The 111,313-nt window shown below is 64.1% G+C and carries 110 protein-coding genes, 1 pseudogene and 1 riboswitch (2 of these 112 cut by a window edge); of the genes and pseudogenes, 59 read left to right on the top strand and 52 right to left on the bottom strand.

The window, feature by feature from the left end:
- A protein-coding gene (locus ACIPZF_RS10970; RefSeq protein ID WP_400798822.1) for an MFS transporter crosses the window boundary here: on the top strand, window positions 1-111 show its final stretch. It extends 1,092 nt beyond the left edge of the window; only the last 111 of its 1,203 coding nucleotides appear in the window; the start codon falls outside the window, past its left edge; it ends in the stop codon at window positions 109-111.
- Here ACIPZF_RS10970 and ACIPZF_RS10965 read toward each other — a convergent pair.
- From ACIPZF_RS10965 to ACIPZF_RS10945, 5 genes are all read right to left on the bottom strand, one after another.
- Complete coding sequence (locus tag ACIPZF_RS10965; protein ID WP_400798819.1) at window positions 99-782, bottom strand: OmpW family protein; 684 nt, start codon at window positions 780-782, stop codon at window positions 99-101. The genes ACIPZF_RS10970 and ACIPZF_RS10965 overlap by 13 nt on opposite strands.
- Before the next feature lie 109 nt (window positions 783-891).
- On the bottom strand, window positions 892-1,407 hold the full coding sequence (locus tag ACIPZF_RS10960; protein WP_400798816.1) for a DUF3299 domain-containing protein: 516 nt from the start codon (window positions 1,405-1,407) through the stop codon (window positions 892-894).
- A 9-nt stretch (window positions 1,408-1,416) separates the two neighbouring features.
- On the bottom strand, window positions 1,417-2,682 hold the full coding sequence (locus tag ACIPZF_RS10955) for an ABC transporter permease (RefSeq protein ID WP_400798813.1): 1,266 nt from the start codon (window positions 2,680-2,682) through the stop codon (window positions 1,417-1,419).
- Window positions 2,682-3,392 carry an ATP-binding cassette domain-containing protein gene (locus ACIPZF_RS10950; protein ID WP_400798810.1) on the bottom strand — a complete coding sequence of 237 codons (711 nt, stop codon included), beginning with the start codon at window positions 3,390-3,392 and terminating at the stop codon, window positions 2,682-2,684. The genes ACIPZF_RS10955 and ACIPZF_RS10950 overlap by 1 nt, the downstream gene beginning before the upstream one ends.
- A complete protein-coding gene (locus ACIPZF_RS10945; protein WP_400798807.1) occupies window positions 3,393-3,965 on the bottom strand; it encodes a DUF2796 domain-containing protein in 573 nt (190 codons plus the stop codon).
- 133 nt (window positions 3,966-4,098) lie between these two features.
- Between ACIPZF_RS10945 and ACIPZF_RS10940 the strand changes: the two genes are divergently transcribed.
- Window positions 4,099-4,443, top strand: a complete 345-nt coding sequence (locus tag ACIPZF_RS10940; RefSeq protein ID WP_400798804.1) for a hypothetical protein — start codon at window positions 4,099-4,101, stop codon at window positions 4,441-4,443.
- Window positions 4,444-4,571: 128 nt separating this feature from the next.
- Here the strand turns inward: ACIPZF_RS10940 and trxA are convergent, their stop codons facing one another.
- The 3 genes from trxA to ACIPZF_RS10925 are packed head-to-tail and all read right to left on the bottom strand — an operon-like array spanning window position 4,572 to window position 6,588.
- Complete coding sequence (gene trxA, locus ACIPZF_RS10935; RefSeq protein ID WP_400798802.1) at window positions 4,572-5,444, bottom strand: thioredoxin; 873 nt, start codon at window positions 5,442-5,444, stop codon at window positions 4,572-4,574.
- A 31-nt stretch (window positions 5,445-5,475) separates the two neighbouring features.
- Entirely contained in the window at window positions 5,476-6,135 is a 660-nt protein-coding gene (locus tag ACIPZF_RS10930) for a class I SAM-dependent methyltransferase (protein ID WP_400798800.1), read from the bottom strand.
- Window positions 6,136-6,588 (bottom strand): YbaY family lipoprotein, encoded by a 453-nt coding sequence (locus ACIPZF_RS10925; RefSeq protein ID WP_400798798.1) that lies wholly within the window; start codon window positions 6,586-6,588, stop codon window positions 6,136-6,138.
- Between the two features lie 105 nt (window positions 6,589-6,693).
- On the opposite strand from ACIPZF_RS10925, the gene nrdR reads away from it, so the two are divergent.
- The 12 genes from nrdR (at window position 6,694) to ACIPZF_RS10865 (ending at window position 15,414) form a co-directional block, all read left to right on the top strand.
- Window positions 6,694-7,158, top strand: coding sequence for a transcriptional regulator NrdR (nrdR, locus tag ACIPZF_RS10920; protein ID WP_016393425.1), 465 nt, complete (start codon window positions 6,694-6,696; stop codon window positions 7,156-7,158).
- A gap of 2 nt (window positions 7,159-7,160) precedes the next feature.
- Window positions 7,161-8,291: a bifunctional diaminohydroxyphosphoribosylaminopyrimidine deaminase/5-amino-6-(5-phosphoribosylamino)uracil reductase RibD gene (gene ribD / locus ACIPZF_RS10915; RefSeq protein WP_400798795.1), complete on the top strand. Its 1,131-nt coding sequence runs from the start codon at window positions 7,161-7,163 to the stop codon at window positions 8,289-8,291.
- A 42-nt stretch (window positions 8,292-8,333) separates the two neighbouring features.
- Complete coding sequence (locus ACIPZF_RS10910) at window positions 8,334-8,999, top strand: riboflavin synthase (protein ID WP_400798792.1); 666 nt, start codon at window positions 8,334-8,336, stop codon at window positions 8,997-8,999.
- 18 nt (window positions 9,000-9,017) lie between these two features.
- Window positions 9,018-10,109, top strand: a complete 1,092-nt coding sequence (ribBA, locus tag ACIPZF_RS10905) for a bifunctional 3,4-dihydroxy-2-butanone-4-phosphate synthase/GTP cyclohydrolase II (RefSeq protein ID WP_387530108.1) — start codon at window positions 9,018-9,020, stop codon at window positions 10,107-10,109.
- 92 nt (window positions 10,110-10,201) lie between these two features.
- Window positions 10,202-10,678, top strand: a complete 477-nt coding sequence (ribE, locus tag ACIPZF_RS10900) for a 6,7-dimethyl-8-ribityllumazine synthase (protein WP_317660021.1) — start codon at window positions 10,202-10,204, stop codon at window positions 10,676-10,678.
- Window positions 10,675-11,175, top strand: coding sequence for a transcription antitermination factor NusB (nusB, locus tag ACIPZF_RS10895; protein ID WP_400798789.1), 501 nt, complete (start codon window positions 10,675-10,677; stop codon window positions 11,173-11,175). The genes ribE and nusB overlap by 4 nt, the downstream gene beginning before the upstream one ends.
- Window positions 11,176-11,193: 18 nt before the next feature.
- The gene (gene thiL, locus ACIPZF_RS10890; RefSeq protein ID WP_400798786.1) at window positions 11,194-12,153 is read left to right on the top strand and encodes a thiamine-phosphate kinase; all 960 of its coding nucleotides are present in this window, start codon (window positions 11,194-11,196) and stop codon (window positions 12,151-12,153) included.
- Entirely contained in the window at window positions 12,150-12,653 is a 504-nt protein-coding gene (locus ACIPZF_RS10885; RefSeq protein WP_400798783.1) for a phosphatidylglycerophosphatase A, read from the top strand. Before thiL ends, ACIPZF_RS10885 begins: the two co-directional genes overlap by 4 nt.
- A gap of 16 nt (window positions 12,654-12,669) precedes the next feature.
- A complete protein-coding gene (locus ACIPZF_RS10880) occupies window positions 12,670-13,413 on the top strand; it encodes a substrate-binding periplasmic protein (RefSeq protein ID WP_400798781.1) in 744 nt (247 codons plus the stop codon).
- Window positions 13,414-13,580: 167 nt separating this feature from the next.
- The gene (gene ribA, locus ACIPZF_RS10875; RefSeq protein ID WP_346614652.1) at window positions 13,581-14,198 is read left to right on the top strand and encodes a GTP cyclohydrolase II; all 618 of its coding nucleotides are present in this window, start codon (window positions 13,581-13,583) and stop codon (window positions 14,196-14,198) included.
- Complete coding sequence (locus tag ACIPZF_RS10870) at window positions 14,195-14,614, top strand: MFS transporter (RefSeq protein ID WP_400798779.1); 420 nt, start codon at window positions 14,195-14,197, stop codon at window positions 14,612-14,614. Before ribA ends, ACIPZF_RS10870 begins: the two co-directional genes overlap by 4 nt.
- Window positions 14,614-15,414 carry a cobalamin-binding protein gene (locus ACIPZF_RS10865; protein WP_400798777.1) on the top strand — a complete coding sequence of 267 codons (801 nt, stop codon included), beginning with the start codon at window positions 14,614-14,616 and terminating at the stop codon, window positions 15,412-15,414. Before ACIPZF_RS10870 ends, ACIPZF_RS10865 begins: the two co-directional genes overlap by 1 nt.
- On the opposite strand, the gene ACIPZF_RS10860 is transcribed toward ACIPZF_RS10865, so the two are convergent.
- From ACIPZF_RS10860 to ribB, 5 genes are all read right to left on the bottom strand, one after another.
- Window positions 15,392-17,275 (bottom strand): TonB-dependent receptor domain-containing protein, encoded by a 1,884-nt coding sequence (locus ACIPZF_RS10860; protein WP_400798774.1) that lies wholly within the window; start codon window positions 17,273-17,275, stop codon window positions 15,392-15,394. The two genes, ACIPZF_RS10865 and ACIPZF_RS10860, sit on opposite strands and share 23 nt — an antisense overlap.
- Before the next feature lie 111 nt (window positions 17,276-17,386).
- Complete coding sequence (dxs, locus tag ACIPZF_RS10855) at window positions 17,387-19,282, bottom strand: 1-deoxy-D-xylulose-5-phosphate synthase (protein ID WP_400798772.1); 1,896 nt, start codon at window positions 19,280-19,282, stop codon at window positions 17,387-17,389.
- Between the two features lie 101 nt (window positions 19,283-19,383).
- Complete coding sequence (ispA, locus tag ACIPZF_RS10850; RefSeq protein ID WP_400798769.1) at window positions 19,384-20,271, bottom strand: (2E,6E)-farnesyl diphosphate synthase; 888 nt, start codon at window positions 20,269-20,271, stop codon at window positions 19,384-19,386.
- Window positions 20,268-20,510 carry an exodeoxyribonuclease VII small subunit gene (locus tag ACIPZF_RS10845; RefSeq protein WP_008092375.1) on the bottom strand — a complete coding sequence of 81 codons (243 nt, stop codon included), beginning with the start codon at window positions 20,508-20,510 and terminating at the stop codon, window positions 20,268-20,270. The genes ispA and ACIPZF_RS10845 overlap by 4 nt, the downstream gene beginning before the upstream one ends.
- 210 nt (window positions 20,511-20,720) lie before the next feature.
- Window positions 20,721-21,371 carry a 3,4-dihydroxy-2-butanone-4-phosphate synthase gene (gene ribB, locus ACIPZF_RS10840; protein WP_400798767.1) on the bottom strand — a complete coding sequence of 217 codons (651 nt, stop codon included), beginning with the start codon at window positions 21,369-21,371 and terminating at the stop codon, window positions 20,721-20,723.
- Window positions 21,372-21,451: 80 nt separating this feature from the next.
- Window positions 21,452-21,593, bottom strand: a riboswitch (FMN riboswitch).
- Window positions 21,594-21,738: 145 nt separating this feature from the next.
- On the opposite strand from ribB, the gene ACIPZF_RS10835 reads away from it, so the two are divergent.
- Window positions 21,739-22,719 carry a zeta toxin family protein gene (locus tag ACIPZF_RS10835; protein WP_400798765.1) on the top strand — a complete coding sequence of 327 codons (981 nt, stop codon included), beginning with the start codon at window positions 21,739-21,741 and terminating at the stop codon, window positions 22,717-22,719.
- Window positions 22,720-22,730: 11 nt separating this feature from the next.
- Here ACIPZF_RS10835 and ACIPZF_RS10830 read toward each other — a convergent pair whose 3' ends face one another.
- From ACIPZF_RS10830 to ACIPZF_RS10820, 3 genes are all read right to left on the bottom strand, one after another.
- Window positions 22,731-23,636 carry an alpha/beta hydrolase gene (locus tag ACIPZF_RS10830; protein WP_400798762.1) on the bottom strand — a complete coding sequence of 302 codons (906 nt, stop codon included), beginning with the start codon at window positions 23,634-23,636 and terminating at the stop codon, window positions 22,731-22,733.
- A gap of 81 nt (window positions 23,637-23,717) precedes the next feature.
- Window positions 23,718-25,064, bottom strand: coding sequence for a histidine kinase sensor domain-containing protein (locus ACIPZF_RS10825; protein WP_400798759.1), 1,347 nt, complete (start codon window positions 25,062-25,064; stop codon window positions 23,718-23,720).
- The gene (locus ACIPZF_RS10820) at window positions 25,064-25,756 is read right to left on the bottom strand and encodes a response regulator transcription factor (protein WP_400798757.1); all 693 of its coding nucleotides are present in this window, start codon (window positions 25,754-25,756) and stop codon (window positions 25,064-25,066) included. Before ACIPZF_RS10820 ends, ACIPZF_RS10825 begins: the two co-directional genes overlap by 1 nt.
- 193 nt (window positions 25,757-25,949) lie before the next feature.
- Here ACIPZF_RS10820 and ACIPZF_RS10815 point away from each other — a divergent pair, with 193 nt between their 5' ends.
- Entirely contained in the window at window positions 25,950-28,124 is a 2,175-nt protein-coding gene (locus ACIPZF_RS10815) for a TonB-dependent siderophore receptor (RefSeq protein WP_400798754.1), read from the top strand.
- Between the two features lie 418 nt (window positions 28,125-28,542).
- Here ACIPZF_RS10815 and ACIPZF_RS10810 read toward each other — a convergent pair.
- From ACIPZF_RS10810 to ACIPZF_RS10770, 9 genes and pseudogenes are all read right to left on the bottom strand, one after another.
- Window positions 28,543-29,242: pseudogene (locus ACIPZF_RS10810) on the bottom strand (helix-turn-helix transcriptional regulator).
- Between the two features lie 172 nt (window positions 29,243-29,414).
- Window positions 29,415-29,939: an inorganic diphosphatase gene (gene ppa, locus ACIPZF_RS10805; RefSeq protein WP_400798751.1), complete on the bottom strand. Its 525-nt coding sequence runs from the start codon at window positions 29,937-29,939 to the stop codon at window positions 29,415-29,417.
- A 94-nt stretch (window positions 29,940-30,033) separates the two neighbouring features.
- Window positions 30,034-30,849, bottom strand: coding sequence for a zinc-dependent peptidase (locus tag ACIPZF_RS10800; protein ID WP_400798748.1), 816 nt, complete (start codon window positions 30,847-30,849; stop codon window positions 30,034-30,036).
- Between the two features lie 8 nt (window positions 30,850-30,857).
- Entirely contained in the window at window positions 30,858-31,505 is a 648-nt protein-coding gene (locus ACIPZF_RS10795; protein WP_400798746.1) for a DedA family protein, read from the bottom strand.
- A gap of 254 nt (window positions 31,506-31,759) precedes the next feature.
- Window positions 31,760-32,218, bottom strand: a complete 459-nt coding sequence (locus ACIPZF_RS10790; protein WP_400798744.1) for a GNAT family N-acetyltransferase — start codon at window positions 32,216-32,218, stop codon at window positions 31,760-31,762.
- 108 nt (window positions 32,219-32,326) lie between these two features.
- Window positions 32,327-33,145, bottom strand: a complete 819-nt coding sequence (gene eutC, locus ACIPZF_RS10785; RefSeq protein WP_400798741.1) for an ethanolamine ammonia-lyase subunit EutC — start codon at window positions 33,143-33,145, stop codon at window positions 32,327-32,329.
- A gap of 8 nt (window positions 33,146-33,153) precedes the next feature.
- Window positions 33,154-34,548 (bottom strand): ethanolamine ammonia-lyase subunit EutB, encoded by a 1,395-nt coding sequence (locus ACIPZF_RS10780; RefSeq protein WP_400798738.1) that lies wholly within the window; start codon window positions 34,546-34,548, stop codon window positions 33,154-33,156.
- A gap of 49 nt (window positions 34,549-34,597) precedes the next feature.
- Window positions 34,598-36,046 carry an ethanolamine permease gene (eat, locus tag ACIPZF_RS10775; protein WP_400798735.1) on the bottom strand — a complete coding sequence of 483 codons (1,449 nt, stop codon included), beginning with the start codon at window positions 36,044-36,046 and terminating at the stop codon, window positions 34,598-34,600.
- A 113-nt stretch (window positions 36,047-36,159) separates the two neighbouring features.
- Window positions 36,160-37,680, bottom strand: coding sequence for an aldehyde dehydrogenase family protein (locus ACIPZF_RS10770; RefSeq protein ID WP_400798733.1), 1,521 nt, complete (start codon window positions 37,678-37,680; stop codon window positions 36,160-36,162).
- 256 nt (window positions 37,681-37,936) lie between these two features.
- On the opposite strand from ACIPZF_RS10770, the gene ACIPZF_RS10765 reads away from it, so the two are divergent.
- The 4 genes from ACIPZF_RS10765 to ACIPZF_RS10750 all read left to right on the top strand — a co-directional run bounded on the left by ACIPZF_RS10765 (window position 37,937) and on the right by ACIPZF_RS10750 (window position 42,233).
- Window positions 37,937-39,907: a sigma-54-dependent Fis family transcriptional regulator gene (locus tag ACIPZF_RS10765; RefSeq protein ID WP_400798731.1), complete on the top strand. Its 1,971-nt coding sequence runs from the start codon at window positions 37,937-37,939 to the stop codon at window positions 39,905-39,907.
- A gap of 66 nt (window positions 39,908-39,973) precedes the next feature.
- Entirely contained in the window at window positions 39,974-41,323 is a 1,350-nt protein-coding gene (mpl, locus tag ACIPZF_RS10760; RefSeq protein WP_400798728.1) for a UDP-N-acetylmuramate:L-alanyl-gamma-D-glutamyl-meso-diaminopimelate ligase, read from the top strand.
- On the top strand, window positions 41,320-41,949 hold the full coding sequence (gene ubiX, locus ACIPZF_RS10755) for a flavin prenyltransferase UbiX (protein WP_400798725.1): 630 nt from the start codon (window positions 41,320-41,322) through the stop codon (window positions 41,947-41,949). The genes mpl and ubiX overlap by 4 nt, the downstream gene beginning before the upstream one ends.
- Entirely contained in the window at window positions 41,946-42,233 is a 288-nt protein-coding gene (locus tag ACIPZF_RS10750; protein WP_400798722.1) for a YceK/YidQ family lipoprotein, read from the top strand. The genes ubiX and ACIPZF_RS10750 overlap by 4 nt, the downstream gene beginning before the upstream one ends.
- A gap of 96 nt (window positions 42,234-42,329) precedes the next feature.
- On the opposite strand, the gene ACIPZF_RS10745 is transcribed toward ACIPZF_RS10750, so the two are convergent.
- The 3 genes from ACIPZF_RS10745 to ACIPZF_RS10735 all read right to left on the bottom strand — a co-directional run bounded on the left by ACIPZF_RS10745 (window position 42,330) and on the right by ACIPZF_RS10735 (window position 45,285).
- Window positions 42,330-42,974 carry an oxidoreductase gene (locus ACIPZF_RS10745; RefSeq protein WP_400798719.1) on the bottom strand — a complete coding sequence of 215 codons (645 nt, stop codon included), beginning with the start codon at window positions 42,972-42,974 and terminating at the stop codon, window positions 42,330-42,332.
- A gap of 27 nt (window positions 42,975-43,001) precedes the next feature.
- Complete coding sequence (locus tag ACIPZF_RS10740) at window positions 43,002-44,735, bottom strand: C13 family peptidase (protein ID WP_400798717.1); 1,734 nt, start codon at window positions 44,733-44,735, stop codon at window positions 43,002-43,004.
- Between the two features lie 94 nt (window positions 44,736-44,829).
- The gene (locus ACIPZF_RS10735; protein ID WP_400798715.1) at window positions 44,830-45,285 is read right to left on the bottom strand and encodes a MaoC family dehydratase; all 456 of its coding nucleotides are present in this window, start codon (window positions 45,283-45,285) and stop codon (window positions 44,830-44,832) included.
- A gap of 144 nt (window positions 45,286-45,429) precedes the next feature.
- Between ACIPZF_RS10735 and ACIPZF_RS10730 the strand changes: the two genes are divergently transcribed.
- From ACIPZF_RS10730 to ACIPZF_RS10720, 3 genes are read left to right on the top strand one after another with little or no spacing between them, the layout of a single operon-like run.
- On the top strand, window positions 45,430-45,792 hold the full coding sequence (locus ACIPZF_RS10730; RefSeq protein WP_400798712.1) for a CidA/LrgA family protein: 363 nt from the start codon (window positions 45,430-45,432) through the stop codon (window positions 45,790-45,792).
- Window positions 45,789-46,505 (top strand): LrgB family protein, encoded by a 717-nt coding sequence (locus ACIPZF_RS10725; protein WP_400798710.1) that lies wholly within the window; start codon window positions 45,789-45,791, stop codon window positions 46,503-46,505. The genes ACIPZF_RS10730 and ACIPZF_RS10725 overlap by 4 nt, the downstream gene beginning before the upstream one ends.
- Window positions 46,506-46,514: 9 nt before the next feature.
- Window positions 46,515-47,105 (top strand): LON peptidase substrate-binding domain-containing protein, encoded by a 591-nt coding sequence (locus ACIPZF_RS10720; protein ID WP_400798707.1) that lies wholly within the window; start codon window positions 46,515-46,517, stop codon window positions 47,103-47,105.
- A 107-nt stretch (window positions 47,106-47,212) separates the two neighbouring features.
- Here ACIPZF_RS10720 and ACIPZF_RS10715 read toward each other — a convergent pair whose 3' ends face one another.
- Together ACIPZF_RS10715 and ACIPZF_RS10710 are read right to left on the bottom strand one after the other, a co-directional pair.
- Window positions 47,213-48,529, bottom strand: coding sequence for a bifunctional DedA family/phosphatase PAP2 family protein (locus tag ACIPZF_RS10715; RefSeq protein ID WP_400798704.1), 1,317 nt, complete (start codon window positions 48,527-48,529; stop codon window positions 47,213-47,215).
- Between the two features lie 3 nt (window positions 48,530-48,532).
- Window positions 48,533-49,225 (bottom strand): DNA-3-methyladenine glycosylase, encoded by a 693-nt coding sequence (locus ACIPZF_RS10710; RefSeq protein ID WP_400798701.1) that lies wholly within the window; start codon window positions 49,223-49,225, stop codon window positions 48,533-48,535.
- Between the two features lie 203 nt (window positions 49,226-49,428).
- Between ACIPZF_RS10710 and ACIPZF_RS10705 the strand changes: the two genes are divergently transcribed.
- From ACIPZF_RS10705 to ACIPZF_RS10645, 13 genes are all read left to right on the top strand, one after another.
- A complete protein-coding gene (locus ACIPZF_RS10705) occupies window positions 49,429-50,700 on the top strand; it encodes a glutamate-5-semialdehyde dehydrogenase (RefSeq protein WP_400798698.1) in 1,272 nt (423 codons plus the stop codon).
- Between the two features lies 1 nt (window position 50,701).
- Window positions 50,702-51,361: a nicotinate-nucleotide adenylyltransferase gene (gene nadD, locus ACIPZF_RS10700; RefSeq protein WP_400798696.1), complete on the top strand. Its 660-nt coding sequence runs from the start codon at window positions 50,702-50,704 to the stop codon at window positions 51,359-51,361.
- A 46-nt stretch (window positions 51,362-51,407) separates the two neighbouring features.
- Window positions 51,408-51,836, top strand: a complete 429-nt coding sequence (gene rsfS / locus ACIPZF_RS10695) for a ribosome silencing factor (protein ID WP_400798693.1) — start codon at window positions 51,408-51,410, stop codon at window positions 51,834-51,836.
- Window positions 51,837-51,845: 9 nt separating this feature from the next.
- A complete protein-coding gene (gene rlmH, locus ACIPZF_RS10690; protein WP_008090421.1) occupies window positions 51,846-52,313 on the top strand; it encodes a 23S rRNA (pseudouridine(1915)-N(3))-methyltransferase RlmH in 468 nt (155 codons plus the stop codon).
- Window positions 52,314-52,329: 16 nt separating this feature from the next.
- Window positions 52,330-54,219: a penicillin-binding protein 2 gene (gene mrdA / locus ACIPZF_RS10685; RefSeq protein WP_400798690.1), complete on the top strand. Its 1,890-nt coding sequence runs from the start codon at window positions 52,330-52,332 to the stop codon at window positions 54,217-54,219.
- 38 nt (window positions 54,220-54,257) lie between these two features.
- A complete protein-coding gene (gene rodA, locus ACIPZF_RS10680; protein WP_400798923.1) occupies window positions 54,258-55,361 on the top strand; it encodes a rod shape-determining protein RodA in 1,104 nt (367 codons plus the stop codon).
- Between the two features lie 17 nt (window positions 55,362-55,378).
- Complete coding sequence (gene mltB, locus ACIPZF_RS10675; RefSeq protein WP_400798687.1) at window positions 55,379-56,389, top strand: lytic murein transglycosylase B; 1,011 nt, start codon at window positions 55,379-55,381, stop codon at window positions 56,387-56,389.
- The gene (locus ACIPZF_RS10670) at window positions 56,389-57,393 is read left to right on the top strand and encodes a septal ring lytic transglycosylase RlpA family protein (RefSeq protein WP_400798685.1); all 1,005 of its coding nucleotides are present in this window, start codon (window positions 56,389-56,391) and stop codon (window positions 57,391-57,393) included. Before mltB ends, ACIPZF_RS10670 begins: the two co-directional genes overlap by 1 nt.
- Window positions 57,394-57,574: 181 nt before the next feature.
- Window positions 57,575-58,735 carry a D-alanyl-D-alanine carboxypeptidase family protein gene (locus ACIPZF_RS10665; RefSeq protein ID WP_400798683.1) on the top strand — a complete coding sequence of 387 codons (1,161 nt, stop codon included), beginning with the start codon at window positions 57,575-57,577 and terminating at the stop codon, window positions 58,733-58,735.
- A 75-nt stretch (window positions 58,736-58,810) separates the two neighbouring features.
- On the top strand, window positions 58,811-59,086 hold the full coding sequence (locus tag ACIPZF_RS10660; RefSeq protein WP_008100495.1) for a DUF493 domain-containing protein: 276 nt from the start codon (window positions 58,811-58,813) through the stop codon (window positions 59,084-59,086).
- A complete protein-coding gene (lipB, locus tag ACIPZF_RS10655; RefSeq protein WP_400798680.1) occupies window positions 59,086-59,733 on the top strand; it encodes a lipoyl(octanoyl) transferase LipB in 648 nt (215 codons plus the stop codon). The genes ACIPZF_RS10660 and lipB overlap by 1 nt, the downstream gene beginning before the upstream one ends.
- Before the next feature lie 2 nt (window positions 59,734-59,735).
- Window positions 59,736-60,752, top strand: a complete 1,017-nt coding sequence (gene lipA, locus ACIPZF_RS10650) for a lipoyl synthase (protein ID WP_400798678.1) — start codon at window positions 59,736-59,738, stop codon at window positions 60,750-60,752.
- 72 nt (window positions 60,753-60,824) lie between these two features.
- Window positions 60,825-61,763 (top strand): LD-carboxypeptidase, encoded by a 939-nt coding sequence (locus ACIPZF_RS10645; protein WP_400798675.1) that lies wholly within the window; start codon window positions 60,825-60,827, stop codon window positions 61,761-61,763.
- Window positions 61,764-61,888: 125 nt separating this feature from the next.
- On the opposite strand, the gene ACIPZF_RS10640 is transcribed toward ACIPZF_RS10645, so the two are convergent.
- From ACIPZF_RS10640 to leuS, 5 genes are all read right to left on the bottom strand, one after another.
- The gene (locus ACIPZF_RS10640) at window positions 61,889-63,205 is read right to left on the bottom strand and encodes a lytic murein transglycosylase (protein WP_400798672.1); all 1,317 of its coding nucleotides are present in this window, start codon (window positions 63,203-63,205) and stop codon (window positions 61,889-61,891) included.
- Window positions 63,206-63,265: 60 nt separating this feature from the next.
- Window positions 63,266-63,430 carry an alternative ribosome rescue factor ArfA gene (gene arfA, locus ACIPZF_RS10635; protein ID WP_400798669.1) on the bottom strand — a complete coding sequence of 55 codons (165 nt, stop codon included), beginning with the start codon at window positions 63,428-63,430 and terminating at the stop codon, window positions 63,266-63,268.
- Between the two features lie 223 nt (window positions 63,431-63,653).
- A complete protein-coding gene (gene holA, locus ACIPZF_RS10630; protein WP_400798666.1) occupies window positions 63,654-64,691 on the bottom strand; it encodes a DNA polymerase III subunit delta in 1,038 nt (345 codons plus the stop codon).
- Between the two features lie 37 nt (window positions 64,692-64,728).
- Complete coding sequence (lptE, locus tag ACIPZF_RS10625; protein WP_400798663.1) at window positions 64,729-65,334, bottom strand: LPS assembly lipoprotein LptE; 606 nt, start codon at window positions 65,332-65,334, stop codon at window positions 64,729-64,731.
- A gap of 61 nt (window positions 65,335-65,395) precedes the next feature.
- Entirely contained in the window at window positions 65,396-68,002 is a 2,607-nt protein-coding gene (leuS, locus tag ACIPZF_RS10620) for a leucine--tRNA ligase (protein ID WP_400798661.1), read from the bottom strand.
- Window positions 68,003-68,229: 227 nt separating this feature from the next.
- On the opposite strand from leuS, the gene ACIPZF_RS10615 reads away from it, so the two are divergent.
- On the top strand, window positions 68,230-68,544 hold the full coding sequence (locus ACIPZF_RS10615; protein ID WP_400798658.1) for a hypothetical protein: 315 nt from the start codon (window positions 68,230-68,232) through the stop codon (window positions 68,542-68,544).
- A 142-nt stretch (window positions 68,545-68,686) separates the two neighbouring features.
- Entirely contained in the window at window positions 68,687-69,448 is a 762-nt protein-coding gene (locus ACIPZF_RS10610) for a YdcF family protein (RefSeq protein ID WP_400798655.1), read from the top strand.
- Between the two features lie 115 nt (window positions 69,449-69,563).
- On the opposite strand, the gene lnt is transcribed toward ACIPZF_RS10610, so the two are convergent.
- From lnt to ACIPZF_RS10590, 4 genes are read right to left on the bottom strand one after another with little or no spacing between them, the layout of a single operon-like run.
- Window positions 69,564-71,081, bottom strand: a complete 1,518-nt coding sequence (lnt, locus tag ACIPZF_RS10605) for an apolipoprotein N-acyltransferase (protein WP_400798652.1) — start codon at window positions 71,079-71,081, stop codon at window positions 69,564-69,566.
- Between the two features lie 8 nt (window positions 71,082-71,089).
- Window positions 71,090-71,929 carry an HlyC/CorC family transporter gene (locus ACIPZF_RS10600; protein WP_400798650.1) on the bottom strand — a complete coding sequence of 280 codons (840 nt, stop codon included), beginning with the start codon at window positions 71,927-71,929 and terminating at the stop codon, window positions 71,090-71,092.
- 25 nt (window positions 71,930-71,954) lie between these two features.
- Window positions 71,955-72,428, bottom strand: a complete 474-nt coding sequence (gene ybeY, locus ACIPZF_RS10595; RefSeq protein ID WP_400798647.1) for an rRNA maturation RNase YbeY — start codon at window positions 72,426-72,428, stop codon at window positions 71,955-71,957.
- On the bottom strand, window positions 72,421-73,419 hold the full coding sequence (locus ACIPZF_RS10590; protein WP_400798645.1) for a PhoH family protein: 999 nt from the start codon (window positions 73,417-73,419) through the stop codon (window positions 72,421-72,423). Before ACIPZF_RS10590 ends, ybeY begins: the two co-directional genes overlap by 8 nt.
- Window positions 73,420-73,573: 154 nt before the next feature.
- On the opposite strand from ACIPZF_RS10590, the gene ACIPZF_RS10585 reads away from it, so the two are divergent.
- On the top strand, window positions 73,574-73,900 hold the full coding sequence (locus tag ACIPZF_RS10585) for a DUF1820 family protein (protein WP_400798642.1): 327 nt from the start codon (window positions 73,574-73,576) through the stop codon (window positions 73,898-73,900).
- A gap of 6 nt (window positions 73,901-73,906) precedes the next feature.
- On the opposite strand, the gene ACIPZF_RS10580 is transcribed toward ACIPZF_RS10585, so the two are convergent.
- The 4 genes from ACIPZF_RS10580 to ACIPZF_RS10565 form a co-directional block, all read right to left on the bottom strand.
- On the bottom strand, window positions 73,907-74,452 hold the full coding sequence (locus ACIPZF_RS10580) for a tetratricopeptide repeat protein (protein ID WP_400798639.1): 546 nt from the start codon (window positions 74,450-74,452) through the stop codon (window positions 73,907-73,909).
- Between the two features lie 217 nt (window positions 74,453-74,669).
- Complete coding sequence (gene hemL, locus ACIPZF_RS10575) at window positions 74,670-75,953, bottom strand: glutamate-1-semialdehyde 2,1-aminomutase (RefSeq protein WP_400798637.1); 1,284 nt, start codon at window positions 75,951-75,953, stop codon at window positions 74,670-74,672.
- 17 nt (window positions 75,954-75,970) lie between these two features.
- On the bottom strand, window positions 75,971-76,594 hold the full coding sequence (gene thiE / locus ACIPZF_RS10570) for a thiamine phosphate synthase (RefSeq protein WP_400798630.1): 624 nt from the start codon (window positions 76,592-76,594) through the stop codon (window positions 75,971-75,973).
- A gap of 14 nt (window positions 76,595-76,608) precedes the next feature.
- Window positions 76,609-77,406, bottom strand: a complete 798-nt coding sequence (locus tag ACIPZF_RS10565; protein WP_400798921.1) for a hydroxymethylpyrimidine/phosphomethylpyrimidine kinase — start codon at window positions 77,404-77,406, stop codon at window positions 76,609-76,611.
- Window positions 77,407-77,671: 265 nt separating this feature from the next.
- On the opposite strand from ACIPZF_RS10565, the gene ACIPZF_RS10560 reads away from it, so the two are divergent.
- The 4 genes from ACIPZF_RS10560 to ACIPZF_RS10545 all read left to right on the top strand — a co-directional run bounded on the left by ACIPZF_RS10560 (window position 77,672) and on the right by ACIPZF_RS10545 (window position 83,932).
- Window positions 77,672-79,663: a sensor histidine kinase gene (locus tag ACIPZF_RS10560; RefSeq protein WP_400798628.1), complete on the top strand. Its 1,992-nt coding sequence runs from the start codon at window positions 77,672-77,674 to the stop codon at window positions 79,661-79,663.
- A 395-nt stretch (window positions 79,664-80,058) separates the two neighbouring features.
- Window positions 80,059-81,711 carry an acyl-CoA dehydrogenase family protein gene (locus ACIPZF_RS10555; protein WP_400798625.1) on the top strand — a complete coding sequence of 551 codons (1,653 nt, stop codon included), beginning with the start codon at window positions 80,059-80,061 and terminating at the stop codon, window positions 81,709-81,711.
- Window positions 81,712-81,829: 118 nt separating this feature from the next.
- Window positions 81,830-83,293: an AMP nucleosidase gene (gene amn / locus ACIPZF_RS10550; protein ID WP_400798623.1), complete on the top strand. Its 1,464-nt coding sequence runs from the start codon at window positions 81,830-81,832 to the stop codon at window positions 83,291-83,293.
- Window positions 83,294-83,299: 6 nt separating this feature from the next.
- Complete coding sequence (locus tag ACIPZF_RS10545) at window positions 83,300-83,932, top strand: pseudouridine synthase (protein WP_400798620.1); 633 nt, start codon at window positions 83,300-83,302, stop codon at window positions 83,930-83,932.
- A gap of 4 nt (window positions 83,933-83,936) precedes the next feature.
- On the opposite strand, the gene ACIPZF_RS10540 is transcribed toward ACIPZF_RS10545, so the two are convergent.
- Complete coding sequence (locus ACIPZF_RS10540; protein ID WP_400798618.1) at window positions 83,937-84,140, bottom strand: DUF2788 domain-containing protein; 204 nt, start codon at window positions 84,138-84,140, stop codon at window positions 83,937-83,939.
- A gap of 19 nt (window positions 84,141-84,159) precedes the next feature.
- Complete coding sequence (locus ACIPZF_RS10535; protein WP_125462492.1) at window positions 84,160-84,636, bottom strand: Lrp/AsnC family transcriptional regulator; 477 nt, start codon at window positions 84,634-84,636, stop codon at window positions 84,160-84,162.
- A gap of 396 nt (window positions 84,637-85,032) precedes the next feature.
- Here ACIPZF_RS10535 and ACIPZF_RS10530 point away from each other — a divergent pair, with 396 nt between their 5' ends.
- Window positions 85,033-85,764 carry a DUF6515 family protein gene (locus ACIPZF_RS10530; RefSeq protein WP_400798617.1) on the top strand — a complete coding sequence of 244 codons (732 nt, stop codon included), beginning with the start codon at window positions 85,033-85,035 and terminating at the stop codon, window positions 85,762-85,764.
- Window positions 85,765-85,890: 126 nt separating this feature from the next.
- On the opposite strand, the gene ACIPZF_RS10525 is transcribed toward ACIPZF_RS10530, so the two are convergent.
- Complete coding sequence (locus ACIPZF_RS10525; RefSeq protein ID WP_400798615.1) at window positions 85,891-86,760, bottom strand: cation diffusion facilitator family transporter; 870 nt, start codon at window positions 86,758-86,760, stop codon at window positions 85,891-85,893.
- A gap of 25 nt (window positions 86,761-86,785) precedes the next feature.
- Window positions 86,786-87,205, bottom strand: coding sequence for a polyribonucleotide nucleotidyltransferase (locus ACIPZF_RS10520; RefSeq protein ID WP_400798613.1), 420 nt, complete (start codon window positions 87,203-87,205; stop codon window positions 86,786-86,788).
- Between the two features lie 117 nt (window positions 87,206-87,322).
- Here ACIPZF_RS10520 and hrpB point away from each other — a divergent pair, with 117 nt between their 5' ends.
- On the top strand, window positions 87,323-89,851 hold the full coding sequence (gene hrpB, locus ACIPZF_RS10515) for an ATP-dependent helicase HrpB (RefSeq protein ID WP_400798611.1): 2,529 nt from the start codon (window positions 87,323-87,325) through the stop codon (window positions 89,849-89,851).
- 4 nt (window positions 89,852-89,855) lie between these two features.
- Here the strand turns inward: hrpB and ACIPZF_RS10510 are convergent, their stop codons facing one another.
- Window positions 89,856-90,527, bottom strand: a complete 672-nt coding sequence (locus tag ACIPZF_RS10510) for a YciC family protein (protein ID WP_400798609.1) — start codon at window positions 90,525-90,527, stop codon at window positions 89,856-89,858.
- Between the two features lie 156 nt (window positions 90,528-90,683).
- Here ACIPZF_RS10510 and ACIPZF_RS10505 point away from each other — a divergent pair, with 156 nt between their 5' ends.
- From ACIPZF_RS10505 to ACIPZF_RS10490, 4 genes are all read left to right on the top strand, one after another.
- Window positions 90,684-91,442: a DUF2076 domain-containing protein gene (locus ACIPZF_RS10505; RefSeq protein WP_400798606.1), complete on the top strand. Its 759-nt coding sequence runs from the start codon at window positions 90,684-90,686 to the stop codon at window positions 91,440-91,442.
- A gap of 66 nt (window positions 91,443-91,508) precedes the next feature.
- Window positions 91,509-91,988, top strand: a complete 480-nt coding sequence (locus tag ACIPZF_RS10500; protein ID WP_400798603.1) for an NYN domain-containing protein — start codon at window positions 91,509-91,511, stop codon at window positions 91,986-91,988.
- Between the two features lie 232 nt (window positions 91,989-92,220).
- A complete protein-coding gene (gene yedA / locus ACIPZF_RS10495) occupies window positions 92,221-93,141 on the top strand; it encodes a drug/metabolite exporter YedA (protein WP_400798601.1) in 921 nt (306 codons plus the stop codon).
- A 55-nt stretch (window positions 93,142-93,196) separates the two neighbouring features.
- Window positions 93,197-94,516, top strand: a complete 1,320-nt coding sequence (locus tag ACIPZF_RS10490; RefSeq protein ID WP_400798598.1) for a DEAD/DEAH box helicase — start codon at window positions 93,197-93,199, stop codon at window positions 94,514-94,516.
- 126 nt (window positions 94,517-94,642) lie between these two features.
- On the opposite strand, the gene ACIPZF_RS10485 is transcribed toward ACIPZF_RS10490, so the two are convergent.
- Together ACIPZF_RS10485 and ACIPZF_RS10480 are read right to left on the bottom strand one after the other, a co-directional pair.
- On the bottom strand, window positions 94,643-95,884 hold the full coding sequence (locus ACIPZF_RS10485; RefSeq protein ID WP_400798595.1) for a TIGR03862 family flavoprotein: 1,242 nt from the start codon (window positions 95,882-95,884) through the stop codon (window positions 94,643-94,645).
- A gap of 148 nt (window positions 95,885-96,032) precedes the next feature.
- Window positions 96,033-96,947: a histone deacetylase gene (locus ACIPZF_RS10480; protein ID WP_400798593.1), complete on the bottom strand. Its 915-nt coding sequence runs from the start codon at window positions 96,945-96,947 to the stop codon at window positions 96,033-96,035.
- Between the two features lie 113 nt (window positions 96,948-97,060).
- On the opposite strand from ACIPZF_RS10480, the gene ACIPZF_RS10475 reads away from it, so the two are divergent.
- From ACIPZF_RS10475 to ACIPZF_RS10460, 4 genes are all read left to right on the top strand, one after another.
- Window positions 97,061-97,633, top strand: a complete 573-nt coding sequence (locus ACIPZF_RS10475; RefSeq protein WP_400798590.1) for a GNAT family N-acetyltransferase — start codon at window positions 97,061-97,063, stop codon at window positions 97,631-97,633.
- Between the two features lie 144 nt (window positions 97,634-97,777).
- Window positions 97,778-98,647 carry an acyl-CoA thioesterase II gene (gene tesB, locus ACIPZF_RS10470; RefSeq protein WP_400798587.1) on the top strand — a complete coding sequence of 290 codons (870 nt, stop codon included), beginning with the start codon at window positions 97,778-97,780 and terminating at the stop codon, window positions 98,645-98,647.
- Complete coding sequence (locus ACIPZF_RS10465) at window positions 98,644-99,234, top strand: HAD family hydrolase (RefSeq protein ID WP_400798584.1); 591 nt, start codon at window positions 98,644-98,646, stop codon at window positions 99,232-99,234. Before tesB ends, ACIPZF_RS10465 begins: the two co-directional genes overlap by 4 nt.
- Before the next feature lie 160 nt (window positions 99,235-99,394).
- Complete coding sequence (locus ACIPZF_RS10460; protein WP_400798581.1) at window positions 99,395-100,405, top strand: NAD(P)-dependent alcohol dehydrogenase; 1,011 nt, start codon at window positions 99,395-99,397, stop codon at window positions 100,403-100,405.
- Window positions 100,406-100,431: 26 nt separating this feature from the next.
- On the opposite strand, the gene ACIPZF_RS10455 is transcribed toward ACIPZF_RS10460, so the two are convergent.
- On the bottom strand, window positions 100,432-101,130 hold the full coding sequence (locus ACIPZF_RS10455; protein ID WP_400798578.1) for a FadR/GntR family transcriptional regulator: 699 nt from the start codon (window positions 101,128-101,130) through the stop codon (window positions 100,432-100,434).
- Window positions 101,131-101,383: 253 nt separating this feature from the next.
- On the opposite strand from ACIPZF_RS10455, the gene ACIPZF_RS10450 reads away from it, so the two are divergent.
- Both ACIPZF_RS10450 and gudD read left to right on the top strand, forming a co-directional pair.
- Complete coding sequence (locus tag ACIPZF_RS10450) at window positions 101,384-102,736, top strand: MFS transporter (protein ID WP_400798576.1); 1,353 nt, start codon at window positions 101,384-101,386, stop codon at window positions 102,734-102,736.
- A 19-nt stretch (window positions 102,737-102,755) separates the two neighbouring features.
- Entirely contained in the window at window positions 102,756-104,111 is a 1,356-nt protein-coding gene (gene gudD, locus ACIPZF_RS10445; protein ID WP_400798573.1) for a glucarate dehydratase, read from the top strand.
- Window positions 104,112-104,221: 110 nt separating this feature from the next.
- Here gudD and ACIPZF_RS10440 read toward each other — a convergent pair whose 3' ends face one another.
- Window positions 104,222-105,109, bottom strand: a complete 888-nt coding sequence (locus ACIPZF_RS10440; RefSeq protein WP_400798571.1) for a LysR substrate-binding domain-containing protein — start codon at window positions 105,107-105,109, stop codon at window positions 104,222-104,224.
- Between the two features lie 100 nt (window positions 105,110-105,209).
- Between ACIPZF_RS10440 and ACIPZF_RS10435 the strand changes: the two genes are divergently transcribed.
- The 4 genes from ACIPZF_RS10435 to ACIPZF_RS10420 form a co-directional block, all read left to right on the top strand.
- Window positions 105,210-106,160, top strand: a complete 951-nt coding sequence (locus ACIPZF_RS10435) for a 2-hydroxyacid dehydrogenase (protein WP_400798568.1) — start codon at window positions 105,210-105,212, stop codon at window positions 106,158-106,160.
- 161 nt (window positions 106,161-106,321) lie between these two features.
- Window positions 106,322-107,665 carry an MFS transporter gene (locus tag ACIPZF_RS10430; protein ID WP_400798565.1) on the top strand — a complete coding sequence of 448 codons (1,344 nt, stop codon included), beginning with the start codon at window positions 106,322-106,324 and terminating at the stop codon, window positions 107,663-107,665.
- A gap of 473 nt (window positions 107,666-108,138) precedes the next feature.
- Complete coding sequence (gene gabP / locus ACIPZF_RS10425) at window positions 108,139-109,530, top strand: GABA permease (protein ID WP_400798562.1); 1,392 nt, start codon at window positions 108,139-108,141, stop codon at window positions 109,528-109,530.
- A gap of 239 nt (window positions 109,531-109,769) precedes the next feature.
- A protein-coding gene (locus ACIPZF_RS10420) for a TonB-dependent siderophore receptor (protein WP_400798559.1) crosses the window boundary here: on the top strand, window positions 109,770-111,313 show its 5' portion. 850 nt of this gene lie beyond the right edge of the window; 1,544 of the gene's 2,394 nt are visible here — the first part of the coding sequence; the start codon lies at window positions 109,770-109,772; its stop codon lies beyond the right edge, outside the window.

Below are 111,313 nucleotides of genomic sequence, written 5' to 3'. Positions count from 1 at the left end.
GTGTGCGCGTCGGGGATGGCGATCAGCGCGGTAGCGCTGGTCTACTGGCTGTGGCTGCAAACAGAAAGGGCGGCCTCGGCCGCCCTTCACTGCAATGATCAGAACTTGTAGCCAAGGCCGACCATGTACACCCACGGGTCGACTTCCACGTTGACTTTGGTCTTGCTGTAGCCCAGTGCGCTCGGGCCGTCGACGCTGGCCTTGGTGTCGATGTCGACGTACCAGACCGAGGCGTTGACCAGCAGGTTGTCGGTCAGCATGTAGTCCATGCCCAGCTGGCCGGCAATGCCCACCGAGTCCTGCAGCTTGAGGTTGCTGAAGCCCTGTTGCTTGCGCTCGCTGCTCAGGTCTTCGTCGAAGAACATCGTGTAGTTGATGCCGATGCCAGCGTAGGGCTGGAAGCGCGAGTTCGGCTCCATCGGGTAGTACTGCAGCGACAGGGTCGGTGGCAGTTGCTTGATGTCGGCCAGCTTGCCATCCAGGCCGCCGCCCAGGCCCTTGACGCCGACGGTGTGCTGGAACGGCGTGGCAGCCAGCAGCTCGACGCCGATGTGGTCGGTGAGCATGTAGGCGAAGGTCAGGCCCAGTTGGGTGTCGCTGTCCAGGGTCGCCTTGGTGCCCGACACCTTGTTGCCGTCGAACTTCAGATCGCCGCTGCTTTCGTTAGGGGCGGTGGTGATGGCGCCTGCGCGCAGGATCATGTCCCCCGCCTGATAGGCGTGGGCGGCAGGGGCGGCGAGCGCAAGGGCCACAAGCGAGGCACCGAGCAAGGACTTGTTCATGGAAGCTCCCAAAGGACGTTATTAATCGAGTAGTCCAATGGTACGGAGCGGTCTAAACCGATTGTTTGACCCAGCTCAAAGAACTGTGTTCACGAATTCGAAACAGTTCTCACTTCAGCTCGTAAGCGTAGATTTTCTCGGCTTCCATCTGGTAACCCGCGTCGGCCAGTTCGCTGCTGGAGGCTCTAACCTGCATCTTTCCTTCGATCCAGTAAGGCTGGTAGAGGTCTTCGACGCGTACGCCCATCTCGCTGAAAATATGCACGATCTGATTGGACGGCGGTGGCGGCACATGGATGCACGCGCCGTAGTAGGGCACCAGCAGAAACTCGGTGGTGCGGCCTTCTTCGCTGACTTCCAGCGGCACGATATAGCCCGGCAGCTTGATCTGCTGGCCGTCCAGGCTTTTGACCACCGGCGCATCGGGCGCCTGCTGGCGCGCCGGGGGGGCCGACTCGGCGGACAGCGCGTTGCTCAACTGCGACATGTCGTGCAGCGGTGCCAGCTGAGGCGGGATGACCGGTGCGCCTTCCGGGATCAGTGCTGGCCAGTCGAGTTCGTGGGGCTCCGCCGCCCAGGTAGGCGCGGCACACATCAGCAGGGATAACAACAGCGCGCGAAACATGGCGTCCTCTCAAAGGTGGATCGACAGGCCATCGGCCAGCGACTGCCGGTAAGCGCGCCAGGCCGGCACGCTGCCCATCAACAGGGCGGCGCCGAGGATGATAGCCAGTAACGTCCACTCGTGCGCGCTGGGCCAGGCCAGCGGCAGGTACAGGCCATAGTTGGCCTGCACATAACCTTGGGCCAAGGCGATGCCAGCGTACAGAAGGCCGAGGCCGGCGACGATCCCCGCCGTCGCCAGCGCCAAGGCTTCCAGCACCAGCAAGCCGGCAATGTGCCAGGGGCGGGCACCCACCGAGCGCAAAATCGCCATTTCCCGGCGGCGTTCGTTGAGGCTGGTGAGGATCGCCGTGAGCATGCCGATCAGCCCGGTCAGCACGACGAACAGCGAGACCACGAACAGCGCCTGTTCGGCCGTGCCCATCAGGCTCCACAGTTCCTGCAGCGCCACCCCGGGCAGGATCGCCAGCAGCGGTTCGTTGCGGTATTCGTTGATCTCGCGTTGCAGGCTGAACGTGGCGATCTTGTTGTTCAAGCCGAGCATGAACGCGGTGATCGCCGCTGGCTGCAGATCCATGCCGCGTGCCTGCTCGGCGCTGATGCGCCCGGCGCCACGGGCTGGGACGCCGTTGTGCCAGTCGACGTGGATGGCCTCCATGCCGGCCAGGCTGATGTGCAGCGTGCGGTCGACCGGCGTGCCGGTGCGTTTCAGTACGCCCACCACAGTGAACGGCTTGTCGTCGTGCTTGACCAGGCTGATCGCCGCCACGCCATGGGCCAGCACCAGCTTGTCGCCAAGCTTGTAGTGCAAGGCGTCGGCGACTTCGGCGCCGAGCACCACTTCGAACGGATCATCGGCAAACTCACGGCCCTGGCTTAATTCCAGATGTTGCCGGCGCCCGTACTGGTAATGGCTGAAGTAGTCGCCGGTGGTGCCCATCACTCGGTAGCCACGGTGTGAGTCGCCAAGCGAGATCGGGATTGCCCACTTCACCCGTGGGTCCTGAGCGTAGTGCTGGAAGCTATCCCAACGGATGTTGTTGGTGGCGTTGCCGATACGGAATACCGAATACAGCAGCAGGTTCACTGAACCGGAGCGGGCACCGACAATCAGGTCGGTGCCGCTGATGGTGCTGGCGAAACTGGCGCGGGCTTCAGTGCGCACGCGCTCGACGGCCAGCAGCAGGCATACCGACAAGGCGATGGCGAAGGCGGTGAGGAAGGCGGTGAAACGGCGGTTGGCCAGGCTGGCCAGGGCAAGGCGAAGCAGGTACATCAGGCCTCCCGGGGCTTGGCCGCGCGGTTCAGCTCGGCCAGGGACAAATGACGGTCGAACAACGGTGCCAGGCTCTGGTCATGGCTGACGAACAGCAGGCTGGAACCGGCCGCCCGGCACTCGTCGAACAACAGGCGGGTGAACGCTTCGCGGGTATCGGCGTCCAGTGCCGAGGTCGGTTCGTCGGCGATTACCAGCTCCGGCTGGCCGATCAGCGCACGGGCGGCGGCCACGCGCTGCTGCTGGCCGATCGACAGGCTGCCGGCACGGCGGGCGAGCAGCGTCGGGTCGTTCAGGCTCAGGTGGGCGAGCAATTCGGTGGCGGCCTGGTCGACACTGCCATGGCGCTGCCGCGCACGTTCGGCACGGCTACGCGAAAAGCGGCAGGGCAGTTCGACGTTTTCACGCACTGACAGAAACGGCAGCAGGTTGAACTGCTGGAAGATATAGCCGGTGTGATCGACCCTGAAACGGTCGCGGGCGCCCTGGCCCAGCGCGGCGAGGTCCTGGCCCAGCAGCTGGATGCGGCCTTGGCCCGGCAGGTTCACACCGCCAAGCAGGCCCAGCAGAGTGGTCTTGCCACTGCCGCTGGGGCCTTTGAGAAACAATGCCTCGCCGGCGTCCAGGCGCAACGCCGGGATCTCCAGCAGCGGCGCCTGGCCAGGCCAGGCGAACACCAGGTCCTGCAGGTCGATCAGTGGCTGGCTCATTCAGAACGCAACCACGGCCTTGGCAGGCGAGGTTTCCAGGCCTTTCTGGCCGTTCGGGCCGATCAGCTGCACGTTGATCTTTTGCGTGGCGGGGAAGGTCTTGAACAGCGGGCTGAGGTCAAGCTGGGTGAGTTTTTCCGGCGCGGAACAGTTCAGCTGGTAGTGGGCTCCGATGTCGCTGTGTTGGTGGCCATGTTCGTGTTCATCACCGTCGTCATCCTTTGCCGCATCACCGAACAGCGGGCTCTCCAGCTCCTGAGCGTCTTCCTTGCAACCGGCGGCGGCAGCCAGGCCGAACAGCTTCAGCGGCTGTTCGAGTTGCTGACGCACGGCGGCGACCTTGGCCTTGTCGGCGTCGCTGCTGGCGCTGTGCTCGAAACCGACCAGGTTCATTGCCGGGCTGTCCAGCTCAAGCTCCAGGGTATTGCCGTCGAGCACCACGTTCAGTTTGGCCACGCCATGCTCATGGGCGCCAAGCGTGCCATGGGCGTGGTCATGGTCGTGATCGTCGTGGGCATGGGCCACGGCCAGGGGCAGCAGGGCGAAGGGCAGGGCGAGCAGCAGACGACGCATGGACGACTCCAGGAACGGGCTAATGATGATTAGGTAATGTTATAACAACTTTTGTCGGCGCCGCCAGCCTGCGTGGCGCAGGTTTCATGTTGCTGTAGCATGGCCCTATTGACCTGCGATCAAGGAAATCATCGTGAGAATTCGTGGACAGATTGGTGACTGGCCAGTGGACCTGACCATCGACCTGGAGCCGGCGGAGTGGGCGCAGTTGGGGCGGCAGATCGAAATGCCGGTGGTGACCGAGGCGGCGGCAACGGCTGCGCCTGTGGTGTCGCGCCAGGATGATGGGCAATGGTCGGCGGCGCGTGAGGTGCTACGCCAGGCGGGGCAGATGAGCGGGCCGGAGTTGCTTGATCGGCTGGAGGGGCTGACGGGCAGTACGGCGGCGGGTAAGCGGCTGCTGGTGCGGTTACGGCACAGCAGTGAGGTGAAGGTCGAGAGTGGCGCAGATGCGCCGGTGTATCACTGGGTGGGATGATTGTGCGGTGATTCACCAGGCCTCTTCGCGGGCAAGCCCGCTCCCACAGGTTCGCGCTGTTTTTGAGAGCGGCGCGGTGCCTGTGGGAGCGGGCTTGCCCGCGAACGAGGGCGAAGCCCTCGCAAGGATCAGAACATGGCTGAAGACAAGCGACGGCGATAAACACCCACCAACGGATGGTCACCTCCCAGCAATTCGAAGACCTGCAACATCGCCTTCTGCGGCAACCCGTTCTCATAGCCACGGTTGCGCTGGAACAGCTTCAACAGCCCATCCAGCGCCGCCTCGTACTGCTGGCGCGCCAGTTGCTGGATGCTCAGCTGGTAAGCCGCTTCATCATCCTGCGGGTTCTGCGCCAGGCGGCTCTTCAACTCTGCAACTTCCGGCAGGCTGGCGGCCTGGCGCAGGAAGGTGATCTGGGCCTTGGCACCGGCCAGCGCTGCCTTGTGCTCGTCGGTCTTGACCGCGTCGAGCACCACCTGGGCTTCACCCAGCTCATTGCGCTCGGCCAGGCAGCGGGCATACAGGATCAGCGCCTCGGCATTGCTGTTGTCTTCACCCAGCAGCGCCTGCAGCAAGGCCTCGGCTTCGCCGAAACGGCTCTCGGCGAACAGACCTTTGGCTTGCTCCAGCGGCGAGGCCGCAGGTGGCGGGGGCATCTGCACGTGCGGTTCGAGCAGGGCGCGAATCGCCGACTCTGGCTGCGCACCGGCAAAACCATCGACTGGCTGGCCATCCTTGAACAGCACCACGGTCGGCAGGCTGCGAATGCCGAACTGGGCGACGACTTGCTGTTCCACGTCGCAGTTGATCTTGGCCAGCAGCAGCTCGCCCTGGTAACCCTCGGCGATTTTCGCCAGCAGTGGCATCAGCGCCTTGCACGGCGCGCACCATTCGGCCCAGAAGTCCACCAGTACCGGCTTGTGGAAGGAGTTTTCGATCACCAGCTGCTGGAAGTTGGCATCGGTGGCGTCGAAGATAAAGGGGGTTTCCTGACTCATCACAACTCTCGCAAATCGGTGAATGGCACCACTATAAAGGCTCGCGGCTGGCGTGGTACAGGCTGACCCGGCGGAATTCGTGCGGCTCGGCAAGGTCGGGTAGGGTCAGCGCTTCGAGGACACCTAACGGCCGATACAGCGGATGATTGAAATCACGCACCCGCGAGTCGGCCACCAGTGCCTGGCGACCGCGGCCGAGGAAGGCATCGAGCAGTGGCAGGTTGGCGCGGTCGTAGAGTACGTCGGCCACCAGGATCAGGTCGAATCGGTCCGCTTCATCGAAAAAATCACTGCTGTAGCCCAATTCCACGCCATTCAACAGGGCATTGGCCTGACACGCCTGCAGGGCCAGCGGGTCGAGGTCGCAGGCCACCACTTCAAGAGCGCCGGCCCTTGCCGCAGCAATCCCGGCGATACCGGAGCCTGCGCCAAAGTCGAGCACCCGCTTGCCCGCCACCCACTCGGGGTGCGCTGCCAGGTAGCGAGCCAGGGCCAACCCGCTGGCCCAGCAAAAGCTCCAATACGGCGGCTCTTCAAGAATGCGTCGGGTTTCTTCGCTGCTGAATGCCCGGTCCATGTTCTGGTCGTCGATCAACCAAAGCTCGAGCGGGCACTCCGGCAACTCGCTGACCACCAGGCGCGCCTCACCGATCAGGCCACTGAGGGCCTGTTGCAGGGCAAGCGGCGCCACTTACGGCGCCTTTTCGAATTGCAGCGGGCCGGTGGCCTGGGTCTGGGCCTGGGTAATGCGCACGGGCGGCAGGTGCAGGATCAACTGCCCGGAACTGCTGGCGCGGCCGCGCAGCTCCACGCGCGCGCCAGCCGGGAACGCCTCGGGATTGAATCGCAGTTGGTACGGCAGGGCCTGGCCGGTACCGGTCAGGGTGCTGCTGGCCAACAGCTGCTGCGGTCGGCCGCGCTCGTCGATGATCAACAGGGCCAGCTCCACGTTGGCCCCGGCGGGGATCTTCATCAATGTGCCGCTCAGCTCGCGCTGGTAGGCCGGCAGAGGCCCGAGCGGTTGGGCCTTGGTCGCCACCTTGGCGGGTGCGGGCGCGGGGGCTGGTTCAGATTTGGGCCGGTCACTGCCACAGGCGGTGAGCAGGGCGGCGCAGCACAGCACGGCGAGCGCTCGAAGATGCATGGGGTAATCCTTCACGGACAGAATTCCATGGATGTTAACCCCTTTGGCTTGTCTTGCCAGTGGGATGCGCTACCATGGCCCTCCCTTTTTTTGTTGCCTGCCACCATGCACTGTCCCTTTTGCGGTGCCAACGACACCAAGGTCATCGACTCGCGCCTGGTCGCCGAGGGCGAGCAAGTGCGCCGCCGTCGCGAATGCGTCGCCTGCGGCGAGCGCTTCACCACCTTCGAAACCGCCGAGTTGGTATTGCCCCGGCTGATCAAGCAGGACGGCACCCGCCAGCCTTTCGACGAAGACAAGCTGCGTGCTGGCATGCAGCGTGCGCTGGAAAAGCGCCCGGTCAGCGTCGAACGCCTGGAAGCTGCGCTGGCGCATATCAAGAGCCGCCTGCGCGCCACCGGCGAGCGCGAGGTCAAGTCGCTGGTGGTCGGTGAGCTGGTGATGGCCGAGCTGCGCAAGCTCGATGAAGTCGCCTACATCCGTTTTGCCTCTGTGTACCGGCGCTTCCAGGACCTCGACGAATTCCGCGAAGAAATCGACCGCCTGGCCCGCGAGCCGGCCAAAGAATGAGCATGCCGAGCCAGACCGCGATTCTCGACGCCCATTACATGGCCCGTGCCCTGGAGCTTGCGCGCAAGGGCGTCTACACCACCCACCCCAACCCGCGTGTGGGTTGCGTGATCGTCCGCGATGGCGAGGTGGTCGGTGAGGGCTGGCACGTGCGCGCCGGCGAGCCGCACGCCGAGGTGCATGCCCTGCGCCAGGCCGGTGAGCGTGCTCGCGGCGCCTGTGCCTACGTGACCCTCGAGCCGTGCAGCCACCATGGCCGCACCCCCCCATGCGCCGAAGCGCTGGTGAAGGCGGGCGTTGCGCGCGTGGTCGCGGCCATGCAGGACCCCAATCCGCAGGTGGCCGGCCAAGGCCTGCAGCGCCTGGCCGATGCCGGCATCGAAGTCGCCAGCGGCGTGCTCGAAGCCGAGGCCCGTGCCCTGAACCCCGGTTTCCTCAAACGCATGGAACACGGCCTGCCGTTCGTCCGCGCCAAGCTGGCCATGAGCCTGGACGGCCGTACCGCCATGGCCAGTGGTGAAAGCCAGTGGATCACCGGCCCCGCCGCCCGTTCCGCCGTGCAGCGCCTGCGGGCCCGGGCCAGTGTGGTGCTGACCAGCGCCGCCAGCGTGCTGGCCGACAACGCGCGGATGACCGTGCGCGCTGCCGAGCTGGGCCTGGACGAAGCAACCACCGCCTTGGCGATGAGCCGCACACCCCTTCGGGTACTGATCGATGGTCGTCTGCGCCTGCCACTGGAAGCCCCGTTCTTCCAGGCCGGCCCAGCGTTGGTGGTGACCGCCCTGGGCGATGACCCGCGTTACGTCGAGGCCGGCCACGAACTGCTAAGCCTGCCCGGCAGCGACGGTCAGGTCGATCTGCCGGCCCTGCTGCACGCCCTGGCCGCCCGTGGGGTCAACGAGATCCTCCTGGAAGCCGGCGCTGGCCTGGTCGGCGCCTTTGCCCAGCAAGGCCTGGTCGATGAGTATCATTTGTTCGTCGCCGGCACCTTCCTCGGCTCCCAGGCTCGGCCGCTGCTGGACTGGCCGCTGAGCAAGATGAGCGAAGCGCCAAGGCTGAAAATCACCGAAATGCGCGCAGTGGGCGATGACTGGCGGGTCACAGCCATCCCTCTGCCGGCGCCCGGCGTATAATGCCGGGCTTGCCCCGCGCAACCCGTTTTTGAGGAAGACCCCATGTTCACCGGCATCATCGAATCCATCGGCACCATCCGCAGCCTGACCCCCAAGGGCGGTGACGTGCGCGTCTACGTCGAGACCGGCAAGCTCGACCTGGGCGACGTCAAACTCGGCGACAGCATCGCCGTCAACGGCGTCTGCCTGACCGCGGTCGAGCTGCCAGGCGATGGTTTCTGGGCCGACGTCAGCGTTGAAACCCTCAAACGCACCGCCTTCATCGACCTCAAGAGCGGCAGCAAGGTCAACCTCGAAAAAGCCCTGACCCCAACCACCCGCCTGGGCGGCCATCTGGTCAGCGGCCACGTCGACGGCGTCGGCGAAATCATCTCGCGCAGCGATAGCGCCCGCGCCATCCAGTTCCGCGTACGCGCGCCCAAGGAGCTGGCCAAGTACATCGCCCACAAGGGCTCGATCACCGTCGACGGCACCAGCCTGACGGTCAATGAGGTCGATGGCGCCGAATTCGAGCTGACCATCGTCCCGCACACCCTGTCCGAAACCATCATGGCCGACTACCGCGCAGGGCGTCGGATCAACCTTGAGGTCGACCTGCTGGCCCGTTACCTGGAGCGTCTGCTGCTGGGCGACAAGGCCGCCGAATCGAGCAAGGGCAGTGGCATTACCGAAAGCTTCCTGGCCGCCAACGGCTTCTTGAAATCCTGATTGAGAAGGGGGTGCCGCGTGGCGCTCAACAGCATCGAAGAACTGGTCGAAGACATCCGCCAGGGCAAAATGGTCATCCTCATGGATGACGAAGACCGCGAGAACGAAGGCGACATCATCATGGCCGCCGAGTGCTGCCTGCCTGAACACATCAACTTCATGGCCAAGCATGCCCGCGGCCTGATCTGCATGCCGATGACCCGCGAGCGCTGCGAAACGCTGAAACTGCCGCTGATGGCGCCGCGCAACGGCTCGGGCTTCGGCACCAAGTTCACCGTGTCGATCGAAGCCGCCGAAGGCGTCACCACCGGCATCTCTGCCGCCGACCGCGCCCGCACCGTGCAGGCTGCCGCCGCCAAGGACGCCAAGGCCGAAGACATCGTCAGCCCCGGCCACATCTTCCCGCTGATGGCCCAGCCCGGCGGCACTCTGGCCCGCGCCGGCCACACCGAAGCCGCCTGCGACCTGGCGCGCATGGCCGGCTTCGAGCCGAGCGGCGTGATCTGCGAAGTGATGAACGACGACGGCACCATGTCGCGCCGCGCCGAACTGGAAGTGTTCGCCGCCGAGCACGGCCTGAAGATCGGCACCATCGCCGACCTGATCCACTACCGCATGATCCACGAGCGCACCGTGCAGCGCGTGTCCGAGCAGCCGATCGAAAGCGAGCTGGGCGAGTTCAACCTGGTCACCTACCGCGACGCGGTGGAAGGCGACGTGCACATGGCCCTGACCCTGGGCAAGATCTGCGCCGAAGAGCCGACCCTGGTGCGCGTGCACAACATGGACCCGCTGCGCGACCTGCTGATGGTCAAGCAACCGGGCCGCTGGAGCCTGCGCGCGGCCATGAGCGCCGTGGCCGAGGCCGGCAGCGGCGTGGTATTGCTGCTGGGCCACCCGCTGGACGGCGACGTATTGCTGGCGCACATCCGCGAAAGTGCGGGTGATGCGCCGACCAAAGCCCCGACCACCTACAGCACCGTCGGTGCCGGTTCGCAGATCCTGCGTGACCTCGGTGTGCGCAAGATGCGCCTGATGAGTTCGCCGATGAAGTTCAATGCGATATCCGGATTCGATCTGGAAGTTGTAGAATACGTGCCCTCCGAGTGACTTGAGGCGGCATTGACGCCCTTAAGCTCGAGTCCAGACCCCTGCCGAGGCCGCTTGTATGCGGCCTCGCTCTTGAACATGAGAATATCGGAATGACCCTGAAGACCATCGAAGGTACCTTCATCGCCCCCAAAGGTCGCTATGCTTTGGTGGTTGGCCGCTTCAACAGCTTCGTCGTCGAAAGCCTGGTAAGCGGCGCCGTTGATGCCCTGGTACGCCACGGTGTCAGCGAAAGCGAGATCACCATCATCCGTGCCCCGGGCGCGTTCGAAATCCCGCTGGTGGCACAGAAAGTCGCCCAGCAGGGTGAATACGACGCGATCATCGCCCTGGGCGCCGTGATCCGTGGCGGTACCCCGCACTTCGAGTACGTGGCGGGTGAATGCACCAAGGGCCTGGCCCAGGTGTCCATGGAGTTCGGCGTGCCGGTGGCCTTCGGCGTGCTGACCGTCGACTCCATCGAGCAAGCCATCGAGCGTTCCGGCACCAAGGCCGGTAACAAAGGTGCTGAAGCTGCCCTGTCCGCTCTGGAAATGGTCAGCCTGCTGGCGCAGTTGGAGGCCAAGTGATTAGCGACGAAAGCGATCGTTTCAACCCGCGCGATCCAAAACCTGCGGATGCCGGCAAGCCATCGAAAAGCGCCAAGCGCCGCGAAGCCCGCAAGCTCGCGACCCAGGCCCTGTACCAATGGCACATGGCCCAGCATTCGCTGAACGAGATCGAAGCGCAGTTCCGGGTCGATAACGATTTCACCGATGTCGACGGTGCCTATTTCCGCGAAATCCTGCATGGGGTTCCGGCGATCAAGGGCGAAATCGACAATGCGCTGAAGCCGTGCATGACCATTGCCATGGAAGAGCTCGATCCGGTCGAACTGGCCGTGCTGCGCCTGTCCACCTGGGAATTGATCAAGCGCGTCGACGTGCCGTACCGCGTGGTAATCAACGAAGGTGTGGAACTGGCCAAGGTCTACGGCGCCACTGACGGCCACAAGTTCGTCAACGGCGTGCTGGACAAGCTGGCGCCTTCGCTGCGCGAAGCAGAAGTCAAGGCGAACAAGCGCTGATCCTGGCGTTGTCGAGCCATGGGTGAGTTCGAGCTGATCAACCATTACTTCGCCGCCGCGCCTTGTGCGCAGGGTGGCGAGGGCGTGGCCCTGGGCATCGGCGACGACTGCGCGCTGCTCGACCTTCCCCCCGGCGAACAGCTGGCGGTGTCCACCGACACCCTGGTTGCCGGGGTGCACTTCCCGGCGGTCTGCGACCCGCAGCTGCTTGGCCAGCGCGCATTGGCCGTGGCGGCCAGCGACCTTGCGGCGATGGGCGCCCACGCCATCGGCTTTACCCTCGCACTTACCCTGCCCAACGTTGGCCCGGACTGGCTTGCGGCCTTTGCCGACGGCCTCGGCCGCATGGCCCAGCGTTGCCGCATGAGCCTGATTGGCGGCGATACCACCCGTGGCCCCCTGAGCATCACCGTTACCGTGTTTGGCCGCGTGCCGGCCGGCCAGGCGTTGCGCCGTAGCGGCGCGCGGCCGGGCGACCTGCTGTGTGTCGGCGGCGTGCTGGGCAAGGCCGCCGGTGCGTTGCCGCTGGTGCTGGGTGAGCGTGAAGCGCCGGCCGAGCAGGCCGAGCCGCTGCTGGCGCACTATTGGTCGCCGCAGCCACAGTTCGATCTCGGCCTGCGTTTGCGTGGCCTGGCCACGGCGGCGCTGGACATCTCCGACGGCCTGCTTGCCGACTGCGGGCATATCGCCAAGGCGTCGGCGGTCGCGCTTGAGGTGAACCTGGCACAGGTGCCAGTGTCTCCTGCATTAGAAGCCTTTCTTGGCCGCGAAGCGGCGGTGCAGGCAGCGCTCATCGGCGGCGACGACTACGTGCTGGCATTCACCTTGCCGGCTGACGCGCTTGCATCCTTGGCCGACGCCGGTGTGCATGTCATCGGCCGAGTCCGTGAAGGGCAGGGCGTAACCCTGCTGGACCCGCAGGGCCATGACATCACCCCCGTACAGCGGGGCTATCAACACTTTAGGGAGACACCGTGACCGACCACCCCAACCAGGTGCCTGCGGAGTTCGTTCCGCCCTCGGTCTGGCGCAATCCGTGGCACTTCATCGCCTTTGGCTTCGGTTCCGGCACCTTGCCCAAGGCCCCCGGCACCTGGGGCTCGATGGTGGCGATCCCGTTCATCCCGCTGTGGCAGATGCTCCCCGACTGGGGCTACTGGCTAGTGTTGGGCGTGACCATGCTGTTCGGCTTCTGGCTGTGCGGTAAAGTCGCCAATGACTTGCGCGTGCACGATCATGAAGGCATTGTCTGGGACGAGATGGTCGGCATGTGGATTACCCTGTGGCTGGTGCCGGAAGGGTGGCTGTGGATTCTCGCCGGGTTCCTGATGTTCCGCTTCTTCGACATCCTCAAGCCGTGGCCGATTCGCTGGATCGATCGGCATGTGCACGGCGGTGTCGGCATCATGCTCGACGATATCCTGGCGGGTGTTTTCGCCTGGCTGAGCATGCAGGTTCTGGTGTGGGCGGTTGGCTGAAACAGGGAGCGCTTCGATGGCCATAAGGACTGTGCTGCTGGCAATTTTGCTGAGTTTCGTCCCTTGGGCGGCGGCGGCCGAAGGCGTGCCTAAGCAGGTTCACCTGGTCAGCGAAGAGTGGCTCGACTACACCAATGCCGACGGCAGCGGAGTGGCCTGGGACGTCTTGCGCAAGGTGTTCGAGCCGGTCGGGGTCAAGGTCGTCATTCAAAGCGCCCCTTACAGCCGCGCGGTGGGGTTGGTCAAACGTGGCGAGGCCGATGCCTGGGTAGGCTCGTACAAGGACGAGAACGACGACAACCTCTACCCGCGCTGGCACTTCGACATGGACCATATCTATGCACTGGGCCTTGCCAGTAAGCCGGTGCCGAGCCTGGAAACTGTGGGTCAGTATCGCCTGGCCTGGGTGCGCGGCTATGACTACGGCAGCTATCTGCCCAATGTGACGAACTTCCGCGAAATCCAAAGGCGCGAAGGTATTCTGCCGATGCTCGAGCATGACCGCGTGGACTTCTACATTGATGCGCAGACCGAAGTCGATTACGTGCTCGGCCAGAGCTCGCACCCTGAACGCTTCCGCCGTACCCATGTGGCCGAGTTGCCGCTTTACCTGGCCTTCGCCCGCAACGACCAGGCCAAGGCCCTGCGCGACCTGTTCGATAAGCGCATGGCCGAACTGGTACGCAGCGGCGAGTTGCGGCCGATTTTCGAGCATTGGAAGCAGCCGTATCCATTCGCCAGTAACAGCCAGCCGCAATAGCCAGACTGACGCGGAACACTGTGGGAGCGGGCTTGCCCCGCGAAGCAGGCACCGCGGTGGATGGCACCGGCCCTGCCGGTGTTCGCGGGACCAGCCCGCTCCCACAGGCGCCGACCTGCTGATACAATCGCTTCACGAGAAATTTCCTACTTATCCAGGAGCACAACGTGCCCGTCGTCTTTGTTGCCGCCTCTAAACTCCCGACCCCCTTTGCGACTTTCACCATGCATGGTTTCCTCGAAGAAGCCACCGGCCGTGAGCACGTGGTGCTCAGCCTGGGTGATATCGCCGACGGTGAGCCGGTGCTGGGGCGCCTGCACTCCGAGTGCCTGACCGGCGATGCCCTGTTCAGCCAGCGTTGTGACTGCGGTTCGCAGCTGGAAGCCGCCCTCCAGGCCATCGCTCGCGAAGGCCGTGGCGTGCTGCTGTACCTGCGCCAGGAAGGCCGTGGCATTGGCCTGTTGAACAAGATCCGCGCCTACGAGCTGCAGGACGGCGGCGCCGACACCGTCGAGGCCAACGAGCGCCTGGGCTTTGCCGCCGACCAGCGTGACTATGCGATCTGCCTGCCGATGCTGGAGCATCTGGGCGTGAAATCGCTGCGCCTGATGACCAACAACCCGCGCAAGGTCAAGGCATTGACCGACATGAACATCAAGGTCGCCGAGCGCGTGCCGCTGCACACCGGGCACAACCCGCACAACCGTTATTACCTGGCGACCAAGGCCGACAAACTCGGCCACATGCTGGGTAACGAGCACCAGGGCGAGGTGCCCCAGGCGTGACCCGTGGCGAGGTGAAGCGGCGCCTGGCGCTGGCCTGGTGGCAGTACCTGGTGGTCGGCCTGGTGCCGCTGCCGGTGATGGCCTGGGCCTTTGGCGGTGGCGATGCGCTGATCCCGGTGCTGGCCATGCCGCTGTTCATCGCCGGTGCGGCGACCATGTTCCTCAGCCTGCCGCGCTTCGGCGCCTACAAGCGTGCCCTTATCGCCACCTCCAAGGCGTTGGGTACGGCCGAAGAGCCTGCCGCCTGGATCGAGCTGGCGCGCGTGCGGCGCATGGCCATGCTGTTCGCCTGCATTCCCGCGTGGGTCGCCGCGTTGTCGGTGCTGGTGGGGCTTGAGGCAGTGCCGCAGATCCTCCTGGCGTTGTCCACGGCGGTGATTCTTTACCTCTACCGCATTCCGCGTCAGCTGGGCTGATGCGCATCCTGCTCTGCCTGCTGGCGCTGCTGGCCTGCACCGCCCAGGCAGGCGAGCCGCTGCGTGTAGTCAGCCTCGCGCCCTCGATGAGCGAGATCATGCTCGAACTGCAGGCCGACGACCTGCTGGTGGGTGTGCTCGATGGCGGCGAGCGGCCGGCGGCGCTGCGTGATCTGCCATCGGTAGGGCGCCAGGGGCAACTGGACATGGAGGGCCTGCTCAGCCTCAAACCGGACCTGCTGCTGTTCTGGCCAGGGGGCGTGGCTGCGGCTCAGCTCGATCAGCTCAAACGCCTGGGCATCGCAACCTACAGTGCCGAACCGCACAACCTCGACCAGTTGCTCGAACAGATCGAGGGTCTTGCCGTCCGTGTTGGCCGGGCTGAGCGCGGTCGGCAACACGTTCAGGTGCTGCGCGGGCGTCTGCAGCAGTTGCGCCAGCAGTATCGGCGCGAGCAGCCGCTGCGGGTGTTCTATCAGGTCTGGGACCGGCCGTTGTATACCCTGGGTGGGCGTCAGGTGGTCAGCGATGCCCTGGCCGTGTGCGGGGCGCGTAACATCTTTGCCGACCTGAGCCAGCCAGCGCCGCAGGTGAATGTCGAATCGGTGCTGCTGCGCGATCCGCAAGTGATCCTGGCCGGTGATACGGCGCAGCTGGCCAGCTGGAAGGCCTGGCCACGGCTAAATGCGCGGTTGCTGGTGGTACCCGACAAAGGTCTGGAGCGGCCCAGCGGGCAGATGATCGAAGCCACCGCCCGCCTGTGTACGCTGCTTGCGGCTAAAGCGCCGGGGTCCAGGTAACGCTGAACAGGGCCGTGCGGCCTTCTTCGCGGTAGCCGTAGCTAGCCCCTTCGTAACTGTAAAGCGCGCGGCTGTAGCCTTTGTCCAACAGGTTATCCAGCTTCAATTCCAGCTTCACCTCATCGGTCGCCGCCCAGCTGCCGCGCAGGCCCAGCAGGCCGTAACCCCCCAGGCGGTTGCGGTTGGCCGCGTCGTCATAGCTGGCACTCACGGCCTGCCAGCTGCCGCCAACGCTGAAACGCTCGAACTGCCGGTCCAGGTCCAGGCTCAGCGTGCGCCGCGCGCGGCGGGCGAGGGTGTGGCCGCTGTCGCGGTCACGCGGGTCGATCAAGGCCAGGCCAAGCTGGCTGCGCCATTCGCCCCACTGCTGGTCCAGGGCCATTTCGAAACCGTTGATGCGCGCCGAAGCGACGTTACGCGGGATCGAGTCCTGGCCGAAGATGATCGCATCGCGCAGGTCGGTGCGGTACAGCGAGGCTTCCAGGCGGCTGTCGCGGCTCAGCTGGCTGCGCCACTGCAACTCGTAGCTCCTGGAATGCTCCGGGTCCAGGTCCGGGTTGCTGAACTGCGGATAGTACAGATCGTTGAACGTCGGGGCGCGGAAGCCTTCGCTGTAGGACAGCAGCACGTCGTTATGCGCATTCAGCGGCACGGTCAGGCTGCCGCTCCAGGTGGTCTGGCCGCCAAACTGCTGGTTCTGATCGCGGCGCATGCCCAGCTCGGTGGAGAAGTGCTCGCCGCTGAAGCGATGCTGGACGAACGCGGCGCGGTTCCAGCGGCTGTCCTCGGTGAAGTCGGTGCTGCCGTGCACCCGGTCTTCATACCAGTCGCCACCGACTAGCAGGCTGTGCTGATCGGTCAGGGCCAGGTCGTTCTGCCAGGTGACCTGGTCGCGGTAAGTGTTGAACACGAAACGTTCGTCGCTGAGCTTGTCGCGCTTGTCGTCACGGTTTTCGCTATGGCCGAGCTCCAGGCGCGAATGCCACACGTCATTCAGCTGGGCGTCGAAATAGGTGCCCAGGCTGCTGACGCTGAAGTCGGTATAGGGTTTTTGCCCGAAGCTTTCGAAGGTGACCGGGTCGAAGCCGCCGAACGGGTTGTCGTACTCGCTGCGGCCACGGCTGTCGAGCAGGTTCAGGCCCGCTTCGAAACGCTCGCCGAAGGTGTGGCTCAGGCTCAGGTTGAATGACTTGTTGCGGTAGGCGTCGTGATCGCCGTCACTGGCGAAAGACGGGCCGGTGGAGTCGATGCCGGCGGTCTCGTCCAGGCTGGCGCCGAGGTTGAAGCGCGTGGCGCCGTCACCGCCGGACAGGCCCAGGCTGCGTTGCCAGGTCTGGTTGCTGCCGGCGGCCAGGCGCAGGCGCGGCTGCAGGCCGGGGCCGCTGCTGCGGCGGGTGAAGATCTGGATCACCCCGCCGATGGCATCGCTGCCGTAGACCGCCGAGCGCGAGCCGCGCAGCACTTCGACGCGTTCGATCTGGTCGACATCGAGAAACTGCAGGCCGCTGTCGCCGGAGGTGGCATTGGCAATGCGCACGCCATCGACCAGCACCAGGCTTTGCGCGGCCTTGGTGCCGCGGATGAAGATGCCCGGCAGGCTGCCACGGCCACCGGTGGGCGCGACTTGTACGCCGGGTACGCGGGCGAGCAGGTCGGTGACGCTGGTGGGTTGCAGGCGGTCGATGTCTTTGCGGGTTAAGACGGTGTTGGCGGCGCTGGTGGCGGTGCGCGATTCGACCTGGCGGTTGGCGCTGATCAGCACGTCGGGGAGTTTCAGGGCGTCGTCGCGCTCGGCGGCCAGGAGGCATGCGGGGGCGCAGAACAGGGCGGTATAAGCGATTTTTTTCATTAGCTGTTCCATGGCATTCGCGGGACAAGCCCGCTCCCACAGGTACTGCACAGTATTCAAGAACTGCGGCAATCCTGTGGGAGCGGGCTTGTCCCGCGAATGGGCCGCAAAGCGGCCCCGGGATTATAGGCCGAGCTTAGTCATCCGAGCTTTCACCGAAGCCTCGATCCCAGCAGCATCCAGCCCACACTCAGCCAGCATCTGCGCAGGCTTGGCATGTTCGACATAGATGTCCGGCAGCCCCAGGTGCAGCAACGGCTTGATCACCGCCTGGCTGACCAGGAACTCGCCTACGGCAGCGCCCGCACCGCCCATGATGGCGTTCTCTTCGATGGTGACCAGCAATTCATGACTGGCGGCCAACTCAAGCACCAACGCCTCATCCAGCGGTTTGACGAAACGCATGTCGACCACGGTGGCATTGATCTGCTCGGCAACCTGCAGGGCTTCGGCCAGCTGCACGCCAAACACCAGCAAGGCGACTTTCTCGCCTTGGCGGCGAATCACGCCCTTGCCGATTTCCAGTGGTTCCAGGTCGCCGCTGATTGGCGCGTTGGGGCCGGTACCGCGCGGGTAACGCACTGCCGCCGGGCCGTTGTAGAGGTGGCCGGTGCTGAGCATCTTGCGCAGTTCGTTCTCGTCGCTCGGCGTCATCACCAGCATGCCCGGGATGCAGCGCAGGTACGACAGGTCGTAGCTGCCCGCGTGGGTCGGGCCGTCTTCGCCGACCAGGCCGGCGCGGTCGATGGCGAACAGCACGTCGAGGTTCTGCACTGCCACGTCGTGGATCAGCTGATCGTAAGCGCGCTGCAGGAAGGTCGAATAGATCGCCACCACCGGCTTGCTGCCTTCGCAGGCCATGCCTGCAGCCAGGGTCACTGCGTGCTGTTCGGCGATGGCCACGTCGAAGTAGCGCTCGGGATAGCGTTCGCTGAAGTCGACCAGGTCGGAGCCTTCCTTCATCGCCGGGGTGATGCCCACCAGGCGATTGTCGGCGGCGGCCATGTCGCACAGCCACTGGCCGAACACTGCGGAGTACTTCGGCCCGCTGGCCTTTTTCGGCGCGGCTGGCTTGTCGGCGGGTTCGAGCTTGGTGATGGCGTGGTAGCCGATCGGGTCGATTTCGGCCGGGGCGAAACCTTTGCCCTTTTTGGTCACCACGTGCAGGAACTGCGGGCCTTTGAGGTCACGCATGTTGCGCAAGGTGGCGATCATGGTCGGCAGGTCGTGGCCGTCGATCGGGCCGATGTAGTTCCAGCCCAGCTCTTCGAACAGGGTGCCTGGGACCAGCATGCCCTTGGCGTATTCCTCGGTGCGGCGGGCGATTTCCCACGCGCCGGGCAGGCGCGACAGCACCTTTTTGCTGCCTTCGCGCATGCTCGCGTAGGTGCGGCTGGAAAGGATCTTGGCCAGGTAGTTGGACAGGCCGCCGACGTTGCGCGAAATCGACATGTCGTTGTCGTTGAGGATCACCAGCATATCGGCGTTGACTTCCTGGGCGTGGTTCAACGCCTCGAAGGCCATGCCGGCGGTCAGCGCGCCGTCACCGATCACCGCGATCGACTTGCGCGCGCTGTTCTGCAGGCGGGCGGCGATGGCCATGCCCAGTGCGGCGCTGATCGAGGTGCTGGAGTGGCCGACGCCGAAGGTGTCGTACTCGCTCTCGCTGCGGCGCGGAAAGGCGGCAATGCCGTCCTTCTGGCGCAGGCTCAGCATGCGGTTACGGCGGCCGGTGAGGATCTTGTGCGGGTAGGCCTGGTGGCCGACGTCCCACACCAGCCGGTCGTCCGGGGTGTCGAAGACGTAGTGCAGGGCGATCGTCAGTTCGATCACGCCCAGGCCGGCACCAAAGTGCCCACCGGTCTGACCCACGGTGTACAGCAGCTCCTGGCGCAACTCGTCGGCCAGGGTCTCCAGGTCGGCTTCGGCCAGCCGGCGCAGGCCAGCAGGCGTGTCAGCGCGGTCGAGCAACGGCGTGACCGGGCGTTCGCGGGGGATCTCTTGAAACGTCGTGGGCATCAGGCGAGTCGTTATAGGTGTTAAGACGCGGCAGTTTACCCCATTGTGGGAAATACTGCCCATTCAGACGGGTGTGCTGTTGGGCCGCAGCGTGGCCCCGATCAATGGCGGCGTTCGACGATGTAGCGCGCCAACGCCCGCAGCGGTTCGGCGTTTTCACCCAGGCCTTGCAGGGCGCCCAGCGCCTGGTCGCGCAGTTCGATCGCATAGGCCTTGGCTGCCTCCAGGCCCAGCAGGGCCGGGTAGGTCGGTTTGTCACGAGCTATGTCAGCGCCCTGGCGTTTGCCGAGGGTGGCGGTGTCGCTTTCCACGTCGAGGATATCGTCCTGCACCTGGAAGGCCAGGCCGATGGCCTGTGCATAAGTCTGCAGGGCGTCCAGCTGGGCTTGTTCGGCGCGGCCGCTGGCCAGGGCGCCGAGGCGCACGCTGGCTTCGATCAGCGCACCGGTCTTGTGCCGGTGCATGAATTCCAGTGCCTGTTGATCGAGCTTCAGGCCCACCGAGCCAAGGTCGATGGCCTGGCCACCGACCATGCCGGCCGGGCCGGCCGCCTTGGCCAGGGCCTGGACCATGGCCAGGCGAATGCTGTCGGGCTGCGGGCTCAGGCGTGGGTCGAGCAGGGCGCTGAAGGCCAGGCTCTGCAGGCCGTCGCCAGCGAGGATCGCGCAGGCTTCGTCGAAGGCTTTGTGGGTGGTTGGCTGGCCGCGACGCAGGTCGTCATCGTCCATGGCCGGCAGGTCGTCATGCACCAGCGAGTAAGCGTGGATCAGCTCCACCGCGCAGGCGGCGCCGTTGGCTTGTTCGGCCGGCGCGCCCAGGGCTTGGCAGGCGGCATAGGCGAGCAACGGGCGCACGCGCTTGCCGCCGTTCATCACGCTGTAGCGCATGGCGGCATACAGCCGCTCAAGCTCTTTGGAAGGCGCGATGAACAGGGGTTCGAGGGCGGCGTCGACGCGGGCCTGGCAGCTGGCCTGGTAAGCGCTGATCATGCTTCTGGCTCCGCATCGAAGGGCTGTGCGGCGAGCTCGCCGTCACGCTCCAGCAGGATCTGCACTTTCTGCTCGGCCTGAGCCAGGGCGCCTTGGCAATCGCGGGTCAGGGCGATGCCCTGCTCGAAGGCGGCCAGCGAGTCTTCCAGCGACAACTCGCCGTTCTCCAGGCGCTCGACCAGGGCTTGCAGGTCGGCGAGGGATTGCTCGAAATCGATGGAGGCTTTTTTGCGGGCCATGGCGACGGGTCTCGGTAGCGGGTCGGAACGGCGCGACGTTAGCAGAGCGGGGCGGGGGGAGCAAATTGCAGGCACGGTGATGTGGCATTTGATGGCCTCTTCGCGGGCAAGCCCGCTCCCACAGGATCTCCACAATTTTCGACAGCTGTACAGAACCAGTGGGAGCGGGCTTGCCCGCGAATGGGCCGCAGAGCGGCCCCATACAATGCATCAGGCAGATTCGGCTTCCAGCTCCACCATCGCCTCCCGACACCGCGCCAGCTCGGCAATGGTCAGCACCGGCAGATTGTACTGCCGCGCATACACCGCCACCTGCTCGCCCCGGGCCATGCTGCCATCGGGGTTCATCAGCTCGCACAGCACCGCCGCCGGCCGCAGCCCGGCCAGGCGTGCGAGGTCCACCGAACCCTCGGTATGGCCACGGCGGGTCAGCACGCCACCGTCGCGCGCGCGCAACGGAAACACGTGGCCGGGGCTGACGATATGGCGCTGCTCGGCCGTCGAGCGCAGCGCCGCTTCGATGGTGGTGATGCGGTCCTGGGCCGAAACCCCGGTGCTGACGCCTTCGGCCGCTTCGATGGTGACGGTGAAGCCGGTGCCGTGGCGGGCCTGGTTGTTCTGCACCATCGGCGCCAACTGCAGAGCATCGACGGAGGCTTCGTCCAGGCACAGGCAGACGATGCCGCTGCAGTCGCGAATCATCATGGCCATGGTCTGCAGCGACAGGTTTTCGGCGGCGGCGACGATGTCGGCTTCATCCTCGCGGTCGTCATCGTCGAGCAGCAGCACGGGGCGGCCGGCCTGGAAGGCGGCAATGGCGGCGGACACATTGGGGAATTGCTGGTGATGCTTGGGGGACATGAAACGCTCCTCGTGATTGATCGATGAACGTCTCGGGGCGAACAAAATGCGCGCGCAAGGGCGCCCTGACGGCCCTTGGCTGACGCCTTCTTTCATCCGGACTATGACCGTCGGCTCTGGAATCGCACCAGATCTGCTGACCCCCGGCATGGCCGGGGCGCTCGCGGGCTCATCTTTCGATTTACCGCCGGTGGGGACTTTCACCCCGCCCTGAAGACCGGGCAAGCATACCGCAGTGTGTCACCCGTGTGGCAACCCTGTGGCGTACGACTTTCGAAGGGGCGTAATAGTTATCTACCGCTTGCCGAGGCTTGGCGGCTTTAACTTTGCAAGCCTTCGTAGTTCAGCCATTAAGGACGATTGCACCATGCCCGACAGTTATTCCTTTACTGATGCCGATGTACATGCAGCCTTCAGCTCGCTTGCCGATCAGTTGTTCGAAAAAAGCCGTGACCACATCGACGGCAAGCTCCAGCCCAAGATGCTCATCATTGCCGGTGCACAGGGCGCGGGTAAGACGTATCTGTTGGAAAACACGCTGCTCAAGGATGGCAAGTATGACAATTACGTCCGCCTGTACGAAACTCGCTTTCGAGAACTGCACCCGCACTATGACGCGATGAAAGAAAAGGGGGTGCTGCATGTCTATGAGCATACCGAAGCCTTCATCTGGAAGTTGGGTTCGATGATCACGACTTATGCGATGGAGAACAGCTACAACTTCATCATGGAAACCGCGCTCGATAGCCCTTTGTTCGCGGATTTCCCGCCGGCCGCCGCTGCACAGGGCTACCAGGCCGAGGTCCATCTGATAGCGTGCCAGAAGGAGTTCAGCCACTGGTCTACGCTCAACCGCGTTGTCGCCAGTGTCGGTGATCATGAGCTCGAGCGGGTGGTGAGCCTGGCGCAGATCGAGCAGGCGCAGTTGAACGCCAGGTCGATCATCGATGCGTTCGAGGATGCCTGCACCCAGGTGCCCGGCGCGCAGATCGTCCTTTATCAGCGTGGGCTGGAGACGAACAAGGAAAGTTTGCCGGTCTGCCACAGCATTTGTACCGAACCGGGTGTCCTTGCGCCTCAAGATACCTATCAGGGGCGAGGCTTTTTCCGGGCGGCGCATTTGAACGTCGACTTCAAAGTGCTGCGAAGCCCGACTTCAAACTTCCCTTGTTCCTACCTTCAATATGCCCAGGTAGTACATGCCGGCATTCTCGGTGCGGACCATCGGCGGGCGATGGCCGAACTCAACTGCAAGACACTGGGCAGGGCCCAGGGCTTGCTGGCACAACTGCCTGTCGACGTTTACCGCGAGTTGTGCCTGTACGTACTCAAATACGCTCAGCCTTGAGCGGCTGGCCTTTAGCGCGGTTGCGCCGGGGTAGACATACCCTCGAGCACCTGGCGCAACGAGGCGGCCAGCATCGGCCCATGCCCTAATCCCTCGAAGCGGTCGAAGCGCACGCTCAGTCCCGGTACCTTGGCCAGTTGTGTCGCCAGCTCGCGCGCCGGTCGCTGCACATCGCCTTTCACTGGGGCTCGTGGGTTGGAGGGCTCTTCACTTCCGCGCATCAGCAGCAGCGACGGGCGGCTGCCCGCCAGGCGCTGCTGCAGGCCCTGGGCTTCATTGACGATGGCCCCGTCATGCCACCACAACGATGGGCTGGCCGCCGCGTAGTGACTGAACTCGCCAGGCCGGGTAAACAATGCATGCAGCACGGCCAGGCCGCCGTAGGAATGCCCCCACAGCGTCTGTCGCTGCAGGTCGATTGGCGCGACTGCAGCCACCATCGGCCGCATGCGCTGGGTCAGCAGGTCGAAGAATGCATCGACGCCACCGCTCGGCTGGCCGGTCAGCGGGTCGCGCTGTTCTGTAAGTCCAGGAACCTGTGGCGTGTAGTCGTAGGTACGACCGACACGTTCGATACGCTGTTCGGTCTGATACCCCACTGCCACCAGCAGCGGCGCTTGACCTGCGGCAAGCTTGTCCAACTGGGCGCTGGCCAGTGCGCCCATCGCCGCATTGCCGTCGAGCATCCACAGCACTGGATAGCCCGCGGCGGGCGCTGGACGGTCGGGTTTGCCGATCCACAGGCGGTAGTGGCGCTGCCCGTCGGCCGAGTCCAGGTCGAGCTGGCTGAAGCGATAGGCGAGGTCTTGTCGCTGCAGCAGCGAGGTGTCCATGTTCTGACCGCGTTCGGGCTGCGCGAGGGCAGCCGGGGCGGCAAGGGCCAGCGCCAAGGCCAGGGACAGGGTGATCGTGCTCATCAGGCGTCTCTTCAGGGCTTTGCGAGGGGCGCAAGGCGGTTGAACGAGATGATAATCAGTCCTGATTGAGCGTAAAGCGCATTAACTTTCTAAACATTCCTGAGCGATCGGCAGCAACAGGTGCAGGCACAGGCCGGGATGGCCATTGCTGGCCCATAGCCGACCGCCTTGCAACTCGACCGCGCGGCGAGCGATGGCCAGGCCCAGGCCGAAGCCTGCGCCGCTGCCTTGCAGGCGTTGGTAAGGCTGGAAGATGCGTTCGAGGTCCGCCTGGGGCACGCCGGGGCCCTGGTCGCTCAGGCGCAGGTGCCAGCAATCGCCCTCACGCCAGCCATCCAGGCACACTCGACCATCGGTTGGCGAATGGCGAATGGCGTTGCGCATCAGGTTTTCCAGCGCCTGGGCCAGGCTGTCCAGATGCACCTGCACCCGGCAATCGGTGCCGAGCGAGCAGGGCAGGCGCGCGCGGTCCCAGCCGCTTTCGAAGCAGGCGTCCTGGCACAGCGCTTCCCAGACCGACACGATCAACACAGGCTCGGTAGGCAGTTGCGGTTGCTCGGTGTCCATCCAGGCAAGGTCCAGGGTGTCTTCCAGGAGCTTCTGCATGTCGTTGACTTCATGCTCCAGGCGCTCGCGCAATTGCTCAGGCGGCAAGCCGCTGTCGTGGGCGATGCGCAGCCGCGCCAAGGGCGTGCGCAGCTCGTGCGACAACGTGCGCAGCAGCAGGCGCTGCTGCTCCAGGCTCTGGCGCAGGCGCCCGGCCATATGTTCGAAGGCCTGCGCCAGTTCGCCCAGCTCGTCGCGGCGGTCTTGCAGGGGCAGGCCCGGGCTGTCCAGGTCGTCCGCGCGCAAGGCATCGGCGCGGTCGCGCAGGCGGTTCAGCGGCACGATCAATTGTCGGTAGATCGCCAGGCCCAACAGCAGGGCCAGCAGGGTGGGGGCAACGCCGTGGGTGATGACGTGGGTCCAGGGTGTCAGGCCTGTCGGCAACAGGCGTTCGGGGAGTTGCAGCACCAGTCGCCCGTTTTCGGGGTGCTGCGGGAATTCGATGCTGACGTAGGGCAGTTCATCGCGCAGCCGCCGGCTCATCGGCCAGCTGAGCTTGCGCATGAAGGTCAGGTGGCTGGCCTCCTCGGCAGTCAGGGGCGTGGTGCCGAGGCTTTGCAGATGCGGGCCGATCAACACCGCCCAGGTATCTTCGGCCCGCTCCAGTTCACGACGGTAGGCCTCGGCGCCAGTCGCCCCACCTTGTTGCCAGGCCGCTTCAGCCTGCTGCGCGTAGCGTGCGAGGTAATCCTGGTCGGCCCGGGACAGGAAATAGCTGCTGCGCTCCACCGACAGGCCCCAAGTCCAGATCAGCCAGGTCAGCAGCAGGCAGAAGCTGACCTGCAGGGCCGCGAGTTTCCACAGCAACGGATGGCGGCGCATCAGGCCTGTTCCGCGTCGACCAGAATGTAGCCCTGGCCACGCACGGCCTGGATTTGCACATGCTGGGCGGCGATATCGGCAAGCTTGCGGCGCAGGTTGCACACGTGCACGTCGAGGCCACGGTCCAGGCGGGTGTACGCCCGGTGCAGCACGGTCTGGTAGAGGAATGCTTTGCTCAAGGCTTCGCCGGGATGGGCGCTGAGCGTTGCCAGCAAGCGGAACTCGGACGTGGTGAGGCCGGCGGCCTTGCCGTGGTGCAACACATCCTGCAGGTCCTGATCGAACACCAACTGGCTGGCCTCGCTGTGCACGACCGTTCCCCGACCGAAGGCCACGCGCCGCAGCAGGGCATCGACCCGCGCATCCAGCTCCGCCAGGCTGAAGGGCTTGGGCAGGTAATCGTCCGCACCGCGAGTAAAGCCACTGATGCGGTCCTGCTCGGCGCCCAGGGCCGACATCAGCATCACCGGTACTGCCTGTTGCCGGCGCAGTTCGTCGAGCAGGCTGAGGCCGTCGATGCCGGGCAGCATGATGTCCAGCAACACCAGGTCGAAATGGTTTTGCTGCACAGCACTCATGGCGCTGGTCCCGCTGCTGCAGGCGTGCACCTGGAACCCCCGGTTGAGGAAGTGGCGGTGCAAGTCCTCGCGCAGGCGTGAGTCATCTTCGACGAGCAGGAGTGAGGTGGGCATGGTGGGTCTTGAATGAGAATTCGTATCAGTTGGCGATCATCCCATTGCAGGCAGGGGGAGGGCAATCATCCCGTGCAAGCTGCATGTGTTAAGAAGGTTAAGTCTGCTGCACCCCCGGTTTTCGTCCGGTATCGTTCGCAAAAAGCAACGTGTTTCGTTTGCGATTAAATATCATTTGGGCGAAGGGTGTGTCATGAGCGGTTTTAACAGTGTGGGGAGCACGCGACGGGTTCGCGGATGGTTGGTCGTCGGCCTGCTGGCACCGTTTTCGTTGTCGGCATTGGCTGAAACGGTAGCGACCCAGGCGGTCGCGGAGAATGCGTTGGACCTGCCGGCATTGACCATCGAAGGCAACCGCCTGTACGACATGCTGCCCTCCGAGGCCACCGGCGGCTACAGCGTCGACGCCGCCACCGTAGGCACCAAGACCCCTGCCGCGCTCAAGGACATCCCGCAATCCATCACCGTCTACACCCAGGACTACGTCAAGGATCGCCAGTTCGTGCACCTCGATGACCTGGCCAAGTACACCGCGGGTCTGCGTACCCTGACCAACGACAGCGGCCGTTCATCGATCTATGCCCGTGGCTACGAATACAGCGAGTTCAACATCGACGGCCTGCCGGCGCCGATGGCCAGTATCTTCGGCACCGTGCCGTCGCTGGCGGCGTTCGACCGGGTCGAGATCATGCGTGGCCCGGCCGGCCTGTTCAGCAGCACCAGCGAGCTGGGCGGCATCGTCAACATGGTGCGCAAGCGCCCGACCGCCGAATTCCAGGGCCATGTCGAGGGCAGCTACGGCACCTGGGACACCAACCACGAAGAAATCGACCTGAGCGGGCCGCTGGACGAAGCGGGCCGCGTGCGCGGGCGCTTCATCGCCTCGCGTGACGACACCAATGGCGAAGTCGATTACAACGCCAACACCAGCAACAGCTACTACGGCGCGCTGGATATCGACCTGGACGACGACACCCAGCTGTCGTTCGGCCTGATCCACGAAGTGAAGAACATCACCCCGCACAACGGCTATCCGGCCACGCTGTCCGGTGAAGTCCCTGACTTCAGCCATTCGCGCTTCCTCGGCGCCGACTGGAACTACTTCGACGGCAAGACTACCGACCTGGTGGCCGAGTTGACGCACCGCTTCGACAACGGCGGCTATGGCCGCATCGCTGCCCGTGGCTCGCACCGCGACACCAATTACCTGTATGCCTTCACCGCAACCAACGCCACCACTGGAGCCAATTCCGAGCGCGCCAGCGCCCGCGACTTCACCCAGGACACCTACTCGCTGGACGCCAGCTACAGCCAGCCGTTCGAAACCTTCGGCCAGGTCAGCGAGTTCGTGGTCGGCACCGACTACAAGAACTACGACACCGAGTACCTCAATGGCACTACCAACCTTGGTGCCATCAACGTCAACACCTACACGCCGACCCGCTTCGCCAAGCCGTCACCGAACTACAGCACCGAAACCGGCATGCAAGAGGAAGAATACGGCCTGTACTCCAAGGTCACCTTCCGCCCGATCGAGCGCCTGGCGCTGATCGCTGGTGGCCGCTTCAGCTGGTATCGCGGTGATTTCTACACCACGACCCTGAGCAGCGGGTCGACGGTTGACGACGACAAACGGGTCGATGGCCGCTTCACGCCATACGCCGGCGCGGTCTATGACCTGACCGAAAACCATGCGCTGTACGCCAGCTATTCGCAGGTGTTCAAGCCGCAGTCGGACACCGACGGCAATGGCCGGGTGCTCAAGCCGCGTGAGGGCGAGCAGTACGAGTTCGGCCTGAAGAGCAGCTACTTCGGTGGCGACCTCAATACGCGCTTCTCGGTCTTCCGCCTGACCGACAAGAACCGCGCCAGCACCGAATACGATGAAGATGGCGTGGACACCGGCTTCTCCGTCGCTTCCGGCAAGACCCGCGTCAAAGGCGCCGAAGTGGAAGTCAGCGGCAAGCTGACGCCGAACTGGGAGCTGTTGGCGGGCTACACCTGGATGGAGACCGAAACCGTCGACGGTGACGCCGAAACAACTTTCTTCATCATGCCGCGCAACCAGGCCTCGCTGTGGAGCAAGTACACCATCAGCCAAGGCCCGCTGACCGGGCTGGCCATCGGTGGCGGGGTATCGGCGATGAGCAACTTCTACTCCGAGAACGGCGGCGTGCGCATCGATGCGCCGGGGTATGCGACGGTGGATGCGATGTTGTCGTATCCGGTGACCTCGAAGCTGACCGCGACGTTCAACGTCAACAACCTGTTCGACCGGGATTACCTGTCGCGGGTGGGGTCGACGTCGACGTTCAACTTCTATGGGCCATCGCGGAGCATGATGGTGGGGGCGCGGTATGATTTCTAGAGTTCGGTAGGGGGTATCAGGTGCCTGCCTCGGGTTTCGAGGGAGGCATACATCGAGCGCCGCCCGCGCGGCGCATCGCGGATGAATCCGCTCCTACAGAGGGTTGCGCGGTTCCCGTAGGAGCGGCTTCAGCCGCGATGAGGCCAGCCAGAGCAGCAAAAAATTCCGGGGTATGCCATCAAACAGGCATTAAAAAGCCGGCTTGTGGCCGGCTTCTCGGGGACGCTTCCGGCTAATTTATGGTAAGCCGCAACCGCCTTAACTGTGTGGCCAGCAAGGGCCTGAAAGAGATGGCGAACGCTCGTGTGGAACGCTGCCGAGCCCTCTGGATCGCGGCTTGCGCGGGCCTGGGCTGAATGTGCCGCGTAGCATACAAGGGCCGGGGAGGGATGCCCAGCAAAAAATGGCACAGGGTGTTTCAGTCCGGGCGATATTGACGGAAATGCGACCAGTGGAACACCCAGCCGAGGATCTGCAAATGCTGCGCATGACGCTGGGTTGGGGTGAAGCGTTCCACAGTGAAGTTACGCCGGTCGTGGCTGTGCAGGCACAGGGTGCCATTGGCCCAGGCTCAGGCTGTTCACCCGGAGGGTGCCGTTATGCAGCAGGGCGTAGGTTTCACCGTCTATGACCTGGGTCTGGCTGAGGTCGATGGCCAGGATTGCGTCGCGGGGGATCCAGGGTGCCATGTTGTTGCTGGGCATGGCCAGGCAGGCCGCATGCTTCACCGCCACGTTCAAAGTCTGTAATGCTTGAGCCGGTAGCTGCAGGTAATGGTTGTCGACCGAAACGAGCCGGCCTTCGCGCACTTCTTGATACGGTACCTGCACGAACTGCGTCGCCGGGGTCAGCAGCGACGTGGGTGAATCTTCCACCGCGGGCTGCACGGCGAAACTGCGGCGAATCGAGCTGGGGTGCTTGGGGCCTTCGCCACTGCGCAGCCAGCGGCGGTGCACGCAAAACAGGTCGGCCAGTTCATCCAGGCGTGCCAGGGGAATGCCGCGCTTGAACCAGTTGTTGACGTGCTGGGGCGTAACGCGGCGCTGGGCGGCGAAGTCGGAGGGGGTCAGGCCACATTCGTGAAGCAGTGCCTTGAGGCGGTCACCGGATCTGTTCATGCGGCCGAGTCTAGCGGCGGTGTGCCAGCAGGGAAATGAACCGGATGTTGACTTGATCTGTGCGAAAAGGGATTTGTTGTAGGGCGCTGGATTAGGGCTGTGTAGGATTTGTTACTGCTTGCCGAGCGCCCACAAAAAAGCCCCGCCGAGGCGGGGCTTCGTGCGATCGGTATCAGCCTTTGTAGGCAGCGATCGATTTGGTGATCGCAGTGCGGGCGGCGTCAGCGCCTTCCCAGCCTTCGATCTTGACCCACTTGCCTTTCTCGAGATCCTTGTAGTTCTCGAAGAAGTGCTTGATCTGTTCCAGCAGCAGGCCTGGCAGGTCGGTGTATTCCTTCACATCGACGTACAGCTGAGTCAGCTTGTCGTGTGGAACAGCGATGACCTTGGCGTCGCCGCCGCCGTCGTCGGTCATGTTCAGGATACCGACCGGGCGAGCACGGATGACCGAGCCTGGAGCAACTGGGTACGGGGTAACGACCAGCACGTCCAGCGGATCACCGTCGTCGGCCAGGGTGTTCGGGATGAAACCGTAGTTGGCCGGGTAGAACATCGGGGTGGCCATGAAACGGTCGACGAACAGGGTGTCGCTGTCCTTGTCGATTTCGTACTTGATTGGCGCGTGGTTGGCCGGGATTTCGATGGCGACATAGATGTCGTTCGGGTCTTGGCCAGGCTTGATATTGCTGTAGCTCATTGGGCAGTGCCCCCGTGTCTGATCAGAAAAAGTGGCGGCGATTATAGGCATATTCCGCCCCTGCATGCCACGCTTCACCGGATGCGCGGGCGCATCAGGCATGGCTTTCGCGGTAGTCCGGATGTTCGGCCTGCAAGCCTGTCAGGCGTGCCAGCGGGTCCTGGCGGTAGAACAGCATGAGCTGCTGGTACACCTGTGGATACGCCTGTTGCAACAGATCCGGGGCGCTGAAGAAATACTCGCTGGTGACGGCGAAGAATTCCGCCGGGTTTTCGGCGGCGTAGGGGTCGATGGCGGTTTCGGCGTCGGGGTCGGCGTCCAGTTGGCGGTTGAGGTCGTCATAGGCCTGCTGCATGGCCGTGGCCCAGGCTTCGACCTGCATGCCTGCGTGCAGCGGTGGCAGGCCGTTGGCATCGCCATTGAGCATGTCGAGCTTGTGCGCCAGTTCGTGGATCACCAGGTTGTAAGCCTCCCAACCGCCGCTGCTCAGCACTCCGGCCCAGGCCATGATCACCGGGCCTTGCTGCCACGCCTCGCCGCTGTGCTCGGCATCCCACACATGCTCCACGCCGCTGGCGTCGCGATGACGCTGGGGGCTTTTGAAGTCGTCGGGGTAAAGGATGATCTCGTGAAAGCCCTGGTACCAGTTCAGCTCGCCCAGGTGCAGCAGTGGCAATTGGGCCTGGGCGGCGAGGAACAGGCGCTGTTCATCGTCCAGTTCGACCCCGGGCAGGGTGGTCAGGTGCTTGTCGAGCAGAAACAGGATGCAGGCTTCGCGCAGCCAGCGGTTCTCGTTGTCGCTGATACCGTCGAGCATCGGCAGGCGGTCGCGCACCGCCTGCCATTGCTGCGCGTCTACCGGATAGCGCGCCAGGGTGCGCTTGCGCCGCCAGGCGCTGAAGGACCACATGGACGCTGTCAGTGTGCCTTCGCCGTGCGGCTCAGGCGGCCACGCAGCAGGCCAAGGACCATCGGCACCAGCGACAGGAAGATGATCGCGACCACCATCAGCGACAGGTGCTGCTTGATGAAAGGCACATTGCCAAAGAAGTAGCCGAGGGTGACCAGGCCACCGACCCACAGGATCGAACCGGCGACGCTGAAGCCCAGGAAGCGCGGGTAATGCATGTGGGCGATACCGGCGACGAACGGCGCGAAGGTGCGCAGGATCGGCAGGAAGCGCGCCAGGGTGACGGTCTTGCCGCCATGGCGCTCATAGAATTCGTGGGTGCGCTGCAGGTAATCGCGGCGGAAGATTTTCGAGTTGGGGTTGTTGAACAGCCGTTCGCCCGCCGTTCGCCCGATCACGTAATTGGTGCTGTCGCCCATGATTGCCGCAGCCATCAGCAGGCCCGCCAGCAGCACTGGGTCCATGCCGCCACCGGCAGCCACGGCGCCGGCGATGAACAGCAGCGAATCGCCCGGCAGGAAGGGCATTACGACAAGGCCGGTCTCGCAAAAAATCACGGTGAACAGGATGGCGTAGATCCAGGGGCCGTAGTTGGTGACCAGCAGATCGAGATAGGCATCGAGATGCAGGATGAGGTCCAGCGGGTTGAAATCCATGTACAGCACCTGTGTTCTTGACCCGCAGCTACTGGCACGCGGACCTGCGGGAGGGTAATTTTTCACACATGTCAGGAGAGGGCATTATACGGCTATGTAGGAATGATGCCCGGGGAGATTGTAGCGGGGGGTTACTGGGGCGTCAGTGCCGGCCTCTTCGCGGGGCAAGCCCGCTCCCACAGGTACTCTACTGCCCTCAAGAGCGGTGGTGTACCTGTGGGAGCGGGCTTGCCCCGCGAAGAGGCCGGTATCGATCAGTCCTGGCTGATCGGCAGGATGTAGTTCTCGAACTCGGTGTCCTTGCGAAACCCGATGGATTCATAGGTCTTGCGCGCCACCTCGTTGTCGGCGCTGGTCGATACCCGCATGCGCACCGCCTGGGTGTCCTTGGCCATCTTCCTGGCCTCACGCATCAGGTGGTCGGCCACCAGCATGCGCCGCGAATCTTCGGCCACGAAGATATCGTTGAGAATCCACACCCGTTTCAGCGACAACGACGAGAAGCTCGGGTATAGCTGGCAGAAGCCCAGCAGCTTGTCATCATCTTCATCGGGCAGGGCCAGATAAATGACCGATTCGCCGCGCTTGAGGCGCGTTTCCAGGAACTTGCGCGAGCTGTCCGGATACGGCAGCTGCCCATAGAACTCGCGGTAGCGGACGAACAGCGGGGTAATCAGGTCGAGGTGTTCCAGGGTTGCCTTGATGATGCGCATGTGCGGCCCTCAGAGTCCATTTGGGGAGACGGCGGAATGCCAGCAGCTTCGAAACTCATGCTGCCCAATGCCGGCCAGAAGCGCAATCCGCCTTCCGTGACATGTTGTTTACCCTTTGCCGAGCAGGAAGTTGCCTTTCTGATTGGGGGGTTTTTCACTGTCGAGGCTATGGACCTCTGCTTCATCCTTGAGGTTCACGCCTGACAACTGCCGGCGGCAGGCTTCGCGCATCAGGTATAGCAGGCGGTGCGCAGCCATGCCGTAACTGAGGCCCTCCAGGCGCACGTTGGAGATGCAGTTGCGGTAGGCGTCGGTCAGGCCGACCTTCGGCGCATAGGTGAAGTACAGGCCCAGGCTGTCAGGCGAGCTCAAGCCTGGCCGCTCGCCGATCAGCATCACGGTCATGCGTGCACCGAGCAATTGGCCCACTTCGTCGGCCACCGCCACGCGGCCTTGCTCCACCAGTATCACCGGTGCGCTGCTCCAGGCATCGGCGGCGGCCTGCTCTTCAAAACGTGCAAGGAACGGCAGGGTATGGCGGTGCACGGCCAGCGCCGAAAGGCCGTCCGCGACTACGATGGCCAGGTCGCACCCGCCTGGGTTGGCCTGGGCATGCTGGCGCAACCGCTCGGCCGATTCGTCATTCAGGCGCCGCCCCAGGTCGGGGCGTTGCAGGTATTGATGGCGGTCGCTGGCGGCGCTGTGCAGCACCAGGCTGTCGCGGCCACGGCCTTTGAGCTGCTCGGTCAGGGTCTGGTGGTCGAAACCCAGGTGCACGGCGTCACGCGCCTGGGCGTGGGCGAATTGGAAATCCAGCTGCGCCGCGGTCGGCAGGCTGGTGCCGCTGCGGCCCAGGGCGATGCGCGCGGGGGTCAGGTTGCGCAGGGCCAGCCAGGGATTGTCGGGGGTGGGAGTACGGTCTGCCATGGTCATCCTTATGCAAGCTGCGCCAACGCCTGGCGAAACGCCGGCGGCAGGTTGTCGCCAAAGCGCACGCGGCCATCGGCCTGGGTGAAGATGCCAGTGCGCTGCAGCCAGGCCTCGAACTCCGGCCCCGGCTTGAGGCCCAGGGTCTGGCGCGCGTACAGCGCGTCATGGAACGAGGTGGTCTGGTAGTTGAGCATGATGTCGTCGGAGCCGGGGATGCCCATGATGAAGTTGATCCCGGCCACGCCCAGCAGGGTCAGCAGGGTGTCCATGTCGTCCTGGTCGGCTTCGGCGTGGTTGGTGTAGCAGATGTCGCAGCCCATCGGCACGCCAAGCAGCTTGCCGCAGAAGTGGTCTTCGAGGCCGGCACGGATGATCTGCTTGCCGTTGTACAGGTACTCGGGGCCGATGAAGCCGACCACGGTGTTGACCAGAAACGGTTTGAAATGGCGCGCCACGGCGTAGGCGCGGGTTTCGCAGGTCTGCTGGTCGACGCCGTGGTGGGCATTGGCCGAAAGGGCGCTGCCCTGGCCGGTTTCGAAATACATCAGGTTTTGCCCCAGCGTGCCGCGCTTGAGCGACAGGCCTGCCTCGTAACCTTCCTGCAAGACGTTCAGGTTGATGCCAAAGCCGGCGTTGGCCGCCTCGGTGCCGGCGATCGACTGGAACACCAGGTCCAGCGGCACCCCCCGGTTGATCGCTTCGATCGAGGTGGTGACGTGGGTCAGCACACAGGCCTGGGTGGGGATGTCGTAGCGCTGGATGATGGCGTCGAGCATTTCCAGCAGGGCGCAGATCGAGGCAATGCTGTCGGTGGCCGGGTTGATGCCGATCATGGCGTCGCCGTTGCCGTACAGCAGGCCGTCGAGGATGCTGGCGGCGATCCCGGCCGGCTCGTCGGTGGGGTGGTTGGGCTGCAGGCGGGTCGACAGGCGCCCGCGCAGGCCCATGGTGCCGCGAAATTGCGTGACCACGCGGATCTTCTGCGCCACCAGCACCAGGTCTTGCACACGCATGATCTTCGACACGGCGGCGGCCATTTCTGGCGTCAGGCCAGGCGCCAGGGCGCGCAGGCTGTGCTCGTCGGCTGCGTCGCCGAGCAGCCAGTCACGCAGGCCGCCCACGGTCAGGTGGCTGACCGGGGAGAAGGCCTGGGCGTCGTGTGTATCGATGATCAGGCGGGTGACTTCGTCTTGCTCGTAGGGGATCAGCGCTTCAGTGAGAAAATGGCTGAGCGGGATATTGGCCAGGGCCATCTGTGCTGCTACCCGCTCACCGTCGTTGGCCGCGGCGACGCCCGCCAGGTAGTCGCCGGAACGTGCCGGGCTGGCCTTGGCCATCACGTCCTTGAGGCTGTCGAAGCGGTAGACCAGGTGGCCTACCGTGTGTACGAAACTTGCCATACAGAATCTCCAGAGCGCCGCAGCCCTTGGCTGCGGCGGGTGTCGGCGATCAGTGCAAGGCCTCTTCGGCCTTCTGGATCGCGGCGAATTCCTCTTCCGGTGTGCCCGCCACCAGGTGGTGGCGGCTGTAGAACGCAAAGTAGGCGATCAATACGGCATAGATCACGGCGGCGCCAATTACCACCCGTGGGTCGACCAGGAAGCCTGCGACCACCGCAATGCAGGCCAGCACCAGCGCCACGCCTGAAGTGAAGATGCCGCCAGGGGTGCGGTAGGGGCGTTCCATTTTTGGCCGACGGATGCGCAAGGTGATGTGCGCGGCCATCATCAGCACATAGGACAGCGTCGCGCCGAACACCGCGACCAGGATCAACAGGTCGCCCTGGCCGGTCAACGACAAGGCGAAGCCGATAATGCCGGGAATGATCAGGGCCAGCACCGGGGCCTTGCTCTTGTTGGTTTCGGAGAGTTTGCGCGGCAGGTAACCCGCGCGGGACAGCGCGAAGATCTGCCGTGAATAGGCATAGATGATCGAGAAGAAGCTGGCGATCAGGCCAGCCAACCCGACGAGGTTGACGAAGCTGCCCATCCAGGTAGAGCCGCCGTATGCCTTGGAAAGCGCCTCGACCAGTGGGTTGCCGGAGGCTTTCAGCGCTTCTGAGCCTGCACCACCTGGGCCAACCACCAGAATCAACAACGCGAAGGCCAGCAGCACCAGCATCGCGCCGATCAAGCCGCGCGGCAGGTCGCGTTTCGGGTTCTTGGTTTCTTCAGCGGCCAGCGGCACACCTTCGACGGCCAGGAAGAACCAGATCGCGTAGGGGATGGCCGCCCACACGCCGACGTAGCCGAAGGGCAGGAAGCTGCTGGCGCCGACTGCATCGGTCTGGGCGATGTCGAACAGGTTCGCTGCATCAAAATGGGGCACCATGCCCACCAGGAATACCGCCAGGGCGATGGCAGCCACGGCGGTGATGATGAACATCAGTTTCAGGGCTTCACCGACGCCGAAGATGTGGATGCCGATGAAGACGATGTAGAACGCCAGGTAGATCATCCAGCCGCCGATGCCGAACAGTGACTGGCAATAGGCGCCGATGAACACGGCGATGGCCGCCGGGGCGATGGCGTACTCGATGAGGATCGCCGTGCCGGTGAGAAACCCGCCCCAAGGCCCGAAGGCGCTGCGGGCGAAGCCGTAGCCGCCACCTGCGGTGGGGATCATCGAGGACAGCTCGGCCAGCGAGAAGCACATGCACAGGTACATGGTGGCCATCAGCAGGGTGGCGAGGAACATGCCGCCCCAGCCGCCCTGGGCCAGGCCGAAGTTCCAGCCGGCGTAGTCGCCGGAAATCACGTAGGCCACGCCCAAGCCCACCAGCAGCACCCAGCCGGCGGCGCCTTTTTTCAGTTCACGTTGCTGGAAATAGTCCGAGCCGACCTTTTCGAAGTCGACGGATGCACCTGCCGGCGTGCCGGCGGATTGATCGCTTGGCATAGATTCACCTGTTGTTTTTCTTGGTGGCCGGAGGGGTTCCGGGCCGATGGTGATAAGTACTGCAGAAAGCGAGCCAGAGCGGTTCGTGCACGCGAACCGCTCTGCTGACGGGCTTAGAAGAAGCCCAGCGGGTTGATGTCGTAGCTCACCAGCAGGTTCTTGGTCTGCTGGTAGTGGTCGAGCATCATCTTGTGGGTTTCACGCCCCACGCCGGACTTCTTGTAGCCACCGAACGCGGCATGCGCCGGGTACAGGTGGTAGCAGTTGGTCCACACGCGGCCGGCCTTGATGCCACGGCCCATGCGGTAGGCGCGGTTGATGTCGCGGGTCCACACGCCGGCGCCGAGGCCGAACTCGGTGTCGTTGGCGATGGCCAGGGCTTCGGCTTCGTCCTTGAAGGTGGTGACGCTGACCACCGGGCCGAAGATTTCTTCCTGGAACACGCGCATCTTGTTGTTGCCCTTGAGCAGGGTCGGCTGGATGTAGTAACCGGTGGCCAGCGAGCCTTCGAGCTTCTCGACCTTGCCGCCGGTCAGCAGCTCGGCACCTTCGTCCTGGGCGATCTGCAGGTACGAGAGAATCTTTTCGAACTGCTGCTGCGAGGCCTGGGCGCCGACCATGGTGTCGGTGTCGAGCGGGTCGCCGCGCTTGATCTGCAGCACCTTCTTCATCACCACTTCCATGAACTGCGGGTAGATCGACTCCTGCACCAGCGCCCGCGACGGGCAGGTGCACACTTCGCCCTGGTTGAAGAACGCCAGCACCATGCCTTCGGCGGCCTTCTCGATGAAGCTCGGCTCGGCCTGCATGATGTCTTCGAAGTACACGTTCGGCGACTTGCCGCCCAGCTCGACGGTGGATGGGATGATGTTCTCGGCGGCGCATTTCATGATGTGCGAGCCGACCGGGGTGGAGCCGGTGAAGGCGATCTTGGCGATGCGCTTGCTGGTGGCCAGCGCTTCACCGGCCTCGCGGCCATAGCCCTGCACCACGTTGAGCACGCCAGGTGGCAGCAGGTCGCCGATCAGCTCGACCAGCACGGTGATGCCCAGCGGCGTTTGCTCGGCCGGTTTGAGTACCACGCAGTTGCCGGCGGCCAGGGCCGGGGCGAGCTTCCAGGCGGCCATCAGGATCGGGAAGTTCCACGGGATGATCTGCCCGACCACACCCAGTGGCTCATGGATGTGGTAGGCCACGGTGCCTTCGTTGATTTCTGCGGCGCCGCCTTCCTGGGCGCGGATGCAGCCGGCGAAATAGCGGAAGTGGTCGACCGCCAGCGGAATGTCGGCGTTGAGGGTTTCACGGATTGGCTTGCCGTTGTCCCAGGTTTCGGTGATGGCCAGGACTTCGAGGTTCTGCTCGATACGGTCGGCGATCTTCAGCAGCACGTTGGAGCGGTCCTGCACGCAGGTGCGCCCCCAGGCGTCGGCGGCGGCGTGGGCGGCGTCGAGCGCCTTGTCGATGTCTTCGGCAGTGGAGCGGGGGAATTCTGCGATCAGCTTGCCATTCACCGGGGAGGTGTTTTCGAAATACTGCCCCTTGACCGGAGCTACGAACTCACCACCGATGAAGTTGCCGTAGCGGCTCTTGAAGGAAACCTTCGCGCCTTCGGTACCGGGATGTGCATAACGCATGGTGTGTCTCCTGGTTAATTGTGTTTGTTGAGGAGTTGAGAAGCGTAGAGCAAAGGTCGGGCCAGCGTCGGGGTGCCTAGTTGGATCAATGGGTTAGCTCACTTCTACAAAGAACGCTGAAGGCTTGCGTACCGTTGCCGGGACGCTTGGGGTGACACTTTGTACCGTTTGCGACACGCGCCATGGCGGTGCATTGCAAAGCGTGGGCGGGTGGAGGATGCTGGCTGAAGGCTTCATCTGCGGAGAACAACAACCCATGCAGAGCAACCACCTCAGCCGCCATGCCCAGCAGGTGCATACCGTGGCCCATGGCGAGGCCGGCAGCGACCCGTCCATCGCCCGCTCCTGGCTACGCTGCCTGGAGGACTACCACCTCGACCCTTCGATGCAGGCTGCACCTGTGGTGCTTGAGCATGGCCGGCTGCTGGAAAGCCGCGAGCGCCTGCGCCAGGTACTGCAGATCGCTGATACGGAAATGAACAGCCTGCATCAGCAGCTCAGCGGCGCTGGCCATGCGGTGCTGCTGACCGACGCCCGCGGCGTGATCCTTAATTGTGTGACTGCGCCCAGCGAGCGGCGCATCTTCGAGCGCGCCGGGCTGTGGTTGGGCGCGGACTGGAGCGAGGCCAGCGAGGGCACCAATGGCATTGGCACCTGCCTGGTCGAGCGCCAGGCCCTGACCATCCATCAGAACGAACATTTTCGCGGTCGCCATACCGGCCTGACTTGCTCGGCCAGCCCGGTGTTCGACCCGCATGGCGAGTTGCTGGGCGTGCTCGATGTGTCCTCGGCGCGGCCGGATGTTTCGCGCCAGAGCCAGTTCCACACCATGGCGCTGGTCAACCTCTCGGCCAAGATGATCGAGAGTTGCTATTTCCTGCGTCATTTCGAGCAGCAATGGCTGCTGCGCTTCCATCTTCAAGCCGAGTCGGTGGGGTTGTTCAGCGAAGGGCTGTTGGCGTTCGATGGCGAGGGTCGCATCTGTGCGGCCAACCAGAGCGCTCTCAACTTGCTGGGAACTATACGTGGCGGCGTGCTGGGCAAGCCGCTGGAGCGGTTTTTCGCCTGCAACCACGACGAACTGTTCAGCCGCGCCATGCCCAACGGCAGCCCCGCCTGGCCGCTGTACACCCGCGATGGCCGCCAGGTGTTCGCCAGCCTGCGGGGTCAGGCGAAGGCGCCTGTGTGGTCGGTGCCGGTCAGCCTGCCTCAGGCCCGGCGTGAAGAAGCGCCGGGCATCTGCCTGCTGGACCCGGCGCTGCAGAATGACTTCCGCCGAGCCGTACGGGTGTTCGAACGGGATGTGCCGCTGCTATTGAGTGGCGAAACCGGCTGCGGCAAAGAGGCCTTCGCCCAGGCCGTGCACCAGGCTAGCCAGCGCCGCGGCAAGCCGTTCGTGGCGGTCAACTGTGCGTCGATCCCGGAAAGCCTGATCGAGAGCGAGTTGTTCGGTTATCGCGGCGGCAGCTTTACCGGCGCGCGCAAGGAAGGTATGCGTGGCAAGCTGCTGCAGGCCGATGGCGGCACGCTGCTGGACGAGATCGGAGACATGCCGCTGGCGTTGCAGACCCGCCTGCTGCGGGTGCTGGAAGAACGTCAGGTGGTGCCGATCGGAGGTGATCCACAGGCGGTGGATGTGCGCATCGTCAGTGCGACCCACCGGGACTTGCTGGAACGAGTGGAGCAGGGGAGCTTCCGAGAAGATCTGTATTACCGGCTCAATGGTTTGGAAGTCGCCCTGCCGGCGGTGCGTGAGCGCAGTGACAAGGCTCAATTGCTGAATTTCCTGTTGCGCCAGGAGGCGCAGGGCCAAGTGATCGAAGTCGAGCCGAGGGCACGCCAAGCGTTGCTGGACTTCGCCTGGCCGGGCAATGTGCGGCAGATGCGTAATGTGCTGCGTACGCTGGTGGCGCTTTGTGAGCATGGCCATGTCACGTTTGCGGATCTGCCCGCAATTATCAGGGCTCATGGGGCCTCTGTGGGAGCGGGCTTGCCCCGCGAAGGCGTCCGATCAGCTAATCGAGGTGCTAATGCAGGCCCTTTCGCGGGGCAAGCCCGCCCCCACAAAGAAGCGCATGTATGCCTTGAGGAGGCGGAGCGCCAGGCGCTTATGTCTGTACTGGAGTCAAACCGCTGGCACCTCACCCGTGTCGCCGAGCACTTGGGCATCAGCCGCAATACCTTGTATCGAAAACTGCGCAAACACGGCATCGCCAGGGGTGCCTGAGCGAAACATCGGGTGCGATTTTTCGCGCCCTGGGCTACCCTGCCTCGATGTTTTGCGAGGTCTTCCATGCATATTCACATTCTCGGTATTTGCGGCACTTTCATGGGTTCGCTGGCCGTGCTGGCCAAGGAGCTCGGCCACCGCGTCACCGGCTCGGACGCCAACGTTTATCCGCCCATGAGCACCCAGCTTGAAGCCCAGGGCATCGAGCTGACCCAGGGCTACGACCCAGCCCAACTGGAGCCGGCGCCGGATCTGGTGGTGATCGGCAACGCCATGTCGCGGGGCAACCCGGCGGTGGAGTACGTGCTGAACAAGGGCTTGCCTTATGTGTCCGGCCCGCAGTGGCTGGCTGATCACGTGCTGCAGGGCCGCTGGGTGCTGGCCGTGGCCGGTACGCACGGCAAGACCACCACCAGCAGCATGCTCGCCTGGGTCTTGGAACATGCGGGCATGAGCCCGGGCTTCCTGATCGGGGGCGTGCCGCAGAATTTCTCGGTGTCGGCGCGTCTGGGTGATACGCCGTTCTTCGTGGTCGAAGCCGACGAATACGACAGCGCCTTCTTCGACAAACGTTCGAAGTTCGTGCACTACCACCCGCGCACCGCGATTCTCAATAACCTCGAGTTCGATCACGCAGACATCTTCCCGGATCTGGCGTCTATCGAACGGCAGTTCCATCATCTGGTGCGGACTATCCCGAGCGAAGGCCTGGTCATTCACCCGACCACCGAGCAGGCGTTGGAGCGCGTGATCGGCATGGGTTGCTGGACCCCGGTGCAAACCACAGGTGTGGGCGGCCAGTGGCAGGCGCGCCTGCTCAGCGCTGACGGTTCGCGGTTTGAAGTGCTGTTCGAGGGTGAGGCGCAAGGTGTCGTGGATTGGGCCCTGACCGGTCAACACAACGTCGCCAATGCCCTGGCCACCTTGGCCGCTGCCCGCCATGTCGGGGTGGTGCCAGCCATGGCGATCGAAGGCCTGAGCGCCTTCAAGAGCGTCAAGCGGCGCATGGAAAAGGTCGCCGAAGTCCAGGGTGTGACCATTTACGATGACTTCGCCCACCACCCGACCGCTATCGCCACCACCCTCGACGGCTTGCGCAAGCGCGTGGGCGAGGCGCCAGTGATTGCCATCATCGAGCCGCGCTCCAACTCCATGAAGCTGGGCGCACACCGGGATGGCCTGCCGGAGAGCGTCAATGATGCTGATCAGGTGATCTGGTATGCGCCAGCCAATCTGGGCTGGGACCTTGCAGCCACTGCGGCGCAGTGCAAGGTGCCGAGCGTGGTAGCAGACAGCCTCGAAGCGATCATCGACCGGGTCAAGGGCCAGGCGCGTCCGGGCACCCACGTGGTGATCATGAGCAACGGCGGCTTCGGCGGCCTGCACGGCAAGTTGGCCGAGGCCCTGAAGTGAGCGGGCCGGAACGCATCACCCTGGCGATGACCGGCGCCTCTGGCGCGCAATATGGCCTGCGCCTGCTCGATTGCCTGGTGCGCGAAGATCGCGAGGTGCATTTTCTCATCTCCAAGGCCGCGCAGCTGGTGATGTCGACCGAAACCGACGTGGTGCTGCCGGCCAAACCCCAGGCGATGCAGGCGTTTCTGACCGAATACACCGGGGCTGCCGATGGGCAGATCCGCGTATACGGCAAGGAAGACTGGATGTCGCCGGTGGCTTCTGGCTCCGGCGCCTCGGCGGCCATGGTGGTTGTGCCCTGTTCCACGGGCACGCTGTCGGCCATCGCCACCGGTGCCTGCAACAACCTGATCGAGCGTGCGGCCGACGTGACCCTCAAGGAGCGTCGCCAGTTGATCCTGGTGCCGCGCGAGGCGCCGTTGTCGACCATTCACCTGGAAAACATGCTCAAGCTGTCACAGATGGGCGCAGTGATCCTGCCGGCGGCGCCAGGTTTCTATCATCAGCCGCAGACCATCGACGACCTGGTCGATTTCGTCGTGGCGCGCATTCTCAATCTGCTGAACATTCCGCAGGACATGCTGCCACGTTGGGGCGAGCATCATCTTGGGGCGGATGATTGAAACGTACCTTGGTTGGCGTGCTGGCGGTGCTGGCGCTCAGTGGCTGTGCCACGGTGCGCACGCTGGATGCCAACAAGCCGGGTGCGCCGGTGGTGTATGCCGGGACCCGGCTGGATTTGTATGTGATCAATGGCGGGTGCTGCCCCAAGGACCGGTTTGGTGCTGAGGCGCCGGCTTATCCGAGGTTGGATCTGCCGGGGAGCATGCTGCTGGATACCTTGTTCTTGCCGCTGTCGTTGCTGACAGCGGCAGGGGTTGGTTTTCAGGCTACGGGCGGCCTTTAGAGCCTCTTCGCGGGGCAGGCCCGGTCCCACAGGATCTCCACATTCTCTGAAACTGTGGTGATCTTGTGGGAGCGGGCTTGCCCCGCGAAAGGGCCATCACTTCTTGCCTAATTTTCTCAGTTCATCGGATTCGACCACCCGAATTCCATCCTCTTCCTCCAGCGCCAGCCGCCACAGCGCTCGCGCCAGGGTGCAGGCCTCGATCCCGCGATACTTGCCAGGCATCAACCGGGCAAACGGCGACGCCAGCCGCTCGCCCAGGCGCGGCGCAATGCGCTCACCCAGCAGCAGGGAGGGCCGGACGATGGTCAGCTGCGGCCAGTCCTGCGCCTTCAGCGCTTCTTCCATTTCACCCTTGACCCGATTGTAGAAGATCGACGACTTGGGGTCGGCGCCGATGGCACTGACCACCAACAGATGGCGCGCCCCCATTTCCCGCGCGCGCTTGCTGAAGGCCACCACCATGTCCAGGTCGACGGCGCGAAATGCCTGTTCGGACCCGGCCTGCTTGAGGGTGGTGCCGAGGCAGCAGTAGGCGATATCGACCCGCCCGGCCAGTTGCGGCAGAAACACCGCAGGGTCGCCGACCGGGTTTTCCAGGTGCGGGTGTTCGGCCAGCGGCCGACGGGTCGGCGCCAGCACGCGGCTGATGGTGGGCTCGTTAAGCAGGCGGTCCAGCAGGTGTTCACCCGTCAGGCCAGTGGCTCCGGCAAGCAGGACATGCTGAGGCGTCAAGTACATGATGTCTCTCCTGTGTTACACACAAGCTTAGTGGCTGGCGGATGTTTTTTCCTGCTCCCCCGCAGTCGCCTGTGCGGCATTACGTAAGGCTTCCTCGGCCTGCTGCTGGCGCAGCTGCTTCCAGTGTGCCAGTACTGCGGGCGGCGCCCAGATCTGTGGCTCGGAGGCTTCGAAACCTTCTCTTCCTTCCCGTTCGGCAACGCTGGTGCGCGCCAGTTCAAACGCCTGTTTCAAGTCGTCGGTCTGGTTCAGCGCCTGGGCGAACAGGGCATCGCCGAAGTAGGTGAAATCAGCTTCTTCAGAACAGCCGAAGGACACCCGGTCGGCGCGCGCGGCGGTGATGATCACGCTGCGATCATCTTTCAACGGGGCTATATAGCCACCGGAATAGCAGGCGGAGATGACAATCACCTTGTCGCGGTTCTTCAGCGGCGCCAGGGCGCTGGCGAGTTCGTCGGCGGACAGGTCGGCCAGCTGCAGGCGCGGCTGATCGAACACCAGTTGGTGGTCCTGGCTGCCGTGGCTGGTCAGGTAGATGAACACCAGGTCTTCCGGGCCGCTGCGTTCAGCCAGGGTGCGGGCGGCGCGAGTGAGGCTTTCGCGGGTGGCCATGGGCCGGGTGGCCATCTGGTCGCGGTGGTTGACCAGGGTCACCTGGCCGCGCGCGCCGAAGCGTACTTTGAGCAGGTTACTGACATAGTCGGCTTCACGCAGGAATACGCTCTGCTGGCCGTCACCGGCCACTACCAGGCTATACAGTTGGATCGGCGGCGCGGAGTGGGGCACGCGCGCCAGGGCGTCGTCCAGCAGCTTGCCCTGGTTGAGCAGGGCAAGGTCCAGTGGGTCGGGGAGCAATCTGCCCTTGTGGTCGCGCACGCGCACACCATTGACCCAGTAACCGCTTTCGACCTTGCCGCTGGCCAGGGTCAGCTTGCCCTGGCCCTGGTAGGCGTCGTTTGCAAAACCACCGACGTACTTGCTGCCATCGGGCAGTTGCAGGCTGCCCTGGCCGGCCAGACGCCAGTCGATGAAGCTGCCCTTGTAATGGCTGCCGTCGCTACCCAGCAGCTCGCCTTCGCCGACCAGCGAACCGTCCTTGAATTCGCCAATCCACACATCGCCATCGGCGTTCTCGTAGCGGCCTCGGCCCTCCAGACGATTGTCCTTGAACTCGCCGATGTACTGCTCGCCATCGACGCTGTCATAAGTGCCGCTGCCCTGCAGCAGGCCATCGACGAAGCGGCCGCTGAACTGATTGCCGCTTGCATCGCTGCGCACGCCGGCACCGTTGGGCTTGCCCTTGGCGAACAGACCCTGGTAGCGGCTGCCATCGGCCAGTTCGAGCTCGCCCGCGCCTTCGTACTGGTCGTCCTTGAACTGGCCACGGTAGGTCTGGTCGGCCTGCTTGAGCGTGCCTTCGCCGTCGCGTCGGCCGTGGCTGAAGGTGCCAGCATAGTGGCTGCCGGGGGTGCTCAGGTCGCCCAGGCCCTGGAACAGGCCGGCGGCGAACTGGCCGCGATAGACTTCGCCATTGCTGCCGTGCCATTCGCCCTGGCCATGCCACTGGCCATCCTTGAAACCGCCGGCATACCAGCTGCCATTGGGGTAGTCGATGCGCCCCTCGCCCTGCAGCAGGCCATCGATCACCTGGCCCCGGTAGCGGCCGCCATCGGGCAGGCGCGCGTCCGGAGGCGACAGCGCTTCGCCATCGCCACAGGCGGCGAGCATCAGGGTCAGGGCGAGGGGCAGCAGAGCACGCATGGCGGAATCCGGGCAAAAGGTCTGCCGAGTATGCCGCAGAATGGGGCGGATGAGACAGCCATGGCAAGGGGCCGCGCGGCGGCCCCGAACCGGGTCAGACGAAGCAGAGCGAAAGCGGCTCGGCGATGTAGGCCGGTTTCTCTTCGCCTTCGATTTCCAGGGTCACCGTGGCTTTGAGCAACCATTGCCCAGGCTTCTTCTCGGTCACTTCGCCCAGGTCAACCTTCAGTCGCACCTTGCTGTCGACTTTCACCGGCTGAATGAAGCGCACGCTGTCCAGCCCGTAGTTGACCACCATCTTCAGGCCTTGTGGCAGGACCAGAATGTCCTCCATCAGCTTGGGGATCAGCGACAGGGTGAGGAAACCGTGGGCGATGGTGCTGCCGAAGGGCGTTTTCGCCGCCTTTTCCGGGTCGACATGAATGAACTGAAAATCGCCGGTGGCTTCGGCGAACAGGTTGATGCGTTGCTGATCGATCTTCAGCCAGTCGGAACGTCCCAGTTCCTTTCCAACGTACTGCGCAAGCTCGGTAACCGGTACATAGGGCATCGCGACTCTCCAAGTTGTCATTTGGTACGAAGGTGCAAGATCAGCACGGCGCATCGCTGCAGTCAAGTTGCCAGTATTCGGGCGAATACCCGCTTATAGCTTGAGGCGTGCTTATAATGGCCAGCATGCCCGAAGGAGATCCTTATGCTGTTGCGTGGTTTGACCTGGCTGGTGTTGTTTCAGCTGCTGGGTACGGCGATCAATCATTTGTTCGTGCCGATACTGCCGGGGCCGATCATCGGCCTGTTGCTGTTGCTGTTCTTCCTCATGGCACGGGGTGAGGTCGGCAAGCCGCTGAACGAGGCGTCCAGCAGCCTGCTGCGTTACCTGCCATTGCTGCTGGTGCCACCGGCGGTGGGGGTGATGGTGTATGCCAAGGATATCGCCGCTGACTTCTGGGCCATCGCCGGAGCCTTGCTGATTTCCTGCCTGCTTACCCTGGTGTTCGTCGGCGTGCTGATGCAGAAACTCATGCAGCGCCAGGGCAAGCGTGAGGAGCAGTCATGATGTTCGATTGGCAAGGCGCACTGGATGCCGTCGTCCACCACCCGCTGTTCGGCATCGGTATCACCCTGGGCGCTTACCAGGTGGTGCTGGCCGCCTACGAGAAGACCCGCTGGATTTTCCTGCAACCGGTGCTGGTGTCGATGTTGCTGGTGATCGGCGTGCTGCTGCTGGGCGGCATCGACTATCGCGAGTACCGCAAGAGCACCGAGATCATGAACATTCTCCTCGGCCCGGCCACGGTAGCCCTGGCCGTGCCGCTTTATCTCAACCTGCGGCGGATCCGTCAGCTGTTCTGGCCGACATTTACTACGCTGGTAATCGGGGGCCTGTTCGCCACGCTCTGTTGCCTGCTGCTAGGCTGGTGGTTCGGCGCCGAGCACATGATCCTGATGACCATGGCGCCCAAGTCGGTGACTTCGCCGATTGCCATGCTGGTTGCCGAGCAGATTGGCGGTGTGGCGGCGCTGGCGGCGGTGTTCGTGCTGATTACCGGGGTGATCGGTGCGATCTTCGGCCCGGCGCTGTTGAGCCGGTGTGGAGTCTACAGCCCCGAGGCGCGCGGCATGTCGTTGGGGGTGACGGCGCATGCGGTGGGCACGTCGGTGGCCCTGCAGGAAAGTGACGAGTGCGGCGCGTTTGCCGCGTTGGCGATGAGCTTGATGGGCGTAGCGACGGCGGTGTTCCTGCCGTTGGCAGTCAGTCTGGTGGCTTGAGGAATTGTGATGACGCTACCGTTGTTTCCGCTCAATACCGTGCTGTTTCCCGGGTGCCTGCTGGATTTGCAGATCTTCGAGGCGCGCTACCTGGACATGATCGGCCGCTGCATGAAGCAGGGTACCGGTTTTGGTGTGGTGTGCATCGTCGAAGGCGAGCAGGTCGGCAAGGCGCCGCCGGTGGTCGCTTCTATCGGCTGCGAGGCGCTGATCCGCGACTTTGTCCAGCAGGACAACGGCCTGCTGGGGATCCGCGTTGAAGGGGTGCGACGCTTCGAGGTGAGCCAGACCGAGGTGCAGAAGGACCAGCTGCTGCTGGGTGAAGTTGAGTGGTTGGCGGAGCTGGCGGACAGCCCGCTGACCGACCAGGATGATGACCTGCTGGCGCTGTTGGTGGCGTTGGGCGAGCACCCGATGGTCGAGGCGCTGGACATGCCGCGCGACGTCGATGGGCGCCAGGCGCTGGCCAACCAGCTGGCTTACCTGCTGCCGTTCATGGAGGAGGACAAGCTGGACCTGCTGGCGATCGACTCGCCGTCGGAGCGGTTGGCAGAGATCCAGAAGCTGCTTGAGCGGATTCAGGGTGAGTTGTTTGCCTGATGGATAGTTGTAGTTTTTACCGGCCTCTTCGCGGGGCAAGCCCGCTCCCACAGTGCTAGGTCTGTGGGAGCGGGCTTGCCCCGCGAAGAGGCCGATACTGACACCCCTCAATACTGGTAGCGCAACAACGCCTGCGGCAACGCATGCATGGCAAAAAACGCCAACAACGCGACACACGCCGGCAACACCAGCCACCAAACCCGCAACGGCAATGCATTGAGCGGCTGGCGATGCTGCACCAGGGTCAGGCTCAGCGCACACACGCAGCAAGCCAGCAATGCGCCCGCCAGAATATCAGTCGGCCAGTGCGCCCCCAGGTAAACCCGCGACAAGGCAATCGACAGCGCCGGAATGCAGCCCAGCAGAATCCAGGTCAGGCGCATCCGCGGTGGCATCCCGCGCCCGGCCAGTACCGCCATCACCAGAAAGAACGCAAACGACGCCGAGCTGTGCCCACTGGGCATGCTGTAGGTGGTCAGCGGGTCACTCAGCACTTCCGGTCGCGCCCGGGCGAACAGCCACTTCAGCGAACCATTGGCGATGGCCGTGCCCATCAGCGCGCCCCCTGCAAACAGTGCATGCCGCCATTGGCGCGCAAGCAGCAGCAGGCCGGTGAGCAATCCGCCCAGGAACAACTGAGTGCGGAAGTCACCCAGGCGCGTCACCACCACCACGATACCGTCGACGGCCTGGCTGCGATGCTCCTGCACCAGGGTCATCACGCCCTGGTCGAACTCGTGCAGATAGGGCCAGCCGAGAAATACACCTGCTAGGGCCAGGAAGCTCAAGCCGGCGATCAATCGCGTGCCATGGCGCTGGTCACGGATGCTGCTGTTCAGGCTCAAGCCAATCAGCACCGCCAGAGTACCGGCGATGATGCCCGCGTCCAGCCAGAACCCTTCCGGCAGCGGCAGGCGCATGGCCGCGCCAGTGGCCCAGCCTGGCAGCAGGTAGGCGACCGACCAGCCGGCACCCGCCACCAGGCTGACGGCGATGAAACGCGGCAGCGGCATGTCGAACATGCCCGCGACCATCGGCAGCATTGGCCGCAACGGGCCGATGAAACGGCCCACCAGCAGGCTGGCAATGCCATAACGCTGGAAGTAGGTTTCGGCGCTGCCGATCCATTCCGGGTGGTGGCGCAGTAGCGGCAACCGGCGGATGTTCTGGTGAAAGTACTTGCCTATCGTGTACGACAGGGCATCGCCGAGCAGGCCGCCGAGAAAGCCCAGCAACAAGGTTTCGCCCAGCGTGAAGGCGCCGCTGCCAGCCAGTACCGCCACGGCGAACAACAGCACGGTACCCGGCACGATGATGCCGGCGATGGCCAGGCACTCGATGCAGGCCACCAGGAAAATTGCCACGCCAAGCCACTGCGGGTTGGCGCTGAGCCAGCCGGTCAGGCTGTCGAGCCATTGGCCCATGTTTCAGCTTCCTTGTTCGATGATTGAGAAGTCTTGCCCTTCGACTTGGCCCCGACGCAGCGGGTTCCGGGTGCAAAAGCGGGCATATTCGGCGTCGACGAAGCGGTAGGGCAGGTGCTCGTCGCGGCCATGGGGGATGCCCAGGCGGGCGGCCTGGATAATCCGTGGCACGGCTATACCGCAATCCTCGACATACAAGCGCTCGGGGTCGAAACGCTGCGCATCCCAGTGTGGCACCTTGAGGCCCAGGGCACGGCACAGCAGGGTCTGGCCGGCGCACAGGCGTTCGGCAGGGCGCAGGTTGCCACTGGCATCGGGATTGTTCAGTTGCATCTGCGCCAGGCTGTTGGCGTCGGAGAGGGCGTCCACCCAGGGGTAGGCGGATTTTATCAACACGGCGTTACCCGGCCCGTGAGCGCTGAAGTTCAGCGAATCGCCACCGCGGGCGTAATACATGTAGATGTGCCCGCCATCGAGAAACAACGCCTTGCGTTTCTCCGTGTAGCCGAGCGAGGCATGGCTGCCCTTGTCGGCCAGGTAATAGGCCTCGGTCTCGATGATGCGTGCGGCCAGCCACAGGTCGCCATGACGATGACGGATGATCTTGCCCAGCAGTGCCTTGGCCAGGGTCTGGGCATCACGGTCGAAAAAGCTGTCGGGCAGGGCGCGGGCCGGGCAAAGGGCAGTGTCTGGCATGCTGAGGGTTCGTCGTGGTCAAGGCGCGGATGATAGCAATGAATGGCTTAAGCGAGGCTGAACCAAGCGATTTCGATAAGCGCGGTTACATCTTTCCTACAGATCCAGTCGACCAATTTCAACCATCCGCCAGCCACCGCTGGGCGTATACCTGCGCGACAGTTATAATCAGCCGATTTCCCCTTCGCCAAGACACCGAACCCATGACTGAGTCCGTTCTTGACTACATGACCCGCTTGGGTCGCGCCGCTCGCCAGGCATCCCGGGTGATCGCTCGCGCCAGCACCGCGCAGAAGAACCGCGCCCTGCAGGCTGCCGCCAATGCCCTGGACGCCGCGCGCGCCGAGCTTGCCGCAGCCAACGAACTGGACCTGGCCGCCGGCCGCGCCAATGGCCTTGAGCCAGCACTGCTCGACCGCCTGGCGCTGACCCCGGCGCGCATCGACGGCATGGTCACCGGCCTGCGCCAGGTGGCCAGCCTGCCGGACCCGGTCGGTGCCATCCGCGACATGAGCTATCGCCCATCGGGCATTCAGGTGGGCAAGATGCGCGTGCCGCTGGGGGTGATCGGGATCATCTACGAATCGCGCCCGAACGTGACCATCGATGCCGCCAGCCTGTGCCTGAAATCGGGCAACGCCACCATCCTGCGTGGCGGTTCCGAGGCGATTCACTCCAACCGCGCCATTGCCGCCTGCATCCAGCGTGGCCTGGCCGAAGCCGGCCTGCCGGCAGCGGTGGTGCAAGTGGTCGAGACCACCGACCGTGAAGCGGTCGGCGCGCTGATCAGCATGCCCGAATTCGTCGACGTCATCGTCCCACGCGGTGGCCGTGGCCTGATCGAACGCATCAGCCGCGATGCCCGCGTGCCGGTAATCAAGCACCTGGACGGTATCTGCCATGTCTATGTGGCTGAACACGCCGACCTGGACAAGGCCTGGCGCGTTGCCTTCAACGCCAAGACCTACCGTTACGGCATCTGCGGCGCCATGGAAACCCTGCTGGTGGATCAGCGCGTGGCCGAAGGCTTCTTGCCGGAAATGGCCCGCCGCTTCCAGGAGAAGGGCGTCGAGCTGCGCGGTTGCGAGCGCACCCGAGCCCTGATCGATGCCAAACCGGCCAGCGAAGACGACTGGCACACCGAGTACCTCGACGCCATCCTGTCGATTCGTGTGGTCGACGGCCTGGACCAGGCCATCGAGCACATCAACCACTATGGCTCGCACCACACCGATTCGATCATCACCGAACACCAGGGCCAGGCTCGCCAGTTCATGGCTGAAGTCGATTCGGCGTCGGTGATGCTCAACACCCCGACCTGCTTCGCCGACGGTTTCGAATATGGCCTGGGTGCGGAAATCGGCATTTCCACCGACAAACTGCACGCCCGCGGCCCGGTCGGCCTGGAAGGCCTTACCTGCGAGAAATACGTGGTGATCGGCGACGGCCAACTGCGCGGCCAGGAGTCCTGCTGAGTTGAGCAAGGCCCAGGCAGTCCGGCGCATCGGCATTCTTGGCGGTACCTTCGACCCCGTGCACATCGGCCACCTGCGCAGCGCGCTGGAAGTGGCCGAGTTCATGGCGCTCGATGAGCTGCGCCTGTTGCCCAATGCCCGGCCGCCGCACCGCGACACCCCGCAAGTAGCGGCGCAAGATCGCCTGGCGATGGTGCGCGAGGCCGTGCAAGGCGTCGAACGCCTGAGCGTGGATGCCCGCGAACTGGAGCGCGACAAGCCGTCCTACACCCTCGACACGCTGGAATCGATCCGCGCCGAACTGGCTGCCAACGACCAGCTGTTCCTGGTGCTGGGCTGGGACGCCTTCTGCGGCCTGCCCAGCTGGCACCGCTGGGAAGAACTGCTGCAACACTGTCACATCCTGGTGCTGCAACGCCCGGATGCCGACGTTGAACCCCCTGACGAGCTGCGCAACCTGCTGGCTGCGCGCTCCGAGAGCGATCCCACCGCCATGTCCGGCCCGGCGGGAAACATTTCGTTCGTCTGGCAGACGCCGCTTGCGGTGTCGGCTACACAGATCCGACAGCTGCTGGCCAGCGGCAAGTCGGTGAGGTTCCTGGTGCCGGACGCCGTACTGGCCTACATCGAGGCGCACGAGCTGTATCGTGTGCCTAACTGAAGGTGCCCAGCGGGCACCTCATTCAACGAGTTGAACGAGTTTTCATATGAGCAAGCAAATCAAAGATATCAAAGGCGAAGACCTGGTCAAACTGACCGTCAGCGCGCTGGAAGACGTCAAGGCCCAGGACATCCAGATCATCGACGTGCGCGAAAAGCACAGCCTGACCGACTACATGATCATTGCCACCGGTACCTCCAACCGCCAGATCAACGCGATGCTGGAAAAGGTCCGTGAAGCGGTCAAGAAAGAAGGCGCACAGCCGCTGGGCGAAGAAGGCAAGGGCGACAGCGACTGGGTGCTGCTGGACCTGAACGACGTCATCGTCCACATGATGACCGCCGCGGCCCGTCAGTTCTACGACCTGGAGCGCCTGTGGCTGGGTGCCGAGCAAAGCCGCGCCGCCGATGCCAAGCACCACAGCCCGGAAAACGCCAGCGACTACTTCACCGACAAGCTCAAAGACCGGGAATAAGGAAGCGTCGTGCGTCTGCGCCTGATCGCGGTCGGCTCGCGCATGCCCAAGTGGGTCGAGGAAGGCTGGCATGAATATGCCAAGCGCCTGCCCCAGGAGCTGTCGCTCGAGCTGGTGGAAATCCCGCTGAACACCCGTGGCAAGAATGCCGACGTCGCTCGCCTGATTCGTCAGGAGGGCGAGGCCATGCTGAGCAAGGTTCAGCCTGGTGAACGCATTGTCACGCTTGAGGTCCATGGCAAGCCCTGGAGCACCGAGCAGCTGGCGACCGAACTGGACCGCTGGCGCCTGGATTCGCGCACGGTGAATTTGATGGTGGGCGGCCCGGAAGGGCTGGCGCCTGAGGTCTGTGCGCGCGCCGAGCAACGCTGGTCGCTGTCGCCGCTGACCTTGCCGCACCCGTTGGTAAGGATACTCATCGGCGAGCAGATCTACCGCGCCTGGACCGTGTTGTCCGGGCACCCTTACCACAAATGAGCCTGTAAGCAGTCCGATGTCGCAGCCGATCCGTCTCAAGGACCACGAGAAAGACGCCCGCCTGGTGCGTAACCGCGTCGTGTTCGGCGCGGTGGCGATCATGCTGCTTATCTGCGTGCTGATCGCGCGGCTGTACTACTTGCAGATCGTCCAGTACGACTACCACTCGACGCTGTCGGAGAACAACCGGGTGCATGTGCAGCCGATTCCGCCGACGCGCGGGCTGATCTTCGACCGAAACGGGGTGATCATCGCCGATAACCGGCCTAGTTTCAGCCTGTCCATGACCCGCGAACGTGCGGGTAACTGGCAGGAAGTGCTGGACACCATCGTCGAAGTGCTGGGCCTGACGGCGGACGATCGGGCAATCTTCGAAAAGCGCATGCGTCAGGGGCGCCGGCCGTTCGAGCCGGTGCCGATCCTGTTCGAGCTCAACGAAGAGCAGATCGCCCGCGTGGCGGTCAACCAGTTCCGCCTGCCTGGGGTTGAAGTGGTCGCCCAGCTGGTCCGGCATTACCCGCAGGGGGCGCATTTCGCCCACTCTGTCGGCTATGTCGGGCGGATCAACGAGAAAGAGCTGAAAAGCCTGGACCCGGTGAACTACAGCGGCACTCACCACATTGGCAAGACCGGTATCGAGCGCTTCTACGAAGACGAACTGCACGGCCAGGTCGGTTACGAGGAAGTCGAGACCAACGCCCGTGGCCGAGTGCTGCGCGTGCTCAAGCGCACCGACCCCAAGCCCGGCAAGGACATCGTGCTGAGCCTCGACATCAAGCTTCAGGAAGCCGCCGAGGCCGCCCTGGCCGGGCGACGGGGAGCTGTGGTGGCGCTCGATCCTCGTACCGGCGAGGTGCTGGCGATGGTCAGCCAGCCGAGCTTCGACCCTAACCTCTTCGTCACCGGCATCAGCTTCAAGGCATACGCCGAGCTACGCGATTCGATCGACCGCCCGCTGTTCAACCGAGTGCTGCGTGGGTTGTACCCGCCGGGCTCGACCATCAAACCCGCCGTGGCCATCGCCGGCCTGGACAGCGGCGTGGTCAACGCCGGCAGCCGGGTGTTCGACCCCGGCTACTACCAGCTGCCCAATTACGATCACAAGTACCGTAACTGGAACCGCAGCGGTGATGGCTGGGTCGACCTGGACACCGCGATCATGCGTTCCAATGACACCTATTTCTACGACCTTGCCCACAAGATGGGCATCGATCGGCTGTCCAGCTACATGAACAAGTTCGGCATTGGCCAAAAGGTTGCCCTCGACATGTTCGAGGAGTCGGCCGGGCTGATGCCGTCGCGCGAATGGAAGCGCGCCACCCGCCGCCAGGCCTGGTTCCCCGGTGAAACGCTGATTCTCGGCATCGGCCAGGGTTACATGCAGGCCACGCCGTTGCAGTTGGCCCAGGCCACTGCGCTGATCGCCAACAAGGGCGTGTGGAACCGCCCGCACCTGGCCAAGACCATCGAAGGCCAGCCGCCGGTAGACCCCAACCCCATGGAAAACATCATCCTGCGCGACAAGTCCGACTGGGCCAAGGTCACCCACGGCATGGAGCAGGTCATGCACGGCGCTCGCGGGACGGCGCGCAAGGCCGCGCTTGGCGCGCAATACCGTATCGCCGGCAAGAGCGGTACCGCCCAGGTTGTAGCGATCAAGCAAGGCGAGAAATACGACCGCAACAAACTTCAGGAGCGCCACCGCGACCACGCGCTGTTCGTCGCCTTTGCCCCGGCTGACGATCCGAAGATCGTCGTCTCGGTGATGGTCGAGAACGGCGAGTCCGGCTCTGGCGTCGCCGCGCCCGTGGTGCGGCAGATCATGGACGCCTGGCTGCTCGACGACAGCGGCCGGCTCAAACCTGAGTTCGCTCCTGCCACCGTCGCCCAGGAAACGGCCCCGTGATGAACAATTTCGATCGCATGCTCTCCAGCGAGGACGTGATGCGTCGACGCGCCAGCTTTCTGCAGCGCATCCACATCGACGGCCCCTTGCTGGTCATTCTGCTGACCCTCGCGGCCGGCAGCCTGTTCGTACTCTATTCGGCCAGCGGCAAGAACTGGGACCTGCTGCTCAAGCAGGCCACCTCGTTCGGCATCGGCCTGGTATCGATGTTCGTCATCGCCCAGCTCGAACCGCGCTTCATGGCCCGCTGGGTGCCGCTGGCCTACCTGACCGGGGTGTTGCTGCTGGTGGTGGTGGACGTCATGGGCCACAACGCCATGGGTGCCACGCGCTGGATCAACATCCCGGGGGTAATCCGCTTCCAGCCCTCGGAATTCATGAAGATCATCATGCCGGCGACCATCGCCTGGTACCTGTCCAAGCGCACCTTGCCGCCGCAGCTCAAGCACGTGGCGATCAGCCTGGTGCTGATCGGCGTGCCGTTCATCCTCATCGTCCGCCAGCCGGACCTGGGGACGGCGTTGCTGATCCTGGCCTCCGGCGCCTTCGTGCTGTTCATGGGCGGGCTGCGCTGGCGCTGGATTCTCAGCGTGCTGACGGCGGCGGTGCCGGTGGCGGTGGCGATGTGGTTCTTCGTCATGCACGACTACCAGAAGCAGCGCGTGCTGACCTTCCTCGACCCGGAAAGCGACCCGCTGGGCACCGGCTGGAACATCATCCAGTCCAAGGCGGCGATCGGCTCCGGCGGGGTATTTGGCAAGGGCTGGCTGCTGGGCACCCAGTCGCACCTGGACTTCCTCCCGGAAAGTCACACCGACTTCATCATCGCCGTACTTGGCGAGGAATTCGGCCTGGTCGGCATCTGCCTGCTGCTGATCGTCTACCTGCTGCTGATCGGCCGAGGCCTGATGATCACAGCGCAGGCGCAGACCCTGTTCGGGAAGCTGCTGGCGGGCAGCCTGACCATGACATTCTTTGTATATGTGTTCGTCAATATCGGTATGGTCAGTGGCCTTCTGCCCGTTGTGGGCGTGCCGCTGCCCTTCATTAGTTATGGCGGAACTTCGTTGGTGACGCTGCTGTCAGCGTTTGGCGTTTTGATGTCGATCCACACGCACCGCAAATGGATCGCACAGGTTTGAATAAGGTGAAGAATTTCATGCAAGCAGTGCGTAACTGGGCTGCCCGTTGTGCGCCGTGGATCGGTGCGGTGAGCCTGTTCGGCGCTGCCACGCAGGCACACGCCGGGGATTACGACAGCTCGCCCCAGGTGGCCGAGTTCGTCGGCCAGATGAGTCGCGACTACGGCTTTGCCAGCGAACAGCTGATGGGCGTGTTCCGTGAGGTGCAGCGCAAGCAGTCGATTCTCGACGCCATTTCGCGGCCGGCCGAGCGGGTCAAGCCGTGGAAGGATTACCGGCCGATGTTCATCACCGACGCGCGCATCGCCCGTGGTGTGGACTTCTGGCGCCAGCACGAAGCGGTACTGGCCCGTGCCGAGCAGCAATACGGCGTGCCCGCGCAATACATCGTGTCGATCATTGGCGTGGAAACTTTCTTTGGCCGCAACACCGGCAACTACCGGGTGATCGATGCGCTGTCGACCCTGGGCTTCGATTACCCGCCGCGCGCCGAATTCTTCCGCAAGGAGCTGCGCGAATACCTGTTGCTGGCGCGTGACGAACAACTCGACCCGCTGACCCTCAAGGGTTCCTACGCCGGTGCCATGGGGCTGCCACAGTTCATGCCGAGCAGTTTCCGCCATTACGCGGTGGACTTCGACGGCGACGGCCACATCAATATCTGGAACAACCCGGACGATGCCATCGGCAGCGTCGCCAGTTACTTCCAGCGCCATGGCTGGGTGGCAGGCGAGGGCGTGGTCAGCCGCGCCCAGGTTGCCGGGGCACGGGCCGATGAGGGCCTGACCAGCGGTATCGAGCCGGTCAAAACCGTCGGGGAGTTGCGAGCGCTGGGCTGGTCGGGCCATGATGCGCTGCGCGATGATCTGCCGGTTACCGCCTTCCGCCTTGAAGGCGAGAACGGCCCCGAATACTGGATGGGCCTGAAGAACTTCTACGCGATCACTCGCTACAACCGCAGTGTGATGTATGCCATGGCGGTGCATCAGCTTGCGGAACAGCTGGTCCAAGCACGGGGCGTCAAGTAATGCGCGCAATTTTCTCTGCCAATACCTTCAAGCTGCTGACCTGCATGACCGTCGGCATGTTGCTGGTCAGCTGCTCCTCCAGCCGCCCGACCTCCACGCAAAGCAGCGGCAACACCGTTCGCGCCCAGCCTGGCCTGGACATCAACCGGGCGCACAAGGACGGTGCGCCGTGGTGGGACGTGGACGTCAACAAGATCCCCGACGCCACACCGACCGTGCACACCGGCAACTACAAGGCCAACCCATACACGGTGCTGGGCAAGACCTACTACCCGATGCAGGACTCGCGCAACTACCGCGCCGAAGGCACCGCATCGTGGTACGGCACCAAGTTCCACGGGCAGAACACCGCCAACGGCGAGCTCTACGACCTGTACGGCATGAGCGCGGCGCACAAGACCTTGCCGCTGCCGGCCTACGTGCGGGTGACCAACCTGGCCAACGGCCGCAGCGTGATCCTGCGGGTCAATGACCGTGGCCCGTTTTATTCCGACCGCATCATCGACCTGTCCTACGCCGCGGCGAAAAAACTCGGCTATGCCGAGAGCGGCACCGCGCACGTGCGCGTCGAAGGTATCGACCCGCAGCAGTGGTGGGCGCAGAAGGGCCAGCAGCCGCCTTTGATGCTCAAGGAGCCGCAGTCCGCCCAACCCCAGGCGATTGCCGCCACTACCGGGCGCGTCGAGCAATGGACCCCGCCGCCGCAGCAGCACGCGGCACCGGTGGTGCCGGTGCAGGTGGGCGGCAACAGCGTGCCGGCCGGCAACGGCGGCAACGTGCTTCAGGTCGGCGCCTTCGCCAACCCGGACGCCGCCGAGCTGCTGCGTTCGAAGTTGAGCACCATGGTCAGCGCGCCGGTGTTCATCAGCTCCATCGTGCGTAACCAGCAAACCCTGCACCGCGTGCGCCTGGGGCCGTTCAACAACCAGGGCGAGATCCAGCAGGCGCAGGACAGCATTCGCCTGGCGAACCTTGGGCAGGCCAAGCTGGTCACAGCGGACTGACCTGTCGGTTTTGTCATGAATTGCCGGGCGCGGGCATGTACAATGTCCGCTTTTGCCCGCAGCGACATAACGCCGCACTTCAGTGGGCCAGGCCTATGGCCACAAAACTAGACTGACTGGCGCTGGGCACACGATGTGGCCCAGGGAACATCTCAGACCATTAGCGATTTTCGAGAGACGGATGAACATCACCAACCTTGCCAAACGACTTTGCCTGCCCGTACTGCTGCTGATCACGCCTGTCGCCTTCGCGGCAGAGCAGATGATGCCGGCACCCCCACAACTGGCAGCCAAGTCCTACGTACTCATGGACGCGTCCAGCGGCAACGTGCTGGTCGAGAACAACGGTGACGAGCGTCTGCCGCCAGCCAGCCTGACCAAGCTGATGACCGCCTACATCGCCACCCTGGACATCCGTCGTGGCCAGATCGGCGAAAACGACCCGGTCACCGTCAGTGAAAACGCCTGGCGTACCGGCGGTTCGCGCATGTTCATCAAGGTGGGCAGCCAGGTGACCGTCAGCGACCTGCTGCACGGCATCATCATCCAGTCGGGCAACGATGCCTCGGTCGCCCTGTCCGAACACATCGCCGGCAGCGAAGACGCCTTTGCCGACATGATGAACAAGACCGCCGCCGACCTGGGTATGGCCAACAGCCACTTCATGAACCCGACTGGCCTGCCAAATCCGGATCACTACTCGTCGGCGCACGACATGGCCCTGCTGGCCCGTGCGATCATCAACGTCGACCCGGCGCACTACGCGATCTACTCGCAGAAAGAGTTCTTCTGGAACAACATCAAACAGCCGAACCGCAACCTGCTGCTGTGGCGTGACAAGACCGTCGATGGCCTGAAAACCGGCCACACCGAAGAAGCCGGCTACTGCATGGTGGCTTCGGCAGTGCGTGACGGCCAGCGCCTGATCGCCGTGGTGTTCGGCACCAACAGCGAGCAATCGCGCGCCGCCGAAACCCAGAAGCTGCTGACCTACGGCTTCCGCTTCTTCGAAACCCAGACCTTCTACCAGAAGGGCACCGAGCTGGCCCAGGCGCCGGTCTGGAAAGGCGCCACCAGCATCGTCAAGGCTGGCCTGGCCGACGACCTGACCATGACTATGCCTAAAGGCCAATTGAAGCGCCTGCAGGCTTCGATGACCATGAACCCGCAGATCACCGCACCGATCGCCAAAGGTGACGTGATCGGTAAAGTGGAAGTCAAACTGGACGAGAACGTGGTTCACAGCGCCGACCTGATCGCCCTCGACGGCGTCGAGGAAGGTGGTTTCATCCGTCGTATGTGGGATAGCATCCGTCTATTCTTCTACGGGTTGTTCAACTGATAACGTGACCTGCCACGCCCCCGTCGACTCTGCGGGGGCGTTGTTGTTGCCACGGCTTACGAGGCCGTTTCCGCCATGAGCGAACCTGACGTCAAGTCGCACAAAATCGAATTCCCCTGCGCCGATTACCCGATCAAGGTCATCGGCGATACCGTTGTCGGCTTCAAGGACATGGTGATCGAAGTCCTGAGCAAGCACGCCAAGGTCGACCTTTCCACCCTGGCCGAGCGCCAGAGCAAGGAAGGCAAGTACACCACGGTGCAATTGCACATCGTTGCCGAAAGCGAGAACCAGCTGCACGACATCAACAGTGCCCTGCGTGCCACCGGCATCGTGAAAATGGTGCTGTGATGCCCCTTTGTCTCGGTGTTCGCGATCTTGGCCTGCAGCCCTATGAACCGGTGCTGCAAGCCATGCGTCGCTTCACCGAGCAGCGTAGCCCGGACAGCCAGGACGAAATCTGGCTGGTCGAGCACCCCGCGGTCTTCACCCAGGGCCAGGCCGGCAAGGCCGAGCACCTGCTGGTGCCGGGCGACATCCCGGTGGTGCAGACCGACCGTGGCGGCCAGGTAACCTACCACGGCCCCGGGCAACTGGTGGCCTATCTGCTGCTGGACGTGCGCCGCCTGGGCTTTGGCGTGCGCGAGCTGGTCAGCCGCATCGAGCAGACGCTGATCGAGCTGCTCGCCAGCTACGGCGTCACGGCCACGGCCAAGCCCGATGCGCCGGGTGTCTATGTCGATGGAGCGAAAATCGCCTCCCTCGGCCTGCGAATCCGCAACGGCCGTTCCTTTCACGGCCTTGCTCTGAACGTGGACATGGACCTTGCGCCATTCCGCCGAATCAACCCCTGCGGGTATGCGGGGCTGGCCATGACCCAGCTGCGTGACCTGGCAGGCCCGATCGAACTCATTGAGGTCAGGACAAGGCTGCGCGGACAGCTGGTCAAGCACCTCGACTATGCTGAGCAGACGACCCTGACGGGCGGAATCGACTGAATATGACAACTGTGCAAGAAGCCGTGCCGAACCTGATAGCAACCCAGGATGTCACCCCGCGCCCCGCGCCGAAGAAGGTGGAAGCTGGCGTTAAACTGCGTGGCGCCGACAAGGTCGCGCGCATCCCGGTGAAGATCATCCCCACCGACGAGCTGCCGAAGAAGCCTGACTGGATCCGCGTGCGTATCCCGGTTTCCCCCGAGGTAGACCGCATCAAGCAGCTGCTGCGCAAGCACAAGCTGCACAGCGTGTGCGAAGAAGCCTCTTGCCCGAACCTGGGCGAGTGCTTCTCCGGCGGCACCGCGACCTTCATGATCATGGGCGACATCTGCACCCGTCGCTGCCCGTTCTGCGACGTCGGCCACGGCCGGCCGAAGCCGCTGGATGTCGACGAGCCGATGAACCTGGCCGTGGCCATCGCCGACCTGCGCCTGAAGTACGTGGTGATCACCTCGGTGGACCGCGACGACCTGCGTGACGGCGGTGCCCAGCACTTCGCCGACTGCATCCGCGAGATCCGCAAGCTGTCGCCGGGCGTGCAGCTGGAAACCCTGGTGCCGGACTACCGCGGCCGTATGGACGTGGCCCTGGAGATCACCGCGCAAGAGCCGCCGGATGTGTTCAACCACAACCTCGAAACCGTACCGCGTCTGTACAAGGCCGCGCGTCCGGGTTCGGACTACGACTGGTCGCTGGACCTGCTGCAGAAGTTCAAGCAGATGGTCCCGCATGTGCCGACCAAGTCGGGCTTGATGCTGGGCCTGGGCGAAACCGACGAAGAAGTGATCGAAGTGATGCACCGCATGCGCGAGCATGACATCGACATGCTGACCCTCGGCCAGTACCTGCAGCCTTCGCGCAGCCACTTGCCGGTGCAGCGATTCGTGCACCCGGACACCTTCGCCTGGTTCGCCGAAGAAGGCTACAAGATGGGCTTCAAGAATGTCGCATCCGGCCCGCTGGTGCGCTCGTCCTACCATGCTGACCAGCAGGCGCACGAAGCCAAGATCAAGCTCTGATTCTGCTGTGAGCCATCAATGCCGATGCGCGCCGAAGGGCGGCATCGGCATTTTTGTTTTAAAGGAGCTGCAATGAATTGTGCTGACACCTACGAATCCCGTTTGCCTAAGGCGCTGCCGCGCAATGCCTGCTTCGCCATCGTTGCGCCGGCGGGCCCGGCGCGGCTGGATACACAGAAAGCCACGCAATGGTTCGCCGAGCGGGGTTACCGTTGCCGTATTTATCCAGGTGTGGAGCAGGCTCAGGGTTACCTCGCAGGTTCCGATCAGCAGCGCTTGCAGGACCTGCACGATGCCTTCGCCGACCCCGCCATCGACGCGATCCTGTGCATGCGCGGCGGCTATGGCAGCATGCGCCTGCTCGACCAGCTCGATTTCGAGTTGATTCGGCGTAACCCCAAGCCGCTGATCGGCTATAGCGACATTACCGCGCTGCTCAACGCGATTTACCGCCATGCCGGCTTGATTACCTTCCATGGGGCGATGCTCAATGCCGATCTGCTCGGCGCCAAGCGTGCACCTACCGAGTCTTCGTTACTGGCGCAATTGAGCGGCACGCTGGGCGAGGGGGACGAAATATTGCACCCGGCCGAGATCCCCTTGAGCACCGTGCTGTCGGGCTCTGCCCGCGGCCGTTTGCTGGGCGGCAATCTGTCGATACTCGGCGCTACCCTGGGCACGCTGGCGGAGGTCGAAACGAAGGGCAGCATCCTGTTCATCGAGGACGTCAATGAGCCGTTGTATCGGGTGGACCGGTTGCTGACCCAATTGCGCCTGGCCGGCAAGCTGGAGGGCGTGAAGGGGGTGTTGGTGGGGGATTTTGCCGGGATTACCTTGGCGGCGCTGACGCCGTTGCTGCAGGACATTTTTGCGCCGTTGGGTGTGCCGGTGTTGGCCGGGTGGCGCAGTGGGCATTGTGATCCGAATGTGTGCTTGCCGCTGGGGGCTGAGGTGGTGCTGGACAGCGAGCAGCAGCGCCTGGTGTTGGCGCAGGATTTGTTCAAGGCTTAAGGTGGTTGGGGCTGCTGCGCAGCCCATTCGCGGGGCAAGCCCGCTCCCACAGACGCCGAGGCTTGCGCTGTACTTGTGGGAGCGGGCTTGCCCCGCGAATGGGCCGCAAAGCGGCCCCCATTGCCTCAGCGCGAACGCAGGCTATCGAGCAGCTTATGCGTCGGGTACCCATCCGCCGGCCACCCCAGCGCCTGCTGGGCGTTGCGAATAGCCTTGCGGGTATTGGCCCCGATGATGCCATCCGGATTACCCGCCTCATGCCCGCTGGCATTGAGCAAATTCTGCAGCTCCATGCGCTCGCTGCGGCTCAGGGGCAGATCTTCCTTCGGCCAGCTGCCAGCAATGAAGCCCCAACCCGAGAAGCGATCCCCCAGCAGGCTCACCGCCAGCGCATAGGACGATGAATTGTTGTACTTGAGAATCGCACGGAAGTTGTCCAGCACCAGGAACGCCGGCCCACGAGCACCGGCCGGCAGCAGCAGGGCGGCGGACAGCTGGTTGCTGTTGGCGGGCAGTTGGGTGCCTGCAGGCAGCTTCACGCCCAGCTGCAGCCATTCGCTGACTGGCTTGCGCTGTGCGCCATCGGCCAGCCAGTAGTCGAAGCCTGCCGGCACCTGCACCTCGAAGCCCCAAGGTTGGCCACGCTTCCAGCCGGAGCTTTGCAGGTAGTGCGCGGTCGAGGCCAGGGCATCCGGCGTGCTGTTCCAGATATCCCGGCGGCCGTCGCCGTCGAAGTCCACCGCGTGGGTGTTGTAGGTGGTTGGGATGAACTGGGTCTGGCCCATGGCGCCGGCCCACGAGCCACGCATGGCTTCAGGCTGGATATCGCCGTGCTGAATGATCTGCAGGGCGGCAATCAGCTGGTCCTGGGCGAACTGCGGGCGGCGGCCTTCGTAGGCCAGGGTGGCCAGCGAGCGGATCACCGACTTGCTGCCCTGGAACTGGCCGAAGTTGCTCTCCATGCCCCATACCGACACCAGCACCTGACGATCAACGCCATAGCGCTGCTCCAGGCGGGTCAGCAACTCGGCATTCTGCTCCAGCAGTTTCTTGCCGTTGCGCACGCGCAGTGGCGACAACGCGCCTTCGAGGTATTCCCACACCGGGCGGGTGAATTCAGGCTGGCTGCGATCGGCCTTGATCACGTCCATGTCTGGCGTGACGCCGAGGAATGCACGGTCGAAGGTGCTGGCCGAAATACCGGCTTGCAGCGCTTGCTCGCGGAAACCGGCTTGCCACTGGGCAAAGGTTTGCAGTGGTTGAATTTCCATACTGACGTCGGGCGTGGCGCTGGGCAGGGTGACTGCCGGCGCGGGCTGGGCAGGGGCCAGCGGCAGGGCGTCGGCGGCGGTGGGTTTTTCCGCGCAGGCGACGAGCAGGATGAAGCTGGAGGCCGCGAGTAACTGGCGGGATTTCCAACGGGGGAGAAGACTCAAGGGCATGCACAGATCCAGAATTTCAGGTCAGGTGCCGACCATACCATGCCTGCGCTTGCGATGCTTTCATGCGGCCAAAAAGTAAGAAGCCTCCCAATCTCTCGATTGGAAGGCTTCGCGGCGGTAGCTGCCTTTGCCCTTCTCCGGTTGTTCCTGGCGGCAGCGGAACAGGGGCTGGGCGACGATGGATCTGGCCTTGTTCGGGCCGTGTTTCTTCGGCTTTTTGCTCATGGCGAGGTTCCCGGTTGGGGTGGATTGCGGGCGGACTTTAGGCCTGTAGGGAGTGTAGGGCCAATTGATTGTGTGTATGGCCCCTGGCTTGTGTGCAACCAGGATGCCTGTGGGAGCGGGCTTGTCCCGCGAACACCGGCGAAGCCGGTGCCATGCACCGCAGCGCCTGCTTCGCGGATAAATCCGCTCCTACAGGGATCGTGCGAGCCCTCGCGAACGGAGTTTATTCTGGAGGAAGACTCAATCTCTGCCCGGCCATCAGCAGCGACAGGCGCGAAAGCCCAGTCCACGGCGAACCCTCGGCCTGGCCTTTGATCTGCGCGTCGATGCGCTGAGCATCCTGCAGCAGCTGCGCCCAGCGCTGCGCCGAGAGGCGCTGCAGGGCTTTGCTGACCAAAGGCCGGCGCTTGTCCCACACCGGTGGGCGCGCCTGGCTGAAAGCCTTGTCCAGCGGCACACCCTGGCTGAACTGCTGGGCAAGCCCCGCCAACAGGCGCAGTTCACGGGCCAGCGCCCAGAGAATCACCGGTGGTTCCACGCCTTCACCGCGCAAGCCTTCAAGCATGCGCAGGGCATGCGCGGCTTCGCCGTTGAGGATGGCATCGACCAGGCCGAAGACATCGAAGCGCGCGCTGTCGGCCACGGCCGATTGCACCGTTTCGACGGTAATCTGATTGCCTTCAGCCAACAGCTTGAGCTTTTCGATTTCCTGCGCGGCGGCCAGCAGGTTGCCTTCGACCCGTGCCGCAATGAGGTCGACCGCGTCGCGCTGGGCCGAAAGCCCCGCCTGGGACAATCGCTGGTTGATCCATTGCGGTAGCTGGTGGGCATCCACCGGCCAGATCTGGATGAACTGGCAATGGGCGCCTTCGATCAAGGCCTTGCCCCATTTGGTCTTCTGCGCGCTGCCGTCGAGCTTGGGCAGGCTGATCAGCAGCAGGGTGTCTTCGGCGGGCCTGGCGCAGTATTCGATCAGGGCCGCGGCGCCCTTGTCACCGGGTTTGCCGGACGGCAGGCGCAATTCCAGCAGGCGGCGCTGGGCGAACAACGACAGGCTGGCACCGGCCTGGAGCAGAGTGCCCCAGTCGAAGTTGGCGTCGGCGCTGAACACCTGGCGCTCGTCGAAACCTTGCTGACGGGCCATGGTGCGGATGGCGTCGGCGGCTTCCTGGCACAGCAGAGGGTCGTCGCCGCTGACCACGTAGACCGGGGCCAAGGCGCCTTGCAGGTGCTTGTTGAGCTGGGCGGGGGCGAGTTTCATGGGAAACGGGCGGGGCACCGGAGTGCCCCGCGTGGGCTCAGTTGCCCGGGATTTCCAACGGCGACTGCTGCGGCGTTTCCGCCTGCTGACGGCGCGCGGCTTCCAGCGCGTCGGCTTCGGCCTTGGCGCGTTCGTCGGCCTTGCGCTGCAGCTCGTCGAGCTGCGCCGGGGTCAGGTTCTGCAGGCGTGCCATCATCGACTGCACCAGCTCGCGGCGCATTTCCACGCGGGCCTGGGTGGCTTCCTGGTCGGAGCCGGTGACGTTGCCACCGTCGCGCACGTAGATCTTGCGCACTTGAACCTTGTCGCTCAGCAGCTCCAGGTTGTTCAGGCCCAGGATGCTGTAGTTGAGGGTGGTGGTGAGTTCGTATTCGGCGGTACGGCTGCCGCCGCTGTAGCTGGCCGAGCGCTGGCCTTCCTGCTCGTTGGTCAGCTCCAGGCGGTAGGGGGCGCCGGTGTGTACGTTGACACCGCTACGCTCCAGTGCCTGGCGCAGTTGGACCACGGTCTGGCCGTAGGCGTTGCGTGCGCCGACGTCCATTTCCTTGACGCTCAGTTCGTTGGTGCCGGTGCCGCGCAGCTGGAAACCGCAGGCGCTGAGCATGACGGCCAGGCCCATTACCAGCAGATTGCGTTTGATCATGTTGTTGCTCCCTTGTGGGCCGATACCGCCCACCCGCACTGGCTGCAGGTGGGCGTTGCCATCAGTTGGCGACGATGTTGACCAGCTTGCCCGGTACCACGATGACCTTGCGGATAGTCAGGCCATCGATGAAGCGCAGGACATTTTCGTTGCTGCGGGCGGCGGCTTCGACTTCCTCGCGGCTGGCAGCGGCGGGCATCTCGACCTGGCCACGCAGTTTACCGTTGACCTGCACCACCAGGGTAATGGTGTCCTGCACCAGCGCTTGCTCGTCGACGCTTGGCCAGGCGGCATCGATCACCGACTCGGCGTGGCCCAGTCGCTGCCACAGCTCATGGCTGATGTGCGGGGTGATCGGCGCCAGCAGCAGGGTAACGGCCTCCAGGCCTTCCTGCAGCAGGGCACGGTCTTGCTCGGTGGCCTGCGGGGCTTTTTCCAGCACGTTCATCACGGTCATCACCTGGGCGATGGCGGTGTTGAACTTGTGGTACTGGCCGACATCGGTGCTGGCCTGCTTGATCGCGGCATGAATCGCGCGGCGGATGACCTTCTGCTCGTCGCTCAGCGCGGCGATGTCCAGTTTACCCGGCAAGCCTTGGCTGACGTGGCCCTGAGCCAGGCGCCAGACCCGGCGCAGGAAGCGGCTGGCACCTTCGACGCCGGAGTCGGACCATTCCAGGCTCATGTCGGGCGGCGAGGCGAACATCATGAACAGGCGGCAGGTGTCGGCGCCGTAGGCTTCGATCATCGATTGCGGATCGACGCCGTTGTTCTTCGACTTCGACATCTTCTCGGTGCCGCCGATTTCCACCGGCAGGCCGTCGGTCTTCAGGCGCGCGCCAATGATCTTGGCCTTGGCATCACGCTCGATTTCGACGTCGGCCGGGTTGAACCAGTCCTTGCCACCATTGCTGGCAACGCGGTAATAGGTCTCGGCGACCACCATGCCTTGGGTCAGCAGGTTCTTGAACGGCTCGTTGGAGGTGACCAGGCCTTCGTCGCGCATCAGCTTGTGGAAGAAGCGCGCGTACAGCAGGTGCAGGATCGCGTGTTCGATACCGCCAATGTACTGATCGACCGGCAGCCAGTGGTTGGCCGCTTTCGGGTCGACCAGGCCTTTGTCGTAGTTCGGCGAGGCGTAGCGGGCGAAGTACCAGGACGACTCGACGAAGGTGTCCATGGTGTCGGTTTCACGCTTGGCCGCAGTGCCGCATTTCGGGCAGGTGCACTCATAGAACTCGGGCATGCGTGCCAGTGGCGAGCCGGCGCCGTCCGGCACCACGTTCTCGGGCAGGGTGACCGGCAGCTGGTCTTCAGGCACCGGTACGTCGCCGCAGGACGGGCAGTGGATGATAGGGATCGGGCAGCCCCAGTAGCGCTGGCGGCTGATGCCCCAGTCGCGCAGGCGGAACTGCGTGCGCGATTTGCCCAGCTCCTTGCGGATCAGGGCGGCTTCGATGGCGTCGAAGGCGCCGGCGAAGTCCAGGCCGTCGAACTCGCCGGAGTTGATCAGCTGGCCATGCTCGCCATAGGCGGCCTGCCACTCGCTGCCGACTTCATCGCCCGCGCTGGTGCGCACCACGGCTTTTACCGGCAGGTCGTACTTGTGGGCGAATTCGAAGTCGCGCTCGTCGTGGGCTGGCACGGCCATCACCGCGCCGTCGCCGTAGTGCATCAATACGTAGTTGGCGACCCACACCGGCAGCTTCTCGCCGGTCAGCGGGTGCAGCACCTGCAGGGAAGTGGCCATGCCCTTCTTTTCCTGGGTGGCCATGTCGGCTTCGGCGACGCTGCCGCTCTTGCATTCGTCGATGAACGCCTGCAGCGCCGGGTTGCCCTGGGCGGCCTGGGTGGCCAGCGGGTGCTCGGCGGCGACGGCGACGTAGGTCGCGCCCATCAGGGTGTCCGGACGGGTGGTGAAGACCTTCAGGGTGCCTTCGTGGCCAATGCTCGCCTGATCGAACGGGAACTGCACTTCCATGCCGCGCGACTTGCCGATCCAGTTGCGCTGCATGGTCTTGACCTGCTCAGGCCAGCCCGGCAGCTCGTCGAGGCTTTCCAGCAGCTCGTCGGCGTAATCGGTGATGCGGAAGTAGTACATCGGGATTTCGCGCTTCTCGATCAGCGCGCCGGAACGCCAGCCGCGGCCGTCGATGACCTGCTCGTTGGCGAGCACGGTCTGGTCGGCCGGGTCCCAGTTCACGGTCCCGTTCTTGCGGTAGATGATGCCTTTTTCGAACAGGCGGGTGAACAGCCACTGCTCCCAACGGTAATAGTCGGGCTTGCAGGTGGTGACTTCACGTGCCCAGTCGATGGCCAGGCCCAGGCTCTTGAGCTGGGTCTTCATGTAGTCGATGTTTTCGTAGGTCCACTTGGCCGGGGCGACGTTGTTTTTCATCGCCGCGTTTTCCGCGGGCATGCCGAAAGCGTCCCAGCCCATCGGCTGCAGGACGTTCTTGCCCAGCATGCGCTGGTAGCGGGCAATCACGTCACCGATGGTGTAGTTGCGCACGTGGCCCATGTGTAGCTTGCCGCTCGGGTACGGGAACATCGATAGGCAATAGTAGGTGTCTTTGCCTGGCTGTTCGGTAACAGCGAACGATTGTTGCTCGTCCCAGAAGTTCTGGGCGGCGGCTTCGATATCACGGGGCGTGTATTGTTCGTGCATGGCTACTTTTGGCTGAGAGAGAAGAGACCTTGTTCCAGGCAGCGGAACCTCGCTGCGTCCGGCACTCCGGTGTCGTGAGCGTGAACGTCGTAGCATACAGCAGCGCCGCGCATCGTGGGAAACCCTGATTGCGAATGCCCGCTGGTCGCTGCATCCGGCTGCTTTTCATAGCGCCGCTAAGCTCAGGTGTGGGGGGAGATAATCTTTATCTTCAATGAGGTGAACGGATGGGAGAGACGCAGCTACCCGCAAGCAAACCGGAGCTTTACGAACGCCTGATCGACCGTCTTGGCCTGGCACTGGAAGTCGCCAGAACCTCGGTGCGATTGCGCGACGAGATGCCAGCCGAGCTGGAGTTGCGCGGCCTGAGCCACGCAGAGTTCGAAGTGATAAAGGCTTACCTGGATACCCTCCCGGAACGCCGCAATGCCTGTGCCGGTACATACCCACAAGCGGAACCGACATCGGCCAAGATCATCTGGCTCAAGGACAAGAAACGCCCCGCCACGACGGCGAGATCCAGGACGCTGCCATATCGCTAGCCGTTCAGGCCGCCGGGCGCAGGCCATCGCGCGCCGGTTCTTCAACACACAAATTCTCACTTCTCAAGATCGGCGCCGGCTGCACACTTGTTGACCGGTGCCGATCCTCTTAGGCTGCACGCCTGCCAAGGAGGTGTGGCCGATGCCGCTTCGATTCTTTATCAAACAATGGTTGATGCCGCCGGGCGTCCTGTTTCTGCTGTTGCTCGCGGCCTGGTGGCTGCGCAAGCGACGCCCACGGCTGGCGGCGGTGTGTTTCGCGCTGGGATTGGGCGGCTTGTGGCTGATGAGCCTGCCGCTGGTGGTGCAGCACGGCGCACGGTTGCTGGAAACCGAGCCGCCCCTGGCCGTCAGCCAATGGGCGGGCCTGGCCGGCAGGGCGGATGCCATCGTCGTGTTGGGCGCGGGGCGCGAGCGCGGTGACCCGTCCTGGGGGGGTGAGGATCAGCCTGCCGCAACCGCCCTGGAGCGCATGCGCTTTGCCGCGCGGCTGGCCAAGGCTTCGGGCTTGCCGGTGCTGACCAGCGGTGGCTTGCACTACGGCACGCCGCCGAGCGAGGCGCGGTTGATGGCCGACCGCCTGCGCGAGGACTTTGCTGTCGAGGTGAAGTGGCAAGAAGGCGCCAGCCGCACTACCTGGGAAAATGCTCAGCTTACTGCTCAGGTGCTGCAGCCGTTGGGGATTCGCCGGGTGGTGGTGGTGACTCAGGCCTGGCACATGCAGCGCTCGCGCTGGAGTTTCGAGCAGGCGGGGTTCGAGGTGGTGCCGGCGCCGGTGGGGTTCCTCGGGCGTGACCATGCCCGGCCGTTTGCCGGGTTGCTGCCCGAAAGCCGGGCGATGTGGCAGAGCGGGCAGTTGCTCAATGAAGCGGTGGGGTTGTTGGGGTATCGGGTGTTCTACTGAATGATTGGCTGTCAGCACTGGCCTCTTCGCGGGGCAAGCCCGCTCCCACAGATTTTGCTGCGGTGCGGACTTTGTGGGAGCGGGCTTGCCCCGCGAAGAGGCCGGTAAGCCCACATCAAACAGTCTTGGCAATCCGCCCAGCCGCCAGCGCCCACCCAAACAACAGTACACAGACAATCGCCAGCGGCCACGACCGCCACTGCAAATACGGCGTCAACTGCTGCATCGGCACCACTTCGCCATACAGCACCGCACGCTGGAACTGCGGCACCTCGGCGGTAATCCGGCCAAACGGGTCGATCAGCGCGGTCACGCCGTTGTTGGTGGCGCGGATCATCCAGCGGCCGGCTTCCAGTGCGCGCATCTGCGCCATCTGCAGGTGTTGCAGCGGCCCGATCGAAGTACCGAACCAGGTATCGTTGCTGATCGTCAGCAGCAGGTCGCTGCGTGCCGCGAGGCCAGCGGCGAACTCGGGGTAGACCACTTCGTAGCAGATATACGGGGCGATCTGGTAACCCTTGGCCTGCAGCAGTGGCTGGTCTTCAGGGCCGCGGGCGAAGTCCGACATCGGGAGATTGAAGAACTCGATCAGGCCACGCAGCATGTCCTGCAACGGCACGTATTCGCCGAAGGGCACCAGCTTCTGCTTGAGGTAGGTGCCATCGCCTTCGCCGGTGACGGTCACGCCGTTGTAGTAACGGCGCTGTTGCTGCACCACCTCGCGCACCGGTACGCCGGTGATCAGCGCCGAATGCCGCTCGGCGGCAAAACGGCCCATCACGTCGATGTAGCCCTGGGCCTGGTCCTTGAGAATCGGCACTGCAGTTTCTGGCCAGATCAGCAGATCCACCGGCTTGGAGCTGAAGCTCATGTCGCGGTACAGCGCCAGTTGCGCATCGATGTGCGCCGGGTCCCACTTCAGCTCCTGCTCGACATTGCCCTGCAGGGCCGCGACCTTGAGCGGCTCGCCAGCCGGCTTGGTCCAGGCGTGGTCTTTGAGGGCCATGCCGACCACCCACGGGGCCACCAGCAGCAGGGCGCCAATGGCGAGGAACGACGGGCGTGCGCGCAGCCGGTGAAGGTTGCACAGCAACGCGGCGCTCAACGCCAAAGCAAAGGAAATCAGCCACACGCCGCCCAGGGGGGCCAGGCCGGCCAGTGGGCCGTCCAGCTGACTGTAACCGGCATACAGCCATGGGAAACCGGTCAGGAACCAGCCACGGAAGGCTTCCTGTAGAAGCCACAGCGCGGCAAAGCACAACGCGTCGGCCAGTGGCGCTTCATTGCGCCGCAGCCAGCGCGCCCACAGCCAGGTGGGCAAGGCGAAGAACCAGGCAAGGGCAGCGAAGAATGCCAGCAGCAGTACGATCGCCAGCAGCGGCGATGCGCCGCCGTAGGTGTTCATGCTGACGTAGATCCACCAGGTGCCGGCGCCGTACAGGCCGAAACCGAAGCACCAGCCGCGCCACATGGCCTGGCGCGGGGTAAGCTCGCGCAAGCCGAGGTAGAGCACGGCGATCGACAGCAAGGCCAGCGGCCAGATGTCGAATGGCGCCAGGGCCAGAAGGGTCGAGGCGCCGGCCGCCAAGGCCAGCAGATTACCGGGCCAGCCGGGGCGGGTGATCCAACGCATGTTCGTCCTTAACGGCTGATCGGGGTCAGGCGCAGCAAGTGTATCCGCCGGCTGTCGGCGTTGAGAATACGGAACTTGTAGGCACCGATCTCAGTGGTTTCGTTGCGCTTGGGCAGGTGGCCGAAGGCGCTCATCACCAGGCCGCCTACGGTATCGAACTCATCGTCCGAGAACTCGCTGTCGAAGAACTCGTTGAAGTTGTCGATCGGCGTCAGTGCCTTGACCAGGAAATCGCCGCTGGGCAATGGCTTGATGTAGCTGTCCTCCTCGACGTCATGCTCGTCTTCGATGTCGCCGACGATCTGTTCGAGCACGTCCTCGATGGTCACCAGGCCCGCCACGCCGCCGTACTCGTCGATGACGATGGCCATGTGGTTGTGGTTGGCGCGGAACTCGCGGAGCAAAACGTTCAGGCGCTTGGACTCCGGCACGAAGGTGGCCGGGCGCAGCAGGTCCTTGATGTTGAAGCTGTCGCCGTTCTCCTTGAGGATCAGCGGCAGCAGGTCCTTGGCCAGCAGGATCCCGAGCACATCGTCATGGCTTTCGCCGATCACCGGGTAGCGCGAGTGCGCGGCTTCGATGATGGCCGGCAGGAACTCGCGGGGTGACTGGGTGGCCTTGATGCTGATCATCTGCGAGCGCGGGACCATGATGTCGCGCACCTGCAGGTCGGCGACCTGGATGGCGCCTTCGACGATGGTCAGCGCTTCGCTGTCGAGCAGCTTGTTCTGATGGGCTTCGCGCAGTAGCTCAAGGAGCTCCTGGCGGTTTTTCGGCTCATGGGCAAAAGCCTGGGTCAGTTTACCCAGCCAGGACTTTTGCCCGTTGCTCGATCGATCTTCGCTCATGGCGGTTCTCGTGATCCTTCGTGTATCAGTGTGTGAGAGGTTCGTTTTCATCATCGGCATACGGGTCGGGGTGACCCAGTTCTGCCAGCAAATCCCGTTCCAGTGCTTCCATCTCCTCGGCCTCATCGTCTTCGATGTGGTCGTAGCCGAGCAGGTGCAGGCAGCCGTGGATGACCAGGTGCGCCCAGTGTGCTTCGAGCGATTTGCCCTGTTCGGCAGCCTCGCGCTCGACCACCGGCACGCAGATCACCAGGTCGCCAAGCAGCGGGATGTCGAGCAGTTCGTCGGGTACGTCGGCCGGGAACGACAGCACATTGGTCGCGTAGTCCTTGTGCCGGTAGGTGTGGTTCAGCTCGCGGCCTTCAGCTTCATCCACCAGGCGGATGGTCATTTCCGAGTCGGCTGTGCGCTGGCGCAAGGCCAGCTCGCACCAGCGATGGAAGGCGGCATCGTCAGGGGCGGCGGCGTCCGTGGCCCGTTGCAGGTCAAGTTCAAGCATCTTTGCTAGCTGCCTCGGGCTTGGCCTGGCGAGCTTCGAAGCGGTCGTAGGCTTCGACGATACGCTGCACCAGTGGGTGACGAACCACATCTTTGGGTTGGAAGTGGGTAAAGCTGATCCCCGGAACGTCCTTGAGCACCTCGATCACGTGGGTCAGGCCCGACTTGGTGCCGCGTGGCAGGTCGACCTGGGTGATGTCACCGGTGATCACCGCAGTCGAGCCGAAGCCGATGCGGGTGAGGAACATCTTCATCTGTTCGAGCGTGGTGTTCTGGCTCTCGTCGAGGATGATGAAGCTGTTGTTCAGGGTGCGGCCACGCATGTAGGCCAGCGGGGCGATTTCGATCACTTGGCGCTCGATCAGCTTGGCCACGTGCTCGAAGCCGAGCATTTCGTACAGGGCGTCGTACAGCGGGCGCAGGTACGGGTCGATCTTCTGGGCCAGGTCGCCGGGCAGGAAGCCGAGCTTTTCGCCGGCCTCGACTGCCGGGCGCACCAGCAGGATGCGGCGCACTTGTTCGCGCTCCAGGGCATCCACGGCGCAGGCCACGGCCAGGTAGGTCTTGCCGGTACCGGCCGGGCCAACCCCGAAGTTGATGTCGTTGGCCAGGATTTCCTTCACGTAGCGCTGCTGATTGACGCCGCGCGGGCGAATGTTGCCCTTGCGCGTGCGCAACGAGACGCTGACCTCGTTGACCGCCGGGTTGTCGAGGGTCTCGACGGTCGACTCCTGCAGGTACAGGTGCACGGTCTCCGGCGACAGCTCGGTGGCCTTGGCCTCGCGGTAGAGGCGGCGCAGCAGTTGCTCGGCAGCGGAGGTGGTCTTGGGTTCGCCGATCAGCTCGAATTGATTGCCGCGGTTGCGGATCTCGATGGCCAGGCGTTGTTCGATCAGGCGCAGGTGCTCGTCGAACTGGCCGCACAGGTTGGCGAAACGGTGGGCCTCGAAGGGTTCGAGGATGAAACGATGAGGTTGTATGGGTGCGTTCAAGGTCGTTTTTAGCCGCTCGACGGCAATAAGGGTGAACTCAAGAATAACCCTTGAAGGGCAGGGGCGAAAGCACTGAAACGATCAAGGGTATGGAGTGCCTGCGGGCACTGTTATGATGCGCGCCTTTTCTTACGCATGTGTTAACCCGCCAAACATGAGCAAACGCGAACCCGCCATCTACAAAGTGATCTTCCTCAACCAGGGGCAGGTCTTCGAGATGTATGCCAAACAGATTTTCCAGAGCGACCTGTGGGGTTTTCTGGAAATCGAGGAATTCGTTTTCGGCGAGCGTGCGCAGATCGTCGTCGACCCGAGCGAAGAGAAACTCAAGAACCAGTTCGAGGGTGTGATCCGCAGCTTTGTGCCGATGCACTCGATCGTGCGTATCGACGAGGTGGAGCGCCTGGGCACGGCCAAGATCAGCGAGGCGAAGGTGAGCGGCAATGTGATGCCATTCCCCATGCCGATGCCGGAGAAGTAAGGCGAATCAGGGCAGGGGCGAGAAGGGCGAGCGCCCTTCGGCGTTCTGCAGCTCCAGCAGGTACTTGCGGAAGATCTGGCCGAGCACCTGGGTGGCGTGTTCCAGTTCGTCGCGTGGCATCTGCTCGGTCACTTCGTCGGCCATGTCCAGTGCGTCTTCGGCGCCGTTGACCGCGGCCATCTTCAGCAGGATATAGGCCTGTACATTGTTGGCCTTGACCCCTTCGCCATGGAAGAACATGGCGCCAAGGCGATACTGGGCGTCGGCATGGCCTTGCAGCGAGGCTTTGCCGAACCAGTCCAGGGCCTTTTTCAGGTCTTTCGGCGTTTGCGTGTAGTAGTACTCACCCAGTTCATACTGCGCCTGGGCGTCCCCGCTCGTCGCCGTCTGCTCGCAAGCCTTCAGTGCGTTTTCCAGGTCCTGCGGCTGGACATCGAACGTGCAGCGCCCCGTTGCCGGAATCAGCAACGAGTTACCGCCCTCCGCCAGTGCCAGCAGGGGCTGAAGAAGCAACAGGCAGCCCAGGGTCAGGGCGCGGCCGGTGCGGTTCATGGGGATCGACTTACCTCTGCGGAACTACGGCCAATGTCTCTGGTGGCACATTATGGGATAAGCAGCGCCAACCTTACAAAGTTTTACTCGAATTTCTGTGCGGGTGGGGAAAGTTACTGACTTTAATTGTCTGCACCGGCCCCATCGCGGATGAATCCGCTCCTACGATCGGTGTAGGAGCGGATTCATCCGCGATGGGGCCAGCGCAGTTTATCGCTTACTTCAGCGCCGCAAACGCCCGCTCAGCCGCATCCAGCGTGATCTGCAGCTCTTTCTCACCATGGGCGATAGAGGTGAAGCCCGCCTCGAACGCGCTCGGGGCCAGATACACGCCACCGTCGAGCATCAGGTGGAAGAAGCGCTTGAAGCGCTCGGCATCGCTGGCCATCACGTCCTCGAAGGTGACGATGTCGTCGGCGCCGCTGAAGTAGAGGCCGAACATGGCACCGGCCTGCGTGGTGACGAACGGCACGCCAGCGGCATCGGCACGCTGCTGCAGGCCGTCGAGCATGCGGCTGGTGAAATCGGTCAGCTCGGCGTGGAAGCCCGGGCGGCTGATCAGCTTCAGGGTGGTCAGGCCAGCGGCCATGGCCAGCGGGTTACCCGACAGGGTGCCGGCCTGGTACACCGGGCCCAACGGGGCGATGCAGCCCATGATTTCGCGCTTGCCGCCGAAGCAGCCGACCGGCATGCCACCGCCGACGATCTTGCCGAAGGTCGACAGGTCCGGGGTGATGCCGTAGTGGCCCTGGGCGCCGCCGAGCGAAACGCGGAAACCGGTCATCACTTCGTCGAAGATCAGCACCACGCCGTGCTTGTCGCACTGCTCGCGCAGGCCTTCGAGGAAGCCTGGCGCAGGGGGTACGCAGTTCATGTTGCCAGCGACGGGCTCGACGATGATGCAGGCCACGGTCTGGCCGACGTCGGCCAGGGTCTTCTCGACCGCGGCGATGTCGTTGAATGGCAGGGTCAGGGTGTGTTTGGCGAAGTCCGCCGGCACGCCTGCCGAGCTCGGTACACCCTGGGTCAGCAGACCGGAGCCGGCCTTGACCAGCAGGCTGTCGGAGTGGCCGTGGTAGCAGCCTTCGAACTTGATGATGGCGTCGCGGCCGGTGTAGCCACGGGCCAGGCGGATGGCGCTCATGGTGGCTTCTGTGCCGGAGCTGACCATGCGCACCATCTCCATCGACGGCACCAGCGAGCAGACCAGGTCGGCCATCTCGGTTTCCATCGCGGTCGGGGCGCCGTAGGACAGGCCGTGCTGCAACTGGTTGCGCACTGCGTCGAGCACTTCAGGGTGGCCGTGACCGAGGATCATCGGGCCCCAGGAACCCACGTAGTCGACGTAGCGCTTGTCGTCTTCGTCGACCACATAGGCGCCTTCGGCATGTTTGAAGAACAGCGGGGTGCCACCGACGCTCTTGAAGGCACGGACCGGCGAGTTGACGCCACCTGGGATGTGCTTCTGGGCTTGGGCGAACAGGGATTCGGAACGGGACATGGGATCTTCTCTCGAAATCAGGAAGCGAACAGGGCGTTGAAGGCGCGTGCGCGGCGGGTGACTTCCTGCGCGCTGTCGGCACCGAACAGGCCATGGATCACCGCCAGCAGGTCGGCGCCGTGGGCGACCAGCGGGGCGGCGTTGTCGAGGGTGATGCCGCCGATCACCGCGATCGGCAGCTTGACCTGGGCGCGGGCCTGTTCCAGCAGCTCGACATTGGCAGCGGGTGCACCGGGCTTGGTCACGGAATTGAAGAAGCGGCCAAAGGCGACGTAGCTGGCGCCTTCGCTGGCAGCCTGCGCAGCCAGTTCGAGGCTGGCGTGGCAGGTCGAGCCGATGATCGCCTGGCGGCCCAGCAGGGCGCGGGCCGGGGTCAGCGGGCCGTCGGTCTGGCCCAGGTGCACGCCGACGCCCAGGCGCGCGGCCAGTTCGGCGTCGTCGTTGATCAGCAGCTGGGTGCTGTAGCGCTCGCAGAGCTTCATCAGCGCTTCGGCTTCGCGCAGGCGGCGGGCGGCGTCATCGCTTTTGTCGCGGTACTGCAGCAGGCACACGCCGCCTTCCAGTGCCGCCTCGACATGGGACAGGAAACGGCCGGCGAGCAGCTGGCTGTCGGTGATTGCATACAGACCGCGTAGCGACATCGGAAAGCCTCGTATCAGGAGCAGAAGTCCAGGGGCAGGCGGCGTGGCACGAACTGGCCCTTGCCCAGCTGCTCGGCGTCACGCAGGGTGCGCCAGGTGTAGTCGAGTGCACTGCGCACGGCGCTTTGCAGATTCTCGCCCAGGGCCAGGCGACCCGCCAGGGTGCTGGCCAGGGTGCAGCCCGAGCCATGATAGCTGCCCGGCAGGCGCTGGCAGGTCCAGGTGTGGCGCTGGCCGTCGCGGCTGTACAGGCGGTTGTGGATTTCGTCTTCGTCGCCGTGGCCGCCAGTGATCAGCAGGTGCTTGCAGAACGGCAACAATTTTTCCGCACACTCGTCGGCGCTGCCCTCGGGCAGTTCGGCGAGGATGCGCGCCTCGGGCAAGTTCGGCGTGGCGATGGCAGCCAGTGGCAACAGGCGCTCGCGCACCGCATAACCGACTTCGTCCTTGCCCAGCCGGCCACCGCCGCCAGCGCGCAGCACCGGGTCGCATACTACTGGCAGGTGCGGGTGGGCGCTGAGCAGTTCGGCGACGGTGTCGACCATTTCGATCGAACCGAGCATGCCCAGCTTGACCGCGGCCACCGTGGAGTCGGCCAGCACGGCGTTGGCCTGGGCCAGCACCCACTCGCGGTCGAGCACGCGGAAGTCGGAAACGTTGACGGTATCCTGCACGGTCAGGGCGGTCACTGCGGGAGCGGCGTGACAGCCTTGGGCGATCAGGGCTTCAATGTCTGCCTGCAAGCCGGCACCGCCACTTGGGTCGTGGCCGGAGAGACAGAGGACAACGGGGCGGGAGCTGTAGGTATTCATGGTCGGCGAGCTTACCACCAAACCCATTTGTACGGATCGTCCTACAAACGGCTTTTGTTGAGCGATAGGTCAGAATCAAGCGTTCTGTTGGCTTGAAAGCATTGAGTTAGAGCCGTTTCTTCCAAAATTTAGATGGCCGGTGGCCAGCGTGGAAAGCTATGCTAGAGTGCTCGGATAACTCGATAAACGGGCAGTGCCGGATTTCGTCGTCTCATAGGGATAGGGGGCCATCGCGACGCGACCGTGCAGGCCATGCTGGGGCTGTATGCGCTATCTCCTGATTTTGCTTCTGGGCTGCTTGCCCGCGCTGGCCGCTGCGGTCGATTTCGACGCCAGCACCCGGCACCTTGCGCTGGGCAAGGCCATGCAGGTCTATGAAGACCGCGATGGCAGCGCCAGCATTGCCCAGGTCACCGCCCCCGCGTTCGCCAGCCGCTTCCGTGCGCACCACCAGGACGTGCTGAACGCCGGCTATTCGACCTCGGTGTTCTGGTTGAAGATCGATCTGCGCTACCAGGCTTCGGCAGACGCCATGCCTCGCCAGTGGTTGCTGGAGCTGGCGTATCCTCCGCTGGATCACCTCGAATTGTATTTGCCGGGCACCGATGGTCGCTACCGCCTGGCCCAGCGCACCGGCGACGCCTTGCCCTACGACAGCCGGCAGATCCGCCAGAACAACTACCTGTTCGAATTGCCCCTGCAACCTGGCCAGGCCACCACCGTCTACCTGCGGCTGCACAGCGAGGGCTCGGTACAGGCGCCGCTGGCGCTGTGGTCCGCCGAAGCCTATATGGAAGAGCAACCGACCCGCCTTTATGTACTGGGGATGATCTACGGCGTCTTGCTGGTGATGCTGGTGTACAACCTGTTCATTTACCTCAGCGTGCGCGATGTCAGTTACCTCTACTACATCCTCTACATCGCCTCGTTCGGCCTCTATCAGGTCTCGGTCAATGGCGCCGGGGTAGCGTACTTCTGGCCAGACAGCCCATGGTGGGCAAATGCCGCGACGCCACTGTTCATCGGCGCGGCGGGCTTGTTCGGCTGCCAGTTCGCCCGTCATTTCCTGCGTCTGGGCAAGATCAGTCGGGGCCTGGACCGCCTGCTCCAGCTGTTGATGCTGGGTGGTGCGCTGGTGATGCTGCTGGCGGTGAGCATGCCCTACGGCATCGCACTGCGCACGGCGACGGTGCTGGCCCTGTTGTTTACCGTGAGCATATTCACGGCGGGCTTGTACGCCTGGTTGCGTGGTTTGCGGGTGGCCCGTTGGTTCATCATCGCCTGGACGGCGTTCCTGCTCGGTGGGCTGGTCAATACCTTGATGGTGCTGGGTTACCTGCCGAACGTGTTCTTGACCATGTATGCCAGCCAGCTCGGTTCGGCGTTGGAAGTGGCGTTGCTGTCTCTGGCCCTGGCCGACCGCATCAACAGCATGCGCGAACAGCAGGCGCAGACCCTGCGTGAGACCGGCCGGACCTTGGAACACCTGAACCAGCAGCTGGCCCGCAGCAACCACCTCAAGGACGAATTCCTCGCTACCGTGACCCATGAGTTGCGCACGCCGATGAATGGCGTGATCGGTTCACTGGAGCTGATGCAGACCTTGCCGATGAGCGCCGAGATGGCCCAGTACCAGCGCACGGCGGTGGGTTCTGCGCAGAACATGATGGCCATGGTCGACGATATCCTCACCCTCACCGAACTGCAGGCCGGTCGCATGCGCCTGCAAGCCGCGCCATTCAGCTTGCGGCGCATGCTCCAGGACCTGCGTGCCAGTTATGCCGGTACGGCGTTGGGCAAGGGGCTGTACCTGAGCCTGGACGTGCCCGCCGAGCTGCCCGACGAACTGCTGGGCGATACGCACAAGCTGGCGCGCTGCCTGGGCTGCCTGGTGGACAACGGCCTCAAGTTCACCCACCAGGGCGGGGTGATGGTGCAGGTGCGCGGTCGCCGGCTGGGGCCGGACAGCCTGGCGTTGACTTTCACCGTCAGTGACAGCGGGATTGGTTTCGATGACCTGGACCAGGCGATCCTGTACCAGCGCTTCTTCCAGGTCGATGGCTCGATGACCCGGCGTTATGGCGGGTTGGGGATTGGCCTGTCGATTTGTCGGCAGATGGGCGAGGTGCTGGGCGGCAAGCTGGTGCATGAGTCGACGCGGGGGTTGGGTAGCCGGTTCGAGTTGAGCCTTGAAGTGGCGATAGCGCAGGTGCAGATGCCGGCGGGAAGGGCGGTGTCGGGGGATGTGAGGTTTTGAGGTGAACCCAGGGTGCCAGGCTTGAGGGGTGTGGTGGCATTGAGATCGAGCGCCGCCCGCGCGGCGCATCGCGGATGAATCCGCTCCTACATCTATTGCAACGTGCCATGGCCTGATAGGCCATAGTTGTCAGCCTTATGTGTACGACGCGGTTTTTTGGCTGGCACCAAGGTGATCAACCATGGCCTGACTGGAACGGTACGTTGCAACAAATGTAGGAGCGGATTCATCCGCGATGCGCCGTGCGGGCGGCGCTCGATATGCGCACCACCATCAAACTCAAGACATGCGCCCCCAATCCCACCCACACCTTTAGTCACTTTCGTCACTTTGCGCTATCCATAGATGGTGCTTCACTGGACCTCTCAGCCCTACCCGGCCCCCAGGAGCTCCCGATGAACCTGCACCAGTACGCTGAAACCCACGAAGTCACCAACCAGCCGCCGTCACTCGACGGCGCCAACCTGTACCGCCTCGATCTGCCTTTACAGGAATGGTCACGGCGTTTCGGGGCCGGTTGGGCCGAGTCGCGGATCGACGCTTATGGTGCCCTGGCCGGTGGGCCGCTGATGGCCGCGGGTTTTCTCGCCAACGCGCACAAGCCCGAATTCAGCAGCCACGACCGTTACGGCCACCGCATCGACCTGGTTGAATTCCACCCCGCTTACCACGAACTGATGCGCACGGCCGTCGAACACGGCCTGCCCTCGTTGCCCTGGGCCGAGCCACGCCCTGGCGCACACGTGGCCCGGGCGTCGATGACCTACCTGCACAGCCAGGCCGAAGCCGGCACCGGCTGCCCACTGACCATGACCTTTGCCGCCGTCCCTGCGCTCAGGCTCCAGCCCGACCTGGCCGAATACTGGCTGCCGAAGATCCTCGCCCGCGAGTACGACCCGCGCAATGTCGGCGACCGGCACAAGGCTGGGGTCACCATCGGCATGGCCATGACCGAAAAACAGGGCGGCACCGACGTGCGCGCCAACACTACCCGCGCCTATCCGGTAGGCAGCCCCGGGCCAGGCGAGGCCTATGAGCTGGTCGGGCACAAGTGGTTCTGCTCGGCGCCGATGTGCGATGCCTTCCTCACCCTGGCGCAGACCGAAAAGGGCCTGAGCTGCTTCCTGCTGCCGCGCCATCGTCCGGATGACAACCGCAACCAGTTCTATATCCAGCGCCTGAAAAACAAGCTCGGCAACAGCTCCAACGCGTCCAGCGAAGTAGAGTTCCGCGGCGCCCTGGCCTGGATGGTCGGTGAGGAGGGCCGGGGCGTGCCGACCATCATCGAGATGGTGGCGATGACCCGTTTCGACTGCATGGTTGGCTCCAGCGCCTTGATGCGCCAGGCGTTGACCCAGGCCGCCCACCACTGCGCATATCGCAAGGTCGGTGGCCGGGTGCTGAACGAACAGCCGCTGATGCAGAACGTGCTGGCCGACCTGGCCCTGGAAAGCGAGGCGGCGCTGGCCTTGAGCCTGCGCATGGGCCAGGCCCTGGAGCAACTCGACGACCCGCAACAGGCGCACTTCGCCCGGCTGGTCACGGCGGTGGGCAAGTACTGGATCTGCAAGCGTGCCCCGGCCATGATCAACGAGGCCGCCGAGTGCCTGGGCGGCGCCGGGTATGTCGAAGACAGCATCCTGCCGCGGCTGTACCGCGAGGCGCCGGTCAACTCTACCTGGGAAGGCTCAGGCAACGTGCAGTGCCTGGATGTGCTGCGGGCCCTGTCCAAGGAGCCGGGCGTGCTCGATGCGCTGTTCACCGAACTGGGCGATGGCCACGGCGATCCTCGCCTGGCCGCGCACATCGGCAATCTCAAGGGGGCGTTCGCCGACACCAGCGACATCCAATACCGCGCCCGTCAGCTGACCGAAGACATCGCCTTGGCCCTGCAGGCCAAACTGCTGCTCGAAGCGGGTAACGCTGCGGTCAGCGACGCGTTCATCGGCAGCCGCCTGGCAGGCGGCGGGCGTGTGTACGGTGCGTTGCCACGTGGCGCCGACGTCGCGGCGTTGATGTCGAGAGCGACACCTGCCTGGCCGTCCTGAGTTGCCCTTTTCGCGGGGCAAGCCCGCTCCCACAGAGTCAGCGCTGATCGATGGAGGTGTTTTTAGCGGCGAAGGCAGGCAAGATGGCTGACATGCATGTCCAGACAGGAAGCACAGTGTGAGCCACGCCTTTGTAGTCGTTGATACTCCCGAACAGGCCGTCGACCGTCTGGCGGCCTTGCATGAACAGGCCACTGGCGCCCTCAGCCAGGCCCTCAAGCGGTACTTGAAAGACCGTACCGAACCGGACGCCGACGAGCGCGCCGTGTACCGCTACCCGGCATTGCGCCTGACCTACTACAGCCACGGCGAAGTCGCAGCCACTACCCGCGCCTACGCCAAGGTGCAGGTGGCCGGCACCTACAGCGTCACCGTTACCCAACCGGCGGCATTTCGTGGCTACCTGCTCGAGCAGTTGCGCCCGTTGATGCACGACTACACGGTGACCGTCGAAGTCGGCGTCAGCGAACAGAACATTCCGTATCCCTACGTCGTTGACCAGGGCGATGAGCTGGCCGGCAGCGGCATCACCGCCGCCGAGCTGGCGCGGGTGTTCCCCAGCACCGACCTGTCGGCCGCCACCGACGACATCGCCGACGGCCTGTGCGACTGGGGCAGCGCCGAAACCCTGCCGCTGGCGCTGTTCGATGCCGCCCGCGTGGACTTCTCGCTGCGCCGCCTGGTGCACTACACCGGCAGCGACTGGCGCCATGTTCAGCCATGGATTCTGCTGACCAACTACCACCGGTACGTTGACCAGTTCATCAGCCACGGCCTAGAGATGCTGCGTGAAGACCCGCGCTTCGTGCGCATGGTGCTGCCGGGCAACGTGTCGATCGAAAAAGGCATGGACCACGGCGAAGCGCAGGCTTTGGTCGCCAGCGTGGTCTGGCACCGCTACCAGATGCCGGCCTACCACCTGATCGCCGCCGATGGCGACGGGGTTACCCTGGTCAACATCGGTGTCGGCCCGTCCAACGCCAAGAACATCACCGACCACCTGGCCGTGCTGCGCCCGCACTGCTGGCTGATGATCGGCCACTGTGGCGGCCTGCGTCAGTCGCAGACCATCGGTGACTACGTGCTGGCCCACGCCTACATGCGCCGGGACGGCATCCTCGACCGCGTGGTGCCGCCCAACATCCCTATCCCGGCGCTGGCCGAAGTGCAGCTGGCGCTGCAAGAGGCGGCGGCGCAGGTTACCGGCGAACGTGGCGAGGAGCTGAAAAAGCGCCTGCGCACCGGCACCGTGCTGACCTACGACGACCGCAACTGGGAGCTGCGCTGGGCCCAGGAGCGTCCGTTGATCAACCTGTCGCGCGCCGTGGCGGTGGACATGGAAAGCGGCACCATCGCCGCCCAGGGCTATCGCCTGCGGGTGCCGTACGGCACCTTGCTGTGCGTGTCCGACAAGCCGCTGCACAGCGAGATCAAGCTGCCGGGCTCGGCCAACGCCTTCTACAACCGTGCGGTCAGCCAGCACCTGAACATCGGCATTGCCGCTCTCGACCTGCTGCGCACCGAGCTCAATTCGCTGCACTCGCGTAAACTGCGCAGCTTCGATGAGCCGCCGTTCCGCTGAGGATCCATGCCACTGCCACCCCGCTCCAAGCCGCGCCGCCCCCAGGCGCGGCCTGCCTCCGGCCCCCGTCGCCAGCCCAAGGCGCCGCCGGCCGAGCCGCGCCTGATCCTGTTCAACAAACCGTTCGATGTGCTGACCCAGTTCAGCGACGGCGAGGGGCGCGCGACGCTCAAGGACTACATCGACATCCCTGGTATCTACCCGGCCGGGCGGTTGGACCGTGACAGCGAAGGGTTGCTGCTGCTGACCAATGACGGGAGTTTGCAGGCGCGCATTGCCGACCCCAAGCACAAGTTGGCGAAAACCTATTGGGTGCAGGTGGAGGGCGAACCGAGCGATGAGCAGTTGCAGCGGCTGCGTGAGGGCGTCGAACTCAATGACGGCCCGACGCTGCCGGCCGAAGCGCGGCGTCTCGATGAGCCGGCGCTATGGCCACGCAACCCGCCGGTACGCTTTCGCAAGAGCGTGCCTACGAGCTGGCTCGAACTGGTGATTCGCGAAGGGCGTAACCGCCAGGTGCGACGCATGACGGCGGCAGTGGGGCTGCCGACCTTGCGCCTGGTGCGGGTGAAGATTGGCGATTGGGCGCTGGATGGCCTGGAGCAGGGGTGCTGGCGCGAGGTGGCGGCGAAACTCTGAAGGATCAAACCCCTTCAAGAAACCCCACCACCACGCTCTTGATGATGAAAGCCAGCACCCCGAGCCCCAGCACGAAGAACAGGATCATCGTGCCGAAGCGCCCGGCCTTGGACTTTTTCGCCAGGTCCCAGACGATGAAGCCCATGAAACCGATCAACACGGTGACCAGGACGATCATCATCCATTCTTCGAATACGGCAGGATCCATCGGTGTTCTCCAGGCTGGCTCAGCGAAGGTGGGTCAACGGCAACTCGGTACTCGCCAGCACCTGGTTGAGCACGAAGCTCGAACGCACGCTGGTGACGCCGTCGATACGGGTCAGGCTGCCTAGCAGCAATTTCTGGTAGTGGTCCATGTCCGGCACCACCACTTTCAGCTGGTAGTCGGCATCCATGCCCGTCACCAGGCTGCATTCGAGCACTTGCGGCAGGTTGCGGATGGCCGCCTCGAAGGTCTCGAAGCGCTCGGGCGTGTGCCGGTCCATGCCGATCAACACATAAGCGGTCAGGCTCAGGCCCAGTTTTTTCCGATCGAGCAGGGCGACCTGGCGCGAGATATAGCCGTCGTCCTCCAGTTGCTTGACCCGACGCGAGCACGGCGACGGCGACAGGCCGATGCGTTCGGCCAGCTCCTGGTTGGAGATGCGCGCATCGCGCTGCAATTCGGCGAGGATGCTCAGGTCGTAGCGGTCAAGCTTGCTCATGGAAAAGGCCTTTTCTGTTCAGATTGCGGTGAATTATCAATCCAGGGTTAAAAATTGCGCAAGCTCTATTTATCTGAGCAATCTTCGCAATCCTCTGCTGGCGCCGCACCGGTATCTTTATCCACAGAATCACTGCTCGGACATCAGTCCACGGCGACGCGCCCTAGGCGGGCGGTCGCGGCCAACCATCCAACAGGGATGCGCCAGGCCCCCGGGCTACACACCTTCCAGAAGACGGTGTGAGGTGAGCCGGCGCCACAAGTGCCGAGCACGGACGACAATTCTTAAAGGGAGGCCCGACGGCCTCCCTTTTTTCATGTCCGCGATTTCATCTGGCTAGCCGCCACGGGCGCGGTAGACTGGCGGCGTGCCATTTTCTTTATCGTGAGGAACATCATGAAGTCGCGCATCTGGCAGTTGGCAGGTGTCTGTTTGCTGGGCGTCAGCCTGAGTGCCCTTGCCCAGGGCCCGGACGAAGGGCATGGCGGCCGCCCGCTCAATTCGCGCGATGAGGTGCGCCAGACCGAGCCCGCGCGCCAGGGCTATTACCAGGACATCCCCCGGCGCAACGGCGATTGGCAGGGGCGCCCGGATGGCCATGGCAATGGTTGGGGGCCGGGGCCGCAGTATCGGCCAGGGCACAGCGTTGATCACTTCCCTGAGCGCTATTGGAAGGTGCCGTACCGGGGTGAAGACTACTTTTATTCCGGTGGTTACTGGTACCGCCCCCATGGCGGCAGCTATATCGTCGTGACCCCGCCCTATGGCGTGCGGGTCGACTATCTGCCGTCTTACGCACGTGAGATGTGGGTAGGTGGCGCATTGTTCTTCCTGGTTGCAGACACCTACTACCAGTACCTGGCTGACAGCCGGCAATACGTGGTGGTCAGCCCGCCCCCGGTCGCACCCGCACCGACAAGCAATGCTTACGATGTGGTGGCCTACCCAATGAATGGGCAGGGGCAGCAACAGCAGGATCAAGACAGGTATCAGTGCCACCGCTGGGCGGTCAGCCAATCCGGGTTCGACCCGGCGACCGCGCCCTATGCCCCGCCTGGCAACGTGGCAGATACTTACCGCCGAGCCCTTGGGGCCTGTTTCAGTGGCCGCGGTTACAGCATCAACTGATGCGGAAATTCGAATAGGTCGTTCACTGTGGGAGCGGCTTCAGCCGCGAACACCGGCTAAGCCGGTGCCATCCACCGCGTCGCTCGCTTCGCGGCTGAAGCCGCTCCCACGGGGATGTGTGCAGTGTTAGACCGGGTCGGCATGCACCATCACATCCGCCTGTGGATAACGCTGGCGGATCACCTGGGAAGCCTGCACACACAGGGCGTGTGCATCATGCAGTGGCAACTGACCAGGCAGTTCCAGGTGCAGCTGAACGAACCACTGGTTGCCCGATACCCTCGTGCGCAAGTCATGCACGCCCTTCACCCCAGGAATGCCGAGCACCAGCTCGGCCATGCCCTCGCCAATCTCGCCGGGCAATTCCTTGTCCATCAGGATCGCCGTGCTTTCCCGGGCGATCTGCAATGCGCTCCAGAGGATGTACAGGGCGATGCCCAGGCCGAACAGCGCATCCAGCTGCGGCCAGCCAAAACGGGCCAGCAGCAGGGCCAGCAGGATGCTGGCATTGAGCAGCAGGTCGGAGCGGTAGTGCAGCGAGTCGGCGCGTACCGCGGTTGAACCGGTCGCGCGGATGACCTTGCGTTGCAGCGCCAGCAGGGCGAGGGTCAGCACCAGCGACAGCAGCATCACGCCGATGCCGATGGCGGTATCCCCCAGCGGCTGTGGCGATTGCAGACGCTCGGCTGCCTGTACCCCGATCAGTACAGCGCTCACCCCGATGAACAACGCCTGCGCCATGCCCGCCAATGCCTCGGCTTTGCCGTGGCCGAAGCGATGGTCGTCGTCGGCGGGGCGCAACGCATAGTGCACCGCGAGCAGGTTGAGAAACGATGCGACCGCATCCAGCGCCGAGTCGGTCAGCCCGGCCAGCAGGCTGACCGAGCCGCTGAGCCACCAGCCCACGGCCTTGCTGAGCACCAGAATACTGGCGACCGCCAATGAGGCGCGCGTGGCCAGCCGTAACAGGCGTTGATGCTCAGCTGAGGTGGTCATCCTTGAGGAGGTTTCCTTATGACGATCAGGCCGCCGGAATCATGCCGAACGACGCCAGCTGCTCCACGCTGCCGCGATGCTGGATCAGGCGCGGGTCGTCCAGCGGCAGACGCTGGCCCAATTCGCTTTCGAGAATAGCCTGCAGCTTGAGGTTGTCGACCTTGCCGTCGGGTGTGACGGCTTCGCGCAGTTTTTCCGGCGCAACCTGCGCGGTGGTGCCGCCGGGGTAGTAAATGGCACCGGTGGCGAAGTCGACGCCAAAGGCGATCAAACCGGGGATCACGTAGAACAGAATGCCGATGGCGTCGAGGGCGACGATGACCGGGTCGACCTTGCCTTCGATCTGCCCACGGCGGTCAGGGTAGAACAGCGTGCCACAGGCCGTCAGCTGGGTCAGCAGGGTGGCGATGAGGGCGCCACCGATGACGCGGGATGGGATGCGCATGTGAATCTCCGAAAAAGGTGTACCGCAGGGTGGGCGAAACGCCAGCACCTGATGCTAAGACCATGATAGAGCAGGCTGGGTTCGCCGTTATACTCGCCTCACTGTTCGAGGACCACCATGATTTCTTTACCAATCGATGCCGTTTTGCCGGCCTTGCGCCAGGCCCTGGAAAACCATGACGAGGCCGTGCTCGAAGCACCGCCCGGTGCCGGCAAGACCACCCGCGTGCCGCTGGCGCTGCTGAATGAACCGTGGCTCGCCGGGCAGACCATCCTGATGCTCGAACCGCGACGGCTGGCCGCGCGGGCGGCAGCTGAACGGCTGGCTAGCGAGCTGGGTGAAAAGGTCGGCGAAACCGTGGGCTATCGCATTCGCCTGGAAAGTAAGGTAGGACCCAGGACCCGCATCGAAGTGGTCACCGAAGGCATCCTCACCCGCCGCCTGCAAGCTGACCCCGCGCTCGAAGGCGTGGGCTTGCTGATCTTCGATGAGTATCACGAGCGTAGCCTCGACGCCGACCTGGCGCTGGCGCTGAGCCTCAATGGCCGTGAACTGCTGCGCGACGATCCGCCGCTGAAAATCCTGCTGATGTCTGCCACCCTCGAAGGCGAGCGTCTGTCGCGCCTGCTCGACGACGCCCCAGTGGTCAGCAGTGAAGGCCGCATGCACCCGGTGGACATTCAATGGGGCCGGCCTTTCCAGCCCGGCGAGTTCATCGAGCCACGGGTCGTGGACAGCGTGCTCCAGGCCTTGGCCGATCAGCCCGGCAGCGTACTGGTGTTCCTGCCAGGCCAGGCCGAGATCCGCAGGGTCAATCAAAGCCTGCAGGAAGCGCTGGGTGAACGCCCCGACATCCTGCTGTGCCCATTGCACGGCGAGCTCGACCTCAATGCCCAGCGCGCCGCCATCGACCCGGCGCCCAAAGGCCTGCGCAAAGTGGTGCTGGCGACCAACATCGCCGAAACCAGCCTGACCATCGACGGCGTGCGCGTGGTGATCGATGCCGGCCTTGCCCGGGTGCCGCGCTTCGACCCCGGCAGTGGCATGACGCGCCTGGATACCCAGCGTATCTCCCGCGCCAGCGCCACCCAGCGCGCAGGCCGTGCCGGCCGGCTGGAGCCTGGCGTGTGCTACCGCCTGTGGTCCGAGGCCCAGCACGACCAGCTGGCCGCACATGGCAGCGCCGAAGTCCTTCAAGCCGACCTCGCCGGCCTGGCCCTGCAGCTTGGCCGTTGGGGCGTGACGCCGGATCAGCTGCGCTGGCTGGACCAACCGCCCGCCGCCGCGTTCTCCCAGGCCCAGGACCTGCTGGCGCGGCTCGGTGCGTTCAAACCGGGTAGCCGCGACAATCTCAGCGAGCACGGCCAGGCCATGGCCGAGCTGCCCGCACATCCTCGCATCGCCCATCTGCTGCTGCGCGGCCAGGACCTGGGCCTGGCCGCGATGGCCTGTGATGTCGCCGCCTTGCTCGGCGAGCGTGATCTTCGGCGCGGTGGCGGCGCCGATTTGCATAGCCGGCTGGCATTGCTCAGTGGTGAGAGCAAGGCCAGCCGTGGCGGCCAGGGCGGTGTGCAGCGTGCTCGGCAACTGGCCCGCCAATACCGTGGCCTGCTGCGTGGCAAAGCGGGGGCAGCGGTGGCCGACCCCGATCACCCACGCTGGCTCGGTGCTTTGCTGGCGCTGGCCTATCCCGACCGGGTTGCCCAACAGCGTCGCGAGGGCAGCGCCGAATACCGTCTGGCCAATGGCCGCGCCGCCTTGTTCGCCGAGGTCGATGCGCTGATGAAATGCCCATGGCTGGTCATCGCCGACCTGGGCAGCCGCCAGGGCCAGCGCGAAGAGCGTATCTACCTGGCGGCCGAGTTTGATCCAGCGTTGCTTGACGATGTACTGGCCGAGCAAGTCGAGCGGGTCGACATCCTCGATTGGGACGAGCGTGAGCAGGTGTTGCGGGCCGAGCGCCAGATCAAGGTCGGCGAACTGGTGCTCAGCCGCGAACCGCTGCCTGACCTGGATGATGAGGCTCGCGCCAAGGCGCTGATCGGCCTGGTGCGGCGCAAAGGCCTGAACCTGCTGACCTGGACGCCAGAACTGCGGCAATGGCAGGCGAGGGTGGCGCTGCTGCGTCACTTGGATCTGGTTAAAGATGGGCAGAGCGAATGGCCTGATCTAGGGGACGAGGCGCTGCTGGCCAGCCTCGAAGACTGGTTGCAGCCGTACCTTGGCAAGGTGTCGCGCCTGAGCCACTTCGCCGCCCTCGACCTGTCCTCGATACTGCGCAACCTGCTGCCCTGGCCGCTACCCCAGCGCCTGGATGAATGGGCGCCTGCGCACCTGGCCGTGCCGTCCGGCTCGAATATCCGTCTGGACTACAGCGAAACCCCACCGATTCTCGCCGTGCGCTTGCAGGAGTTGTTTGGCCTGGCCGATACGCCGCGCATTGCTCAGGGTCGTCAGCAGGTCAAGTTGCACCTGTTGTCGCCAGCACGCCGGCCAGTACAGGTGACCCAGGATCTGGCCAACTTCTGGCGCACTACCTATGCCGAGGTGAAGAAGGATCTTAAGGGGCGCTATCCGAAGCATTACTGGCCGGACGACCCGCTCGTGGCCGAAGCCACGGCGCGGGCCAAACCGCGCGGCACCTGAAGTTTCAGTCAGCCTGCGTGGCGTTGCCAGCTTCGCCTTCCAGCAGCATGAACAGGCGGTACAGCACCACCGTGCTGAACAGCTGCAGGAAGCCGCTCAGGCTGGCCAAGGCCAGATCAACCGCTGGCGTCGGCTCGGGGAAAGCCATCATCAGCAGCCCGTCAATCAGCCAAAGCGGTGCCAGCACGCTGAACACGCAGATCATGATGCGCATGAAGTGCCCGGTGGTCATGCGTGCGCTTTCGCGCATCGATTGCACCACTGGCAGGCCGCGCAGCACCAGCAGATATTCGGCGAACACCAGGTTGATCATGATCCATATGCCAGGAAACACCAGCAGGGTCAGGCCGAACACGATCAGCAGCGAGCTGATCAGAATCAGCAGGGCCAGTTGTGGCCACAGCTGCACGGCGCGGGCGAGCAGGTCGCGCCGAGGGGTGTCCTGACCTCTGCTGCGGGTGTCGAGGTAGAGGATCAGCGCCGCGCTGTAGAGGGGGTAGAACAGCAAGCTGACCAGCATGCTGTAGGCGGCGGAGGCTTGATCGCCAATCTGCCCGTACAGCAGTTGGGTGACCAGAGCTTCGAGCACCACCAATGGCAGGCACAGTGGGATGATGCTCACCAGGTGGCGGCGGAAGAAGTAAAAGGAGTCGCGCAGAACGCTCAGCGGATTCATCAGTCAACATCGCATGGCAGTAAAAGCAGGGGCCTAACTTTAGCCTAGAGCGGTAACTTGCTGAAAAAAGTTTCACCACGGCGGTGATTGAATCCGCCGCGCGCGCGCCCCATCTTTGGCTGGTCCGATGTCCCGCTTGCCTACGAGGTAGCCCAAATGAACACCGATGAACAAACCCTGATCGATGGCCTGTTCGGCCGCATCAAGCAAGCCGAAGACCCAAGCCAGCCACGCGATGCGCAGGCACAGGCACGGATCGAGGAGCATCTGCGCCAGCAGCCGGCCGCGCCTTACTACATGGCCCAGGCCATTCTGGTGCAGGAAGCTGCGCTCAAACAGCTGGACGAGCAGAACAAGCAGCTGGAGGCCGAACTCAAGCAGGCTCGCGCCCAGGCGCAAGCGGCCCCGGCCAGCAGTGGCAACAGCGGGGGTGGCTTCTTGTCGAGCATCTTTGGCGGGGGTTCGCGCACCCCGGAACCGGCTGCGCAACCGCAGCGCTCGAACACGCCGGTGGCTTCCGGCGGCGGCTGGCGTGAGCCAAGCGCCCCGGGCTTCTCCCGGCCGCAGGCGCAGATGCAGCAGCAACAGCCTGGTTTCGGCGCCGCGCCGGCCCGTGGCGGCGCCAGCAGCTTCCTCGGTGGGGCGATGCAGACCGCTGCCGGTGTGGCGGGTGGCGTGCTGCTGGCGCAAGGCATCAGCAGTATGTTCAACCACGATTCGCCGCCTGAAGAAGTCGCCGAGGTGGCCAAGGAAGAGCCGGCGCCGGCCAGCGACACGGGTGGCTGGAACGACCAGGGCGGGCAGGAGCACGTGGCTGACAACGGTGGCTGGAGCGATGATCAGGGCGGTTTCGCCGACACCGACTACGGCAACGATGACGGCGGCTTCTTCTCGGACGACGACACCTTCGTCTGATCGCTCTGGCATACTGCAGGCATTTACAGGGGCGCCCATGCGCCCCTTTTCAGCCGAGGGTATGTAGTGAAGAAAATCGCGCTGTTCGCCGATGTGCAGAACCTCTACTACACGGTGCGCCAGGCCCACGGCTGCCATTTCAACTACTCAGCCCTGTGGAATGAGGTCAGCCGCGAAGGCGAGATCGTCGAAGCGGTGGCTTACGCCATCGACCGGGGTGACAGCAAGCAGCAGCAGTTTCAGCAGATCCTGCGCAACCTCGGTTTCGAGGTGCGCCTCAAACCCTACATTCAGCGCAGCGATGGCTCGGCCAAAGGGGATTGGGACGTGGGCATCACCCTTGATGTGATCGACGCTGCCAGCCGGGTCGATCAGGTGGTGCTGGCTTCCGGGGATGGTGATTTCGACCTGCTGCTGGAGCGGGTGATCCAGCGTCATGGCGCCGAGGCCGTGGTGTATGGCGTGCCTGGGTTGACTGCCATGTCGCTGATCCGGGCGGCGAGCCGGTATGTGCCGATTGAGGGGCGGTTGTTGCTCAAGCATTGAGCGCTTGTCGTTGGGTTCTGTTTTGACGCTGAGATCGAGCGCCGCCTGCGCGGCGCATCGCGGCTGAAGCCGCTCCCACAAATATCGCGCAACTTGTTAAATTTTGAGCAAGACAGTTGCTCTCACAAGTCGTGCAAATTGTGCCGCTCATTTAATCCTGTTTTGTAACTGATGTTTACAGGGCGTTCTCGCTAGAATCCGTCGACCGTAAATGGATTTCGAGTGTTCTGCCATGCCCGCTTCTCGTCGCTTCCCGTTATTGTTGATTGGCGCCTTCCTGGCCCTGTATCTGGTCTGGGGCTCCACCTATCTGTTCATTCGCATCGGCGTCGAGTCCTGGCCGCCAATGCTGATGGCCGGGGTGCGCTTCGTCATCGCCGGCGGTCTGCTCTACGGGTTCCTGCGCTGGCGTGGCGTGCCGGCGCCGACCTGGCCGCAATGGCGTGCGGCGGGGGCGATCGGCTTTCTGTTGCTCAGTTGCGGCAACGGCGGTGTGACGGTGGCCGAGCATGCCGGCGTGGCCTCCGGAGTCGCGGCGCTGGCGGTGGCCACGGTGCCGCTGTTCACCCTGGTCTTCGGGCTGTTGTTCGGCCATCGCAATTCGCGACTGGAGTGGGCAGGCATCCTGCTTGGCCTGATCGGCATCGGCCTGCTCAACCTCGGCTCGAACCTGCAGGCCAGCCCAATCGGCGCCGCGCTGATTCTGTTTGCCGCTGCGGCGTGGGCTTTTGGCTCGGTCTGGAGCAAGAGCCTGCCTTTACCTCAAGGCCCCATGGCCAGCGCTGCCGAAATGCTGGTGGGCGGTGCGGTATTGCTGCTGGGCAGCGCGCTGTCGGGCGAGCGCATGACGCAGATGCCGACCGCGGCAGGCTGGGGCGCGCTGGCTTATCTGGTGTTGTTTGGCTCGATCCTGGCCTTCAGTGCCTACATGTACCTGCTGAAAAATGTGCGCCCGGCCGCAGCCACCAGCTATGCCTACGTCAACCCGGCTGTTGCGGTTTTACTGGGCATCGTCTTTGCCGGTGAGCAGATTGGAGCGGAGGAATGCCTGGCGATGGCGGTGATCATCGGTGCGGTGGTGCTGATCGGCCTGCCGCAATGGCGCAGGCCGGCAGCGCCCGCGCAACCGCTCGAGGGCGAAATCTGCAAGTAGGCTGGGGTGTTGCGGTAAACTTGCCGCCTTCGCTGAACCCCCTGACGGTATTGCCATGAATTTCGCCAAACTCGGCCTGATCGAACCCTTGCTGCGCACCTTGCAGCAGCTGGACTACACCACCCCGACCCCGGTCCAGGCCCAGGCCATTCCCGCGGTGCTGGCCGGCCGCGACCTGATGGCCGCCGCCCAGACCGGCACCGGCAAGACCGCCGGCTTCGCCCTGCCGGTGCTGCAGCGCCTGGCCCTGGAGGGGGAAAAAGTGGCCAGCAACTCGATCCGCGCGCTGGTGCTGGTGCCGACCCGCGAACTGGCCGAGCAGGTGCACAACAACGTGCGCGAGTACGCCGAGAATTTGCCGTTGAGCACTTACGCGGTGTACGGCGGCGTCAGCATCAACCCGCAGATGATGCGCCTGCGCCGGGGTGTCGACCTGCTGGTGGCCACCCCGGGCCGGTTGCTCGACCTGTTCCGCCAGAACGCGGTGAAGTTCAACCAGGTACAAACGCTGGTGCTCGACGAAGCCGACCGCATGCTCGACCTGGGCTTTGCCGAAGAGCTGCAATCGGTGTACGCGGCGCTGCCGCGCAAACGGCAGACGCTGCTGTTCTCGGCCACCTTTTCCGAGCAGATCCGCATGCTCGCCGGGCTGGCGCTGAACGACCCGCTGAGCATCGAAGTCAGCCCGCGCAATGCTGCCGCCACCACGGTCAAGCAGTGGCTGGTGCCGGTGGACAAGAAGCGCAAGGCCGACCTGTTCTGCCACTTGCTGCGCAAGCAGCGCTGGTCGCAGGTACTGGTGTTCGCCAAGACCCGCAACGGCGTCGACCAGTTGGTGGAACGGCTGTTGGGCGAGGGCGTGAATGCCGATGGCATTCACGGTGACCGTCCGCAGGCCACGCGCCAGCGGGCGCTGGACAGCTTCAAGGCCCGTGAGATCCAGGTGCTGGTGGCCACCGATGTAGCCGCTCGCGGCCTGGATATCGACGACCTGCCGTTGGTGGTCAACCTCGACCTGCCGATCGTTGCCGAGGATTACGTGCACCGTATCGGCCGCACCGGCCGTGCCGGCAACAAGGGTGAGGCGATCTCACTGGTGTGTGCGGATGAGGTGCAGATGCTTTCGGCAATCGAGACGCTGATCCGCCAGACCTTGCCGCGCCATGAAGAGCCGGACTTCATTCCCGATCACCGGGTGCCGATGACAGATGCCAGTGGCCAGGTGATCAAGAAGCCGAAAAAGCCCAAGAAGCCGAAAGAGAACAGCGCCAAGCGTGGGTTGGGGCGCTGGATGGACAGTGGCGACGAGGCGCCGGTCAAGGCGGTGCGCAAAGTGCCGAGTTTCAATACTGGGCCGAAAAAGCGTAAGCCCTGAGATTGTTGGGGCCGCTTTGCGGCCCATTCGCGGGGCAAGCCCGCTCCCACATTGGGAAGGCTTGCGCTGTACTTGTGGGAGCGGGCTTGCCCCGCGAATGGGCTGCGAAGCAGCCCCAGCGTTCCGTCACGCAGACCGCGCCAGCCAATCCGCCGCCGCCCGCCCAGCGCGAAGCCCGCTGGCAAAGCACGCCGTCAACAGATAGCCCCCAGTCGGCGCCTCCCAATCCAGCATCTCGCCGGCACAGAACACCCCCGGCATGCCCTTGATCATCAACCCTTCATCCAGCCCCTCGAACCGCACGCCCCCCGCACTGCTGATCGCCTCATCCAGCGGCCGGGTGCGCACCAGCGTGATTGGCAACGCCTTGATAGCCCTCGCCAGTGAATCAACGTCGGCAAAGGTCGCCTGATCCGTCAGCTCACGCAACAACGCCGCCTTCACCCCATCGATACCCAACTGGCTGTGCAGATGCTTGGCCATCGACCGCGAACCACGTGGCTTGGCCAAAGCCTGTGCAATCTTGTCCACAGGCTTGTCCGGCAGCAGGTCGAGCAGCAGCGTGGCCTTCCCGTCGCGGTTGATCGCTTCGCGCAACTGCGCCGACCAGGCATACACCAGGCTGCCTTCGACACCCTGGGCGGTGAGAATGAATTCACCTTTACGCGGCGCGCTGCCAGGCACGCTGAGGGCGATATTCTTCAGCGGTGCACCGGCGAACTTGTCCTTGAGCAGCGCACTCCAGCCCGCCACTTCAAACCCACAGTTGCTCGCTTGCAACGGTGAGATATCCACAGCCCGCCCAGCCAGCAACGGCTGCCAGGCGCCGTCGGAGCCCAGTCTGGCCCAGCTGCCACCGCCCAGGGCGAGCACGACAACGTCAGCCTTCACTTGCATCTCGCCCTGTGGATAAGCGATCCGCAAGGTGCTATCGGCATCCCATCCAAGCCAGCGGTGCCGGGTGTGGATAACTACGCCGCTGTCGCGCAGGCGCTTGAGCCAGGCGCGCAGCAAGGGCGCGGCTTTCATGTCGGTAGGGAATACACGGCCCGAGGTGCCGACGAAGGTTTCGATACCCAGGCCGTGGATCCATTGGCGCAGGGCGTCGGCATCGAAATCGCGCAGCAACCCGTCGATTTCGCCTTGGCGCTCGGCATAGCGCCCCACGAACTGTGGATAAGCTTCCGAGTGGGTGATGTTCATGCCGCCAACACCCGCCAGCAGGAACTTGCGGCCCACCGAAGGCATGGCGTCGAACACTTGAACGGCCAAGCCTCGCTGGGCCAGTGCTTCGGCCGCCATCAAACCAGCGGGGCCGCCGCCGATGACGACGGCGAGGGGAGGGGATGCGGGGTGCAGATCGGACATGGCGGGCGACAGGCTGTGGAAAAGTGACGCATTCTAGCGCAGCCGGGCCTGCAGAAGCACTGAACAAAAAATGATCAGTACTCTGTAGGCCACGGGTGCTGTGGTCTACAGAAGCTTTCACTCAGGTTATCCACAAGCGGTTCCACAGTCATTGTGAACAACTGATGACCTTCGCCGCGCTGTGGTGGAGGATGCCGTGGCGCCGGGCCAGGGCTTCGCGGTCCTTGCTATAGCCCCCACCGATCACGCCGACCACCGGAATATCCCGGCCCAGGCAATGGCGCATGACAAGTTCGTCGCGCGCAGCCAGGCCGGCATCGGTCAGTTGCAGGTAGCCCAGGGCATCGTCCTTGTGCACATCGACACCGGCGTCGTACAGCACCAGATCGGGTTGGTACAGCGGCAGCAGGTAATTGAGCGCATCTTCCACCACCTTCAGGTAGGCCGCGTCGCCCATGCCGCGCGGCAAGGGAATGTCCCAGTCACTGTGGGCCTTGCGGGCCGGGAAGTTCTGCTCGCAGTGCAACGACACGGTAATGGCGTCCGGAGTGTCCTGCAGGATGCGCGCGGTGCCGTCGCCCTGGTGCACGTCGCAGTCGAAGATCAGCACCCGATGCACGCGGCCGGCTTCCAGCAGGTAGCGGCTGATCACCGCCAGGTCGTTGAAGATGCAGAAGCCGGCCGGATGGTCATAGTGGGCGTGGTGGGTGCCGCCGGCCAGATGGCAGGCCAGGCCATGCTGCAGGGCCATTTCGGCGGTCAGCAACGAGCCGCCCACCGCGCGCACGGTGCGCCGGGCCAGTGCCTCGCTCCAGGGCAGGCCCAGGCGGCGCTGGTCCTCGCGTGACAGGTCGCCGTTCATGTAGCGCTCGATGTAGCTGCGGTCATGGGCGAGGGCGAGGATGTCGTTGGGGCAGATGTCCGGCCGCAACAGGGCCTGGTCGGTGGTCAGCCCGCTGTCGACCAGGTGGTCGCGCAGCAGGCGGAACTTGTCCATCGGGAAGCGATGCTCCGGCGGGAATTCCGGGCTGTAGTCATCGTGGTAGATCAGCGGCAACGGCATGGTGAGTTCGCATTCAAGGCCAGCGCTGATCTTGCCAGCAGTTGGCGTGTGGGTAAAAGTTTGCGCCGCGCCTACGCTTTAAACTGCAGCACAGTGAAACCGGAGCACATCTCATGACTCTTATCCGCGAACTGGAAAGCGCCCGCCTGGTGCTGCGCCAATGGCACGACGACGACTTGCGCGAATTCGCCGCCATGTGTGCTGATCCGCATGTCATGCGCTACTTCCCGGCACCCATGACCCGCGTGGAGGCGGCGGCGCTGATTGGCAGGGTCCGCGGGCATTTCAACGAATACGGCTTTGGCCTGTGGGCCCTGGAACGCAAGGACAGCGGCGCCTTCATTGGCATGACCGGCCTGCTCAATGTCAACTTCGCGGCGCCGTTCGCCCCTGCCGTGGAAATCGGCTGGCGCCTGGCTCGGCGCCACTGGGGGCTGGGGTTTGCCAGCGAGGCGGCGTGGACCTGTTTGCGGTGTGCTTTCGCCCAATTGCGCCTGGAAGAGGTGGTGTCGTTCACTAGCGAAAGTAACCTGCCGTCGCAGAAAGTCATGCAGGCCATCGGCATGGTCCAGGACCTGCAAGGCAGTTTCGAACACCCGCGCCTGCCCACTGGCCACCCGCTGCGCCCCCACGTGCTGTACCGCATCGACCGCGCCCACTGGGAGCAGACCTTACGCACTGAATGAGCGGCCATGCGCGGCGCCAATGACAAACCCTGTATCATTCGCCTACCCCTGCCAGGTGCTCAGCGAAAAATGTTCAGCGCCTGTGAAATCGAGCGCCGCGAGGCGGCGCATCGCGAGCAAGGCTCGCTCCTACGGAGAACCCCGATGAGTCATGTGTTGGACGACCTGGTCGACCTGTTGAGCCTCGAATCGATCGAGGAGAACCTGTTCCGTGGGCGCAGCCAGGACCTGGGCTTCCGCCAGCTGTACGGTGGCCAGGTGCTGGGCCAGTCACTGTCGGCCGCCAGCCAGACGGTCGAAGACGCGCGCCATGTGCATTCGCTGCACGGCTACTTCCTGCGCCCCGGCGATGCCAGCCTGCCGGTGGTCTACTCCGTCGACCGCGTGCGCGATGGCGGCAGTTTCAGCACCCGGCGCGTGACGGCCATCCAGAAGGGCCAGCCGATCTTCACCTGCAGCGCGTCGTTCCAATACGACGAGGAAGGTTTCGAGCATCAGGCGCAGATGCCTGACGTGGTCGGCCCGGAAAACCTGCCCACCGAGGTCGAGCTGGCTCGCGCCATGGCCGACCAGCTGCCCGAGCGCATCCGTGACAAGGTGCTGTGCGCCAAGCCGATCGAGATCCGCCCGGTGACCGAGCGCGACCCGTTCAACCCCAAGCCCGGCGACCCGGTGAAATACGCCTGGTTCCGCGCCGACGGCAACCTGCCGGACATCCCGGCCCTGCACAAATACCTGCTGGCCTACGCCTCCGACTTCGGCCTGCTGACCACCTCGCTGCAGCCCCATGGCAAGTCGGTGTGGCAGCGCGACATGCAGATTGCCAGCCTCGACCATTCGCTGTGGTTCCATGCCAACCTGCGCGCCGACGACTGGCTGCTGTACGCCACCGACAGCCCCTGGGCCGGTAATGCCCGTGGCTTCTGCCGCGGCAGCATCTACAACCGCGCCGGGCAACTGGTGGCGTCCTCCACTCAGGAAGGCTTGATCCGCCACCGCAAGGACTGGGCATGAGCCTGGCCGATATCCGCAACTGGGTGTTCGACATGGACGGCACCCTGACCGTGGCGGTGCATGATTTCGCTGCCATCCGCGAGGCGCTGGATATTCCGCAGGAGGATGACATCCTCACCCACCTGGCAGCGCTGCCGGCGGCGGAGGCGGCCGCCAAGCATGCCTGGCTGCTGGAGCACGAACGCGATTTAGCTGTGGCCTCGACCGCAGCCACCGGCGCGGTGGAGCTGGTGCGCGAGCTGGCCGAACGCGGTTGCCGGCTGGGCATCCTGACCCGCAATGCGCGGGAGTTGGCGCATGTCACCCTGGAGGCGATCGGCCTGGCGGACTGCTTTGCCGTCGAGCACATCCTTGGGCGTGACGAAGCGGCGCCCAAGCCCAGCCCCGATGGCCTGCTGAAGATCGCCAGCGCCTGGGGCGTGGCGCCGAGCGAGCTGGTGATGGTCGGTGATTACCGGTTCGATCTCGATTGCGGGCGAGCGGCGGGGGCGCGGACAGTGCTGGTGAATTTGCCGGATAATCCGTGGCCGGAACTGGTGGACTGGCATGCGGCGGATTGCCGGGCATTGCGGGTGTTGCTGGGCTGAATCTCAGGTAGTCAGTACCGGCCTCTTCGCGGGCAAGCCCGCTCCCACAGGTCAAACTCCATCAGCAAGATGGGTGAAACCCTGTGGGAGCGGGCTTGCCCGCGAAGAGGCCGGTACTGTCTATGCTGAACCCCAATCTTTCCCGAATGGAGTACCAGCCATGACCCATAAGGCCATCTATGTAAAACCCGGTGGCGGCTACGACAAGGTCGAAGTCGGCACCTGCGAGGCCGCAGCACCGCAGGCCGGCGAGATCACCGTGCGCCTGCACGCCAGCTCCCTCAACTACCACGACTTCGCTGTGGTCAGCGGTATGTGGGGGCCGAGTGAGCGGCGTATTCCCATGGCCGATGGCGCCGGTGAAGTGCTCGCGATCGGCGCGGGCGTCAGTGAATTCAAGGTCGGCGATCACGTGGTCAGTACCTTCTTCCCAAGCTGGCTCGATGGCCAAGCGCTGGTCGAAGGCTTCGCCAGCGTGCCCGGCGACGGCATCGACGGCTACGCCCGCGAGCAGGTAACCGCCCGCGCCACCGCCTTCACCCTGGCGCCCAAAGGTTACAGCCATGCCGAAGCCGCGACCCTGACCACCGCTGGCCTTACCGCCTGGCGCGCGCTGATGAGCGACGACCACCTCAAGCCCGGCGATACCGTGCTGGTGCAAGGCACGGGTGGCGTGTCGATCTTCGCGTTGCAGTTCGCCAAGCTGGCAGGGGCCACCGTGATCGCCACCTCATCCAGCGATGCCAAGCTCGAACGCCTCAAAGCCCTTGGCGCCGATCACCTGATCAATTACAAGCGCACTCCCGCCTGGGGCGAGAAGGTGCGTGAGCTTACTGACAACCGCGGCGTCGATCATGTGATCGAAGTGGGCGGCCCGGCGACCCTGGAACAGTCGATGATTGCCGCCAGGATCGGTGGGCATATTTCGCTGATCGGCATCCTAACGGGTGTTGCCGGGCAATTGCCGCTGGTGCAGGCGCTGGTGCGGCAGATCCGCCTGCAGGGCGTGCTGGTGGGCAGCCGCGCGCAGCAGCAGGCAATGGTCCGAGCGATCGATGCCAACGGCTTGCGGCCGGTGGTGGACAAACATTTCGAGTTGGAGCAGATCGTCGAAGCGTTCCGCTACCAGGAGAGCAACCGGCATTTCGGCAAGATCTGCCTGACCTGGTAATCCTCAAATGGGCTGCAAAGCAGCCCCTAGTCCGGCAACAACCGATCCCGGCTATTGGACAGGTGAATGCAGATCGCCGCCCGCGCCGCATCCGGGTCTTGCCGGCGGATGGCATTGAGAATCGCCTCATGCTCCAGATTGGCCAGGTACGCATGCCGGGCCAGGTTTGACCCCGCGCGTTCGGCGATGGCCATGCGGTTGCGCGGGATCAGGCCATTGCCCAGCTGCGCCATCATCTCGCTGAAATACAGGTTGCCAGTGGCCTCGGCGATCAGCAGATGAAAGCGTCGGTCGGCTTCGATGCAGCTGTCACCGGCGGCGGCCAGGTCCTGGTAGTCGTCCAGCGCCTGGCGCATGCGGGCCAGCTGCTGGTCGCTGCGGCGCACGGCGGCGAGCGCGGCGGCCTGGCCTTCCAGGCCGATGCGCAATTCGAGCAGATCGCGCACGCTCGCGGCATTCTCCGCCCCCACCCGTAAGCGCGCCTGGCCCTGGCGCTCGATCACGAAGGTGCCAATGCCGTGGCGCGGTTCGACCAGGCCCGAGGCCTGCAATTTCGACAGCGCCTCACGAACCACGGTGCGGCTGACGCCATGCTCACGCACGAGAGTGTTTTCCGACGGCAGCTTGTCCCCCGGTTTGAAAGTGCCCAGCAGGATCTGCTGGGTCAGGCTCGACACCAAGTCATGCGCGCGGCTGTGGCTGCGTTTGGTGGTTGCTTGAGTCATGGGCCTGCTCCGTGAGTGCTTGTACGACAAGTTAATCCATAAAAATATTTCTTGCCTTGTTTTTCCCTGCTGGCTGTTGATCTGTCTATCACGTTATCTGCGTTATCGCGTCAATATTGCTATTTATCAGCTTGTATTTTGTTAATTAGGCGACATTCGACATCTTGTCGTACAACTTCAGCGCGCATATGCTCCACCCCACTGTCATGTCAGACAACGACCCGCACAAAAACAATTAGTGGGAGATCCCCCAGTGAACGACACCCTCGCTCCGTCTGCCCGGAATGAAGGCGACGTGCTGGCCAGTGCCGTGGCCAAGGTCAAACGCCACGTCCTGCCGCTGTTCGTCATCATGTTCATCGTCAACTACCTCGACCGCGTCAACATCGGCTTCGTCCGCCCGCACCTGGAAAGCGACCTGGGCATCAGCGCCGCTGCCTATGGCTTCGGCGCCGGGCTGTTCTTCATCGGCTATGCGCTGTTCGAAGTGCCCTCCAACATGCTGCTGCAACGTGTCGGTGCCCGTTTGTGGCTGACCCGCATCATGTTCACCTGGGGGCTGGTGGCCACGGCCATGGCCTTCGTCCAGACCGAAACCCAGTTCTACGTGCTGCGCTTTCTGCTCGGCGTCGCCGAAGCCGGCTTCTTCCCCGGAGTGATCTACTACTTCACCCGCTGGCTGCCGGCCGCCGAGCGCGGCAAGGCGATTGCCATCTTCCTCAGTGGTTCGGCGCTGGCTTCGCTGATTTCCGGCCCGCTGGCCGGGGCGCTGATGCAGATCCAGGGGCTGGGCATGCACGGCTGGCAGTGGATGCTGTTCATCGAAGGCATGGCTTCGGTCATCCTGTGCTTCTTCGTGTTCTTCTGGCTCGACTCCAAACCGCATGATGCCAAGTGGTTGAGCAAAGCCGAACAAGACGCGCTGGTCGATACCATCGACCGCGAGCAGCGTGAGCGCGAGGCCATCGGCACGGTCAAACCGTCGTCCTGGAGCCTGCTCAAGGATCGCCAGATCGTGCTGTTCTGCCTGATCTACTTCTGCATCCAGCTGACCATCTATGCCGCGACCTTCTGGCTGCCGAGCATCATCAAGCGCATGGGCGACCTCAGCGACCTGCAGGTCGGCTTCTTCAACTCGATCCCGTGGCTGATCTCGATCCTGGCCATGTATGCCTTCGCCGCAGGCTCCGTGCGCTGGAAATTCCAGCAGGCCTGGGTGGCCGGCGCCCTGGTGATCGCGGCCATCGGTATGTTCATGTCGACCACCGGCGGCCCGGTGTTCGCCTTCGTCGCGGTGTGCTTTGCCGCCATCGGTTTCAAGTCGGCTTCGTCGCTGTTCTGGCCGATCCCCCAGGGCTATCTGGATGCACGCATCGCCGCAGCGGTGATCGCCCTGATCAACTCGGTCGGCAACCTCGGCGGCTTCGTCGCACCCACTACCTTCGGCCTGCTGGAGCAGCAGACCGGGTCGATCCAGGGCGGGCTGTATGGCCTGGCCGTGACTTCGGTGCTGGCCGCCATCGCCGTGTTCTTCGTCCGCCTTCGCCCCAAGGGCGCCCCTTCCAATGAGCTCAAGGCGCCCACGGCGCTGAGCCAGAACCACTGATGACTGCGAGATAACAACCATGAATATGCAGACGACTCCCGCACTCCACACCAGCACGCCCGTAGTCACCGACCTGCGCGTGATCCCGGTGGCCGGCCATGACAGCATGCTGCTCAACCTCAGTGGTGCTCACGGCCCGTTCTTCACCCGCAACGTCGTGGTGCTGCGTGACAGCGCTGGCAACACGGGCCTTGGCGAAGTGCCCGGTGGCGAGAAGATCCGCCAGACCTTGGAAGACGCCCGCAGCCTGGTGGTCGGCCAGCCGATCGGCCATTACCAGCGCGTGCTCAATGCCATGCGCCAGACCTTCGCCAACCGCGACGTCGCGGGCCGCGGCCTGCAGACCTTCGACCTGCGTATCACCGTGCACGCGGTGACGGCCATTGAATCGGCACTGCTCGACCTGCTCGGCCAGCACCTCAACGTGCCGGTCGCAGCGTTGCTCGGCGAAGGTCAGCAGCGCGACGCGGTGAAGATGCTCGGCTACCTGTTCTACATCGGCGACCGCCAGCAGACCGACCTGGCCTACCGCAACGAAGCCGATGCCGATGACGACTGGTTCCGCGTGCGCCACGAAAAGGCCCTGACACCCGAGGCCGTGGTACGCCTGGCCGAGGCGGCCGAGCAGCGTTATGGCTTCAGCGACTTCAAGCTCAAGGGCGGCGTGCTGCGCGGTGAAGAGGAAATGGAAGCGGTCACGGCCCTGGCCGAACGCTTCCCCGAAGCGCGCATCACCCTCGACCCCAACGGCGCCTGGTCACTGAAGGAAGCCATCGCCCTGTGCCGCGACAAGCACGATGTGCTGGCTTACGCCGAGGACCCGTGCGGCGCCGAGAACGGCTATTCGGGCCGTGAAGTGATGGCCGAATTCCGCCGCGCCACCGGGCTGCCGACTGCCACCAACATGATCGCCACCGACTGGCGGCAGATGGGCCATGCGATTCAGCTGCAGTCGGTCGACATCCCCCTGGCCGACCCGCATTTCTGGACCATGCAGGGTTCGGTGCGGGTGGCGCAGATGTGCAACGACTGGGGCCTGACCTGGGGCTCGCATTCCAACAACCACTTCGATATCTCGTTGGCGATGTTCACCCAGGTGGCGGCAGCGGCGCCGGGCGAGATCACCGCCATCGACACCCACTGGATCTGGCAGGACGGCCAGCGCCTGACCCGCGAGCCGCTGCGTATCGTCGATGGGCATGTACGTGTGCCGGAGCGGCCGGGGCTGGGGGTTGAGCTGGATGAAGACCAGCTGGCCAAGGCCCATGAGTGCTACCGCAACATGGGGCTGGGGGCGCGGGATGATGGGGTGGCGATGCAGTTCTTGATTCCGGGGTGGACGTTCGATAACAAACGGCCTTGCCTGGTGCGCTGAAGCTAAGGGCCTCTTCGCGGGCAAGCCCGCTCCCACAGGTCAAACACAGGTTTCAAGGCTTGTGGAGAACTTGTGGGAGCGGGCTTGCCCGCGAAAGGGCCGGCCCTGACTCACCCCGCTTCAAAAAAAGCCCGCGCCATCGCCACGAACGCCCCCAACACCGGATTGGGGTTATCCCGGCAATACGCCAAAAAGATCTCCGCCTGCTGATCCGTCCCCACCAGCGGCCTGAACACCACCTGCTCCAGCCGCAACGCCTGCGCCGAAGCCGGCACCACCGCACAGCCCAACCCCACATTCACCAACCCCAAAATCGAATGCGTCTGCCCCAGTTGATGAAGATACCGCGGCTGCACCTCGTGCCGGGCAAACAGGTTGGCGATGCGGTCATGGAAGTAACGCCCTTCGCTGGCGCTGTACATCACGAACGGCTGGTCATCGAAATCGCTCGGCCTGAGCCGCTCGCGCGCCGTCAGCGCATGCCCGGCGGGGAGGGCGGCGACGAAGGGCTCGCGGTGGATCGGCAGGTATTCCACGCGGGCACTGGGCAGCACCTGACGCACCAGGCCGACATCGATCAGGCCGGCTTCCAGGTCATGCACCTGAGTGGAAGAGATGCGCTCGCTGAGCACCAGTTCGATGTCGGGCACCGTCTGCCCCGCATGCACCAGCAGGCGCGGAATCATGCTGTAGGCGCCTACCGCAGTGAAGCCCAACGTCAACCGCCCAGCCTCGCCGTGGGCAATGCGCCGCGCCGACTGGCTGGCCGATTCGGCGATCTGCAGCACCCGCCGCGCATCCTCCAGAAAGCTCTGACCGGCCAAGGTGAGCCGCGCCTGGCGGTTGTTGCGTTCGAGCAGCAGTACCCCGAGCGAATGTTCCAGCAGCTGGATCTGCCGGCTCAGTGGCGGCTGGGTCATGTGCAGGCGGGTGGCGGCGCGGCCGAAATGCAGCTCTTCGGCAACGGCCACGAAGCAGCGCAACTGATGCAGCTCCATGATTCAATTCCTGAATTATTCGATCCAGTATCTATATTAGACCTGTATCAAATGCCGGCCTAGCATCGAGTGACGACTTAGGAACTGCCGGATGCCAACGATGAACCACGACACCGTCGAACTGTTGCTCACTCAACCTGTCCCGGAGGCCATCGATGCGCAGTTGGTCAATGCCTATCGAGTGCACCGCCTGTACCAGCATGACAACCCGCAACAGCTGCTCGATGAAGTTGGCCCGCGCATTCGCGGCGTGGTCACCGGTGGCGCCAAGGGCCTGAGCAACGCTCTGATGGATCAGCTGCCTGCGCTGCAGATCATCGCCATCAGTGGCATCGGCACCGACGCCGTGGACCTGCGTCACGCTGCCAGCCGAGGCATTCATGTGACCACTACTCCGGGCGTGCTCACGGCTGATGTGGCCGACATGGCCATGGGGCTGATCCTCAGTACCCTCCGCCGCCTGGGCGAGGGCGAGCGGCTGGTGCGCGATGGCTTGTGGGGCACGGTCAACTTGCCACTGGCGCGCAAGGTCAGCGGTATCGCGCTGGGTATCGTGGGCCTCGGGCGAGTCGGAAAGGCGATTGCCCGTCGCGCTTCTGCTTTCGACATGCGCATCGCCTACAACGGCCGGCGCGAACAACCCGGCTGTGGCTACCGCTTCGAGGCTGACCTGGTGGCACTGGCGCGTTCGGTGGATGTACTGGTGGTCGCCGCTTCGGCTGATGGCGGCCAGGTGCTGGTGACTGCCGAGGTGCTCGATGCGCTGGGGCCTCAGGGGTACTTGATCAACGTGGCGCGCGGCAAGTTGGTGGATGAGCAGGCACTGGTCGAGGCGTTGCGCGAGCAGCGCATTGCTGGCGCCGGCCTGGATGTATTCGTCGATGAACCCCATGTGCCGCCCGCGTTGCTTGACCTCAACCAGGTCAGCCTGCAACCGCACCGTGGCAGCGCCACCCTGCAGACCCGGCTGGAGATGGGGCAGATGGTGGTGGTCAACCTGGCGGCCTGTTTCCGTGGTGAGGTGCCGCCGAATCGGGTGATCGGCCTTTAGGGCCTCTTCGCGGGGCGAGCCCGCTCCCACAGTAAATTGCACTGACCTTGTGGGAGCGGGCTTGCCCCGCGAAGAGGCCGGCACCAGCACCACAAGGCCCCAAGGCCACACCTTCTCTGCACAAAAACAATCGCTCCCCATGAGGAGCAAAGAGGGTCCACATGAACAGCAAATCCGCCGTCGCCGCTCCGCAGGCCGTGGCCGGGATCGGCCGCCATCGTTTCATGATCCTGGCGCTGATCTTCGTCATCACCGTGATCAACTACGCCGACCGCGCCACCCTGTCGATCACCGGCACCCAGGTGCTCGCCGACCTCGGCCTCGACCCGGTCATGCTCGGCATGATCTTCTCCGCGTTCGCCTGGGCCTACGCGCTCGGCCAGGTACCCGGTGGCTGGCTGCTGGACCGCTTCGGTGCGCGCCGGGTGTATGGCATCAGCTTGATCCTCTGGTCGCTGTTCACCCTGCTGCAGGGCACGGTGGGTTGGATGGGCCTGGCCGGCGTGTCGGCTGCGGTGGCGCTGTTCTCCATGCGCTTTATGCTCGGCCTCGTGGAGGCCCCGGCGTTCCCGGCCAACTCGCGCATCGTCAGTTGCTGGTTCCCCACCCGCGAACGCGGCACCGCTTCGGCGCTGTTCAACTCGGCGCAGTACATGGCGGTGGTGGTGTTCGCGCCGCTGATGGCGTGGATGACCCACACTCTGAGCTGGGAGCAGGTGTTCGTCTGGATGGGCGTGCTCGGCCTGCTGCTCAGCGTGGTGTGGTTTCGCCTTTATCACGAGCCGCACAGCGCACCAGGCCTCAGCCGTGAAGAGCTCGACTACATGCGCGAAGGCGGCGCCCTGGTCGACCTGGAACAGGAACGCAAGACGGCCAAGAGCAAGCCGACCCGCGCCGAGATCGCGCAGCTGTTCACCAGCCGCAACCTGTGGGCGGTGTACCTGGGCCAGTACTGCATCACCGCGCTCACCTACTTCTTCATCACCTGGTTCCCGATCTACCTGATCAAGGGCCGCGGCATGACCATCATGGAAGCCGGCTGGGTCGCCGCGCTGCCGGCCATCTGCGGCTTCACCGGCGGCATCCTCGGCGGCTTCGTCTCAGACTGGCTGATCCGCCGTGGCGTGCACCCGTCCAAGGCGCGCAAGACCCCCTTTGTGATCGGCATGGCGTTGTCCACCAGCCTGGTGCTGGCCAACTACGTCGACAGCAACGCCGCCGTGATCGCCATGATGACCCTGGCCTTCTTCGGCAAGGGCCTGGCGGCGGTGGGCTGGGCGGTGCTGTCGGATGTGGCGCCGAAGAAAATGGTCGGCCTGTGCGGTGGCGTGTTCAACGGCATCGGCAACGTCGCCGGCATCGTCACCCCGCTGGTGATCGGCTATGTGGTAGCCAGCACCGGCTCGTTCCACAACGCACTCTGGTTCGTGGCCGCCCATGGCGTGCTGGGGATCATCGCTTACCTGTTGCTGGCCCGGCGCTTCGAGCGTACCGGGCAGGCGTAGGCAGACGCCTTGGCAACAGAGGCCCCGGGAGACCGGGGCTTTTTTGTGGGTGGTGAAATTTGCGTTGGCTGGGCCGGCCTCTTCGCGGGGCAAGCCCGCTCCCACAGGAATCGCCACAACCCTTGTGGGAGCGGGCTTGCCCCGCGAAGAGGCCGGCCCGCACAACGCATATCCGGTTGAAAAACGAAACCTCCAAACGGCCAGCAGGCGCGTTTGGATATGCCAATCACGACATCTGGCGTTTCTGGAAAAGCGCTGTCGTGATCGAACAGTTCCGAGGCGTTCTCGTGTAATTTCCCACAGCCTCACGAGGCTTAAATGAACCCCGAACCGCATTGGCGCCTTGCGCTGTGACGCGTGCCAAGGATCAACAACAGCGCGCAAACAAGGTGTCGACTTATTGATTTCAAAGGAGATATTTTCGCCTACGCCTGCCCGTCCTTCCTTGTGTCAGCAAAAAGAGAACAACATCAATGAACACCGTGGGATCTGATGGCAACCTTGCGCAAGGTTTCAAGCCACGTCATGTAACGATGCTGTCCATCGCGGGCATCATCGGTGCCGGACTTTTCGTCGGCTCCGGGCACGCCATCGCGGCGGCCGGGCCAGCCACCATCGTTTCGTATTTCGTCGCTGGCACCCTGGTGGTGCTGGTCATGCGCATGCTCGGCGAAATGGCCGTGGCGCACCCTGACACCGGCTCGTTCTCCACCTACGCCGACCAGGCCATCGGCCGCTGGGCCGGCTACACCATCGGCTGGTTGTATTGGTGGTTCTGGGTATTGGTAATCCCCATTGAGGCATTGGCCGCCGGGCATGTGCTCAACGCTTGGTTCCCCCAGGTGGACAGCTGGATCTTCGCCCTGGCCTCAGTGCTGCTGCTGGCCTGCACCAACCTGTTCAGCGTGGCCAAGTACGGCGAGTTCGAGTTCTGGTTCGCCATTCTCAAGGTCACGGCAATCCTGGCCTTCATCGGTTTGGGCTTCGCCGCGCTGATGGGCTGGCTGCCCAACCGCGAAGTCAGCGGGTTGAGCGGGCTGATGAAAGACTACGGCGGCTTCACCCCGAACGGCTGGTCGGCCGTGATCGGGGCGTTCATCACCGTGATGTTCAGCTTCATCGGCACCGAAGCGGTGACCATCGCCGCCTCGGAATCCAGCGACCCATCGCGCAACATCGCCAAGGCCACGCGCTCGGTGATCTGGCGCATCAGCACCTTCTACATCCTGTCGATCTTCGTGATCATCTCGATCGTGCCGTGGAACGATCCGCAGCTGGCGGTGGTGGGTTCGTACCAGCGCGCGCTGGAAATCATGAACATCCCCAATGCGGCCTTCATGGTCGACCTGGTGGTGCTGGTGGCGGTGACCAGCTGCATGAACTCGTCGATCTACATCGCTTCGCGGATGATGTATTCGCTGGCCAAGCGCGGCGACGCCCCGGCCTTCCTCAACAAGACCTCCAAGGTCGGCGTGCCCCGCGCCGCCGTGTTCGGCAGCACCCTGATTGGTGCGGCCATCGCCATCCTCAATTACTTCGCGCCCAAGGGCGTGTTCGAGTTCCTCCTGGCCAGCTCTGGCGCCATCGCGTTGCTGGTGTACCTGGTCATCGCCATCTCGCAGCTGCGCATGCGCCGCCGCCTGGAGCGCGAGAATGCCGAGCTGAAGTTCCGCATGTGGCTGTTCCCGTGGCTGACCTGGGCGGTGATCCTGTTCATTGCCGGGGCGCTGGCGGTGATGATGTATACGCCGGAGCATCGTGCGGAAGTGAGTGCGACGTTGGGGTTGGCGATCGTGATTTCATTCCTTGGGATCGTCACTTCGCGGGGGCATGCGCAGGGGGTGGGGGTGCGGTCGTTGGGGTGATTGGGTTTTGCCAGCACAGCAATTGTCTCATCACCGGTGAGACAATTGCTGTGCTGGTGCTAACGGCGTGGAGTGCCTAAGTGTAGTCCCATCCCAGTGGGAGCGGCTTCAGCCGCGAAGGATGCGACGCAAACCACAAATTAACTGAAAATAAATGAGGTGCTTTCTCATTCTCGTCCGACCTCTACAAAAGGCCGGAATACAGGCCAGTCCGCCGACACCCTCCACGGAGCGAGAGAATGAGTTCTACCCCGGTTTCACAGCGCCATCCTTTGAATCGTGCCCTGCACGCTGCGCTCTTTGGTTTGATGGTCAGCGGCTATGCAATGCCATCGCTTGCCCAACCCCAGGCAGCGGACCGCAACAACCCGCTCAAGCAGTGGAACATCCCGGCCGGCCCGCTGGCTCCCGCGCTTGACCGCTTTGCCCGCGAGGCGGGCATCAGCCTGTCGTTCGATGCGCAAAACGTCGCCAACCGCAGCACCCAGGGCGTGCACGGCGCGCTGGACACCTCGGCTGCGTTGTCGTCGCTGCTGCAGGGCACCGAGCTGCAGCTCGAACCGCAAGGCCCGAATGCCTATCTGGTGATTCCGCAAACCAAACCTAACGGCCCCCTCGAATTGGGTGCGACCGAGGACTACCGTCTGGCCCCGGTCATCATCAATGCCAAGGTCAAGGCCAGTGCCGACGATGACATCAACTCGGTCGTCGCCAAGGAGCTGTGGGTAGGCGGCAAAGTCGCAACCAGCATCCTCAACACCCCAGCGTCGGTGTCTGTGGTGACCCGCAAGGAAATGGAACAGCGCAGCGTCAGCACCACCGAAGAAGCCCTGCAATACACCCCCGGCGTGGTCAGCGACTACTACGGCTCCGACGACCGCAACGATTACTTCCTGATCCGCGGCTTCCAGGCCACCACCTACCGTGACGGCCTGACCCTCAGCTCCATGCGCGGTGTGCGCGAAGACCCATACGCCTACGAGCGCATCGAAATCCTGCGCGGCGCCAACTCCACCCTGTTCGGCCCGGCAGACCCCGGCGGCTCGGTGAACTTCGTGACCAAGCAACCGCGCTTCGAGAAGTTCGGCCAAGGCTACGTCACCTACGGCTCCTACGACCACGCCGAAACCGGCATCGACGTCGGCGACGCCCTGAACGACGATCAAACCCTGGCCGGCCGCTTCACCGCCAAGATGCAGAACAGCGACCGCGAGTACGACCACTCCCAGGACGACAACCGCTTCATCATGGGCGGCCTGACCTGGGCCCCGACCGACTACACCTCCGCCACCATGGTGCTGGACTACCTCAAGACCAACAGCTCCCCCAACAGCGGCGGCTACCCGCTGGACAAGGAATACGACCGCAGCGACTTCTTCGGAGAGCCCAGCTACAACTTCCACGACGTCGAACGCACCAGCCTCAGCGGCAACATCACCCACGACTTCGACAACGGCTTCGTCCTGCGCAGCAACCTGCGCTACAGCGAGCTGACCGACGATTTCGGCTACGCCTACCTGAGCGACAGCCCGACGCGCGTTGGCACCACCATCCCACGCTACATCTTCGGCACCGACAGCGACGCCGACCAGCTCAACGGCAACCTGATGCTGCAGTACGACGCTCAGTTCGAGCACATCGACAGCAGCACGCTGGTGGGTGTCGAGTACCTGGATTCGACCACCACCCAAAGCTCCGTCTACGGCCTGGCGCCCTCCATCGACATCGCCAACCCCGTATTCACCGGCGTGCCAGGCGGGGCAACGCCCTACACCCGCAAGAA

Source organism: Pseudomonas sp. NPDC089752, from assembly GCF_044748725.1.
In the GTDB taxonomy this organism is placed as follows: domain Bacteria; phylum Pseudomonadota; class Gammaproteobacteria; order Pseudomonadales; family Pseudomonadaceae; genus Aquipseudomonas.
The sequence above is the reverse complement of the archived record's forward strand: the minus strand, read 5'-3'. Positions and strand labels throughout refer to the sequence as shown.

Bases quoted from the DNA above. Each gene is read 5' to 3' on its own strand.
- ACIPZF_RS10955 (WP_400798813.1), bottom strand. From the start codon at position 2,682: ATGTACCTGCTTCGCCTTGCCCTGGCCAGCCTGGCCAACCGCCGTTTC.
- ACIPZF_RS10610 (WP_400798655.1), top strand. From the start codon at position 68,687: ATGCCGCTTCGATTCTTTATCAAACAATGGTTGATGCCGCCGGGCGTC.
- ACIPZF_RS10830 (WP_400798762.1), bottom strand. From the start codon at position 23,636: ATGAGCACGATCACCCTGTCCCTGGCCTTGGCGCTGGCCCTTGCCGCC.
- ACIPZF_RS10705 (WP_400798698.1), top strand. From the start codon at position 49,429: ATGACTGAGTCCGTTCTTGACTACATGACCCGCTTGGGTCGCGCCGCT.
- ACIPZF_RS10720 (WP_400798707.1), top strand. From the start codon at position 46,515: ATGACGCTACCGTTGTTTCCGCTCAATACCGTGCTGTTTCCCGGGTGC.
- ACIPZF_RS10670 (WP_400798685.1), top strand. From the start codon at position 56,389: ATGCGCGCAATTTTCTCTGCCAATACCTTCAAGCTGCTGACCTGCATG.
- ACIPZF_RS10730 (WP_400798712.1), top strand. From the start codon at position 45,430: ATGCTGTTGCGTGGTTTGACCTGGCTGGTGTTGTTTCAGCTGCTGGGT.
- rsfS (WP_400798693.1), top strand. From the start codon at position 51,408: ATGAGCAAGCAAATCAAAGATATCAAAGGCGAAGACCTGGTCAAACTG.
- mrdA (WP_400798690.1), top strand. From the start codon at position 52,330: ATGTCGCAGCCGATCCGTCTCAAGGACCACGAGAAAGACGCCCGCCTG.
- lnt (WP_400798652.1), bottom strand. From the start codon at position 71,081: ATGCGTTGGATCACCCGCCCCGGCTGGCCCGGTAATCTGCTGGCCTTG.
- ACIPZF_RS10910 (WP_400798792.1), top strand. From the start codon at position 8,334: ATGTTCACCGGCATCATCGAATCCATCGGCACCATCCGCAGCCTGACC.
- lipB (WP_400798680.1), top strand. From the start codon at position 59,086: ATGCCCCTTTGTCTCGGTGTTCGCGATCTTGGCCTGCAGCCCTATGAA.
- ACIPZF_RS10580 (WP_400798639.1), bottom strand. From the start codon at position 74,452: ATGAACCGCACCGGCCGCGCCCTGACCCTGGGCTGCCTGTTGCTTCTT.
- ACIPZF_RS10735 (WP_400798715.1), bottom strand. From the start codon at position 45,285: ATGCCCTATGTACCGGTTACCGAGCTTGCGCAGTACGTTGGAAAGGAA.
- ACIPZF_RS10585 (WP_400798642.1), top strand. From the start codon at position 73,574: ATGAGCAAACGCGAACCCGCCATCTACAAAGTGATCTTCCTCAACCAG.
- mpl (WP_400798728.1), top strand. From the start codon at position 39,974: ATGCATATTCACATTCTCGGTATTTGCGGCACTTTCATGGGTTCGCTG.
- ACIPZF_RS10600 (WP_400798650.1), bottom strand. From the start codon at position 71,929: ATGAGCGAAGATCGATCGAGCAACGGGCAAAAGTCCTGGCTGGGTAAA.
- lptE (WP_400798663.1), bottom strand. From the start codon at position 65,334: ATGATCAAACGCAATCTGCTGGTAATGGGCCTGGCCGTCATGCTCAGC.
- dxs (WP_400798772.1), bottom strand. From the start codon at position 19,282: ATGCCCACGACGTTTCAAGAGATCCCCCGCGAACGCCCGGTCACGCCG.
- nrdR (WP_016393425.1), top strand. From the start codon at position 6,694: ATGCACTGTCCCTTTTGCGGTGCCAACGACACCAAGGTCATCGACTCG.
- ACIPZF_RS10545 (WP_400798620.1), top strand. From the start codon at position 83,300: ATGCCACTGCCACCCCGCTCCAAGCCGCGCCGCCCCCAGGCGCGGCCT.
- ACIPZF_RS10950 (WP_400798810.1), bottom strand. From the start codon at position 3,392: ATGAGCCAGCCACTGATCGACCTGCAGGACCTGGTGTTCGCCTGGCCT.
- ACIPZF_RS10820 (WP_400798757.1), bottom strand. From the start codon at position 25,756: ATGCCCACCTCACTCCTGCTCGTCGAAGATGACTCACGCCTGCGCGAG.
- ACIPZF_RS10745 (WP_400798719.1), bottom strand. From the start codon at position 42,974: ATGTACTTGACGCCTCAGCATGTCCTGCTTGCCGGAGCCACTGGCCTG.
- ACIPZF_RS10860 (WP_400798774.1), bottom strand. From the start codon at position 17,275: ATGGAACAGCTAATGAAAAAAATCGCTTATACCGCCCTGTTCTGCGCC.
- hemL (WP_400798637.1), bottom strand. From the start codon at position 75,953: ATGTCCCGTTCCGAATCCCTGTTCGCCCAAGCCCAGAAGCACATCCCA.
- ACIPZF_RS10640 (WP_400798672.1), bottom strand. From the start codon at position 63,205: ATGCCCTTGAGTCTTCTCCCCCGTTGGAAATCCCGCCAGTTACTCGCG.
- ACIPZF_RS10465 (WP_400798584.1), top strand. From the start codon at position 98,644: ATGAGCCTGGCCGATATCCGCAACTGGGTGTTCGACATGGACGGCACC.
- ACIPZF_RS10925 (WP_400798798.1), bottom strand. From the start codon at position 6,588: ATGCATCTTCGAGCGCTCGCCGTGCTGTGCTGCGCCGCCCTGCTCACC.
- ACIPZF_RS10660 (WP_008100495.1), top strand. From the start codon at position 58,811: ATGAGCGAACCTGACGTCAAGTCGCACAAAATCGAATTCCCCTGCGCC.
- ribD (WP_400798795.1), top strand. From the start codon at position 7,161: ATGCCGAGCCAGACCGCGATTCTCGACGCCCATTACATGGCCCGTGCC.
- ACIPZF_RS10565 (WP_400798921.1), bottom strand. From the start codon at position 77,406: ATGAATACCTACAGCTCCCGCCCCGTTGTCCTCTGTCTCTCCGGCCAC.
- ACIPZF_RS10435 (WP_400798568.1), top strand. From the start codon at position 105,210: ATGAACCACGACACCGTCGAACTGTTGCTCACTCAACCTGTCCCGGAG.
- ACIPZF_RS10485 (WP_400798595.1), bottom strand. From the start codon at position 95,884: ATGTCCGATCTGCACCCCGCATCCCCTCCCCTCGCCGTCGTCATCGGC.
- ACIPZF_RS10645 (WP_400798675.1), top strand. From the start codon at position 60,825: ATGAATTGTGCTGACACCTACGAATCCCGTTTGCCTAAGGCGCTGCCG.
- thiL (WP_400798786.1), top strand. From the start codon at position 11,194: ATGGGTGAGTTCGAGCTGATCAACCATTACTTCGCCGCCGCGCCTTGT.
- ACIPZF_RS10815 (WP_400798754.1), top strand. From the start codon at position 25,950: ATGAGCGGTTTTAACAGTGTGGGGAGCACGCGACGGGTTCGCGGATGG.
- ACIPZF_RS10865 (WP_400798777.1), top strand. From the start codon at position 14,614: ATGCGCATCCTGCTCTGCCTGCTGGCGCTGCTGGCCTGCACCGCCCAG.
- ACIPZF_RS10520 (WP_400798613.1), bottom strand. From the start codon at position 87,205: ATGCGCATCCCATCCCGCGTCATCGGTGGCGCCCTCATCGCCACCCTG.
- tesB (WP_400798587.1), top strand. From the start codon at position 97,778: ATGAGTCATGTGTTGGACGACCTGGTCGACCTGTTGAGCCTCGAATCG.
- leuS (WP_400798661.1), bottom strand. From the start codon at position 68,002: ATGCACGAACAATACACGCCCCGTGATATCGAAGCCGCCGCCCAGAAC.
- ACIPZF_RS10525 (WP_400798615.1), bottom strand. From the start codon at position 86,760: ATGACCACCTCAGCTGAGCATCAACGCCTGTTACGGCTGGCCACGCGC.
- ACIPZF_RS10780 (WP_400798738.1), bottom strand. From the start codon at position 34,548: ATGGCAAGTTTCGTACACACGGTAGGCCACCTGGTCTACCGCTTCGAC.
- ACIPZF_RS10535 (WP_125462492.1), bottom strand. From the start codon at position 84,636: ATGAGCAAGCTTGACCGCTACGACCTGAGCATCCTCGCCGAATTGCAG.
- ACIPZF_RS10510 (WP_400798609.1), bottom strand. From the start codon at position 90,527: ATGAATCCGCTGAGCGTTCTGCGCGACTCCTTTTACTTCTTCCGCCGC.
- ACIPZF_RS10835 (WP_400798765.1), top strand. From the start codon at position 21,739: ATGCCCGACAGTTATTCCTTTACTGATGCCGATGTACATGCAGCCTTC.
- ACIPZF_RS10725 (WP_400798710.1), top strand. From the start codon at position 45,789: ATGATGTTCGATTGGCAAGGCGCACTGGATGCCGTCGTCCACCACCCG.
- rodA (WP_400798923.1), top strand. From the start codon at position 54,258: ATGCGTCGACGCGCCAGCTTTCTGCAGCGCATCCACATCGACGGCCCC.
- ACIPZF_RS10665 (WP_400798683.1), top strand. From the start codon at position 57,575: ATGAACATCACCAACCTTGCCAAACGACTTTGCCTGCCCGTACTGCTG.
- eutC (WP_400798741.1), bottom strand. From the start codon at position 33,145: ATGGCAGACCGTACTCCCACCCCCGACAATCCCTGGCTGGCCCTGCGC.
- ACIPZF_RS10845 (WP_008092375.1), bottom strand. From the start codon at position 20,510: ATGGCCCGCAAAAAAGCCTCCATCGATTTCGAGCAATCCCTCGCCGAC.
- ACIPZF_RS10765 (WP_400798731.1), top strand. From the start codon at position 37,937: ATGCAGAGCAACCACCTCAGCCGCCATGCCCAGCAGGTGCATACCGTG.
- ACIPZF_RS10960 (WP_400798816.1), bottom strand. From the start codon at position 1,407: ATGTTTCGCGCGCTGTTGTTATCCCTGCTGATGTGTGCCGCGCCTACC.
- yedA (WP_400798601.1), top strand. From the start codon at position 92,221: ATGCCCGCTTCTCGTCGCTTCCCGTTATTGTTGATTGGCGCCTTCCTG.
- arfA (WP_400798669.1), bottom strand. From the start codon at position 63,430: ATGAGCAAAAAGCCGAAGAAACACGGCCCGAACAAGGCCAGATCCATC.
- ACIPZF_RS10770 (WP_400798733.1), bottom strand. From the start codon at position 37,680: ATGCGTTATGCACATCCCGGTACCGAAGGCGCGAAGGTTTCCTTCAAG.
- ACIPZF_RS10555 (WP_400798625.1), top strand. From the start codon at position 80,059: ATGAACCTGCACCAGTACGCTGAAACCCACGAAGTCACCAACCAGCCG.
- ACIPZF_RS10710 (WP_400798701.1), bottom strand. From the start codon at position 49,225: ATGCCAGACACTGCCCTTTGCCCGGCCCGCGCCCTGCCCGACAGCTTT.
- ribB (WP_400798767.1), bottom strand. From the start codon at position 21,371: ATGTCCCCCAAGCATCACCAGCAATTCCCCAATGTGTCCGCCGCCATT.
- ACIPZF_RS10475 (WP_400798590.1), top strand. From the start codon at position 97,061: ATGACTCTTATCCGCGAACTGGAAAGCGCCCGCCTGGTGCTGCGCCAA.
- ybeY (WP_400798647.1), bottom strand. From the start codon at position 72,428: ATGCTTGAACTTGACCTGCAACGGGCCACGGACGCCGCCGCCCCTGAC.
- ACIPZF_RS10715 (WP_400798704.1), bottom strand. From the start codon at position 48,529: ATGGGCCAATGGCTCGACAGCCTGACCGGCTGGCTCAGCGCCAACCCG.
- gabP (WP_400798562.1), top strand. From the start codon at position 108,139: ATGAACACCGTGGGATCTGATGGCAACCTTGCGCAAGGTTTCAAGCCA.
- ACIPZF_RS10505 (WP_400798606.1), top strand. From the start codon at position 90,684: ATGAACACCGATGAACAAACCCTGATCGATGGCCTGTTCGGCCGCATC.
- ppa (WP_400798751.1), bottom strand. From the start codon at position 29,939: ATGAGCTACAGCAATATCAAGCCTGGCCAAGACCCGAACGACATCTAT.
- ACIPZF_RS10740 (WP_400798717.1), bottom strand. From the start codon at position 44,735: ATGCGTGCTCTGCTGCCCCTCGCCCTGACCCTGATGCTCGCCGCCTGT.
- ACIPZF_RS10455 (WP_400798578.1), bottom strand. From the start codon at position 101,130: ATGACTCAAGCAACCACCAAACGCAGCCACAGCCGCGCGCATGACTTG.
- ACIPZF_RS10615 (WP_400798658.1), top strand. From the start codon at position 68,230: ATGGGAGAGACGCAGCTACCCGCAAGCAAACCGGAGCTTTACGAACGC.
- ACIPZF_RS10430 (WP_400798565.1), top strand. From the start codon at position 106,322: ATGAACAGCAAATCCGCCGTCGCCGCTCCGCAGGCCGTGGCCGGGATC.
- eat (WP_400798735.1), bottom strand. From the start codon at position 36,046: ATGCCAAGCGATCAATCCGCCGGCACGCCGGCAGGTGCATCCGTCGAC.
- ribE (WP_317660021.1), top strand. From the start codon at position 10,202: ATGACCCTGAAGACCATCGAAGGTACCTTCATCGCCCCCAAAGGTCGC.
- hrpB (WP_400798611.1), top strand. From the start codon at position 87,323: ATGATTTCTTTACCAATCGATGCCGTTTTGCCGGCCTTGCGCCAGGCC.
- trxA (WP_400798802.1), bottom strand. From the start codon at position 5,444: ATGAGTCAGGAAACCCCCTTTATCTTCGACGCCACCGATGCCAACTTC.
- ACIPZF_RS10800 (WP_400798748.1), bottom strand. From the start codon at position 30,849: ATGTGGTCCTTCAGCGCCTGGCGGCGCAAGCGCACCCTGGCGCGCTAT.
- ACIPZF_RS10460 (WP_400798581.1), top strand. From the start codon at position 99,395: ATGACCCATAAGGCCATCTATGTAAAACCCGGTGGCGGCTACGACAAG.
- thiE (WP_400798630.1), bottom strand. From the start codon at position 76,594: ATGTCGCTACGCGGTCTGTATGCAATCACCGACAGCCAGCTGCTCGCC.
- ACIPZF_RS10965 (WP_400798819.1), bottom strand. From the start codon at position 782: ATGAACAAGTCCTTGCTCGGTGCCTCGCTTGTGGCCCTTGCGCTCGCC.
- ACIPZF_RS10825 (WP_400798759.1), bottom strand. From the start codon at position 25,064: ATGCGCCGCCATCCGTTGCTGTGGAAACTCGCGGCCCTGCAGGTCAGC.
- ACIPZF_RS10530 (WP_400798617.1), top strand. From the start codon at position 85,033: ATGAAGTCGCGCATCTGGCAGTTGGCAGGTGTCTGTTTGCTGGGCGTC.
- ACIPZF_RS10560 (WP_400798628.1), top strand. From the start codon at position 77,672: ATGCGCTATCTCCTGATTTTGCTTCTGGGCTGCTTGCCCGCGCTGGCC.
- ACIPZF_RS10795 (WP_400798746.1), bottom strand. From the start codon at position 31,505: ATGGATTTCAACCCGCTGGACCTCATCCTGCATCTCGATGCCTATCTC.
- ACIPZF_RS10880 (WP_400798781.1), top strand. From the start codon at position 12,670: ATGGCCATAAGGACTGTGCTGCTGGCAATTTTGCTGAGTTTCGTCCCT.
- ACIPZF_RS10790 (WP_400798744.1), bottom strand. From the start codon at position 32,218: ATGCGCATCATCAAGGCAACCCTGGAACACCTCGACCTGATTACCCCG.
- ACIPZF_RS10490 (WP_400798598.1), top strand. From the start codon at position 93,197: ATGAATTTCGCCAAACTCGGCCTGATCGAACCCTTGCTGCGCACCTTG.
- gudD (WP_400798573.1), top strand. From the start codon at position 102,756: ATGAATATGCAGACGACTCCCGCACTCCACACCAGCACGCCCGTAGTC.
- lipA (WP_400798678.1), top strand. From the start codon at position 59,736: ATGACAACTGTGCAAGAAGCCGTGCCGAACCTGATAGCAACCCAGGAT.
- ispA (WP_400798769.1), bottom strand. From the start codon at position 20,271: ATGATCAGCGCTTACCAGGCCAGCTGCCAGGCCCGCGTCGACGCCGCC.
- ACIPZF_RS10945 (WP_400798807.1), bottom strand. From the start codon at position 3,965: ATGCGTCGTCTGCTGCTCGCCCTGCCCTTCGCCCTGCTGCCCCTGGCC.
- mltB (WP_400798687.1), top strand. From the start codon at position 55,379: ATGCAAGCAGTGCGTAACTGGGCTGCCCGTTGTGCGCCGTGGATCGGT.
- ACIPZF_RS10540 (WP_400798618.1), bottom strand. From the start codon at position 84,140: ATGGATCCTGCCGTATTCGAAGAATGGATGATGATCGTCCTGGTCACC.
- ACIPZF_RS10440 (WP_400798571.1), bottom strand. From the start codon at position 105,109: ATGGAGCTGCATCAGTTGCGCTGCTTCGTGGCCGTTGCCGAAGAGCTG.
- holA (WP_400798666.1), bottom strand. From the start codon at position 64,691: ATGAAACTCGCCCCCGCCCAGCTCAACAAGCACCTGCAAGGCGCCTTG.
- ACIPZF_RS10480 (WP_400798593.1), bottom strand. From the start codon at position 96,947: ATGCCGTTGCCGCTGATCTACCACGATGACTACAGCCCGGAATTCCCG.